This window comes from Burkholderia sp. B10 (assembly GCF_004368385.1).
In the GTDB taxonomy this organism is placed as follows: Bacteria; Pseudomonadota; Gammaproteobacteria; order Burkholderiales; family Burkholderiaceae; genus Burkholderia; species Burkholderia vietnamiensis.
Map to the genome: position 1 here is coordinate 112,526 of NZ_PQMX01000004.1, position 81,331 is coordinate 193,856.

Genomic DNA, 81,331 nt, shown 5'->3' on the forward strand with positions numbered 1-81,331 from the left:
GCGGCCGCGTCGCGGTTGAGCCGGTCCTCGTCGATGAACACGCCGAAGCGGCCGCGCGGCTCCCGGCCGATGAAGATGTTCTGCGCGACGCTCAGGTGGTTCATCAGGTTCAGCTCCTGATGGATGATGCCGATGCCGAGCGCCTGCGCCGCGCGCGGCTCGGCGATCTCCACCGCGCGGCCGTCGATCCGGATCTCGCCGCCGTCCTTCTGATACACGCCGGCGAGGATCTTCATCAGCGTCGATTTGCCCGCGCCGTTCTCGCCCATCAGCGCATGCACTTCGCCGGCGCGCAGGTCGAAGCGGCAGTCGTCGAGCGCGAGCACGCCGGGAAAGCGCTTGCTGACGCCGCTCAACGCGATCAGCGGCGGCGCGTCGTTAGGGTTCGGGTCTGCTCGCATCGGTTGCCGCCGTCAGTCGATCGCACGATCGAGATGCGTGTAACCGCCGTCGACGAACAGCCACTGGCCGGTCGTGTGCGACGCGCGCGCCGACAGCAGGAACACGGTGGTATCGGCGATCTCTTCCGCCGTCGTGAAGCGCTTGCCGAGCGGCACCCTGGCGGCGATTGCGGCGAGCTTCGCGTCCGGATCGTCGAAGCCGGCGATCCAGTTGCGGTACAACGGCGTCATCACCTCGGCCGGAATCACCGCGTTGACGCGCACGCCGTCGTCGCGCAGCGCGACGGCCCATTCGCGCGTCAGCGCGAGCTGCGCGCCCTTCGACGCGCAATAGCCGCTCGTGTTGCCCTGCCCGGTGACGGCCGTCTTCGACGAGATGTTGACGATCGCGCCGCGCGTCGCCTTCAGGTGCGGCACGCAGTGATGCGCCATCGCGTAGTAGTGGATCAGGTTGCGCTCGAGCGACGCGACGAACGCGTCGCGCCCGGCGTCGAGCCCCACGCCGTCGTTGACGCCCGCGTTGTTGACGAGCCCGTCGATGCGGCCGAAGCGCGCGACGGTCTGCGCGACGCCGTCGCGGCACTGCGCGTCGTCCTGCAGCTCGACGCGCACGCACACGGCGCGCGGCTGCTTCCGTTCGACCGCACGCAAAAAGCCGTCGTCCGGGGCGTGGCGCGCGAACACCACCGGAATCGCGCCTTCGTCGGCCAGCCGCAACGTGATCGCCGCGCCGATGCCCGATGCGCCGCCGGTCACGATCACGACCTTGTCCTGCAGATCCAGATCCACTTCGCGTCTCCGTCGTTCGTGTCGTTCGTATCGTCCATCTCGTCGCGCGACGTCGTGCGACGCCGCGCCGCCTGCACCCTGCGTCAGCCGCGGAACCGGTACTGCTCCAGCGAGTCGGGCTTCATCTCGATCGAGAAGCCGGGCGCGGTCGGCGGCATGTAGGCCGCGCCGCGCACGATGCACGGCTCGACGAAATGCTCGTGCAGGTGATCGACGTATTCGGCCACGCGCCCTTCCTTCGTGCCCGAGATGCACACGTAGTCGATCATCGACAGATGCTGCACGTATTCGCACAGCCCGACGCCGCCCGCGTGCGGACACACCGGCAGCCCGTATTTCGCGGCCAGCAGCATCACCGCGAGAATCTCGTTGACGCCGCCGAGCCGGCACGCGTCGATCTGCACGACGTCGATCGCGCCGCGCGCGATGAACTGCTTGAACAGCACGCGGTTCTGGCACATCTCGCCGGTCGCGACCTGCACGGGCGCGATCGCGTCGCGGATCTTGCGATGCCCTTCGACGTCGTCGGGGCTCGTCGGCTCCTCGATGAACCACGGCTTCGCGAACGCCAGCTCGCGCACCCAGTCGATCGCCTCGCCGACTTCCCACACCTGGTTCGCGTCAATCATCAGCTTGCGCGCCGGGCCGATCACGTCGCGCGCGATCGACACGCGGCGGATGTCGTCGTCGAGGTTCGCGCCGACCTTCAGCTTCACGTAGTCGAAACCGGCGTCGACCGCCTCGCGGCACAGGCGCCGCAGCTTGTCGTCGCCGTAGCCGAGCCAGCCGGCCGAGGTCGTGTAGCACGGGTAGCCGTCACGCTCGAGCGCCGCGATCCGCGCGGCCTTGCCCGGCGCCTGGCGGCGCAACAGGTCGAGCGCCTCGTCCAGCGTGAGGCAGTCGGTCAGGTAGCGAAAGTCGATCGCGCGCACGATCTCTTCCGGGCTCATGTCGGCCACCAGCCGCCACAACGGCTTGCCCACCGCCTTCGCCCACAGGTCCCACACCGCATTGACGACGGCGCCCGTCGCCAGATGGATCGCGCCCTTGTCGGGGCCGATCCAGCGCAACTGGCTGTCCGACGTCAGGTGCCGCCAGAAGCGGCCCATGTCCTCGTGGATCCAGTCGAGATCGAGGCCGACGACGAGGTGACGCATCGCCTCGATCGCCGCACAGCAGATCTCGTTGCCGCGCCCGATCGTGAACGTGAGCCCATGGCCCGCGAGCCCGTCGCGGTCGGTTTCGAGCACGACGTAGGCGGCCGAGTAGTCGGGGTCCGGATTCATCGCATCGGAGCCGTCGAGCTCGCGCGAGGTCGGAAAGCGCACGTCGAGGACGCGCATCGATCGAATGACAGGCATGGCGAACGCTCCGTTAAAGGGTTTCAGGCCTGCACGGTACGCTGGCGCTGCTCGCCGAGCCCGTCGATGCCGAGCGTGATGACCTGCCCGGCGCGCAGATAGACGGGCGGCTTCTGCCCGAGGCCGACGCCCGGCGGCGTGCCGGTCGAGATCACGTCGCCCGGCTGCAGGCTCATGAAGCGGCTCAGATAGCTGATCAGGAACGGCACGCGGAACACCATCGTCGCGGTCGAGCCGTTCTGATAGCGGTGGCCGTCCACCTCGAGCCACAAGCGCAGCGCGTGCGGGTCCGGCACTTCGTCGGCCGTGACGAGCCACGGGCCGAGCGGGCCGAACGTGTCGTTGCCCTTGCCCTTGTCCCACGTGCCGCCGCGTTCGAGCTGGTACTCGCGCTCCGACACGTCGTTCACCACGCAGTAGCCGGCGACGTGCGACAGCGCATCGGCTTCGTCGATATAGCGGCCGGGCCGGCCGATCACCACGCCGAGCTCGACTTCCCAGTCGGTCTTCTCGGAGCCGCGCGGAATCTCGACGTCGTCGTTCGGCCCGCAGATCGCGCTGGTCCATTTGCCGAACACGACGGGCTCCTTCGGCACCTCCATGCCGGACTCGGCCGCGTGATCCGAATAGTTCAGGCCGATGCAGATGAACTTGCCGACCCGGCCGACACAGGCGCCCAGCCGCGGCGTGCCGTCGACGAGCGGCAGCGACGCAGGATCGAGCTCGCGCAGCCGCGCGAGCGACGCGGGCGTGAGCGCGTCGCCGGCGACGTCGTCGATCACGCCCGACAGGTCGCGGATCCTGCGCTGCGCATCGAGCAGCCCCGGTTTCTCGTGGTGTTTGTCGCCAAATCTCAGCAGTTTCATGTCGTCCCAGCGAAACGGAAGTGGATGGAAAGGTGCGGGCGGCCGCCGCGGTCAGTTCGACCAGCCGCCGTCGATCACGTGAATCGTGCCGGTGGTGAACGACGCTTCGTCGGACGCGAGATACGCGGCGAGCGCGGCCACTTCGTCGGCGGTGCCGATGCGGCCCATCGGCTGGCGCGCGACGAAGGCCGCGCGCACGCTGTCGGTCGACACCTCGCGTGCGCGCGCCTGCTCGGCGATGCGCTGTTCGAGCGACGGCGACGCGATCGTGCCGGGGCAGATCGCGTTGCAGCGAATGCGCCGTTCGACGAAATCGGCGGCGACCGACTTGGTGAGGCCGATCACGGCCGCCTTGGTCGTGCCGTAGACGAAACGGTTCGGCACGCCCTTCACGCTCGACGCGGCGGACGCCATGTTGACGATCGACGCGCCGCCCGCCTCCAGCATCGCCGGCAGCAGCGCGCGGATCAGCCGGTACATCGACGTGACGTTCAGATCGAACGAAAACGCCCACGCGCGCTCGTCGCAGTCGAGGATCGAGCCGTGATGCACGAAGCCCGCGCAGTTGAACAGCACGTCGAACGCGCGTTCCCGCGCTGCCAGCGCCGCCACGTCGGCCGCAGCGGTCACGTCGAGCCGGCGCGTGGACAGCCGGCCGCCCGCACGTTGCGCATCGGCCGCGAGCTGCTCGAGCGCGGTGTCGTTGATGTCGGTCGCCAGCACGTCGGCGCCCTCGCTTGCGAACCGCAGCGCGGTCGCGCGGCCGATGCCCTGTCCAGCCGCCGTCACCAGCGCACGCTTGCCCTGCAATCTCATGAGCCCCTCCGGGAGAGCCGGTCGAGCCGGCCGATTGGCACAAAGGACCAAAGGTCCAACCAATCTTAGGAAGAGAATCCGGATTTGTCACGAACGTGGGATTCAGTGTTTTCCCGAGCGACAAAATCGGTCGCCAAACAGCGGAGAAGTCGGGAAACGAGCCTTCGCCGCGCCGCGCGATTGCCCGCAACGCCAATAGGCATGCGGCTCGCGCCGATTGGCGCGCGCGCGCCGCGAGTGCGGCCGGCACGAAACTGACAAAAAAGTCATGTTCGCGTCAGGCTGGCAACCGGGCGCGCACGGGATCATGGCGTCGTCGGCCGCGCCCTACCGGTCCACCGCAGCGTCCGCCGCCAAGTGCGGCGGGCATCTCCGTCCCCCGCGGGGTCCGACGTGCCCGGGCGAGCGGGCACGTTGGCGCGGGCCGATTTCGCGCCCCGGACGTTTAAGTCCGGGGCGCTTTTGTCGTGGGCGTTTTACCCGAAAACGCGCCCTCATTGTTTCTAAATCGGCAAAAGGTAATTTGAGCCAAACAGGATGTTTTTTCCCGTCACAGACGCTTACATTTAGCGCACCACTCATGGAAACCGCTACGGATTCGCGCTCGGGTAGTGACATCCACTGCCATCGACGAAACCGCACTGCGCTTTAGGAAACGGCAAAATGAAGGCACCCCAATCCATGCCTGCGCTTGATCCCGCCGACGTCCACGTCGAAATTCTCGAACGTTCCGATACGCTGCTGGTGGTTCGCTGGGTCGAACCCGGCCGCTGCCATTACGGCGAACAGCGCTGGCGCCGCCGCTTCGCGCAACGCACCGGCACCTGCGCGCTGTCGCGCCAGGTGATCCAGCGCGGCGACGAAGTGTTCCGCCCGGCCGAGCGCCCGGCGCCCGCCAACGCGGCCGCGATGATCTCCGCGGCCGAAGTGCTCGCGCTGGCCGGCAACCGCTAAGCGCGCGACGGCGCCGCCACGTCGGCGGCTGCGCGACGCGCAAGCGGCGCGCCGATTCCCCGTCTCTGCTGCCTGTGTCATCCGACGCGCACGCCGTGGGTATCCGCACGCACGGGCGTCGCGCCGGCATGCAGCCGAGTCGGCCGACGTGACGTCGCGGCGCGCTGCGACTCATTGCACAGGCGGAAACGAAAGCACGATGAAAGGCTGGATCGGCGCCGCACTGTTACTCATCAGGAAACAATCTATCGTCAAAATCAGCGTTTACCCTGAACGACCCGGTGACTAAGATTCAACCCAATCGCTGCAGACATGGTGTCGCAAGCGAATCAAATAAAACACCGGAGGTCATCATGAAATCGCTCGTTTCCGCAGTCGTTGCCGCTGTTGCGCTGTCCGCTTCGTTCGGCGCGTTCGCTCAAAGCAGCGTGACGCGTGCGCAAGTGCGCAACGAACTGGTTCAGCTCGAAAAGGCCGGCTACAAGCCGGGCCTCGCGAGCCCGTATTACCCGACCGACATCCAGGCCGCCGAAGCGCGCGTGCACGGTGCGGACGCCAGCGGTTACGGCGCGCAGCCGGCGCCGGTCGTCCATTCGGGCGCCCCGGCGGCGGCAACGTCGTCGAACGCCCGCGACTCGGTTTTCTTCGGCCAGTAAGCCGACGCGCCCTCGGCGGGCGCACAGCGCCTGGCGCGCTGAAGCAGTACCCGGACGAGCCCGTCAAGCGGGCTCGTCTTGTTTTGCGATACGCATACCTCCGCCGCCCGGCAACGGGTGGCTTCGCCCGGACGCACCGCGTCCGGGCGCTTTTTCCCCGCCGAGGTAGATGCGGCCAAGCCGTGCGCCGTCAACGCGGCGCGGCCACGGCGCCCAGCGTTCGCGACAACACGCGCCAGCGCGACAGCAATTCGTCACGATCGACGTAACACCCTTGCAGATGCCGGCGACCGGTCGCCGGATCGAACTCGGTGCGCGCATGCAGCACGCGGCGGTTGTCGAACGCCCACATGTCGCCCGCGCGCAGCCGGCGCTGCACGCGAAACCGCGGCTCGCGCGCCAGCACGAGGAAGCGCCGGTACGCGCGATAGACGGCGGCGACCGCATCGGCCGGCGCATCGAGCGGCCCGCGCAGGAAGTTCGCGACGCGCACCTCGCTGACGTTGCCGCGCGCATCGAGCCCGATCACGGGCGCGGAGCAGCGATAGTCGCCGTGCGCGCTCTTGTTCCAGAACTCGAACGGCGTCGACACGAGGCGCTCGAAATCGGCCGGACGTTCGCGTCGCAGTGCGTCGGCGAGCGCGAAGCCGTCGATGAACACGCTGTCGCCGCCCGTCGCGTCGTTGGCGAGGCAATGCAGGAACTGCACGCCCGGCTGCAACTCGCGGGTCGGCAGATCGGTATGCGGCGGCAGGTTCAGCGACGTGTATGCATTGCTGTCCGGCCGCGGCTTCGATTCGACGTCGAACAGCACGCCGAAATTGCTCTCGCGGATCAGGCCGACGCGCCGCGCGACGTCGGCGACCCGCCCGCGCTCGGCCGGCACGCCCTCGACGAGCGTCAGGCCGGTGCGCTGCAATGCGCCGAGCCATGCGTGCAACGCGCCGTCGTCGTCCATCAGATCGCGCCACGCGAACACGCCGAGCGCCGCGGCATCGTCGCCGAGCCATACGTGCGGCCCGTGCGCCGCGTGGCGTTCGGCGCGCGATGCGTCGTCATATGCATGTGTGCGCAACCAACCGGGCGACCACGCGCTGCGATGCCCGTCGTTCCATTCGACGTGCAGCGCGCCGTCGCGGTCGACGTGCACGACGCGCGCGGACAGATCGGCGCGCGCATCGGCGATCTCGAACACCTGCTCGCGCGTCAGCGCATGCACGCACGCGGCGCACGCGCAGTTGTCGCGCAGCCAGTCGAAGTGGAACGGCGAACGGCGCGCGTCGCTCCACTCGACCTCCACCGCGGCGTCGCCGAGCGTCGCCGCGGCGATCGTCGCGTCGGCGGAAAAGGTCCGCCAGTCCTCGATACGGTGTTGCGCTGCCTGCATCGTTGCCTCCCGGAAACGCCCGCTACGCGTGTGGTGCGAGCAGAAACCCGCCGATCATCCGGTGCATCTGCGCCGCCTGCGGGCTCGTTCCGAGCGCGCGCCAGCAGCCGTGCACCAGCCCTTCCCCCATCCAGTAACGCGCCACGCCGCCGGCCGCGACGATCCGTTCGACGTAGACGCGCGCATCGTCACGCAGCGGATCGTGCTGCGCGCCGATCGCGAGCACCGGCGGCAGCCCGTCGAAGCGCGACGCCGCGAGCGGCACCGACGCGCGCAGCAGCGGATCGGCGCTCAGTGCGGCTGCGTCGGCCTGCGCCCAGTACAGCGCGCGATAGCGACGAACGTCGTCGAGCGTGAGCATCGGCGCATGCGCTTCGGTGTCGCGCGCCGGTGCCTGCGGCTCGATGCCGAGCAGCGGGTACGCGAGCGCGATGCCGTCGAGGCCCGCTTCGCCGGCGTCGCGCAGCGCGGTCGCGACGGCCGCCGCGAGATTGCCGCCCGCGCTGTCGCCCGCGAGCGTCAGCGGCCGCGCGCACGGGCCGAACGGCCAGTGCGCCGCATCGCGCGCGGCGCGCGTGACGGCCAGGCAATCCTCGAGCGCGGCCGGCGCGCGATGCTCGGGCGCGAGCCGGTAAGCGACGGCGATCACCGCGAGCCCGGTGTCGGCCGCGAGCTGCGCGGTGATCAGCGCATGGCTGTCGAGCGAGCCGACGACGAAGCCGCCGCCATGGAAAAACAACACGGTGCCGCGCGGTGCGCCGTGCGCCGGCGCGTAGCGCCGCAGCGCGATCGCGGGCCCGTGCGGCGCGCGCCATAAGGCGTCGTGCCGCACGATGCCCGGCGGCAGTTCGGCGGGCGTCCACGCGGCCGCGAAGCGATCGTAGATGCGGCGTTGCTCGGCCGGCGAGCGCGCGGCCGTGCCGGCCGGATACGCGGCGTCGACCGCGGCGACGAACGCTGCGATTTGCGCTTCGAGCATCGCGTGCGCGCCGTCGTTCGCCGCGTCAGCGGCGCGGCGGCAGGCCGATCACGCGCCCCGCGTAGGCGGGCGCCGCGCAATCGAGCTGCAACGCGTGCAAGCCGGCCACGCGCGCGGCCACGTCGTCGTCGAACGGCGCCGATTTCGCGCCGCCGCGCGTCGCGACGTGCAGCAGCATCTGCTCGCTCGCCGCCACCGCGGCGTCGTACCCGTCGGCGAACAGTTCGAGATACAGATGCAGCCGCTTCGCATCGTGCGCGAGCACGCGCACGTCGACGCGCACGCGCGCACCCTCCTTGATTTCCTGCAGATAGTTGACGTGCGCTTCGAGCGTGTAGACCGAGCGGCCGCGCTCGCGGCGCGCGGCGTCGTCGAGGCCGATCCGGTCCAGCAGCGCGTCGGTCGCGAAGCTGAAGATCAGCAGATAGAACGCATCGCGCAGATGGCCGTTGTAGTCGACCCACTCGGGCCGCACGACGTCGTGGTAAATCGTCAGCGGAGTATCGCCGGTCATGTTGGTTCAATCCTCGAATCGCATCCCATACCGCGCCTTCACCGTCGCGATCGCGTCGAGCACCTCGGTGATGCACTCGTCGCGATAGCGCTCGAGCTCCTTGATGCTGCGCGTGCCCTGCTGTTCGCGGGTGCCGTCGACGACGCGGTCGATCAGCGCATCGGTCAGCTGCGGCGCGACCAGCTTCGTCCACGGCAGTTCGAGCGCGGGGCCGAACTGCTGCATGAAGTGTCGCATGCCCGCGTCGCCGCCCGCCAACGTGTAGGTCAGGAACGTGCCCATGAACGACCAGCGGATGCCCGCGCCGAAGCGGATCGCGTCGTCGATCTCGCCGGTCGTCGCGACGCCTTCGTCGACGAGATGCAACGCCTCGCGCCACAACGCCTCGAGCAGCCGGTCCGCGATGAAGCCCGGCACCTCCTTGCGCACGTGCAGCGGCCGCATGCCGAGCGTGCGATAGATCGTCATCGCCGCTTCGACGGCCTCCGGCGACGTGCGCTCGCCGCCGAGCACCTCGACGAGCGGCAGCAGATAGACCGGATTGAACGGATGGCCGACCACGCAGCGCTCCGGATGGGTGGCCCGCGCATAGAAGTCGGTCGGCAGCAGCCCGGACGTCGACGACGCGATGATCGCGTCCGGCTTCGCCGCGCGGCTGATCTGCTCGTGCAGTTCGAGCTTCAGCGCTTCGCGCTCGGGCGCGCTTTCCTGGATGAAGTCCGCGTCGGCGACGCACTCCGCGATCGTCGCTGCGAAACGCAGCCGCGCCGGGTCCGCGCCCGGCGCGAGGCCGACGCGCTCCAGCGCGGGCCATGCGTTCGCGACGCTCGCGCGCAGCCGCTCCGGCGCGCCCGGCGCCGGGTCCCACACGACCACGTCGAGACCGTGCGCGAGCGCACGGCAAATCCATCCGCTGCCGATCACGCCGGTGCCGATCGCGGCGAACGTCCTGATGTCGGTCTTCACTGCCATGTCAATGCATCCTTCGAAGCGAGGAAAATCGGACGGCGCGCGCGCAGCTGCGCGCCGCCGCAATGAATCGCTGAACTGCTGAACCGGCGCTCAGGCGAATTCGGTGATCGGGCGGCGCTCGAGCGCGCGCTCGCCGCGCGCCGGCAGGCCGAGCTTGCGACGCCCTTCGGCCGGCGTCAGCACGCGCCCGCCGAGGCGTTCGACGATTTCGCGCGCGCGCTCGACCAGCGTGCCGTTGGTCGCATGGACGCCGCGATCGAGCCAGATGTTGTCTTCGAGGCCGACCCGCACGTGGCCGCCGAGCAGCATCGCCTGCGCGACCATCGGCATCTGCATGCGGCCGATGCCGAAGCCGGCCCAGTGCGCGCCGGGCGGCAGATTGTCGACCATCGCCTTCATCGTGCCGGTGTCGGCTGGCGCGCCCCACGGGATGCCGAGGCACAGCTGGAACAGCGGCGGATCGTCGAGCAGCCCTTCCTTCAGCAGCTGCTTCGCGAACCACAGATGGCCCGTATCGAAGATCTCCAGCTCCGGCTTCACGCCGAGCTCCTGGATGCGCCGCGCGCCGGCGCGCAGCTGCGCGGGCGTCGACACGTAGATGTAGTCGCCGTCGCCGAAATTGAGCGTGCCGCAGTCGAGCGTGCAGATCTCGGGCAGCAGCTCCTCCACGTGCACGAGGCGCGTGAGGCCGCCGACGAGGTCGGTGCCCTGGCCGAAGCGCATCGGATCTTCGCCGGCGCCGATCTCCAGATCGCCGCCCATGCCGGCCGTCAGGTTGATGATCACGTCGACGTCGGCCGAGCGGATCCGGTCGACCACCTCGCGGTACAGGTGCGGGTCGCGGCTGCCGCGGCCCGTGTGCGGATCGCGCACGTGGCAGTGCGCGACGGTCGCGCCGGCCTTCGCCGCTTCGATCGCGGCGGCCGCGATCTGCTTCGGCGTGACCGGAATCGCCGGATGCTTGCCGACCGTATCGCCCGCACCGGTGACCGCACAGGTGATGATGACTTCATTGTTCATGCCGCTTACCCTCGCTTGATTCGGTTCGTGTCGTTCAGTTTTGCTCTTGCAGCGGACGCTGCGTCACAGGCCGAGATAGGCTTTCACCGCCGGCAGCCCGTCCTTGCCGTCGAACGTCTTGACGCCGGCGAGCCACGCATCGAGCACCTGCGGGTTCTTCTTCAGGTAGGCCTTCGCCGCGTCGGCCGGCTTGGTCTTGTTCATCACCGACTGCATCAGCTGGTTCTCCAGCTGCGTCGTGAAGCGCAGGTTCTCGACCAGCTTGCCGGCGTTCGGGCAGCGCGAGATGAAGTCGGAGGCGGTCAGCGTGTACACGCGCGCTTCGCCGTAGTTCGGGCCGAACGCCGCGTCGCCGCCGGCCAGATAGTTCATGCCGATCTGGATGTTCATCGGATGCGGCTCCCAGCCGAGGAACACGACCCACTTCTTGTCGCGGATCGCACGCTCGACCGTCACCAGCATCCCGGCTTCGCTCGACTCGACCAGCTTGAAGCCGCCGAGGCCGTACTGGTTCGTGTCGATCATCTTCTGGATCGTCGCGTTCGCGCTGCTGCCCGGCTCGATCCCGTAGATCTTGCCGTCGAGCTCCGCGCGATGCTTGGCGATGTCGTCGAAGGTCTTCAGGCCGGCCTGGTATTCGTAGCTCGGCACCGCGAGCGTCGCCTTCGCGCCCGACAGGTTCGGCGGCTCGACCACGTTGATCGACTTGCTGTCGAGGAACGGCTGCAGCTGCTTCTGCTGCACCGGCCACCAGTAGCCGAGCGACACGTCGAGCTGCTTGCTCTTCAGGCCGGCGAACGAGATCGGCACCGACGCGATCGTCGTCGTGGGCTTGTAGCCGAGCCCTTCGAACACCGTCGACGCGAGCGCCGTGGTGGACGTGATGTCGGTCCAGCCGATGTCGGCGAAGCGGACGTTGCGGCAGCTCGCCGCCTCCGTCTCGGCCTGCGCGGCAGTCGCGCATGCGCCGGTCGCCAGCACGGCCGCGGCGAACGCGGCGATCTTTGTCGACTTCATGGTCTTCTCTCCCGGTTGGACCGATGTCCGACGGGTTCGCGGAAGTGCGTCCCGGCCTGCATCGTGGGAGTAAAAGTAACGGGCCATATTGCCCGCAAGGCGACCGCCGGCGACCTGTTCTTGACTGTTTGCGACTATGAGTGGAAACCACTACGCGCGCGCAGCGGCTTGTGCGGCGGGGGTTTTACGGCGATCGCGGCGGGCGGGCGGTTGTCCGGATGCGGCGTCGGGACGGTGACGCGGAGGCGCCGCAACGGCGACGCGTCAGCGCCGTACGTCGACGTAGGTTTCGCGGCAGATGGCGCGCAGCGCGTCGACCAGCAGATCGCGCGTCGGCGCATGCGGTTCGGCCGCGCGCGTGAACAGCGCGATCGGCGGCAGCGTCCAGACCAGCGAGTAAGGCACGATCGCGACGCCCGCGATGCGCACCATTTCCTCGGCGATATCGGCCGGCACGATCGACACCGCATCGTCGCTCGACGCGATCATTTCGCCGATCAGCTTCGACGAGTAGCTCTCGACGATCGGCACCGGCGGCGCGATGCCGGCCGACAGGAACAGGTCGGTCACCTGCTCGCGCATCGGCGTGTGCGGCGCGCCGAGAATCCAGTCGAGCGCGCGCAGCTTCTCCCAGTCGAGCGGCATGCGGGCCAGCTTCGCGGCGAGACGCCGGCTCGCGATCATCCGCGGCTGCTGCTGATACAGCACTTCGAACGACACCTGCCCGAGATCGATCGCCGACGACGCGCGGCCGATCACCAGATCGACGCTGTGATCCTTCAGCTGCAGCAGCAACTGGTCGCTGGTGCCCTCGTGGATCGTCACGGTCAGACGCCGCTCCATCCCCGCCTGCAGCCGCTTGAGCGCCGCGGACAGCATCTGGCCCGAAATGAACGGGATCACGCCGATGTGCAGGTGGGCCGCATGGCCGGCCGCCACCGCCTCCATTTCGCGGGCCAGATGCTCGAGGTCCTTCAGCATCGCCTTCGCGCGCTCCAGCACGACCGCGCCGAGCGCGGTCGGCCGCATCCCGCGCGACGAGCGCTCGAACAGCGGCTTGCCGAACATGCTCTCCAGCTCGGACAGCGCGTTGGTCACGGCCGGCTGGCTGCTGGCCATGTGCTCCGCCACGCGCGTCAGCGAGCCGTGCTGCTGGATCTGCAGCAACAGCATCAGATGCCGCATCTTCAGCCGCGCACCGAGGCGCCGGACCACGTCGTTTGCGTCGAATGTCACCTTGGGACCGCCGCACCATCAGGAAAAAGTGATGGCCCGATATTAAAACAGAATCATCTCCTTATGGCCGATCCCTAGAATGGCCGTCATCGATCGCGTCGGGACTGGCCTGACGCACCTGCCCGGACCCAAAACATGAAACAGACAGAGACTCAGCAGCAAGCCGCGTACGACTATCACGAGTTTCCGACGCCGGGGAAGATCTCGGTCGTCGCCAGCAAGCCGCTCGTGACGCAGCGCGATCTGGCGCTGGCTTACACGCCGGGCGTCGCGAGCGTCTGCGAGTCGATCGCCGCCGAACCGCTGAACGCGCATCGCTTCACGAGCCGCGGCAATCTGGTGGGCGTGATCACCAACGGCACGGCGGTGCTGGGTCTGGGCAACATCGGCGCGCTCGCGTCGAAGCCGGTGATGGAAGGCAAGGCCGTGCTGTTCAAGAAGTTCGCCGGGATCGACGTGTTCGACATCGAGATCAACGAGACCGACCCGGACAAGCTGGTCGACATCATCGCCGGCCTCGAGCCGACCTTCGGCGGGATCAACCTCGAGGACATCAAGGCGCCCGAGTGCTTCACCGTCGAGCGCAAGCTGCGCGAGCGCATGAAGATCCCCGTGTTCCACGACGACCAGCACGGCACCGCGATCACCGTCGCGGCCGCGTTCATCAACGGGCTGAAGGTGGTCGGCAAGTCGATCTCGGACGTGAAGGTCGTGACCTCGGGCGCCGGCGCGGCCGCGCTCGCCTGCCTCGACCTGCTCGTCGACCTCGGGCTGCCGATCGAAAACGTGTGGGCGACCGACATCGAAGGCGTCGTCTACCGCGGCCGCACCACGCTGATGGACCCGGCCAAGGAGCGCTTCGCGCAGGAAACCGATGCGCGCACGCTGGCCGAGGTGATCGGCGGCGCCGACATCTTCCTCGGCCTGTCGGCCGGCGGCGTGCTGAAGCCGGAGATGCTGAGCGCGATGGCCGCGCGCCCGCTGATCCTCGCGCTCGCGAATCCGACGCCGGAGATCTTCCCGGAGCTCGCGCATGCGACCCGCGACGACGTCGTGATCGCGACCGGCCGCTCGGATTTCCCGAACCAGGTCAACAACGTGCTGTGCTTCCCGTACATCTTCCGCGGCGCACTCGACGTGGGCGCGACCACGATCACGCGTGAAATGGAAATCGCCGCGGTCCACGCGATCGCCGGTCTCGCGCAGGAAGAACAGAGCGACATCGTCGCGGCGGCCTATGGCGGCGACGAGGTGTCGTTCGGCCCGCAATACCTGATTCCGAAGCCGTTCGACCCGCGCCTGATCGTCCGTATCGCGCCGGCGGTGGCGAAGGCCGCGATCGAAGGCGGCGTCGCGACGCGCCCGCTCGCCGACCTCGACGCGTACGTCGAGCAGCTGCAGCAGTTCGTCTATCACTCGGGCGCGTTCATGAAGCCGCTGTTCGCGGCCGCGCGCCAGCTGGTGCGCGACGGCGGCAAGGCGCGCATCGTGTTCACCGAGGGCGAGGACGAACGCGTGCTGCGCGCGGTGCAGGTGATCGTCGACGAGAAGCTCGCGCGTCCGATCCTGGTCGGTCGCCCCGAGGTGCTGCTCGCGCGCATCGAGCGCTTCGGGCTGCGCCTGCGGCTCGGCCAGGACGTCGAGGTCACCAATCCGGAATACGACGAGCGCTTCCCGCAGTACTGGACGACGTATTGGGAACTGCGTTGCCGCGACGGCATCTCGAAGGAGATGGCGCGCGTCGAGATGCGCCGGCGCCTGACGCTGATCGGCGCGATGATGGTGCGGCTCGGCGATGCGGACGGGATGATCTGCGGGACCGTCGGCGAATATCACAACCACCTGCGCTTCGTCGACGAAGTGATCGGCAGGAAGCCCGATGCGTCGACCTACGCGGCGATGAACATCCTGCTGCTGAACCAGCGGACCGTCGCGCTCGTCGATACGCACGTCAACGACAACCCCGATGCGGAGCAGATCGCCGAATTCACGATCGCGGCGGCGCGCCAGATGGAATGGCTGAACCTGACGCCGAAGGTCGCGCTGCTGTCGCGTTCGAACTTCGGGTCGGGGAGCGCGGCGTCGGGCGCGAAGATGCGCAACGCGCTGGAGATCATCCGCGCGCAGGCGCCGGACATCCAGGCCGACGGCGAGATGCACGGCGACTGCGCGCTCGACGAGTCGCTGCGCTTGCGGCTGCTGCCGATGTCGCCGCTCAAGGGCGCGGCAAACCTGCTCGTGTGCCCGAACGTCGACGCCGGCAACATCGCGTACAACCTGCTCAAGACCGAAGCGGGCAGCAACGTCGCGGTCGGGCCGTTCCTGCTCGGCGTCAATGCGCCGGTGAACATCCTCACGTCGAGCGCGACCGTGCGGCGGATCGTGAACATGACCGCGCTGACGGTGATCGAGGCGAATCGCAACGCGGCGGCGTAACGACCACGGACGAGGGGCGGCCGAGGCGGCCCCTCGTCCGGTGCTGCGCACCGCCCGTTGCGCTTATACGATGCGCTCCAGCGCAGCGGCGAAGCGCGCCACCGCCGCATCGACGTCATGCAGCTTGTCGAGGCCGAACAGGCCGATGCGGAAGGTCTTGAAGTCGGCCGGCTCGTCGCATTGCAGCGGCACGCCGGCCGCGATCTGCACGCCCACGTCGGCAAACTTCTTGCCGGAACGGATCCCGTCGTCGTCGGTATAGCTGACGACCACGCCCGGCGCCTCGAAGCCTTCGGCCGCCACGCTGCGAAACCCCTTCTGCGCGAGCAACGCGCGAATCCGCGCGCCGAGCTCGAGCTGCTCGGCCTTCACCTTGTCGAAGCCGTACGCCAGTGTTTCGGCGATGACGTCGCGCAGCGTCGCGAGGCTGTCGGTCGGCATCGTCGCGTGATACGCGAAGCCGCCGTTCTCGTACGCCTCCATGATCTGCAGCCACTTGCGCAGATCGCACGCGAAGCTGGTGCTGGTGGTCGCGTCGATCCGCTCGCGCGCCAGCGCGCCGAGCATCACCAGTCCGCAGCCGGGCGAGGCGCTCCAGCCCTTCTGCGGCGCGCTGATCAGCACGTCGACGCCGGTCGCCTCCATGTCGACCCACACCGTGCCGGACGCGATGCAATCGAGCACGAACATCCCGCCGACCGCATGCACGGCGTCCGCCACCGCGCGCAGATACGCGTCGGGCAGCATCATGCCGGAGGCGGTCTCGACGTGCGGCGCGAACACGAGGTCCGGCTTGTGCTCGCGAATCGCGGCGACCACTTCGTCGAGCGGCGCAGGCGCATAGGCGGCCTGCCGGCCCGGCTCGACCGGACGCGCCTTCAGCACGATCGCTTCGGACGGAATGCCGCCCATCTCGAAGATCTGCGACCAGCGGAAGCTGAACCAGCCGTTGCGGATCACGAGGCATTTGCGGTTGGTCGCGAACTGCCGCGCGACGGCCTCCATGCCGAAGGTCCCGCTGCCCGGCACGATGGCGACGGCCTTCGCGTGGTAGACCTGCTTCAACGCAGCGGAAATGTCGCGCATCACGTGCTGGAAGCGCTGCGACATGTGATTGATCGACCGGTCGGTGTACACCACCGAATATTCGAGAAGCCCGTCGCGGTCGACATCGGGAAGTAATCCTGGCACGTTCGCCTCCGGTAAGGAATCTGGCATGGGATGAGCGCGCGCGGCATCCGGGCGGACGCCGCCGCTGCAATACAACATCGGATGACGGTTGCATCGACGACGACCGATTCTAGCGAAAGCCGCTGCGCTTGGTACGACGGGGCGCGGAGGCGCGCTGCACGTTGCCGCGCCGCTCGCCTACCTCGGCCACCGCCAGCTCGGCTCCGACAGATGTTCGGCGAAGAAGTCGGACAGCGCGGCGATCTTCGCCGGCCGGGCGCGCGCGGAAGGCGTGATGAAGTACAGGCCGCCCTTGGTGAGCGACCAGTCGGTCAGGATCGCTTCGAGCCGGCCGTCGGCCAGATATTCGCCGGCGATGAACTCCGGCAGCTCGCCGATCGCGAGCCCTTCGAGCAGCGTCGGCAGCAGCGCGTCGGAATTCGTGACGCGCAGCGGCCCGTTCGGCAGGATCGGCTCTTCTTCGCCAGCGTCGTTCGTGAAGCGCCACACGTCGCTGTGCGCGCGGTACGCATACGACAGGCATGCGCGCCCGGCCAGATCGCGCGGATGCGTCGGCCGGCCTTCGCGCGCCAGATAGGCCGGCGACGCGACCACGTATTGCGTCACCGCGCACAGGCGCCGCGCGACCAGCGACGAATCGGGCAGCGCGGCGATCCGCAGCGCGGCATCGAAACCGTCGGCGATCAGATCGACCGACGCATCCGACAGATGCAGGTCGATCGACACTTCCGGATAGGCGCGAAAGAACGCCGGCAACAGCGGCGCGACCCAACGCAGCCCGAACGACATCGGCACCGCGAGCCGCACGAGCCCGCGCGGCTGCACGGCCATCTCGCGCGCGGCGCTCTCCGCCTCTTCCGCGTGGCGATACATGTCGCCCGCCTTTTCGCACAAGGTCCGGCCGAACTCGGTGAGCGCGAGCTGCCGCGACGTGCGGTTGAAGAGCCGCCCGCCGAGCCGGTCTTCCAGGCGCGCGACGCCGCGCGACACGGTCGCCACCGACACGCCCATCGAGCGGGCCGCCGCCGCGAACGAGCCCTCCTCGGCGACCTTCGCGAACATCGCGAGCCCCTCGAAGTCAGGCAATCTGGCCATTTCCCCTCATCTTTTCATTTATGCAACGTTGGCTTGCAATCAATTCTATTTCGAAAGCCTGGGTGCGTCGATATTCTCCTTACATCGCAGCACGTAACACGAACCCCCTCATCCAGATATCGAAAGGAGAAGCACCATGGCACGCAAGCTCGACAACAAGATCGCACTCGTCACCGGCGGCACCAGCGGGATCGGCCTCGCGACCGCCCAGCGCTTCGCCGCGGAAGGCGCCCACGTCTACGTGACCGGCCGCCGTCAGGCCGAACTCGACGCCGCGGTCGGCTCGATCCGCGACAACGGCGGCAGCGCGACCGGCGTGCGGATCGACTCGACGAAGCTCGACGAACTCGACGCGCTGTACGCGCAGATCGGCGAAGAACGCGGCCGCCTCGACGTGCTGTTCGCGAACGCGGGCGGCGGCTCGATGCTGCCGTTCGGCAGCATCACCGAAGAGCACTTCGACGACACGTTCGATCGCAACGTGAAAGGCGTGCTGTTCACGGTGCAAAAGGCGCTGCCGCTGCTGGCCGACCGCGCGTCGGTGATCCTCACCGGCTCGACGGCAGCCAGCGCCGGCACCGCGGCGTTCAGCGTGTATGCGGCGTCGAAGGCCGCGGTACGCTCGTTCGCACGCAACTGGATTCTCGACCTCAAGGAGCGCGGCATCCGCGTGAACACGATCAGCCCCGGTGCGACGCGTACGCCGGGCCTGCTCGACCTCGCCGGCCAGGACGCCGCGCAGCGTCAGGGGCTCGCCGACTATCTGGCTTCGCTGATTCCGATGGGGCGCCTCGGCGAACCCGAGGAAATCGCGGGCGCTGCGCTGTTCCTCGCGTCGGACGATGCGAGCTTCGTGAACGGCATCGAGCTGTTCGTCGACGGCGGTCAGCAGCAGATCTGAACATGATGAGGCTGCGGCGGTTAGACCGGCGGCACGCGCCACGCCGAGACGCCGGTCAGCGCTGCCGCCGCGCGCCGGGGCCTCATCCGCCTCGGAAATTTCGCGACCGTCTACAACACGCAATTCGGCGAGCTGCCGTCGGCGACCACACGCCGAGCGTTTCGCGGGCCAGTCGATGTATTCCCTGTACCGCCTGATCCCGCTGAACTTCGATCTCGTCGCCCGCTTCTCGGTCGAGCGGCTGCAGCGGCCGTCGCACGAAAATACGCGGAGCGCCGCGCAAACCCGCGATAATCCAGTGTCGAGCGTCCGGCGCGCGCTGCGCCCCGCTCGCCGCCCGGCCTTCATCCGATTCGACGCGACCCCGCGATGCCCGAGGATTTCCACTTCCTGTTGCTGCCCGGCTTCTCCGCGCTCGGCTTCATGTCCGCGGTCGAACCGCTGCGGGTCGCGAACCGGTTCCGCACCGAGTTGTACCGCTGGCACGTGATCAGCGCGGACGGCGCGCCCGTCGCCGCGAGCAACGGCATCCCGGTGGCGGCCGAGGCCGCCTATGCGGACGTCGGGCAGGTCGACACGGTGTTCGTCGTCGCCGGCTTCGATCCGCTCGCCTGCTACGACCGCGCGCTCGCCGACTGGCTGCGCCGCCAGCACCGGCACGGCGCGACGCTCGGCGGCATCGACACCGGCAGCTTCGTGCTCGCGGAAGCCGGGCTGTTCGACGCGTCGCAAACGCTGACGCTGCACTGGGAGGCGCTCGCCGCGTTCCGCGAGCGTTACCCGCGCCTGAACGCGACGCAGGAGCTGTTCGAGATCGACGAGCGGCGCATCACCTGCGCGGGCGGCACCGCGTCGATCGACATGATGCTCGACCTGATCGGCCGGCGGCACGGCGCCGATCTCGCCGCGGCGATCTCCGAGCAGTTCGTCGTGAGCCGCATCCGGCCGCGCTCGGACAGCCAGCGCCTCGAGATCGCCGCGCGCTACGGCGTGCACAACCGCAAGCTGATCCAGGTGATCGATTCGATGCAGCGGCACATGGAGACGCCGCTCGGCTCCGACGCGCTCGCGCAGGAGGTGTCGATCACGCGACGCCAGCTCGAACGGCTGTTCAGCGCGACGCTGAACGACACGCCGACGCGCTTCTATCTGAACCTGCGGCTCGATCGCGCCCGCGAGCTGCTGCAGCAGACCGACATGAGCATCACGTCGGTGTGCGTCGCGTGCGGGTTCGAATCGCCGTCGCATTTCTCGCGCACGTACCGCACGCGCTTCGGCGTGAGCCCGCGCAGCGACCGCGGCGGCCTCGCGCCAAAGCGCTGAGCGATGCGGGGCGCGGTACGAACCGATGCGTTGCCGTGCGCCGCGGCGACGGCCGTCAATTCCCGTACATGTCGAAGTCGAAGTACTTCGACTCGATCTTGCGATACGTGCCGTCGCTGCGAATCTGCGCGATCGCGCGATTCAGCGCGTCGCGCAGGTCGGTATCGGCCTTGCGCACGCCGATCGCGTCGCCGTTGCCCATGATCCGCGGATCGAACACGACGCCGCCCGCGAACGAGAAGCCCTTGCCGCGCGGCGTCGCCAGGAAGCCGAGCTGGCCCTGCACCGCATCCATCAGCACGCCGTCGATGCGCCCCGTCACGAGGTCCGCATACGCCTGGTCGTAGCTCGGGTACGGCACGACCTCGACCTTCGCCGGCGCCCATTTCTCGCGCGCATAGGTCTCCTGGATCGTCCCCTGTTCGACCGCGATGCGCTTGCCGGCGAGCTTCGCCGCGTCGGGCAGCAGCCCGGCGCCCGTGCGGGCGATCAGGCGCGTCTGGTTGCGGTACAGGCGGTCGGTGAAGTCGATCTGCTGGCGGCGCTGTTCGGTCGCGGCCATCGACGACAGGATCACGTCGAACTTGCGCGCCTGCAGGCCCGGAATCAGTCCGTCGAAGCTGCTCGACACCCACACGCATTTCGCGTTCAGCTTCGCGCACAGCGCATTGCCGAGGTCGACGTCGAAGCCCTGCACGCTGCCGTCGGTCGCGGTCGATTCGAACGGCGGATAGGTCGGGTCCACGCCGATGCGGATCGTCGTCCACTCCTTCGCCGACGCCAGCGTCGCGAAGGCCATCGTGGCGGCGGAAAGCAGGATCGTGATGCGGGTCTTGTTCTTCATGGTCAGGCTCCGTTCGGGTGGGCAAGCTGGGGCATGCGCGGGCCGTGCGTCAGCTCGGGAATTCGCCGCGCCGGAAATCGTTCGACAGTTCAAGCGCGTCGGCCATCTCGCCGACGGTCACGGGCTTGATCGGCGCGCGGATCCGGTAGTGGCCCACGTCGCCGACGTCGCGCCGCTGCACGTCGGCGATCAGTTCGCCGACCGTCGTGCTGCACCAGCGCCCCTGGCACGGCCCCATTCCACAGCGCGTGAACGCCTTCATCTGGTTCGGCCCCGGACAGCCGAGCGCCGCGAGGCCGCGTATTTCGGCGGCCGTGATCTCCTCGCAGCGGCATACGATGGTGTCGCCGTCGGGGCGGCGCAGCATGGCGGGCGGCGTATAGAGCGCATCGAGCAGAGGACGCACGGCGAGATGACGGCGCCGCGCACGCAGCAACGGGCGCTCGCGTTCGGCCTGCGCGTGCCGATCGAGCACGCCGAGCGCGGCAGCAACGTCGAGCGCGGCGACTTCGCCCGCCAGTGCCGCGGCCTGCGCGCCGCCGATGCCGGCGCCGTCGCCGGCAATCCAGACCGGCGCGACGCTGCTGCGGCCGCGCGCGTCGCATTGCGGCCGCCAGCATGCCGCGCGTCCGTCCCATTCATGCGCGCAGCCGAGCGCGCGCGCGAGCTGCGTCGACGGAATCACGCCCTGGTGCAACAGCACGAGCGACGTGTCGAGCGAATGCGCGATGCCGTGCGCGTCGCGAAAGTGGATGGCTTGCGCGCGGCCGTCGCCGTCGATCCGCACGTCGGTCGCGCCGCGATGAACCGCGATGCCCGCATCGCGCACCGCACGCAGCATGCGCCAGCCCTTGAGCAGATAGTCGGCGCCGCGCAGCGCCGGCAGCGCGTGCGGAAGCGCACGGCGCCACGCATCGCGCGGCGTCGTGTCGACCAGCGCGCGCACGCGCCTGCCCGCGTTCAGCAATTGCGCCGCGAACAGCCACAGCAGCGGGCCGCTGCCGGCGAGCACGGTGTCGGCCGACGGCGCGAGCCCCGACGATTTCAGCAACGACTGCGCGGCGCCGACGCCCATCACGCCCGGCAGCGTCCAGCCCGGTATCGGCCACGGCCGCTCCTGCGCGCCGGCCGCGATCAGCACCGCGCGCGCGCCGATTTCGAGCGTGCCGCCCGACGGACCGCTTCGCGTCAGCATCGCGACCGGCTCCGGCTCCAACGCCACCTGCCATACCGTGCTGCGCGGCAGATAACGCGCGCCGCTCGCATGCAACGCGTCGACGAGCGGCCGGCCGGCGACGTAATCCCTGCCGAGCCAGCGCGCGAGTTCGGCAGGCGCGGCCGCGACGTTGCGATAGATCTGGCCGCCGGCCGCCGTGCCTTCGTCGGCGACCACGACCGACAGCCCCGCCTTGCATGCGGCGGCGGCCGCAGCCATCCCGGCCGGCCCGGCGCCGACGATCAGCAGATCGCACTGGCTGCGCGTCATGCCAGCCTCGCGCGGCCATGCATCGCACGCACCTGCATCCCGTCGCGCACGGGCGTCATGCAGCCCTGCACGTTCGGCACGCCGTCGATGTCGACGAGACAGTCGAAGCACACGCCCATCATGCAGAACGGGCCGCGCGGCGCGCCGCCAACGGCGCTGGCGCGGCACGCGAGCACGCCCGCGGCGAGCAACGCGGCGGCGACGCTGTAGTGCGCGGGCACGTCGTGCGGCGTGCCGTCGAAATGGATGCGCACGCGCTCGCGCGTCGCGGCGGCGGGAACGATGGATTCAAACATGCCGGTGCTCCGGGGGCGCGGCGAAGCGCGCGGTGTTGAAGGCGGACAGGTCGGCCGGTGCGGCGTCGCCTGCGATCCAGGGCGCGACGAGGTCGGCATGCGCGGCCGCGAGCGTCACGCCGCTGTGGCAGATCGCGACGAACGCGCCGGGATGCGTAGTCGACGCTTCGTACACGGGCAGCCCGTCGGGCGTCATGATGCGCAGCGCGCCCCAGGCGCGGACGATGCGCGCATGCGCGAGCACCGGAAACGCGGTGCGTGCGCGGCGTGCGATGTCGACCATCGCGGCACGTGTCTGGCCGTCGTCGAAGCCGACGTCTTCCGCCGAATCGCCGAGCAGCACCGAGCCTTCTGGCGTCTGACGCACGACCAGCGTCGGATAGTCGAGAAACGGCGTGAGCCGTTCGGTGACCATGATCTGGCCGCGCAGCGGCGCGATCGGCGCGTGCATGTCGACCATCGGCGCGAGGCGTGCATTGTCGAGTCCGGCCGCGAGCACGATGCGCCCGGCTTCGAGACGGCCTTCGCGCGTGTCGATCTCGAAGCGCCCGGCACGCGGACGGATCTCGTTCACCGGGTTGCGCGGCAGATAGACGCCGCCGCTTTGCACGAACGCCTGCAGCATCGCGCGCAGCGTATAGAGCGGATTCGCATGGCCGTCGTTCGGCGACCACAGCGCGCCGGCGAGCGCAGCGGACGCCGCGGGGATCCGTCTGCGCAGCGCGGCCGCATCGAGCACTTCGTACGACAGCGCCGCGTCCTGCCGATGCAGCGACTCGAGCAGCGCGGTCGCGCTCGCGAGTTCGTCGGCGTGCTCGAACAGTTCGATGCCGCCGGGGCGTTCGAAACCGCAGTTCACGCCGGTTTCTCGCTGCAGCTGCGCCGCGAAGGCATGCCAGCGCTCCGACGATTCGCGCGACCAGCGCGCATACGGCAGGCAGCGCCCGCCCTTGCCCTGCACCCAGACGAGCCCGAAGTTGCCGCGGGCCGCGCGAAACGCGATGTCGTCGCCGTCGCACACGGCGACGCGCTTGCCGGCGCGTGCGATGCCCCACGCGAGCGCCATGCCGACGAGGCCGCCGCCGGCGACGACGACGTCGAAGCCGCGTGTGCTCATGTGCGGCTCCGCGGCGAGCCGGTCGGTCGATGCGTGTTATGGGCCATGTCGGCGCGGTTCCTTGAATATATATCGTTGATGAACCGATGTTCGGGCAGGCAAAATAGGCTGTCCAATACAGCTTGATCAACGACCCATAATCCAGTGTTATGACCACGCCATCCCTGAGAATCCGGCAGATCGAAGCGTTCCGCGCGGTGATGCAACGCCATACCGTCACGCGCGCGGCGCGCGATCTGCATATCTCGCAGCCGGCCGTGAGCCGGCTGATCGCCGATCTCGAGGATCGCGTCGGCTTCGTGCTGTTCGAGCGCCAGCAGGGACGCTTCACGCCTACCGCGCAGGCGCGCGTGCTGTACGAGGAGGTCGAGCGCGCGTTCGTCGGGCTCGATCGCGTCGCGCAGGCCGCCGAGCAGATCCGCGCGATGCGGCGCGGCACGCTGCGCGTGGCCGGCTCGCCGGCCGTCGCGCTCGACCTGCTGCCGGAACTCGTCACGCGTTTCTCGCACGCGCATCCGGGCGTCGACATCACGCTGCTCGCGCACAGCGCGTCCACCGTGGTCGACAAGGTCGCGTCGGGCCAGTGCGACGTCGGCTTGATCGCGGAGCCGGTCCCGCATCCGGCGGTGCGCACCGAGCGTCTCGCGGAAGGCGCGATGTGCTGCATCGTGCCGCGCGGGCACCGGCTCGCGCGCAAGCGCGTGGTGCGGCCGGCCGATCTGAGCGGCGAGTCGTTCATCTCGTTTCCGCCGAGCTTCGACGCGCGCAGCGCGATCGACCGCTTGTTCGTCGAGGCCGGCGTGTCGCGCGTGCTGTCGATCGAGGCGCAGCTGTCGCAGACGATCGTCGCCTTCGTCGCGAACGGCGCCGGCGTCGCGCTGATCGATCCGGTGACGGCGGCCTTTGCCGGGCATCGCGTGGCCGTGAAGCCGTTCGAGCCGGCCGTGCCCGATCACTTCTATCTGGTGACGTCCGCGTCGCAGCCGCTGTCGATGCTCGGCGATGCATTCTGTGTGGAGTTGCGCGACGCCTTCACGCGGATGCGCGATCGACGCGGCGAATGAACGAGGCAGAAGGCGAACGCTAGCGATCGCGCAGCCAGTGCGCGCACGGCATGCGCACGCGGCCCGCGCCGGGCAGGCCCGTCATTCCGGATAGAATCGTCGTCCATCCACTTCCGCGATACGGTGCGCCGCCATGACCGACCTTTCCCGCTCCGCCGATGCGCTCACGCCCGCACGCGTCACGACCGCCTTCGATCTGCCGGGCCACACGACCGTCCGCTCGCTCGGCGTCGCGCAGGGCATCATCGTGCGTTCGCGCTCGATCGTCGGCTCGTTCGGCGCGGCGCTGCAGACCATCTTCGGCGGCAACATCACGCTCTATACGTCGCTGTGCGAGAAGGCGCGCGAGCAGGCATTCGAGAAGATGCTCGCGGATGCGCGCAAGCTCGGCGCGAACGCGATCGTCGCGATGCGCTACGACTCGACCGAGATCGGCTCGGGCGTCACCGAAGTGATCTGCTACGGCACCGCGGTGTGCGTGACGCCCGATGCGTGACGCGCTTCACCGGTCGCGTTCGAGCGACTTCATGCCGGTCAGCTGAGGAAACAGGCGCATCCACGCGAGCGCGACCGCGATCGTCGCCGTGCCGCCGACGACGATCGCCGCCGGCGCGCCCCACCATGCGGCCGTCACGCCCGATTCGAATTCGCCGAGCTGGTTCGACGTGCCGATGAACAGCGAATTCACCGCGCTCACGCGCCCGAGCATGTCGTCCGGCGTGCGCAGCTGTACGAGCGACAGACGCACGACGACGCTCACCACGTCCGACGCGCCCAATGCCGCCAGCGCGACGAGCGACAGCGCGAAATGCCGCGACAGACCGAACACGATCGTCGCGATGCCGAACGCGATCACGCCGCCGAACATCGCGCGGCCCGGCCGCACGTCGAGCGGAAAGCGCGTGAGCCACAGCGTGCCCGCGAGCGCGCCGACGGCCGGCGCCGCGCGCAGCGCGCCGAGCCCCCACGGCCCGACCTGCAGGATGTCGCGCGCATAGATCGGCAACAGCGCAGTCGCGCCGCCGAACAGCACGGCGAACAGGTCGAGCGACAGCGCGCCGAGGATCGCCGGCTCGCGCCGGATGAACGCGATGCCCGAGAACACCGAACGCAGCGTGACCGGCTCGCGCGCGGGCGGCGCGCTGCGCAGCGGGATGGTGCCGCTGAGCACCGCGGCAATCGCGAACGCGACGGCGCTCGTGCCGAACGCGGCCGGTGCGCCGACGCCGTACAGCAGCCCGCCGAACGCCGGCCCGAGAATCTGCGCGGCCTGGTTGGCCGAGGTGGACAGCGCGGTCGCGCGCGGCAGGTCGCCGCGCGGCACGACGGCCGGCAGCAGCGACGACACCGACGGCGATTCGAACGCGCGCGCGGTGCCGACGAGCGCGGCGAGCGCATAGACGCCCGGCGCCGTCAGCCAGCCGCGGGCCGCGCCGAGCAGGAACACGCCGGCAGCCAGCGCCTCGACGCTCTGACAGATCGTCGCGATGCGCCGCCGGTCGTAGCGGTCGGCCACCTGCCCGACGACGAGCGTCAGCGCGAACATCGGCACGAACTGCGCAAGCCCGACGAGGCCGAGCGCGAACGCGCTGTGCGTGAGCGTATAAACGTACCAGCCGATCGCGACCGACAGGATCTGGAACGCTAGGGACGACGTCACGCGCGTCCCCCAGAAACGCTGGAACGGCGCATGACGGAACAGATTCGCCGGTAGCGGCGACGGCGGAGCGGATTCGGGTAACGGGGTGGTCATCGGGTCATCGGCGGGATATCGACGGGATATCGTCGTGTCGCCGGCAGGCGATCGGCGCGACACGGCGCGTGTCGAACCGCGATGATATCGTCAAGTGCCGCGACTGCGCTCGGCAGGCGCTTGGCACACGCATGCCGCGCGCGGCGCCCTATCGCAACAAGAGTCGCAACAAGAATCGCGACAAAAAAAAGCGCGAACCGCAGTTCGCGCGAAAGAGAGACCTCGCTGAAGACGTCGAATGAACTACCCTGCCGGGCTCAGAACGAATGCCGCATCCCGATCCGCACGTCGGCCTGCGTCTGCGTGGTCGACGGCGTGAAGCTGTAGCCGATCACCGCGTCGACGCCCTGCGACGCGCGCAGGTAATCGCCGGAGATGTACACGTCGGTGCGCTTCGACAGCAGGTAGTGCAGGCCGGCCGTGCCCTGGTTCCAGTGGTGGCCCTCGAAGCGCGTGTGCTGGTAGCCGGCGATGAAGCTGAGCGCCGGCGTGAACTGGTACATGCCGCCGCCTTCGTAGACCTGCATGTGCGACGATTGGCCGAAGCCCTTGATCGTCGTGTACGAGAAGTTCGCGTCGAGCGACAGCTTGCCGATCGTGTAGCTCGTGCCGATGCCGAACGTGCCCTGGCTGTCGACGTCCATCGCCGTGTTCGCGAACAGGTCGGTGCGTGCTCCGGTGGCCGGATCGACGGTGACCGTTTGCTGCCCGAGGAACGTATGCGTGCCGATCATCGCGTACGGGTCGAACGCATAGATGCCGTTCGGGTTGTTCAGGCGCGTGTACGCGGCGCCGATCGAGAAGTCGCCCTTCGTGAAGCTCGCGCCCGCGCTCCACGCGCTGTTGCGATGGAAGTTGCCGGCGACGTTGCCGAACGAGTACATCGCGCCGAACTTGAAGCCACTCAGGTCGTTCGACAGGAACTTCACCGAATTCGGCAGGCGGTCGCCGTTGAACCGGTCGAAGTCGCCCTGGTGGATCGCATAGCCGCTGCCCCACGCCGAGATGTTGTAGATCGATACGAGTTCGTTCGTGATGTCGAGCTGGTTGCCGAACGACAGCGTGCCCCAGTCGTTCTGCAGCCCGACATAAGCCTGCCTGCCGAATTCGGCGCCGCCGAAGCCGAGCTGCCCGTTGCCGAGGTGGAAACCGCTCTCGAGCGCGAACACCGCCTTCAGGCCGCCGCCGAGATCTTCCGTGCCTTTCAGGCCGAAGCGGTTCCCGTACGAGACGCCGTCGTCGAACTTCACCACGTGCGAGCCGCCCGTGTTGTTCACGTACGTGATGCCGGCGTCGAGAATCCCGTACAGCGTCACGCTGCTCTGCGCGTGGCCGATGGTGGGAATGCAGGCCGCGCACGCGAGCGCGGCGGCTACGGCAACTTTCGTTTGCTTCATTGTCGACTACCCCCTGAACCGTTCGATGGAAGGAATCTTGGCTGGCGCGCGCCGCATTGCGCTGGCTGATTCGAATTTTGTACTCCTCTGGCTTCGCTATTACGTATTCCGCAATAACGCAGCCATTGGCAAAAAGTACAAACCCATATTTCGGCTCACCCGTCTAAAGGCGACAACAAATAGTCTCGTTACGACCGTTCGGGAAAACACGGAGACGGGCGGCGCGGCCGCAACCGGCCGCCCGAGGGGCCGTCAGCGCGCGTCGAGCGCCGCGCGCACGGCCGGCAGCGCGGGTGCGCCGGCCGCGGTCGTCACGCCGTCGAGCCAGCGCTCGACCAGCGGCGGGTCCGCTTTCAGCACGTGCTGCGCCGCGACGGCGGGGGGCGTCTTGTGGTCGAGCATGTCGGCGATCATGCGGTTCTCGACGTCGACGGAGAACGTCATCTGCCGGAACAGCCGCGCGAGGTTCGCGCACTGGCCGGCAAAGCCCGCGCGCGTCACGGTGTTGACGGTCGCGCCGCCGTAGTTCGGCCCGAAGTACGCGTCGCCGCCCGACAGGTAGGTCAGATGGAACTTGGTGTTCATCAGGTGCGGCTCCCACGCGAGGAACACGATCCAGCGCTTGTCGCGCACCGCGCGCTCGACCTGCGTGAGCATCCCCGTCTCGCTCGATTCGACCAGCGACCAGTTCGCCGCGCCCAGCGCATGATCGGCGAGCATCCGCTTGATGTTCTGGTTCGCGGGCGCGCCCGGCTCGATCCCGTAGATCTTGCCGCCGAACTGGTCCGCGTGGGCCGCGAGATCGGCGAACGTGTGCACGCCGGCCGCCGCCACGTAGTCGGGCACCGCAAGCGTGAATTTCGCACCGCTCAGGTTCGCGTGCAGCACGTCGATCGCCTTCTCGTCGACGAACGGCTTCACGAGCGGCGCCTGTGCGGGCATCCAGTTGCCGAGGAACACGTCGACCTGCCCTTTCTTCAGCCCCTGGTACGTGATCGGCACCGACAGGTTCGCCACGTCCTGGCGGTAGCCGAGCGCCTTCAGCACCACGCCGGCCATCGCGTTGGTCGCGTCGATGTCGGTCCAGCCGGGCGCCGCCATCTTCACGTCGCGACACGTCTGCGCGTCGGCGGCGTGCGCGGGCTGCAGCGCCGTCGCCGCGACGCAGGCGGCTGCGGCGAGCGCCGTGCCGAGTCTGCGGATTGCTGCATTGCATTGCCGTTTCATGAGTCGGTTCCTCCGTCGTTCGTCAGTGTGCGCGATGTATGCGTTCAGCGGCCGACGCGCGGGAAGCGCGCCATCGCTTCGAGCGTGTCGAGTTCGATGTGATTGCGCATGTAGCGCTGGCTCGCGTCGGTGAACGGCTGCCAGTCCCATGCGTGGATGCGGCCCTGCGTGGTCGCCGCGTAATGGAAGCGCCGGCGCCGCTGGCTCGCACGCACCTGCGCGTCGAGCTCCGTCAGGTTCCAGCGCCGCGCGGCCTCCGCGCGCAACGCGGCGAGCACCTCCGCCGCTTTGGGCAGGCCGGCCAGGTTCATGCGCTCGTGCGGATCGTCGGCGAGGTTGTACAGCTGGTCGGGATCGGCCGCGCAGTGCACGTACTTCCAGTCGCCGCGGCGAATCATCACGATCGGCGCGACCGCGCCTTCGGCGAGATATTCGCCGAGCGCGACGTGGTGCGCCGGCGCGCCGCGCAGCTGCGGCACGAGGCTCGCGCCGTCGACCGGGTCCGGCCAGCCGCCGGCCGGCGTCACACCGGCGAGGTCCACCAGCGTCGGCAGCAGGTCGAGGTGCGACACCGGCGTGCGCACGCGCGCCGCGTCGAAGCGCTGCGGCGCATGCACGATCAGCGGCACGCGGCAGCCGCCCTCGAAGAACGTCATCTTGTACCAGAGCCCGCGCTCGCCGAGCATGTCGCCGTGGTCGGACGTGACGATCACGATCGTGTCGTCGGCGAAGCCGCATTGCTCGAGCGCGGCGAGCACGCTGGCGAACTGCGCGTCGACGTACGAGGTCGCGCCGTAGTATGCGCGGCGGGCGGCGCGGATCTGCGCGTCGGTCGGCGGCGTACGGTCGTTCTCGCAGACGAAGCGCAGCCGCTGCGAATGCGGATCGCTCTGCTGGGCGTCGAGCCGCACCGCCGGCATGTCGATCTCGTCGTCGCGGTACAGGTCCCAGTATTCGCGCGTGATCGCATACGGATCGTGCGGATGCGTCAACGACACGACCATGCAGAACGGCCGTGCGTCGTGGCCGGCCGCACGCTCGCGCGCGACGTCGAACAGCTTCTGGCGGGCCGCGAACGTCACTTCGTCGTCGAAGTCGAGCTGATTGGTGCGCACGCACGGCCCGGCGTCGAGCACCGAGCTCATGTTGTGATACCAGCTCGGCCGCTCGGTCGGGTGGTCCCAGTCGGGCACCCAGCCGAAGTCGGCCGGATAGATGTCGGTCGTGAGCCGCTCCTCGAAGCCGTGCAACTGGTCGGGGCCGCAGAAGTGCATTTTCCCGGACAGCATCGTCCGGTAACCGCCCGCCCGCAGGTAGTGCGCGAAGGTCAGCGTTTGCGCGGGCAATTCGGCGGCGTTATCGTAGGCGCCGATACGCGACGGCAGCTTGCCGGTCAGCAGCGAGAAGCGCGACGGCGCGCACAGCGGGCTCGCGCAGTACGCGGCGTCGAACACCACGCCTTGCGCGGCGAGCCGGTCGAGCGTCGGCGTGCGCGCGACGCGGTTGCCGTAGGCCGGCAACGCGAACGGCGTGAGCTGGTCGGCCATCAGGATCAGGATGTTGGGTGTCGGGTTCGTCATCGGCGGTCGTGGGGAAATCGGTGTTCGAACGGAACGGCGCGACGCTGTTGCAGCGACGCAGCCGGCATGACGGACGCGGCTGCACGAAGTGCCGCGCGCTCGGGCCGCGACTGGCTAGAATCGCGACAGGCGGCGCGGCGCCGAGCCGTCCGATGCACTATCTCCCGCCCGAATCCGCGCGGGAAGACGTCCGGCTCTTATGGGGCCATTAGAGAGGCTTATGTCGAAATCCGAATCGTTACCGTCGATGCAGGCGCTGCGCGCGTTCGAATCGGCCGCGCGTCTGCAGAGCTTCACGGCCGCCGCGCGCGAGCTCGGCTCGACGCAGCCGGCCGTCAGCCAGCAGGTGTTCCAGCTGGAAGCGGAGCTGGGCGTGCCGCTGTTCGAGCGCAGCCCGCGCGGCGTCACGCTGACGAGCGACGGCCAGTGCCTGTACGAAGCCGTGCGCGCGAGCCTCGAGACGCTGCGCGGCGCGACCGCGACGCTGCGCGCGCGCCGCGAGCACGGCGCGCTGACGATCGTCACCGACGTCGGTTTCGCGACCTACTGGCTGATGCCGCGCCTGGCCGGGCTGAAACGCGTGATGCCGGACGTCGACGTGCGCGTCGTCACGTCACAGGATTACGACGTGCAGCGCGATCACGCGGACATCGCGATCCTGTTCGGCGACGGCCACTGGCCGTCGTGCACGGCCGCGCGGCTCTTTCCCGAAGCGGTCACGCCCGTCTGCGCGCCGGCGTTCCATGCGGCGCACGCGCACGTCGCGCGGCCCGAACACCTGCACGCGCTGCCACTGCTGCACGTGCAGCCGACGCACCCGGAGCGCTGGCTGTCGTGGGCCGGCTGGTTCGACGCGCACGGCCTCGACGCGCCGGCCGCCGCGCGCGGCGTGACCTTCAACAGCTATGCGCTGGTGATCCACGCGGCGCTGCTCGGCGAGGGCGTCGCGCTCGGCTGGTCGCCGCTCGTCGACGAGCTGGTCGCGTCCGGGCAACTGGTGAAACTCGTCGACGCGCCGGTCGTCACGTCGCGCGGCTACTTCCTGGTGCGGCCGCCGCAACGGCCCGAAACCGACGCGACCCACGTGTTCCGGCGCTGGCTGCTCGACGCGTGCGCAGCGGCGTGACGCGCCGCGCGCGGTCGCGCATGGGCGCGGCGGCGCTGGCGCGCCGATACCAGCCACACGGCGGGTTGGTTCTATCCGCCGCGTAATCGTCCTGATTTACTTGAGCCTCCCGCTACCGCGACACGCGGCGCGAAGCCGCGCTGCGCCGCGGCTTCGCGCCCCATGACATCCGAGGAATCCCATGACCGCCGACTCACGCCCCGATCAATTCGTCCTGACGCTGTCGTGCCCGAGCGCGGCCGGCCAGGTCGCCGCCGTCGTCGGCTTTCTCGAGCGCCATCGCTGCTACGTCGACGCGCTGAACGTGTTCGACGACGATCTCAGCAACCACTTCTTCGTGCGCTGCGTGTTTCATCCGACCGACGAGACGCTGCAGATCGACGCGCTGCGCCACGAGTTCGGGCCGATCGCGGCCGCGCTCGCCGGTGACGGCGGCGACACGCAATGGGCGATTCACGACGTCAACGCGCGGCCCAAGGTGCTGATCATGGTGTCGAAGCTCGAGCACTGCCTCGCGGATCTGCTGTTCCGCTGGCGGATGGGCGAGCTGAAGATGGACATCGTCGGCATCGTGTCGAACCATCCCGACTTCGAGCCGCTCGCCGCGCAGCACGGGCTGCCGTTCCGCCATTTCCCGATTACGGCAGATACGAAGGCGCAGCAGGAAGCGCAGTGGCTCGACTTCTTCGAATCGAGCGGCGCGGAACTCGTGATCCTCGCGCGCTACATGCAGGTGCTGTCGCAGGAGACCAGCGCGAAGCTCGCGAATCGCGCGATCAACATCCATCACTCGTTCCTGCCCGGCTTCAAGGGAGCGAAGCCGTATCACCAGGCGCATGCGCGCGGCGTGAAGCTGATCGGCGCGACCGCGCACTTCGTGACCGACGATCTCGACGAAGGCCCGATCATCGAGCAGGTCGTCGAGCGCGTCGATCATGCGCTGCGGCCGGAGCAGTTGCTGGCGGTGGGCCGCGACGTCGAAGCCCTCACGCTCGCGCGCGCGGTGAAGGCGTTCATCGAGCGGCGCGTGTTCCTGAACGGCGACCGGACGGTGGTGTTTCCGTAAGCGCGCGCCGACGGTCCCGCTCGGACGCGGGCTGCGCGCGACGCGTGTCGCGCGCGGTGACTCATTTCACCCAGGCGAAGTAATACGACAACCCGATCGCGAGCGCCGCGCCGACCAGCGACGCATACGGCATCAGGTTCAGCCACATCGCACGCTGCGGCACTTCGAGCTCCATGTCGCGCTGCATCTGGGTGGGGAAGCGGCCGCGATCCTGCCAGTAGTGGCGATACAGGAACACCGGCACGATCAGCAGCATCGCGATCAGCCCGTTGCGCAGCGTCCCGTCGCCCTGCAGGTTCGCACCGGCGCCGACGTAGACGAGATTCGCATAGCCGCAGATCGCGCCGCCGACGAGCAGCCAGGTCGGGCAGCGGAACGGCCGCTCCCAGTTGCCGCGATCCATCCGGTGAATCCAGCCCGACTGCAGATTCAGGAACACGAACAACATGTAGCAGACGTTCGAGATCGACAGCACCGTCATGTAGTCGGACATCATCAGCAGCACGAGATTGAAGCCGAGATCGGTCCACATCGCGCGCGTGGGCGACCCGTGCTCGTTCACGTGCGACAGGTACTTCGGCAGCCAGCCGTCGACCGATGCCTGATACAGCGTGCGCGACGAGCCCATCATCGACGTCATCACGATCAGCAGGATCGACAGCATCAGCATCACGACGACCGCATTCGCGACCCACGCGCCGCCGCCGACGATCTTCGCCATCGCGGCCGCGACGCCGGTGCCGTCGCCGATCGCCGGATCGAGCAGCGCCTGCGTGCCGAGCGCGCCCTGGAACGCCATCGGCACCAGCGTCATCACGACCAGGCACAGTGCGCCCGACCAGAAGATCGCCTTCGCGGTGTCGCGGCGCGGATCGCGGAACTCGCGCGTATAGCAGACGGCCGTCTCGAACCCGTACGACGCCCAGCCGGCCATGAACATCGCCCCGAGCGCCATCGTGACGCCCTGCCCGTTCCACGTGCCGAACGTCGCGGCCGTGACGTTGCCGTTCGCGTCGTGACCGAGCGGCAGCAGCGGGAGCAGATGCGACATCGGCACGTCGCCGGTGACGAACGGCACGATGCCGACGATCAACAGCGGCGTGAGCGACGCGATGCCGAGGATGCGCTGCGTGCGCGCCGCCTTCGATGCGCCGCTGTGCTGGAGCTTGAACGTGATGAGGAGAAGAATCGTCGCGATGATGAACGTCGCGTTGATTCGCAGGGAGAGGCCGGGCTTGATGAAACCGAGATCGGCGACCTTGAGCTGCCAGTGCAGCACCGCCGCGTCGGCGGGAAAGAGACTCGTGAGCGCGTAGCTCGCCGCGAGGCCGCAGCCGAGCGCGAGCATCGGCGACCACGCGAGCCAGTTGCACCACACTGAAACCGGGGCAATCAGCTTGCTGTAACGGACCCAACCGATCGCGCCGTACACCGACGCGCCGCCCGATTTATGAGGAAATAGCCCCGAAATTTCCGCATAAGTCGCGCTTTGAATCAGCCCCATCGCGATCGCGGCGATCCAGATCGCCCACGCGGGCTGGCCGATCGTCGTGCATACGCCGCCGATCGTGAACAGCACGCCAGCCGGCACGCCGCTCGTCACCCAGAATGCGTCTTTCCATGTCAGGCCACGCTGCAGCGTGTGGCCCGTCGAATCATGTGAGATGGTTGTCTCGACATCGCTGGTGCGATTCGCACGCAGTCCTGCTTGACTCATCCAATTCCTCCTCTCGATCAGTGTTGGCGCTTTAGCGTTTACGCTGGTTCGATGCAAAGCAGACGACTCCGCACGAGCGCCGTAGTGTAACAACTTGCGGGGTTTTTTGCAGAATCAGCAAAAGAAAGCCGGGATATGAACGCATGGGCTCACGATTGTTTCGGATTCCTGCGAGCCATTCCCGGCGTGTCGTCGTGACGATTCGCGGGACGAATCGTCGTGTGCTTATTGCGGCTTATTGCGCGCCTTCGGTCCACGCATTCACGCGGTCCGCATGCGCTGCGATCCATGCGTCGGCGGCCGCATCCGGCTTCGAGCCGTTCTGGATCGCCAGCATCACGCTGTCGATCTCGCCCGGCTTCCACTGGAACTTCTTCAGGAACGCGACGACCGGCTTCGCCTTCGTTTCGAGCTGCGGATTGACGACGCTGTCGACGTGCTCCGCGCCGCCGAACACCTTCTTCGGATCGTCGAGGAAGCGCAGCTTCCACTTCGCGAACATCCAGTGCGGTGCCCAGCCGGTCACGATCACCGGTTTGTTCGCACCGACCGAGCGCGACAGCTCGGCCGTCATCGCGCTACCCGAGCTCGGCATCAGCGTGTAGCTGAGCCCGTAGCTCTTGATCGCCTCGTCGGTCTTGCGCATCACGCCCGCACCCGCGTCGATACCGACGATGCGGCCGCCGAAGCTGCTCTTCTCGGCGTTGAGATCGTCGATGCTCTTCGCCTTCACGTAGTCGGGCACGATCAGGCCGATCTTCGCGTCCGGAAAGTTCACGCCGAGGTCGACGACCTTCGTCTTGTATTCGCTCCAGTAGGAGCCGTGCGTGACGGGCAGCCACGCCGACAGCGTCGCGTCGAGGTCGCCGCGCGCCACGCCTTGCCACATGATCCCGGCGGCGACCGGCACCAGCTGCACGTGGTAGCCGAGTTTCTTCTCGATCACGCGGGCCGCGACGTTCGACGTCGCGACGCTGTCGTCCCAGCCTTCTACGTAACCGATTTTCAGCGTCGGCTTCGTATCCGCGATTGCCGACGCGCTCAGCGTCACCATCGCCGACACTGCGCCGGCCCACAGCAGTTTCCCGAACAGCTTCATGGTCGATCTCCTTGATATGCGCTCACCGCGCGTTGCCTCTCTAGGTTCTTCAACCACAAATCCACGGTATCGCTATTTTGCGACGGATGCTTGTCCGCACGCGACGCGCACGGACGGCCGACGATGCGTTGCGCGCTATTTGTCGATGACGAGATCCGACAGCGGCTTGCTGCAGCAGAGCAGCACCATGCCCTGATCGATCTCGCGCTGGCGGATGCCGCCGTTGTGCTTCATCTCGACCTGCCCCGACACGAGCTTCACCTTGCAGGTGCCGCACATGCCCTGCGTGCACGATGCCGGCAGCCGCACGCCAGACTGGCGCGCCGCGTCGAGCACGTGCTGCTCCGAGCCGCACGAGATCTCGCGGTTGCTCTTCGCGAAACTGACGGTGTACTGCTTCGTCGCGACGTCGCCGCCGTCGGCCGCGGGCACGAGTTCGGCGAGCACGTCGTCGCTCGCGGTCTGCGCGAGCGTTTCGAACGAGAAGCTCTCCTCGTGATACTGCTTGCGGTCGAAGCCGGCCTCGTCGAGCAGGTCGCGCACGGCCTTCATGTACGGCGCCGGCCCGCACGTGAAGATCTCGCGCTCCATGAAGTCCGGCGCGATCAGCTTCAGCAGCGGCAGCGTCAGGAAACCCGTGACGCCCGGCCAGTTGGTGCGCGCGCCGACGCGCTCGACGACGAACGACGTGCGGAAGTTCGTGTGGTTCGATGCGATCAGGTCCAGCTCGCGCGCGAAGATGATGTCGTCCGGCGTGCGCGCGCTGTGTACGAACATGATGTCGCGATCCTCGGCGAGATCGTGATGCGCGCGGCTCATCGACATCAGCGGCGTGATGCCCGAGCCGGCCGACAGGAACAGATACTTGCGCGCCGGATGCCGCGCGCAGGTGAATTCGCCGGCCGGGCCGAGCACGCGCACCGGCGCGCCCGGCTGCAGGTTGTCGTGCAGCCAGTTCGACACCTTGCCGCCCGGCACCCGCTTGACCGTGATCGAAATCGTGTGCGGCCGCGCGGGCGACGACGAGATCGTGTAGCAGCGATTGATCGTCTCGCCGTCGATGTCGAGCTCGAGCGTGATGAACTGCCCGGGCTCGAACGAGAACGTACGGCCCTGCGGCGAACGGAAGAAGAAGCTCTTCACGTCATGCGTTTCCTGCCGCACGTGGCAGCACACCAGCGTTTCCTCGACGTCGCTCGTCCAGCGCTCCGGCAGCGCGTTCCAGAACGCCGGGTGCGTGACCCGGCTGTCCACCGGCTCGAAATTGGCCGCATCTCGCATCATGTCTTGCTCCGCTTGTCCGCTGCTGGATACTATGCGCCGATCTTTTCGGCGAGCCGGGCGATGTACCAGGCCGAGAATTTTTCGACGAGGCCTTCCGTGTACGGCGAATACGGGCCGGGCTCGTACGCGCTGCTGCTCGCGCCGCGCTGCGAGAATTCGACGAGCGCGCGATCCTGGTCGTTGGTCGCATTCCACACGGCCGTGAGGTTCTTCACGTCGTAGTCGATGCCTTCCTTCGCGTCCTTGTGCACGAGCCACTTGGTACGCACGAGCGTCTTGCCGGCCGACAGCGGAATCACCGAGAAGCTGACGATGTGATCGCTCATGAAGTGATGCCACGAATTCGGCTGCGTCCAGAACGACAGGCCGCCGAGGTCGGCCTGTTCGAACTTGCCGAGCAGCTTCTTCGACGCGACTTTCGCGTCGAGCGTCTGCGATTCGCCGCTGCGGTCGAGCGGCAGGCGCTGCGTGCGGAAACCGGTCACGTCGAGCAGCTTCTCGATCTCGGCGGACGGCAGGCCCATCTCGGCCCATTCCTTGCCGCGGCGCACGCAGGTTTCCGCGAACGCATCCATGCCTTCGGCGTTCGCGTCGGAGCGCTGGTAGCCGAAGCCGTATTCGTACAGCGAGATCGTCAGCTCCGGATGGTTCGCGACGCAGTGATAGCACTCGCGGTTGTTCTCCATCGTGAGCTTCCAGTTGCCTTCCTCGATGATGTCGACCTGTGCGGCGATCTTCGCGTTCGGCAGATCGTGCGGCAGCATGTACGGCTCCATCTGCGCGCGCAGCTGCGCGAAGTCGGCCGGCGGCTCGTCGGCGAGGCACACGAAGATCAGGCCCGCGAGGTTCTGCACGTGCACCGACTTCAGGCTGTGCTTGCAGCGGTCGAACTGCTCGCCCATGTGCTCGGCGAACATCAGCTGCCCGGTCAGGTTATAGGTCCAGCTGTGGTACGGGCACACGATGTTGCCCACCGAACCCTTGTCCTCGTTGCACAGGCGCGCACCGCGGTGGCGGCACACGTTGTGGAACGCGCGGATCTCCATGTCGTCGTCGCGCACGATCAGGATCGAGTCGCTGCCCAGCTCGACGGTCACGTAGTCGCCCGGCTCCGGGACGTCAGGCTCGACCGCTACCTGGATCCAGTGCTGGCGGAAGATTGCCTCCATGTCGAGCGCGAAAATTTCCTCGCTCGTATAGAACGGTGCCTCGAGGCTGTAGCCTGCCTTGCGTCGTTCGATCAGTGCGCGAATGTCTGCCGATACTTTCATCGTTTGCTCCGGATTCCTTGCATCCCTGGGTGGTTGCCGACAGGCCCCAAAAATCAGTAGTCGATGAGCTGATGCTCGCGCAAATACGCGAGGATCACTTGTGCTTTTTCGACTGAACTCCCTTCATTTACGACGTTCCCGCCGCGGCTTTCGGTCGTCGTCGCGGACAGCATCCGCGCGTGCCCGGAGCGCTTCTCGGCGGCGACCAGTTTTACGGGTTTACGCTCGATCGGACCGACCTTCCACGCGGCCGCCTCGGCATCCGCGCCGCTCGACGCGAGCGCCGGCCGGATCGCGCCGGCCCGCAGCCGCGCATACGCGTAGCGCGGCTGCGCGTTCGCGAGCGGATGCACCGCGACGACCGCCGGCAGCGCCGTGTCGACCCCGCGCCGCAGCCCCTTCGGCAAGAATTGCCGGACCGCCGCGCGGCCGGCGTCCACCGTCACGTCGACGGCCGCACCGACCAGCGGGTAGCCGAGCGTCGCGGCGACGCGGTACGGCAGCATGCCGGTGTCGTACGCGCCTTCCGCGCAGGTGCCGGTCAGCACGAGGTCGTAGCCTTCGACGCGGGCCGCGAGCGCGTGCGCGGCGTCGTCGCCGTCGCGGCACGCGAGCACCTCGACCTCGCGCGCGCCGAGCGCGAGGTATTCGGCGAGCGCCTGATTGGCGGGGTCGCCCGCATGGACGACGTCGAGCTGCGCGCGGTGCCGCTCGGCGAGCTGGCGGCCCAGCTCGAGCGCGGCCGCGTCGTTGCGGCTGTATCGTGCGGTGCCGCTGACCGGATGCCGGCCCACGGACACGAGCACCGCGATGCGTTGCAACTGGCGGGGGGCGTTCATGCTGCGACTCCTTCCGTTTCACGGGCGCCGACCGCGGCCGGCGATTGTCCGCGCGCCGCGCGCGCGGCCTGCACCTGTTCGATCAGCGCCGAGATCGTCGCCTGCGCGTCGCCCACGACCGTCAGATTCGCGCGCTTCGCGATCGGCGCGCTGCCGTCGAGGTTGACCGCGATCACGTGGCGGCAGTCCTTGATCCCCTGCAGATGCTGCACCGCGCCGGAGATGCCGAACGCGATGTACACGCTCGCCTCGACCGTCTTGCCGGTCGCGCCCACCTGCTTGTCGCGCGTGAAATGGCCGTTGTCGACCGCGACGCGGCTCGCGCCGATCGCCGCGCCGAACACGCCGGCGAGCCGCTCGAACGCAGCGATGTCGGACACGCCGTTGCCGGCCGACACGATGAAGTCGGCTTCCTCCAGCGCGACTTGCGCCGCGTCGATTTCGTCGAGGCCGAGGTCGCGATAGGCGTCGGCCGCACCGGCCGCACCGGCCGCGTCGCCGGTCGGATGAATGAAGTCCGCAGCCAGGCGCTCGCCGGCGCCGACGAACGGCAGCTTCGGCTCCACCGCGTTCGGCGCGAGCAGGATCACGTCGGGCAGGTCGCGGGTGGCGAACGCGCGGCCCGCGTGCGCATACGCGCCGACGTGCTTCGCGTCGATCTCGACCACATGGGTCGCGACGCTCGCGCCGGCCGCCGCCGCGTAGCGCCGGCCGAGATCGCCGTCGCCCGTCGCGTTGTCGGGCATCAGCACGTGCTTCGGCGCGAGCGCGGCCGCACAGGCCTGCAACGCCTGCAATTCGCTTTCGGGCGCGAACGCGCGACGGTCGAAGCCGGTCAGCTCGACCAGCTTGTCGACGCCGAGCGCGGCCGCGTCGTCTTTCAGTTCGCCGAACGCCAGCAGCGCGACTTCCGTCTGCGCGTCGGCGAGCACCGCGGCGGCGGCGATCGCCTGCCGCGCGTGGTCGTCGAGCGCGCCGCGCTCGGTGTGCGCGACCACCAGCATCACGTGCTTCGGGTCCTGCACCGCGCGGCGCGGCTTCGCGGCCGCGCCGCCATGACCGTGCGCGGACCACTGCGCGGCGCTCGCGTCGGCGCTGCCTTCCTCGCCGAGCGTGATGCGCTTCAGGCCGGCAGCCGTGATGATGAACGGCCGGCGCGGATCGATTCGTTTGATCGGGTTCATCGATTCACTCCAGCGAGGCGGCAACGAGTTCGGCTACGTCGAGCACATCGGGGCGCGGGCCCACGACGCCTTCGAGCATCGCTGTGCAGTTCGGGCAGCCGACCGCGACCACGTCCGCACCGATCGCGCGCGCGTCGGCGATGCGGATGTCGGGAATGCGCTGCTTGCCCGGGATGTCGGTCAGCGGCGCACCGCCGCCACCGCCGCAGCAGCGCCCGCGCATGCCGTTGCGCTCCATCTCGACGACCTGGATGCCGATCGTCTTCAGCAGCTTGCGCGGCGACTCCGTCTCGCCGTTGTAGCGGCCGAGATAGCACGGATCGTGGTACGTGGTGCGCTTCTCGCGCAGCGCATCGACGGCCTTCGGCGCGATCTTGCCGCTGTCGGCCAGCTCCGCGAGGTAGGTCGTGTGATGCTTGACCGTCACGCGCAGCCCGAGCGCGCGATACTCGTTGCGCAGGCTGTGCATCACGTGCGGATCGGCCGTGACGATCTGCTGGTACGACAGCGCGTCGAGCGTGCCGATCAGACGCTTCGCCATCTGCTGGAACGTCGCTTCGTCGCCGAGGCGGCGCGCCACGTCGCCCGTGTCGGTCTCGGCGCCGCCGAGCACCGCGTAGTCGACGCCCGCCTTGTTCAGCACCTTGATGAACGCACGCAGCGTGCGCTGGTAGCGCATGTCGAACGCGCCTTCGCCCGCGACGATCAGCACGTCGACCGGCTTGCCCGCCTGCGCGATCGGCGCGTTCAGGTCGACCGACCAGTCGTAGCGCGCGGCCGTGTCGTAGCCGCCCATCGTGCCCGTCTCGCGCAGGTTCGCGAGCACCTCCTGGCCCTTGCCCGGCACCGTGCCGTGCACCAGCGTGCGGTTGCGGCGCAGGTCGACGATCGCGTCGACGTGCTCGATCAGCATCGGGCACTCCTGCACGCATGCACGGCAGGTCGTGCACGACCACAGCGTCTGCTCTTCGATCAGGCCCGACACGATCGGGCCGTTCGGCTCGCCGCGATGCTGGCCGACCGGAATGCCCGGGTACGGGCTGCCCGCATACGCGGCATCGGTACCGCCGGCCATCCCGACGACCAGATCCTGGATCAGCTTCTTCGGGTTCAGCGGCTGGCCCGACGCGAACGCGGGGCACGCGGCTTCGCACTTGCCGCACTGCACGCATGCGTCGAAGCTCAGCAGCTGGTTCCAGCGGAATTCGACGGGTTTCGCGACGCCGTACTCGTCGTGTTCGATATCGGGCAGCTTCAGCGCGGTCGGCGGCGTCGCGGTGCCGTTGCCGGTGAACGATTCACGGGTGGCCGCGAAGCGTTCCTGGCGCGGGTGAAACGCGAGGTGCAGCAGCCCGGCGATCGCATGCTTCATCGGGCCGCCCTTCGCGGCGCCGACCGTCATCGTGAACGCGCCGGCCGCGATCAGCAGCGCACAGAGCACGGCGAACGCGCCCGACATCGCGCCGGTCGGCACGACCATGAACAGCACGAGGCCGAGCGCGAACGAACCGAGCATCCACGGCAGCGTGTTCCACGGGCCGCGCGACAGCCGGGCCGGCACGTTCTTCGCCGCGCGACGGCGCCACACGAACACCGCGCCGACCAGCATCGCGAGCGCCGCGACGAAGATCAGCCGGTCGAGCCACGGCGAATAGATCGCGAGGCCGTAGTTGACGAACACCAGCGCGAGCGCGGCGATCGCGCCGCCCGCGGTCGCGACGTGGGTCTTCGCGATGTACGGATCGCGGGCGACCACGTGGTGCAGGTCGACGAAGTAGCGCTTCGGAATCGCGAACAGGTTCGCGACGCCGAACGAGCCGGGCGCCGTCGCGCGCCCGAGACGCCAGTAGGACGAGCGCTTCGCGACCGCGAACGCGAGCCCCGCCACCGACAGCCACAGCAGTGCGGTAATGAGGAAAGCCGGATTCATCTTCAGAAATCCTTGACGAGACGCAGCGAGTCGTAGATCGCCCCGTGGACGTTGTGCATCGAGATGCAGTCGCCGACACGGAACAGCAGGAAGCGGCCGTTGCCCAGCTCTTCCGACAGGCACGGTTGCGGCTCGGCCGCGAACAGCGTGTGCGGATCGATCTGGCCGCGGTTCACCGACTCGGGCTTCAGCTTCCAGTACAGCTCGTCGTTGGGCGACGAACCGTTCTCGATCACGACCTGGTCGACCGCGCGCTCTTCGAGTTCTTCCGTGTATTCGTTGCGCAGCACGGCGATCTTCTTGCCGTCTTCCTCGTACACGCGGTCGAGCATCGTGTTCGGCGTCGGGATCACGCCGAGCGCGTACAGGCGCCGATAGAAGATCGGGAAAGTCGTGCCGCCGCAGTCGTCGGCCACCTTCACGTCGGGCGTGACGACTTCGACCTTCGAGCCGCGGCTCGCCATGAAGTCGGCGACGCCCGCGCCCGCATGCGTGCTCACGCCGTCGAACAGCAGCACGTTCTGCTTCGGCTCGACCTTGCCGGTCAGGATGTCCCACGAGCTGACCGCCAGCCCTTCGGCGACGCCCCACGCCGACACCTGCCACGTGAAGCTCGAGCCGCCCGTCGCGAGCACGACGATGTCCGGCTTCTCGGCCATGATCATCTTCTCGTCGGCAGCGACGCCCAGACGCCGGTCGACGCCCAGCCGCTTCGTTTCCATGTCGAACCAGCGGATGATCCCCGACATCTGCTCGCGCTGCGGCGCCTTCGCCGCGATCATCACCTGGCCGCCGACCTCGGCGTTCTTCTCGAACAGCACGACGTCATGGCCGCGCAGCTTCGCGACGCGCGCGGCCTCGAGCCCGGCCGGGCCCGCGCCGACCACGACGACCTTGCGCTTCGGGCCGCGCGATTTCTCGATGATGTGCGGCATCGTCGCTTCGCGCGAGGTGGCCGCGTTCTGGATGCACAGCACGTCGAGGCCGTTGTACTGGCGGTCGATGCAGTAGTTCGCGCCGACGCATTGCTTGATTTCGTCCTCACGGCCGTCGCGGATCTTGATCACCATGTGCGGATCGGCGATCTGCGCGCGCGTCATGCCGACCAGGTCGATCATCCCGTTCGCGAGCAGGCGCTCGGCCTGGCCCGCATCGCGGATGCTCTGCGCGTGCATGACCGGGATCTTCACGACCGACTTGATGCCGGCCGCGAGATGCACGAACGGCTCCGGCGGCAGCGCCATCGGCGGCATGCAGTTCGCGATCGTGTTGTGCGTGTCGCCGCCCGAGCCGACCACGCTCAGGTAGTCGATCAGGCCCGTCTCGGACATCGCCTGCGCGATTTCCTTCAGTGCTTCGTGATCGAGGCCATCTTCGTGGAATTCGTCGCCGCACATGCGCAGCCCGACGCAGAAGTCCTTGCCCACCGCCTCGCGCACGGCCGTCAGCACTTCGATGCCGAAGCGCAGACGGTTCTCGAGGCTGCCGCCCCATTCGTCGGTGCGATGGTTCGAGCGCTTGCTCCAGAACTGGTCGATCAGATGCTGGTGCGCCGCCGAGATCTCGATGCCGTCCATGCCGGCCGCCTTCACGCGCTTCGCGGCCGCCGCGAAATCGCCGATGATGCGGCGGATTTCCTCGATCTCGATGATCTTCGCGTTGCCGCGGTGCACCGGTTCGCGCACGCCCGACGGCGACATCAGATGCGGCCAGTGCTCGCCGTGGAACGACGAGCGGCGGCCCATGTGCGTCGCCTGGATCATGATCTTCGCGCCGTGCTTGTGCATCGTGTCGGCCAGCCGCGTGAGCGGATCGATGATCTTGTCGTTCGACAGGTTCACCGACTTCCACCAGCCCTGCGGGCTGTCGATCGACACGGGGCTCGAGCCGCCGCAGATCGCGAGGCCGACGCCGCCCTTGGCCTTCTCCTCGTAGTAGCGGATGTAGCGGTCGCCCGGCAGGCCGCCCGGCTCGGCATACACCTCCGCGTGCGCGGTGCTGACGATCCGGTTGCGCAGCGTCAGCTGGTTCAGCTGCATGGGTTTGAACAGGTGGGGATAACGCATCGCTGGCGACCTCTGGCGTTCGAATGTCTCGTATTGCGGGTGTTGTGGTGTTGCTGGGCGGCTTCAGTGCGTCAGTGGGCGATCGGCGACACTTCGAAGACGCAGTGATCGTGGTGCTCGGCCGCACACTGCACTTCCTTCGACTGCGCGCGCGGCGCACCCTGGCCTTCCGGCGTCGTGTCGTTGACCCAGTCCATCGCGCCGGCGAACCAGCCCGCGAACATGTAGCAGAGCTTGCCTTCCTTCTCCGGCTGCTGGAGCACGAACGACGAGTGGCGCAGCTCGATCTTCGCGCGTGCGCTGGCCGGATCGGCTTCGATGATCGAGAACAGGCCCCAGCCGCGTTGCGACAGGCGCTTCAGGTAATGCTCGAACACGGCCATGCCGGTCAGCCCGTGCAGCTTCGCTTCCTTGTCGCACCAGTGGTAGGCGGACTTGTAGCCGGCCTTGTAGAGAATCTGCGCATACGCTTCGACGCCGAGCGCTTCCTCGACCGCGACGTGGTTGTTCGTGAAGAAGTGACGCGGCACGTACAGCATCGGCAGCGCGTCGGTGGTCCAGACGCCGGTATCGGGATCGACGTTGATCGGCAGTTGCGGTTGCATCGTGGTGGCTCCGTGAGGAAAAACGCCGCGCGGCTCGGGCGCAGGCGCGATATCGTCCGCGCGCCAGCGCGCGACGCGCCGGCACGGCCGGATTCTTGTGGTGTTGAATCGCTGGGGCGGTTCGGCTCGGTTCGGTTCGTGCGTGCGCTTACGCGCCCCACACGTCCTTGAACACGCGCACCCAGTTCTCGCCCATGATCTTGCGGATGCGCGACTCCTTCCAGCCGTGGCGCTCCATCGCCGCGGTCAGGTTCGGGAATTCGCCGATCGTGCGGATGCCTTCGGGGTTGATCACCTTGCCGAAGTTCGTCAGCTGGCGATAGCGGCCCTTGTCGTGCGTCAGCATGTCGAAGAATTCCTTCGCGTAGTCCTGCGTGAAGTCGGTGCCGATGCCGACCGCGTCTTCGCCGATCAGGTTCACGACGTATTCGATCGCCTCGATGTAGTCGTCGATGTTCGCTTCGATCCCGCGCTTCAGGAACGGCGCGAACATCGTCACGCCGACGAAGCCGCCGGCGTCGGCGATCTCCTTGAGCTGCGCGTCGCTCTTGTTGCGCGGATGCTCTTTCAGGCCCGACGGCAGGCAGTGCGAATAGCACACCGGCTTCTTCGAGAACGCGATCGCTTCCGACGACGTGTTGCCGCCCACGTGCGACAGGTCGACCATGATGCCGACGCGGTTCATTTCCGTGATCACTTCGCGGCCGAAGTCGGACAGGCCGCCGTCGCGCTCGTAGCAGCCGGTGCCGACCAGGTTCTGCGTGTTGTAGCAAAGCTGCACGACGCGCACGCCCATGTCGGCGAACGCCTCGATGTAGCCGATGTTGTCCTCGAACGCATGCGCGTTCTGGAAGCCGAGGATGATGCCGGTCTTGCCTTCCTGCTTCGCGCGGAAGATGTCGTCGGTGGTGCGCACCAGCGTCAGCAGCTCGCCGTTGTCGCGGATCTTCTTCTTCATCACGCCGATGTTGTCGACGGTCTTGGTGAAGTTCTCCCACACCGATACCGTGCAGTTCGCGGCGGTGATGCCGCCGCGGCGCATGTCTTCGAACACCGGCTTCTCGAACTTCGAGATGTTCAATCCATCGATGATGATGCTGTCCTGATGCAGCGTGCTCATATCTGCCTCTCGCTCTAGTCTCTGCGTGTGTGGGGTCGTCGATCAGTAAATCGGGAAGCGCTCGCAAAGCGCGAAAATCTCGCGGCGCACGCGTTGCTCGGTCGCGTGGTCGCCGTCCGGATTCGCGCGCAGCGCGTCGAACACTTCGAGAATCAGGCGGCCGATCTCGCGGAACTCGGCCACGCCGAAGCCGCGCGTCGTGCCGGCCGGCGTGCCGAGGCGGATGCCCGACGTGACGGTCGGCTTCTCGGTGTCGAACGGAATGCCGTTCTTGTTGCAGGTGATGCCCGCGCGCTCGAGCGCCTGCTCGACCGGCGCGCCCTTCAGCCCCTTCGGGCGCAGGTCGACCAGCAGCAGGTGGTTGTCGGTGCCGCCGGTGACGAGATCGACGCCGCCTGCCTTGAGCACGTCGCCGAGCGCCTGCGCGTTCGCGAGCACGCGGTCGATGTAGGTCTTGAAGTCGGCATGCAGCACTTCGCCGAACGCGACGGCCTTGCCGGCGATCACGTGCATCAGCGGGCCGCCCTGCAGGCCGGGGAACACGGCCGAGTTGATCTTCTTCGCGATCTCTTCGTCGTTGGTCAGCACGAAGCCGCCGCGCGGGCCGCGCAGCGTCTTGTGCGTGGTCGACGTGACGACGTGCGCGTGCTCGACCGGGTTCGCATGGCGACCGGCCGCGATCACGCCCGCGATGTGCGCCATGTCGACCATCAGCTTCGCGCCGACGCTGTCGGCGATCGCGCGGAAGCGCGCGAAGTCGAGCGCGCGCGGATAAGCGGAGAAGCCGGCGATGAGCAGCGTCGGCTTGTGCTGGTGGGCGAGCTCCTCGACCTGGTCGTAGTCGATGCGCATCGTGTCGCGGTTCACGCCGTACTGCACCGCGTTGAACCACTTGCCCGACAGCGCCGGCTTCGCGCCGTGCGTGAGGTGGCCGCCGGCGTCGAGCGACATGCCGAGCACCGTGTCGCCCGGCTTCGCGAGCGCGAGCATCACCGAGCCGTTCGCCTGCGCACCCGAATGCGGCTGCACGTTCGCATAGCCGGCGTTGAAGATCTGCTTCACACGCTCGATCGCGAGCGCCTCGATTTCATCGGCGAATTCGCAGCCGCCGTAATAGCGCTTGCCCGGATAGCCTTCCGCATACTTGTTGGTCAGCACCGAACCCTGCGCTTCCAGCACGGCGCGCGACACGATGTTTTCCGACGCGATCAGCTCGACCTGCGACTGCTGGCGCTCGAGCTCCTTCAGGATGGCGCTGCGCACCGGGGCGTCGCGCTCGGCGAGGGGCTGCGAGAAGAAAGGCTGGGTGTTCGACATAGTGCGTCCGTGACGAAGAATGAAGGGCGTGTAACCGAAGCTCGAGGCCCGCCGTACCTGGGTTTCCAGCGCTTCCAGTGCAAGGCTGCCGACGGCTCTATTCTTGTCGTTCGGATTTTCGGCGGATTGATGAATTTAGACGCGTTCTTTGCCTTTTCCGCCATGCGCGTCCGTTTTGCACAAGTGACCGATCGTGCTTTTCGAAGCGCCGCTGCGCGCGGCGTCGTGCGCTGCGTTCGTGCGCAAGCACTTCGCCGGTGCCGCCGCTGCGCGCGCGGGGTGCAGCGCATCACGCTTACGGTGCAGTGCAATATCGGCCGGACGCCCAGACAACGTATGGAGCTAGGGTTTAGCCGTATGGCACGCTTGTTGCGCTGGCTCACACAATACGGCAGCCCGATCCGTGCCACTCGGGCCCATAGCTATTAGAGATTCAAGGAACGCTCCCCATGTCGCCCGACCGCACAGCGTCGCTGTCTCACTTCGCGTTCATGCCCCTGCCGAACTTCACGATGATCGCGTTCACGAATGCGATCGAGGTGCTTCGGATGGCGAACTATCTGAGCGGCCAGCCGCTCTACCGCTGGTCGGTGATCAGCCCGGAGGGCGGACCGGTGACGGCCAGCAACGGGCTCACGGTCGACACGGGGCCGGCCGATTGCGTCGGGCTGCCCGATATCGTCTTCGTGTGCGGCGGCGTCGACGTGCAGCGCGCGACCACGCCCGACCATCTGTCGACGCTGCGCCGTTTCGCGCGCTCGGGCGTCGCGCTCGGCAGCCTGTGCACGGGCACCTACGCGCTCGCGAAGTCGGGGCTGCTCGCGGGCTACGCGTGCGCGATCCACTGGGAGAACATGTCGGCGCTGAAGGAGGAGTTTCCGGACACGCGCTTCCTGAAGGAGCTGTTCGTCATCGACCGCGATCGCATCACCTGCACGGGCGGCGTCGCGCCGCTCGACATGATGCTGAACCTGATCGCCGCACGGGTGGGCACCGCGCGCGTCACGCAGATCGCCGAGCAGTTCATCGTCGAACACGTGCGCGACACGAGCGCGCAGCAGCGGATGCCGCTCGTCGCACGGCTCGGCTCGGCGAACAAGTCGCTGTTCGAAGTGATCGCACTGATGGAGAACAACATCGAGGAGCCGCTGTCGCGCGAGGAGCTCGCGCGGCTCGCGAACATGTCGCAGCGGCAGTTGCAGCGGCTGTTCCGCGAGCACCTCGGGATGACGCCCACCCACTATTACCTGACGCTGCGGCTGCGCCGCGCACGCGAGCTGCTGTTGCAGACCGACATGTCGATCATGCACATCACGATGGCGTGCGGGTTCCAGTCGGCGTGCCATTTCAGCAAGAGCTATCGCGACGCGTTCGGCGTCGCGCCGACGCGCGAGCGCCGCAAGCAGGTGGCGCCGCTCGCGCAGGGCGCAGCGGCGGCGGCCGCGCCGATGTTTCCGGTGCATGCGCTCCATGCGTGACGCCGGCGCCGACTGCGGCGCGAGCGTTGCAATCACGAAAGCGGCCCAATGGCCGCTTTTCTTTTGCGCTGACGATTTCGGCGCGTGCGTTTCGGCGAGCGTGTCAGGTGGCTGCATCGCGCGCCGCGTACACGATCCTCGAATGTGCATTCGCGCGCGTTCGGCTTCAGCAACCTCGCCGCTCGGCAGCGGAAAACGTGACGCTGTACCGACCCGCCAGCGGGAACGAGACTTGCGCAGGACGCCCGGTTCCCGAACCGATGCAGCGGAGCGGAATCGCCCGCGAAACATTGGCGATTGGGGCGGGATTGAATGCGGCGGTTGCCGTTGCTAATCTTTCTTCAGCGCCGGCCGCGCCCGGCCGGAGGCCACGCATGAAGCGATATGCGGCGATCGCGCAAATGGTCGCCAACTCGATCCGGTACGGTGATTTCTCCCATGTCGCGCGCGTCGCGACTGAGCCGTCCGCATGCGGCGCGCGTCGTGTAAATCCTGCTACCGCGCCGCGCGGCTTCTACATGTGCGAATGCGAGCCGGCGACCGCCGTGCGTACGCGCGCTCGTCAGTTCGTCCCGGACGGCGATGCCACGCGAATGCATTGCGATCCAGCACCGCACCGACGCGTCGCAAACCGCGCGCGACGACGAGGCGACATTCCAGTCGACCGACCAGTTCAAGCACGCCATACCCGGCTCAGCCATCGCTGGCCGTGGCCTCCCGCCGTCGAGGATGCGATCCGGACCCTCGGAACGCTCGCCGACCGGCAACGACAAACGAGGTAGCAACGACGATGCGAGTCCTGCCCAGCCGGAGAATCCACCCACGCGACACGCTGCTCGGCGCGATGAATGTGCGCGTCCAGCCGCGCGTGACGGTCAGTCAGCGCTGTCGGGAATGCGGCTTCATGGCATTCCGCGCCAGCGAAACCTGCCCCGTGTGCGGAACGGGGAACCGGCCGTTCGCCCCGCTCGGTCGCTGGCGCGGCGGCGAGCCGGCCGCTCCCGACCACGGCGCGCCGTCGGCACCCACATGGGTGTCGCGCTTCGCGGCCGCCGTACGCAACGCGGCGATTCATCGGCCGCGCGCATCGAGCGCACCGTTGCTCAGCGTGTTGACGCTGGTCCTGCTCGTCGGCGGTTACGTGACGTTCGACCGCACGTGCCGGGCCGACCCGGTCTGTCGCGGCCACGGCGCAACGAGCACCGGCGCGGCCGACGCCGGCGTGCAGGTCGCCGACACGCCCGCGTTGCCGGTGCTGCCCGCACCCGTCTATGCGTTTCGTCGGGATGAGACGCTGGCGCCGGCGGCCGGCCCGCTCGCCGATGCCGGCCAGCCGGCCACCGTCGACGGCCCGCGTGGTGCGGCCTCGAGCCGCCACGCGAGGGCCAATGCGAGAGCGGGCGCAGGCGCGCCCGCGACGCTCGCGCGGCAAGTGCCGCCGCTTCGCGACACGGATCGCGCGCAAGGCGGCATCCGCGTCGCCGACTGGAAAGGCGGGGTCCCGGCCCGGCGCACGCATGCGACCCGTCGCGTGAGCTGGCACGCGCGCCACCTGCGACGCGGGGCGACCGACGCCGAAATGGCCTATCTGTACCGCGGACACTGACGGCCGCGCAGCGAGGAACCTGGTTGCGCGTCAGTTGCCGCGGATGTCGGTAGCGGAGCCGTCGGTGGCCCCCGCTCCAGTCGGCGCCGGACAATATCCGTGGCCGCTGACGAAGCCTGCCCCGGCCAGCCGCGCGCACCCGCCGACCAACCCCGCATAGTCACGACCCCGCTCGCAAGCCTCCCGCCGCCGCTGGTCGACCAACCGCCCGCGCTCGGCCGCGCGGAGCGAACGAGAATGCCTCCTTCGCCAGAATCCGATACGCTATCGGCTGCCTCGTCTACCGGCTCATCCCGCACGGCAGGTCGGCTTACGGCGCAACCCTCGCGGGCGTCTGACGGAACGGGCGCGCGTCATAACCCGCGTCGGTAGACACCCACCCGAATTCCCGCCCTCGCGCAAAGACCCTCGTCCCATGGACAGCAATTCACAGAACGATCCCCTACCCACGCGCGACCCCGTCGTCGGTCCGTCCAAACCGCGCCTGTTCGGCTTTCTCGGCGCCGGCTTGATCACCGGCGCATCGGACGACGACCCGAGCGGCATCGCAACCTACAGTCAGGCCGGCGCGGCGTTCGGCTACGGGCTTTCGTGGACGTTGCTGTTCAGCTATCCGCTGATGGTCGCGATCCAGATGATCAGCGCCCGGATCGGGCGCACCACCGGCCACGGCATCGCCGGCGTGCTGCGCCGGCACTATCCCGACTGGCTGCTCCAATGGGTCGTCGTGCTCCTGCTCATCGCCAACATCATCAATCTCGGCGCCGATCTTGGCGCGATGGCCGATGCGATGGCGCTCCTGCTGCCCGGCCCGAAGTGGCTGTACGTGCTGCTTTTCTCGGCCATCTGCATCGCGATGCAGCTGCTGCTGCAGTACACGCGCTACGTCGCCGTGCTGAAATGGTTCACGTTGTCGCTGTTCGCGTACTTCGCGGTGCTCGCGATCGCGCATATCGAATGGGCGCGTCTGGCGAGCCATTTGTTCGTTCCGCATCTGAGCTGGACGTCGTCCTACCTGACGCTCGTCGTGGCGATCTTCGGCACCACCATCAGCCCCTATCTGTTCTTCTGGCAGTCGGAAGAGGAAGTGGAGGACATGCACGCGCATCCGACCCGCCGTGACCTTTTCAGCGCGCCGGCACAGGCGCCGACGGCGCTGCACCGCATCGAGATGGACACGGTGACCGGGATGGGCCTGTCCAATCTGGTCGCCCTCGCCATCCTCGCCACCACCGCCGCCACACTCAACGCGGGCGGCATCACGGACATCCAGACTTCGGCGCAGGCGGCGCTCGCACTGCGGCCGATCGCGGGACACTTCGCTGCGCTGCTGTTCACCGTCGGCATCGTCGGGACCGGCTTGCTCGCGGTGCCGGTGCTGGCAGGCTCGGCCGCCTACGCCGTAGGCGAGGCACGCGACTGGCCCGTCGGGTTTTCGCGGAAGGTCCAGGAAGCCAAGGCCTTTTATGCCACCATCGCGATCGCCACGCTGATCGGGATGGTCATCAATTTCACCTCCATCAACGCAATCAAGGCGCTTTACTGGAGCGCCGTGCTCAACGGCGTGATCGCCGTGCCCGTGATGGTCGTGATGATGTTGATCGCGTCGCGCACCGACATCATGGGCGCCTTCAGCGTCAAGGGCTGGCTGCGCGTGCTGGGTTGGCTCGCCACGATCGTGATGTTCGTGATCGCGGTCGGGATGGTGGTGACTTCGTTCTGACCGGTAGCGCGGCAGGCGTCGGGAGAGTCGTCGAGGAATGAAAAACGGGCGGCGCCGTCTCCGGCGCCGCCCGCTTCATGTCAGCCGTTCGCGCGTCAGGCCGCGAGCAGGCCGTGCGGGTCGATCACGAATTTGCGCGGTGCGCCGCCGTCGAACTTCTTGTAGCCTTCCGGCGCCTGATCGAGCGAGATCACCTCGACGTTGACGATCTTCGCGATCGGCAGCCGGTCGAACAGGATCGCCTGCATCAGGTTGCGGTTGTACTTCAGCACCGGCGTCTGACCCGTGAAGAACGAATGCGACTTCGCCCAGCCGAGGCCGAAGCGGATGCTCAGGCTGCCGTGCTGCGCGGCCTTGTCCTTCGCGCCCGGATCGTCGGTCACGTAGAGGCCCGGGATGCCGATCGCGCCGGCCGGCCGCGTGATCTCCATCAGCGAGTTCAGCACCGTCGCCGGCGCTTCCTCCGCACTGCCCGACGAGCCGTGGCCGTGCGCCTCGAAGCCGACGCAGTCGACCGCGCAGTCGATTTCCGGCACGCCGAGAATCTGCGCGATCTGCTCGCCGAGCGACGCGTCCTTCGACAGGTCGACCGTCTCGAAGCCCATCGCGCGCGCATGGGCGAGGCGTTCCGCGTTCATGTCGCCGACGATCGTGACCGCCGCGCCGAGCAGCCGCGCCGACGCGGCCGCCGCCATCCCGACCGGGCCTGCGCCCGCGATATAGACCGTCGAGCCCGGCTTCACGCCCGCGCTCACCGCGCCGTGGTAGCCGGTCGGCAGAATGTCGGACAGGCAGGTCAGGTCGCGGATCTTCGCCATCGCCTGATCGCGGTCCGGGAATTTCAGCAGGTTGAAGTCGGCGTACGGCACGAGCACGTACTCGGCCTGTCCGCCGATCCAGCCGCCCATGTCGACGTAGCCGTACGCGCCGCCCGCACGCGACGGGTTCACGTTCAGGCACACGCCCGTATGGGTGTCCTTGCACATCGCGCAGCGTCCGCACGCGACGTTGAACGGCACCGACACGAGATCGCCGATCTTCAGCGTCTCGACGTCGGGGCCGACCTCGACCACCTCGCCGGTGATCTCGTGCCCGAGCACGAGTCCGACCGGCGCGGTCGTGCGGCCGCGCACCATGTGCTGGTCGGAACCGCAGATGTTCGTGCTCACCACTTTCAGGATCACGCCGTGGCCGATCGCGCGCCCGGTCGGATCGACCATCTTCGGATAATCGATCTTCTGCACCTCGACCTTGCCCGGCCCAAGATAGACGACACCTCGATTGCTGCTCATCGTATTGTCTCCATGTCTCGTTGGTTCGCGCTGCGGGCCGCCGCACGACTGCGGCGCACCTGCAACGTGCTGTTCGAGAGTAGTCCCCGAGACCGGGGCGCCGATGTCTCAAACGCGACAGGTGTTTGACCGGTGCCGACATCGGCCGCGCGAAGCCCGAGCCGGCGCCGCGCCGCCGCACGGCGTCGCCGCCGCACATCGTCGGACCCGATTTTTTGTTGATTGAACGATCAATAAAAAACCGATAAGCTCTCGACTTCCACGAACGGCCCGTCCGGGGCGAAGGAGTGCGCGATGCCGAAAGTCGGAATGCGGGAGATCCGTCGCGCGCAGCTGATCGACGCGACGCTGCGCTCGATCGACGAGGCCGGCCTGCCCGGCACGACGCTCGCGTCGGTCGCGCAGCGCGCGAAGATCTCGACGGGCATCGTCAGTCACTACTTCGGCGACAAGGACGGCCTGCTCGAAGCCACGATGCGGCACGTGCTGCGCGATCTGTGGGCGGCCACCACGCGCCGCCGCGTCGCCGCGCGCAAGGATCCGCGCGCGAGGCTGCGCGCGATCGTCGCCGCCAACTTCGACGACACGCAGGTCAGCGCGCCGGTGATGAAGACCTGGCTCGCGTTCTGGTCGCAGAGCATGCACGAGCCGAGGCTCAAGCGCCTGCAGCACGTCAACACGCGGCGCCTGCACTCGAACCTGTGCGCCGAATTCGCGAAGCGCCTGCCGCGCGCGAAGGCGCGCGAAGCGGCCAGCGGCCTCGCCGCGCTGATCGACGGCCTGTGGCTGCGCGGCGCGCTCGCCGGCGGCCCGATCGATACCCGGGCGGCCTTGAAGCTCGCCCACGATTACATCGACCTGCTGCTCGCGTCCGCGTGACGCGTCGCGCAGTCGCCAACCTGGAGATCCTCATGTCCGTATACGGTTTGCAGCGCCTGTACATCGGCGGCGCTTATGTCGACGCCACCAGCGGCAAGACTTTCGACACCTTCGATCCCGCCACCGGCGAGCTGCTCGCGCAGGTGCAGCAAGCGAGCGCGGCCGACGTCGACCGCGCGGTCGCCTCGGCGCAGCAAGGGCAGCGCGAATGGGCGGCGCTGACCGCGATGCAGCGCTCGCGCATCCTGCGCCGCGCGGTCGATCTGCTGCGCGAGCGCAACGACGAACTCGCGGCGATCGAGACGCGCGACACCGGCAAGCCGATCGGCGAGACGCTCGCGGTCGACATCGTCACCGGCGCGGACGTGATCGAGTACTACGCGGGCCTCGCGACCGCGATCGAAGGGCTGCAGGTGCCGTTGCGCGCCGAGTCGTTCGTCTACACGCGCCGCGAGCCGCTCGGCGTGTGCGCGGGCATCGGCGCGTGGAACTACCCGATCCAGATCGCATGCTGGAAGACGGCGCCCGCGCTCGCGGCCGGCAACGCGATGGTGTTCAAGCCGAGCGAGGTCACGCCGCTCACCGCGCTGAAGCTCGCCGAGATCTATACGGAAGCCGGCGTGCCGGCCGGCGTGTTCAACGTCGTGCAGGGCGACGGCTCGGTCGGTGCGCTGCTGACCGGTCACCCGGACATCGCGAAGGTGTCGTTCACGGGCGGCGTCGAGACGGGCAAGAAAGTGATGTCGCTGGCCGGCGCGTCGTCGCTGAAGGAAGTGACGATGGAGCTCGGCGGCAAGTCGCCGCTGATCGTGTTCGACGATGCCGACCTCGATCGCGCGGCCGACATCGCGGTGACCGCCAACTTCTTCAGCTCGGGCCAGGTCTGCACCAACGGCACGCGCGTGTTCGTGCAGCGCTCGATCAAGGACGCGTTCACCGCCAAGGTGCTCGAACGCGTGAAGCGGATCCGCGTGGGCAAGCCGACCGATGCCGACACCAACTTCGGCCCGCTCGTGTCGGCCGCGCAGCTCGACAAGGTGCTCGGCTTCATCGCCAGCGGCAAGGCGGAAGGCGCGAAGCTGCTGGCCGGCGGCACGCGGCTCACCGACGGCCATTTCGCCGACGGCCAGTACGTCGCGCCGACGGTATTCGGCGACTGCCGCGACGACATGAAGATCGTGCGCGAGGAAATCTTCGGGCCTGTGATGAGCATCCTCGATTTCGAATCGGAGGACGAAGTGATCGCGCGCGCGAACGACACGCACTACGGCCTCGCGGCCGGCGTCGTCACGGAGAACCTGTCGCGCGCGCATCGCACGATCCATCGCCTCGAAGCCGGCATCTGCTGGATCAACACGTGGGGCGAATCGCCGGCCGAGATGCCGGTTGGCGGATACAAGCAATCCGGTGTCGGGCGCGAGAACGGCATCACGACGCTCGAACACTACACTCGGATCAAATCGGTACAGGTCGAACTCGGCCGCTACAACCCGGTGTTTTGAGAACGATAGGAGATATCCCGTCATGACGACACGCGAATACGACTACATCATCTGCGGCGCCGGTTCCGCGGGCAACGTGCTCGCGACGCGCCTGACGGAAGATCCGAACGTCACGGTGCTGCTGCTCGAAGCCGGTGGCCCCGACTACCGCTTCGACTTCCGTACGCAGATGCCGGCGGCGCTCGCCTATCCGCTGCAGGGCCGCCGCTACAACTGGGCGTACGAAACCGACCCCGAGCCGCACATGGACAACCGCCGCATGGAATGCGGCCGCGGCAAGGGGCTCGGCGGCTCATCGCTGATCAACGGGATGTGCTACATCCGCGGCAACGCGCTCGACTACGACAACTGGTCGACGCACAAAGGCCTCGAGCGCTGGACCTATCTCGATTGCCTGCCGTACTTCAGGAAGGCCGAGACGCGCGACGTCGGCCCGAACGATTACCACGGCGGCGACGGCCCCGTGTCGGTCACGACCAGCAAGCCGGGCGCGAACCCGCTGTTCGAAGCGATGGTCGAGGCCGGCGTGCAGGCCGGCTATCCGCGCACCGACGACCTCAACGGCTATCAGCAGGAAGGCTTCGGCCCGATGGACCGCACCGTCACGCCGAAGGGCCGCCGCGCGAGCACCGCGCGCGGCTACCTCGACCAGGCGAAGACGCGCCCCAACCTCGAGATCGTCACGCACGCGCTGGCCGACCGCATCCTGTTCGACGGCAAGCGCGCGTCGGGCGTCGCATACCTGCGCGGCAGCGAGCGCGCGACCGCGCATGCGCGCCGCGAGGTGCTCGTGTGCAGCGGCGCGATCGCGTCGCCGCAACTGCTGCAGCGCTCGGGCGTCGGCCCCGGTGCATGGCTGAAGGAGCTCGACATCCCGATCGTGCTGGACCTGCCGGGGGTCGGCCAGAACCTGCAGGATCATCTGGAGATGTACATCCAGTACGAATGCAAGGAGCCCGTCTCGCTGTATCCGGCGCTCAAGTGGTGGAACCAGCCGAAGATCGGGCTCGAATGGATGCTGAACGGCACGGGCCTCGGCGCGAGCAACCATTTCGAGGCCGGCGGCTTCATCCGCACGCGCGACGACGATCCCTGGCCGAACATCCAGTATCACTTCCTGCCCGTCGCGATCAACTACAACGGCTCGAACGCGATCGAGATGCACGGCTTCCAGGCGCACGTCGGCTCGATGCGCTCGCCGAGCCGGGGCCGCGTGAAGCTGCGCTCGCGCGACCCGAACGACCATCCGAGCATCCTGTTCAACTACATGGCCGAAGCGCTCGACTGGCGCGAATTCCGCGATGCGATCCGCGCGACGCGCGAGATCATGCGGCAACCGGCGCTCGACCGCTATCGCGGCCGCGAGTTGAACCCGGGCGCCGACTGCCGCTCCGACAAGGAACTCGATACGTTCGTGCGCGCGCGCGCCGAGACCGCGTTCCATCCGTCGTGCTCGTGCAAGATGGGCTACGACGACATGGCCGTGGTCGACGACGAAGGCCGCGTGCATGGGCTGGACGGGCTGCGGGTCGTCGACGCGTCGATCATGCCGATCATCACGACCGGCAACCTGAACGCGCCGACGATCATGATCGCGGAGAAGATCGCCGACCGGATTCGCGGGCGTCAGCCGCTCGCGCGTGCGAACGTCGCGTACTACGTCGCGAACGGCGCGCCGGCGCGCAACGTCGCGAAAGCGGTGCGGCAACCGGAGACGGCGTAGGCGCGTCCGCGCGCGACGACAGCGTGCACGGCTCGCGGCGTTCTCGCCGCGAGCCGTTTTTCATTGGGCGTCGCTGCCGCCCGCATTGAAGCGCGTGATCGCGGTCGCTCGCGACCGTATGCGTTTCGCGCGCACGATCGGGTTCGCACGCGACGTCAGGCTCATCGCGCCGCGCAAGCGGTCGAACGCGACCTCTTCTTTCGGCCCGAAGCGGCCGATCGCCGGCCATGCGAGCGTCTGATCGAGCCAGCTCTGCCATGCGTCGCCGTAGAAGCGGCGCGCATATGCGCGCACCGTGTCGGGCGCCGCGATCACGACGCCGGCCAGCAGGTAATACGCCCAGAAGCTGCCCGCGCCGACGAGCCGTTCGAGCCGGCACACCGACACCGCCGCGAGCAGGCCGGACACCGAGGCGAGATCGCCGCGTCGTTCGCGGATCGCGCGCGCGACGAGATTGTGCCGGCCGCCGTATGCGGCCAGCGACATCCGCGTGCCTGCGGCGAGTGCCGCGCAGTACGTCGCGAGCGCGGCCATCTCGTCGATGCGCGCCGCCGCGTCGCGCGGCCCGCACACGCGCAGCACGAGCGCGTCGATGATCGCGTCGTGGCCGGCCGACGCGTCCATGCCGCCCGCGGCGACCGCCACGCGGCGTTCTCTCGGGTTCTTCGCAGGCGGTGCTTCGCCGTCTGCTTCGGCTTCATGCGGTGCGCGTTCGCCGCTGCCGTCATCGAGGGCGACGCCGCTGGCAATCCGCTCGAGTGCGGCCCAGCCATCGTCGGGATCGTCGAAGGTCCACGCAGCGACGAATCCGTGAGCGGCTTCGAACGCCACGCGCGAACCGGGGCAGCGACGCTCCGCATGCGCCAACTGCTGCGCGTCGGGCACGTGCACGCATGCTTCGAGCGCGTCGCCCGCGTCGCATGCGCAACCGCCGCCATCCGTCGCCAGCCACGGCGCGACCTCGTGCAGGACGGCGATCGCCTCATCGGAAAGCGCTGCGCCGGCGCGCACGCGCGCATCGCGCGAGTCCGTCGACGAAGCAGCGGCCGCAGCGGCCGCGTCGGCCTCGGCACCGGCCGGCACCTGTAGACGTTCGATCAGATACTGCAGCCACGCGGCCGTGCGCAGCCGGTCAGGCGTCGCACCGCGGGCATCGCCATACTTCGCTGGGTCGGTGAGCATGGGTGGTCCGAAGGAGTTCCGGCGAATCGGAATGGTTGTTATGTAGTGGGCCGGTCGAGCGGTCCCGTCAAGCGCAGGCGGTGCGATGAGCCGCACCGCCTGCCTCGCCGCCGCGTCGATTCGCGCTCATCCGAGCGGCCACGCCCACGTCCCGCGAAACCGCGACGCCCGCCGCGCATCCTCTCACGGCCCTCGTAACCGGCAGGCGTGCGGTCGCGATCGCGCGATGCTTACTGCACGTGGAACTTCGGCGACGTGACGACCGTGCCGCTGACCTTGCAGTCCGGCGTCAGCACCGCGTTGTTGAACGTCAGCGACGAGTTCGGATCGCTCCACGCGGTCACGACCTTGCTCGGCCCGCAGGTGCCGAGCAGCGTGACGGTCACCTTCGCATTGTTGATCGACAGTTGGGTCGGACTGTCGGCCTGGCCGGTCCACGGCGACGCACTCGTCGCGCTGCCGCTGATCAGCCCGCAGGTGGCGCCGCCCGTGAAGGTCGTCGACGTGATGTTGACGATGCCGGTCGACGTGATCGTGCCGTTGAACGTCGCGTTGCATGCCGCATTGATCGACCCCTTGCTGAGCGTCGTGAGCCCGGACGCGGAGAACGGTTCGCCGTTGGGGTTCATCGGCTGGCCGTCCGCGCGCGATACGGTCACCGCGAACGCGGGCGCGGCCGCAGCCGCGGTGAATGCCACTGCAGCAACAAGCGATGCGATTTGACGAATGCTCATTTGAACTGCCCCCTCTCTTCACAAATGGCGGCATGCCGCCGGAAACGCGACGGCCCGGACGAAGCGAACGGCCGGCCCGTCGCAGGAAGCCGCACGGCGCGCGCCGGGCGCGCCGTGCGGCTCAGAACTTGTAGGAAATCCCGACGAACGTAATCAGCGGATCGGCCTTCAGCCTGGTGCGCGTGGTGGCGAGCGTCGAGCCGTCGGCCGCCTTGATCACGAGCGACGAGTAAGTCTTCAGCGGCATGTAGGTTAGCGTTGCCGTCAGCCCCCAGTGCTTGTCGATCGCGTAGCTCGCGCCGATGTTGTAGACGGGCGTAAACGACGACGACGCCTTGCCCTCCACCGACGTCGGTCCCGGCTTGCCGGCCCCGGCCGCCAGCACGCTGCCGAGGTTCTCGTTGATGTCCCTCGCGAAGTTGCCGTTCAGCTCGATGTTGCTGAACCAGCTGTACGCGACGCCGATCCCAACGAACGGGCGGAACTTCGCGGTCGGCGCATTGAAGTAGTACTGAAGAATGACGGTCGGACTCCATTGCCGCGCGTTCTTCACGGCCGGCTGGTTCGACGTCTTGTCCATGTCGACCGAGCCGAGCGCGCCGGACGGCCCCGGCGGCCGGATCACGCCGTGCCCGGTCAGCGTGAATTCGGGCGGCACGCCGAGCACCGAGGTCACCGCGATGTGGTCGGTGAAAAAGTGCGTGAGCGTGAGGCCGACCGTATCGGCGTTGTTCACCGTCAGGCTGGTGCCCGGCGACGTGAACGAGCCGGGCAGCCGCAGCGGCCCGTTGATCGGCATGTTGGCGAGATTGGTCGTCAGCCCGTTGGTCGAATCCTGCGGCATGATGTGCAGCCAGCCCAGCGTCGCGACGTTGTCACCCGCCTGCTGCGCCGATGCGAGCGTCGACATGCATGCGACGGCACCCGCGGCAATCACCTTCTTCATGAAGTCTCCCCTGTTCTGTCCGGGCGCCGCGCACCTGCGCGGCGCCGCCGTGTCGCTGCGCGCAATCACTGCACGAACGCGCCGACCGTGAAGTACGGATTGCTTGCATCGGCCATGTCGAGGAACCCGAACACGCCGCCGGTGAACACGAACTTGCCGGTGGCCGGCCCCGACGCCGCGTCCGCATGCACGGTCGTCACCACGCCCGGCACCTGCTGCGTGAAGTCGAGGTTCAGCGCGCGCGCGAGTGCGGCCTGCGACGCGTTGAACGGATCGAGCAGCGTCGCCTGCGCGCCGACGAGCGCGGTGGCGCGATAGTTGAACGCGCTGTCGACCCCCGTGTACTCGCCGTTCTGCGAGCCTGGCGCGATGGCCGTCTGCGGGCTCAGGAACGAGATGCCCGATTCGTCGTCGGCGCTCGGCGGGCCCTGCGTGAGGTCCGCATTCGCCGCGCCGGTCCGGATGAAGATCGGCACGAGCTGATTGCGCAGCTTGCCGACGATCAGAATGCCCTTGCCGGCCTTCGCCGGATCGACGGCCGCGAGCGTGGGCGCAATCTGCGGCTGGTAGTTGAGCGACTGGAAGGCCGGCGCGTCGGCGCGCAGCGTGAACGGCTGGTTCACGGTCGCGCTCGACGCCAGCGGCTGCCCGCCGTTCTTCTTGCCGAAGTTGTCGGTTTCGACGTAGCTGCCGTCCGCGTGGATCGTCACCTGCTGGTCGAGTGCCACCGGCGCGAAGCTCTGCGACGGCACTTGGTGATAGCCGAGCTGGTTGTAGGTGCCGGCGATCTTCGACAGATCGGTTTCGAGCGACGAGAAGCTGATGAACGGGTAGTACGGGAACGTCGTCTTCGAGATCTTGCCGACGCCGATCACGCCGTCGAACTGGATCGTCGCGCCGGGAATCGCACCGCCGAGCACGCCTTCGCCGAGGAACAGGCGGGCCGGCCGGGTCGGGTCGAGGCTCGCGTTCTGCATCCGGAACGTGCACTGGTTCAGCTTCACCGTCGGCAGCCCCGTCTCGTCGACCAGCGTGCCGTCGACCACGTTGGCCGGCGCCGCGTCGCGCGTCGGCTGCACCGTGCCGGTCGTGGTCGGGACCGGCGACGCGAGGTAGGTCACGCGGTACGTCATCTTCGTGGTGTCGAGCTGCACCTTCACGAGCTCGCCAGAGCCGGAGCCGCCGACGAAGGCCGTGTTGTAGTCGATCGTCTGCGGACACAGCCGCACGGGGCTGACGGCCGGCGGGTCGCCGTCGCCGCCGCACGCGGCCACCAGCGGCGCGAGCGACGCCGCCACCATCCAATGCTTCACGTTCATAGGAATCCTCTTGAAATTTTGTTCGCCGGCGGCGCTGCGTGCGCCGCCGGGGTTCCGTGTTCGATGCGCCGTTACTGAACGAACGCGCCGACCGTGAAGAACGGGTTGACCTTGCTGTTGTTGACGACCATCGCGTAGACGTTGCCCGCCGTCACGAGCCAGCCCGTGTCGCCCTTGGCGAAGATCGCCACGTTGCCGTTCGCGCCCTTCGCGTTGAAGTCCTGGGCGACCGTCACCTTGATCTTGCCCGGCGTGGCCTGCGTGTAGTCGAGCGCGAATTGCGAGGTGACCGACGAAGTCTGCGGATCGATGAACGCCGCGGTGGCGCCCTGGAACAGCGTCGACGTGTAGTTCGCCGCCATCGTCGACACGGCGGTGCCGTCGTTGCAACTGCCGGCCGCCGAATAGAACGCGCCGTTCATGAACGTGCCCGGCAGGTCGGGGTGCGGGACGCTCACGTCCAGGCTCGGCCCGCCCACCGCCAGCGCGTTCGCCTGCCCGGTCGACGTCACGACACCGCATGCGGATGCGCTCGTCGCGCCGATGTAGCCGCCCTTCAGCGAATTCGCGGCGATCGCGGTCGTCGACGAAAGCATCGAGATGCCGACCTCGGGGTCCGCGACGGACGCAAGCAGATTGCCGGCATCGACGTGGTTGTAGCCGACGCGAATCACGACCGGCACGCGCACGCCGTTGAGCTTGCCGACGATCATGATGCCCTTCGCCTGGCTCGGTGCGATCACGAGCGACGCGCCCTGCCCCGCGAGCGGGTACACCGGCGTGCCGAACTGGCTCGCCACCGCATTGCTCACGAACACGTTGTCGTTCGATCCGTCCGCGTTCTTGCGCAGCGTCCACGGCGAGCCGGTGGTCTGGCAGGAGTAGTCGCTGTTCGGCGTGATCGTGCAGGAGCCGTCGGCATTGAGCGTCTGGTTCCAGTTCACGACGTCCGGCTCCCAGCCGACCGGGCCGGCCGTGCTCTGCGCGTTGCCGCCGAGCGGCGACAGATGGATGCCCACCTCGTTGTAGTTGCCCGCGACTTTCGCGAAATCGGTCTCGGTGTCGGTGAAGCCGATGAACGGATAGAAGTCGAACGTACGCGACGGCACGGTGCCGAGGAACAGCCCCGGCAGCAGCTCGATGCCCGGAAACGCGATCGTCGCACCCGGAATGCCGCCGCCGACCACGCCGTTGCCGACGAACAGCATCGGCGGATCGGCGCGATTGATCGTCACGGAATATGCACCGTCGCTCGTCGCGCCGCTGTCGAGCACGAACGCGCAGCGGTTCTGCTCGGCGGTCGGCAGGTTGGTCGGGTGATGGAATGCGCCGCTGATCGTCAGGCCCGCACGCGTGTCGTTGACCTGCCCCGCCGACGTCGGCACCGACGATTCGAGGAACTGCATCTGGTAAGTGAGCCTGGTCGTGTCGAACTTCACCTTCACGTATTCGCCGCTGCCCGAGCCGCCGGTGTAGGTGGTCGTGTAGTCGAGCGCATCCGGGCACAGCTTCGTCACGACGGGCGGCGTCGTTTCGGCGCCGCTCGGCCCGCACGCGCTGCCCGAACACTGCGGCACGTTGATCGGCCCCGGGTCGTCACCGCCGCCGCAGCCAGCGACGAACGGCAGCGCCAGCACGGCACACGACAGGATCGCTTTCCGCCACTCAGGAATGCAAAGCATCAACCCCTCCTTTTGAGGTACGACGAGTCTCGTCCGGTCGGGCTGCGTGGCCCGCCGGTTGGTATCACGCCGCGCACATCGGGCGCGGCGCATGACGATGCGCGCAGCGCGCGCCGCACGGCTCGTCCGAGCGAACACGGAGTCGCGGCGACACGCAGGCGCAAGCCGGCAGCGCCGCCATCGGGCACGGCGCCGTCGGAACAATCGAAACGGATCGGGATGCGTCGCTACAGCGCCGACGCGATGCGGTAACGCAGGCAGGCGACTCGCGTCGCGCCTGCGTCAGGCGAACAGCTGATGAACGGCAGCTTGGCCGGGCCCTCGGAAAGGCGTCTCATGGGTTGGTCTCCGTACGTACGCTGGATTCGTTATCGTGATGCGACGTTTGCCGAGACTATGATCGGGCGTTGCGCGCAAGTAAATGGATGCAGAGTTCCAAACGAACCAGACGGCTCGATCCAAGCGCGCTCAGGGCCTTTCACAATTTTTCAAACGACCTTCGATTTATTTGCTCAGACAAATACTTCGGCGGTACATGTGCTGCTTACCGCTCCGGCCCGGCACGCTCCGGCAAAATACCGCTCATTGTTCACCCGATTCAAATAAATCGCCTGATTGATGAGCAGTGCGCGCCTATTTCGCGCGAATTCCGTGCATGCATCGCATATCGTTTGCGCCGAAATGCATTTCCATCTTCCGGTTGCTAATATGGCGATCCTGCGATCCCGCACCACAACGCCGTTCGACATGACGCCCGTTCGCCATGCCGCACCCGCAGCCAGCCGTGTCGCAGCGGCGGCGCCGGGCTCGCGCGGCGCACGGGGTCGGCCCGAGCAGCCGTGCCATCCGTGAGCATGCAACCGATCCTCTCCGTTTCCGACCTCTCCAAGACTTACGCGTCCGGCTTCCAGGCGCTCAAGCACGTGAACCTCGACATCCGCCCCGGCGAGATCTTCGCGCTGCTCGGGCCGAACGGCGCGGGCAAGACCACGCTGATCGGCTCGATCTGCGGCATCGTCACGCCGACCGAAGGGCGCGTGACGGTCGGCGGCCACGACATCCGCGATCACTACCGCGCGGCGCGCGAAATGATCGGGCTCGTGCCGCAGGAACTGACGACCGATGCGTTCGAGACCGTCTGGGCGACGGTGTCGTTCAGCCGCGGCCTGTTCGGCAAGGCGCCCGATCCCGCGTACATCGAGAAGACGCTGAAGGCGCTGTCGCTGTGGGACAAGCGCGACAACAAGCTGATGACGCTGTCGGGCGGCATGAAGCGCCGCGTGATGATCGCGAAGGCGCTGTCGCACGAGCCGCGCATCCTGTTCCTCGACGAGCCGACCGCCGGCGTCGACGTCGAGCTGCGCCGCGACATGTGGAAGCTGGTCGATTCGCTGCGCGAAAGCGGCGTGACGATCCTGCTGACCACCCACTACATCGAGGAAGCCGAGGAAATGGCCGACCGCATCGGCATCATTCTCGGCGGCGAGCTCGTGCTCGTCGAAGACAAGCACGAACTGATGCGCAAGCTCGGCAAGAAGCAGCTGACCGTGCAGCTGGAGCAGCCGCTCGCGGCGGTGCCGGCCGAGCTGGCGGCGTTCGGGCTGGAACGCGCGGCCGACGGCACCGCGCTCGTCTACACCTACGACTCGCAGCGCGACGACGCGGGCATCGCCAAGCTGATCGCCGCGCTCGGCGCGGCCGGCATCGGTTTTCGCGATCTGCATACGACGCAGAGCTCGCTCGAGGACATCTTCGTGAGCCTGATCGACAATCGCCGCAACGGCGCACAAGGGGCGTAACGCACATGACCAACATGAACCTGCAGGCGATCCGCGCGATCTACCGCGCCGAAATGGCCCGCACGCGACGCACGCTGATGCAGAGCATCATCGCGCCGGTGATCTCGACGTCGCTGTACTTCGTCGTGTTCGGCTCGGCGATCGGCTCGCGCATCAGCGACGTGAACGGGATCGGCTACGGATCGTTCATCGTGCCCGGCCTCGTGATGCTGTCGCTGCTGTCGCAGAGCATCTCGAACGCGTCGTTCGGCATCTACTTCCCGCGCTTCACGGGCACGATCTACGAGGTGCTGTCCGCGCCCGTGTCGTACTGGGAGATCGTGATCGCGTACGTGGGCGCGGCCGCGTCGAAGTCGATGCTGCTCGGGCTGATCATTCTCGCGACGGCCGGCCTGTTCGTGCCGTTGCACATCCTGCATCCGTTCTGGATGGTGCTGTTCCTCGTGCTGACGTCCATCACGTTCAGCCTGTTCGGGTTCGTGATCGGGATCTGGGCCGACAGCTTCGAGAAGCTGCAGCTCGTGCCGCTGCTGATCATCACGCCGCTCACGTTTCTCGGCGGCAGCTTCTATTCGGTGGACATGCTGCCGCCCGTGTGGCGCGTGGTCACGCTGTTCAACCCGATCGTCTATTTGATCAGCGGCTTCCGCTGGTCGTTCTACGGGCTGGCCGACGTGCACGTGTGGATCAGCCTCGCGGCGACCTCGCTGTTCCTGGCGATCCTGCTCGCGATCGTCGCGTGGATGTTCCGCACCGGCTACAAGCTGAAGAACTGACGCGCGCGGGCGCGGGATCGCCCCGGTTCGCGGGGAGAAGTTGCGCTGCTAGACTGGGCCGGAGATCGACCGGCGCCGCCTGCCGCATCGCAGCATGATGCGGTGCGCGCGGCGCGCTTCCCGCCCCATTGCCTGCGCGAGGATCCCGATGAGCGCCTCCCGAATCGACGCCGTCCGCGACGGCCTGTTTCGCGCCACCACCTACGTCGACACGCTGGACCTCGGCTTCAGCCAGTTCTTCATACGCTCGCCGCACGGCGACGTGCTGTGCGTCGAAACCGGCACGCGCGCCAATTTCACGCAACTGAGCGCGGCGCTCGACGCGGTTGGCATTGCGCCGTCGATGGTCAGCAACGTGATCGTCCCGCATTTCGAGGCCGACGAGATGGGCGCGTTGCCCGACTTCCTCGCGGCCAACCCGGCGCTCGTCGCCTACGCGCATCCGATGTGCGCGTGGGGGCTGGCCGACGTGTTCGGCGTGCACGCCGTACCGTTGCAGGACGGCGAGCCGACGACGCTGTCCGGCATCGACGTCGTGCCGGTGTTCACGAAGCACGTCCATCAGTGGGACGCGCTCGTCGTCTATCTGCCGGCGTACAAGGCGCTGCTGTCGTCGGACATCCTGATGCGCTTCGGCACGCAGGACGCCGACGATCCGCTGCCGGCGATCCTCGACGCGATCGCCCGCGCCGACTACCTGCCGTCGCTCGCGCATCTCGCGAGCGCGCTGCGCCGCGTCCAGGCGCACGATATCGACATCGTGCTGCCGATGCACGGCCCGGCGATCACGCGCGACGTTCAGCGCGTGATCGCCGGCGTTATCGCGCATTGCGAGGCTGCCGCCGCGTAGTGCACAGCGCGGCGCGGCGACGGCCGCCGTTCAGGCGCCGGTGACGACGAATTCGTCGGCCGCCTTGCTCTGCACGGCGGCCAGCACGGCCAGTTCGCGCTTGGTGTGCGGCTCGCCCGACACCACGCCGGTCGCATGCTTGGCCTTCGCGCCGAGCGGAAAGAACACGAACGATGCACCGGCCGGCGCCTCCGGCTCGGCCCGCAGCCGCTTGTTCAGGATCTTCAGATACTTCTTCTTCGACACTTCCTTCGCTGCCATGGCGCCCTCCGCACGAACGTAACGCTGGTCAGCATACCAGCTTGGCAGGCGGCCAGGAACGCCGCCGGGCCGTCGATCTGCACTAGAATGGACCCGCTTGCCAACTCGCCGTCCCCGGACGCGGCCACGTTACCGCGATGTCTTTTTCGGAGCGTTTTCATGCGTGTCGAGTTGTTCGCACAACACCACGGTTGTCCGGGCTGGGAAGGTGAAATGGCCCGGCGCATCGCCGCCTTCGACTGGTCGGAGGCCGGACTCGGGCCGATCGAGCAATGGTCGGCGAGCCTGATCGCCGCCGTACGCACCGTGCTCGCGTCGCCGCTGCCGCTGGTGATGCTGTGGGGCCGGCCCGGCTACATGATCTACAACGATGCGTACGCCGCATTCTCCGGCGGCCGCCATCCGTATCTGCTCGGCAAGCCGGTCGAACTCGGCTGGCCCGAAGTCGCCGATTTCAACCGCAACGTGATGAATACCTGCCTCGCGGGCGGCACGCTGTCCTATCGCGACAAGGAACTCGTGCTGCTGCGCCACGGCCGGCCCGAAGACGTGTGGATGGACCTTCACTACAGCCCGCTCGCCGACGACGACGGCGCGCCGGGCGGCGTGCTAGCCGTCGTGATCGAGACGACCGAGCGCGTGCTCGCCACCCGTCAACGCGCACACGCGGAAGCCGCGCTGCAAGCGTCGAACGACGCGCTGCGCCGGCTGACCGAAACGCTCGAACAACGCGTCGCCGACGCGATCGCCGAGCGCGCGGCCATCGAGGAGCAGTTGCGTCACGCGCAGAAGATGGAGGCGATCGGCAGCCTGACCGGCGGCATCGCGCACGACTTCAACAACGTGCTGCAGGTGATCAGCGGCAATCTGCAGGTGCTGGCGGTCGAACTCGGCGAGCGGGCGAGCGCGCAGCCGCGGATCGAGAGCGCGAACAACGCGGTGCGGCGCGGCGCGCAGCTGGCGTCGCACCTGCTGGCGTTCGCTCGGCGTCAGCCGCTGTCGCCGACGGTGCTGAACCCGCGCAAGCTGATCGACGGCATGAGCGAGATGCTGCACCGCGCACTCGGCGAAACCGTGCGCGTCGTGGCCGCGCTGGCGCCCGACGTCGGCAACGTGCTCGCCGATCGCCACCAGCTGGAAAACGCGCTGCTGAACCTCGCGATCAATGCGCGCGACGCGATGCGCGGCGACGGTACGCTGACGATCGCGGCCTACAACGACACGACTGCCGTCGGCGCCCGGCGCACGCCGCTGCCGCCCGGCGAATACGTGACCTTCGAGATCACCGATACGGGCAGCGGCATGACGCCGGACGTGCTCGAACGCGTGTTCGAACCGTTCTTCACGACCAAGCCCGACGGCGAAGGCACGGGGCTCGGGCTCAGCATGGTGTTCGGCTTCGTCAAGCAAAGCGGCGGCCATACGTCGATCGACAGCGCGCCGGGCCAGGGCACCACCGTGCGGCTGACGTTCCCGCGCTGTCACGATGCGTTGGCCGAGGAACCGGCGTGCGCGCCGCGGCCCGATCCCGTGCGCGGGCGGGAAACCATCCTGATCGTCGAGGACGACGCGGACGTCCGGCTCACCGTCGTCGACATGCTCGCGCAGCTCGGCTACAAGGTGCTCAGCGCGTCGGACGGCGAAGCCGCGCTGCGGATACTCGACAGCGGCACGCCGATCGACCTGCTGTTCACCGACGTGATCATGCCGGGGCACATCAAGGGCGGCGAACTGGCGCGCCGTGCGGCGCAGCGCACGCCGCCGCTGCCCGTGCTGTTCACGTCCGGCTATACGCGCGACGAAATTTTCCATTCGGGGCGGCTCGATCCCGGTGTGATGCTGCTCGGCAAGCCGTACCGCCGCGATGAGCTCGCGGCGCGGATTCGGAGTGTGCTCGACCGGAATGTGAAGGCGGCTTGAGGCGGGTGGATTGCGAGGCGGCTGCGTTGCCGCCGAGCCGATGGGGGCTGTGAGGGTGATCGCGGGACTCGTGCTTCGAGCCGCTGCGCATAGGCGGTGGCGTACGGCAACCGTCCTGACCATCAGCTACCACCCAAAATATTTCATATGCGATGTCGATTCCTGCGCCGCTCGCACGTCGCAGTGACGCAAGCGTTCGTTTCGACGTCGGTACGACGGGCAGCAAACGGACGCCTCTTTCCCACGTCAAAGGAGCAACGACAATGCGCGTCATGGTGATCGTCAAGGCCACGGCCTCTTCCGAAGCGGGCGCGATGCCCGACACCGAATTGCTGGCCGCGATGGGCCGCTTCAACGAGGAACTGGTGAAAGCCGGCGTGATGCTCGCGGGCGAAGGCCTGCATCCGAGCTCGCGCGGCAAGCGCGTGCACTTCTCCGGCAACGAGCGCACCGTGATCGACGGCCCGTTCGCCGAAACCAAGGAACTCATCGCCGGCTACTGGGTGTGGCAGGTCGGCTCGCTCGACGAGGCGGTCGAATGGGTCAAGCGCTGCCCGAACCCGATGCCGGTCGACTCGGACATCGAGATTCGCCCGATCTTTTCACCCGAAGACTTCGGTGAAGCATTCACGCCGGAGCTGCAGGCGCAGGAAGCGCGGCTGCGCGCGGAGCTGGACGGCAAGCACGGCGAGTGAGGCGACGGGTGGGCGCGGTTCGCTGACCGAGCGCGGCACGCCGGCGCGGGTCAGCGAGCAGGACGACCACCCGGATTGACACGACTCCGTGTAGTAACGTATCGTTTTGATACGTTACTACACGGAGTCGTCGTCATGCATTCCCGTTTCGACCGTTTTCGCGAGACACCGCTCGGCGCACAGCTTGAAGCGCTGATCGGACAACCGGAGCGCTACGTCGAATTCGCGGCGCTGTCGCGGGTGGGCGTCGCCGCGATCGGCGCGATCCAGCACGAGATCGCGAGCAAATTCCCCGAAGTCGCCGCCGATACGACGGCGCGGCAGTTCTGCGGCTCGATGGTCGCCGACGTGATGCGTCGCCACGGGCACGACGTCGTGCAGGCGCGCGGCCGGCTCGGCGGCGCCCTGTTCAGCTACGGCGCGGTATTCAGCGCGTATCCGCAGGTGCTGCCGTTCTCGGACCTCGCGGCCGCGCTGGCCGAGATGCCGTCCCGGATCGCCGCGTACGCGGCGCACGTTCCCGCCGCACTCGTCACGCGCCGCCCGGCCGGGACGGGCTTCTCGCTGGTCGAGCATGCGTGCCACCTGCGCGACCTCGACGCCGTGTTCGCCGAGCGCATCGATCTGGTCCGGAGCAGCGAATTGCCGGTGATCGCGTCCGTCGACGGCACCGCGCTCGCCGCCCAGCGCGACTACCTCGCGCAGCCGCTCGACGAAGCGCTCGCCGCGTTCGGCCGCGGGCGCGCCGCGCTGTGCGCGACGGTCGCGGCGCTGCAGCCACAGGAACTTGCACGCTGCGGCCTACGCGACGGCATCCGCCGGATGTCGCTCGACGAACTCGTCCGCGAACTGCTCGATCACGATCGCACCCACCTTCTCGAACTCGACGAATTGCTCGCTGAACTCGAGTTGCCGCCGCTTCGCCCGTCTACCGCCGAATGAGCGGTCGTGCAGGTCGGTTGTCTGCGTTCACGGTTTCATCGGCACGCTCGACGCACGCGCACGGCCGGCCGCGCATCTCGTCCCGCGCCCGCGCGGCCATCGACTGACACACGCTGCGCCGGTCGAGTCGTCGCGCAGCGGCCGATCGGTGCGATTAATCAAGCGCGGGCGGCGAGCCCGCGATGCCGCTCCTCGATACCCCTACTCACCAGTCATGCGACGACCGCCTGACAACTCGTAGGCTTCGCAGAAATTTGTCTGAAAGGCACCGTTGCTAGAGTGTCCGTACAGGGTTTTCCCGATGCCGGACTGCCGAAAGGGCACGACACATGCGAGGCTCCATGAACCTGTTACGCACGTTGTGGCTACTGCTGTTGCTCGCGGCCGCCGTACCGGCCGCCGCGTTCGAGTCGCGCGTCGTCGCGATCCCGAGCGCCGCGATGAACGCGACGCTGAAGGCGACCGTCGTGCTGCCCGACGCGTATGCGCGCCTTCGGCACGGCCCGGAGCGCAGCGTCGAGCGCTTTCCGGTCGTCTATCTGCTGCACGGCTCCGGCGGCGACCACACCGACTGGACCACCAACACCCGAATCGCCGCGCTCGCCGACCGCTATCACGTGATCCTCGTCATGCCCGATGGCGGCCACGAAAGCTGGTACATCGACAGCCCGTTCGATTCGGCCAGCCGCTTCGAAACCTTCATCGGCGACGAAGTCGTGTCGTACGTCGACAGCCATTTCAGAACGATCGACGCCAAGGGCGCGCGCGCGATCACCGGCCTCAGCATGGGCGGCTTCGGCGCACTGCGCATCGCGCTCGACCGGCCCGACACGTTCGGCGCGGTCGGCAGCATCAGCGGCGCAGTCGACCCGCGCTGCTGCGAGGACGAACCCGGCATCGATCACGTGTTCGGCGACCCCGTCCGCCATCCGTCGTTCTGGAACCGCAATGCGATCATCGAAAGCGCGCGTACGTTCGTGCGCGCGCACCTCGACCTGACGATCGACTGCGGCCGCGACGACTCGCTGGTCGGCTCGAACCGCACGCTGCATCAACGGCTCATCGCGCTCGGCGTGCCGCACGACTACGCGGAGCGCCCGGGCGGCCACACCTGGGATTACTGGGCACACGCGATCCGCTATCAGATGCAGTTCTTCGCGACGTCGTTCCAGCACGGCGGTTACGCGTAACGCACGAACTACCGGCGCATGGCAAGTGGGTGGAGTGTCGTATCGCACCGGCTCGCATAGCGATGTGCAATAGACGACGAGCGCGCGCGGTGGCGCGACAAGAAGGGAAAAGAAAACGGAAAACCAGCGCCGAGCGCCAGCCGAAACCACGCGCTCGGTTGCGCTCAGTTGTGCTGCGCCGCGTCGGCGCTCACCACTCGATCGAAGATCTCCTGCGCGCGCGCCAGTTCGTCGAGCGCGCGATCCAGGCGCGACATCGCGCGTGCATAGTCGGCCGACGAGATGTCGTCGTCGCTTTCGCCGCGCACGGCGCGAAACGCCTGATCGACGTTGCGCGTGGCCTCGACGAAGCGTTGTGCGGCCCGGGCTTCCCGCGAACGGATGTGGATCGACATCGACACTTCTCCCTGAGGATTGCAGTGTGAAGCAAGCCGCCGCGCAGTGTGCGCGGCCCGCGTGTCGGCCGCGTGACCGACGGCCGCTTGCCGGGCGATGCGCGAATCGCCGAGCGGCGCGCTTCGTCGCGATTGTCGCGCGATGTTCGCTTGCCCGCTACGGCGAGATTGCAACAAATTCCTTGCGCACACCGCGATGATGGCGACGCCGCTGCCGGTCGTTGCGCGCGCATCGACCTTCAATCCCTGAGCCGCGCGCTCGCGGCGCGACCGTCACGCGCGGCCGATGCGCGGCTGCGCGACACCGCCGAACGCGGCCGCCTCGGCCGGCCCCAGATCGAACAGATCGCCGGTGAGCTCGCGCGGATGCTCGGCCGCGGGCCGGTGCCGAAGCCGCACGACGTGCGCGGGCGCGACATAGGCGGCAGCCGTTTCGATCGGCGCCACGTCGAACAGATCGCGCGTGACGCCGCGCACGGTGTCCGTCGGCGACCGGCCGCGCAGACGCGCGACCAGTTCGACGAAGCGATCGAAATCGCCGGCGCGCGTCGCGTTGTTCACGTCGGCGAGATCGCGTGCCTTCAGCACGCAAGGCTGCGCGAGCCGCACGAAATACGGTGCTTCCAGCTCGACCGACAGCGCAAGCGGATAGCTCCTGCCCGTTTGCTCCTTCGCGCGGCCGACGCAATCGACCACGGCCGCGCCCTGCGCGACGCCGAGCGGCTTGCCCGTGCTCACGCTGCGCAGGTGCTCGGGAAACACGCGCAGTTGCGTACCGACCGTCAACGCGGTCGACGATGCGCATACGAGCGCGTAGTGCTGTTCGCGGCGCCGGCCCGACGGCAGCGTCGCGCGGCTGGCGATGAAGGTATGAGGCGGCAGGGGCCGCACCTGGCCGCTCGCATCGATCCACGCATTCCACAGCAGCGCGTCCGCGCGCTTGCGCTCGCCCGGCCGCACCCGCGACGCCACCGGCGAAAACAACGCGAGCAGCGAACCGGTGCGATGCGCGGCGACCTGCGCGCTGCTGCCGAGCGGCTGGTTGATGCCCCACAGAAAGCGCCCGCCCCCGAGCCGGCGCTCCCATTCCTTGCGGAGCACGACGGTCGGAAGTTCCTCGCCGGACTCGGTACCGATCTTCGTCCAGCAGAACGTGGGAGGGAGGTGTTTCAGTGTCATCGACTTTCTCGGGATACAGCCTCGCTGGCGACAGCAAGCCCATTCAACAACCATAACTGTATAGGTATAATGCATGACATGGAAGCCCCGGACCGCGATTTTCCTGTACAAGACCTGTTACGCCACTTGCTGGCAGATACACGCTCGTCCAGCGAAATTGCGCGACTTTCTGGCGTCAGCCAACCGACGGTGTCGCGGCTTCGGATGTCGGACGGGCGCCGGCTGCGGCGCAGCAAGCCATTCAATAAGCTATGCAGTTTCTATGGACTGAATGCGCCCGGCCCGCGTCGCTACAACGACCTGCTGCGCGAGGCGATCGTCGACGCCTGGGACGGCTCGGACGAGCACGGGCGCGCGCTGTTGGTGGTGATCCAGGGCTTGAAGGACTTGCAGACGAAGGCCGAAAGCGGGTGACGGCGCGCAGCGGCAAACGGTGGAACGCCGCAACGGCCACGCGCGGGCGGTAACGGATGCGATCCGTCGCCGCCCGTTTTGCATCCGGCGACGCCGCCGACACGTCGCCGGTCAAGCGCGCGAAACTTTATTTACCTGTGGTTAAAAAAGTTTGACACGCCGTTTTCCCTGAGATAAGTTTTGCGCAAGCTTCCGGAAAGCAAACGCAGACCGGCAAGCTCATAAGACGCGCGGCGCGTCGGACATCGCCGGTCCGTTTCATCCCGTCGCCGCTCGCACGCGTGTCGTGTCGTCCGCAGCGCAGCACCGCAGCTCGCAATATCCCCGTTTTCTCTGCCGATACCGCCTGGTTTGACGAGGCAAGGTACACGGCACGACTTTGATTGGCAGTACTGCATGAGCCGCGCCGCATCGGGCCGTGGGCGGTCGCCCCGGCGCTTTCGGCGGTGCGGTCATCTGTTCGTCGCAGGCGGTAATCGGCCCGGCCCGCAGGGGGCGTATCGCGGAACGGTCGTATCCACACAATCAGAACAACGAGGTCGACAATGCAATTCCATCCAGGAGGATTCCGTCGCGCATGGCTGCCGGCGCTGGCCGCAGCCGCGACGCTCGCCGCTTGCGGCGGCGACGACGGCGGCAGCGTGGCGGGCGCGTCCGCGCTCGCGCAAACCCAACAGGACGCGGCGTCCGCCTCGGCGGACGCCGCTGGATCGCTCGCGTCGCGCGTGTCGCCGTCCGGCGTCCCGTATGCGAATCCGGCCAGCGGCGGCCGCTATAAGCCCGTGATCGACGACGGCCAGGTGCAGCCGTCGTTGTCGGGCGCGACGATCGAAGAAAATGCATGGGTCGACACGCCGGTCGATTCCGACGGCGACGGCACCAGGGACCGGATTCACGTACGGATCGTGCGCCCGTCGGAAACGGCCAGCGGCGCACGCACGCCGGTCATCGTGCTCGCGAGCCCGTACTACGCCGGGCTCGCCGACAGCCCCAACCACGATGTCGACGTCGAGCTCGACGGCACGCCTCATCCCGCCACCGCCACCGCCGCCGCAGGCGGCTCGGCCACGCGGATCATGGCCGCCGCGCCGCAAACGCGGATGCTGCAGCAGCTCGAAGCGGCCGCGGCCGGCCGCTCGTGGATCGAAAGCTATTTCGTGCCGCGCGGCTTCACGATCGTCTATGCGGATTCGCTCGGCACGGCCGGCTCCGACGGCTGTCCGACCATCCTCACCCGCGAAGAATCCGTCGCAATGGCGTCGGTGATCCGCTGGCTCGGCCGCGATGCGACCGCGAAGGATGCGAACGGCAAGCCGCTCGTCGCGAGCTGGTCCACCGGGCACGTCGGCATGTACGGCGTGTCGTACGACGGCACGCTGCCGAAGATGGTCGCGAGCCTGCGCACGCGCGGGCTCGATGCGATCGTGCCGATCGCCGGGCTGTCGAACATGTACGGCTACTACCGCTCCGGCGGCCTCGTGCGCGCGCCGGAGGGCTATCAGGGCGAAGACGTCGACGTCTATATCAAGGCGCTTCTGACGAATGCGCATCCGGAGCGCTGCACACACCTGGTCGACGAGGCGTTGCAGCAGGAAGACCGCAAGACCGGCGACTATTCGCCGTTCTGGGCCGCGCGCGAGATCCCCACCGCGCTGGCCGTCGCGCCCGCGCTCGTCGCACAGGGGCTGACGGACGACAACGTGCGCACCGATCAGTCGACGTCGTGGTATCTGGCGATGCGACGCCAGCACGTGCCCACGCAGCTGTGGCTGCACCGCCTGAAGCACACCGACCCGACCCGCGTGCCGGCGATGGCGAACGCGTGGCCCGCCGAAGTGAACCGCTGGTTCACGCGCTATCTGATCGGCGTCGACAACGGCGTCGAGCGCGACCCGCGCGCGGTGATCGAGCAGCCCGACGGCACGCTGCTGAAGGAAGCGGACTGGGCCGCGCGCCACGCGACGCCCGTTGCATATTTCGCCGGCGGCGACGGCACGGGTATCGGCACGCTGCTGCGGATACCGAGCGGCGGTCCGCTCGCACGCTTCACCGACGATGCGTCGATACCGGCGCTCACGCTCGCCAATGCAACGACCGGCGAGCATCGCAGCCGCTTCGAGACCGCGCCGTTCGCGACCGCGACGCGCATGTCGGGCACCGCGACCGCGCGCGTGCGCTTGACCTTCACCGGCGTCGCGAACGTCACCGCCTTGCTGGTCGATCGTGCGCCCGACGGTACGGCGACGATCGTCACACGTGCATGGACCGACCCGCGCAACCGCGTGTCGGAATGGTTCTCGCAACCCGTGCTGCCGGGCATGCCGTACGACCTGAAGCTGACCTTCATGCCGCGCGACTACACGCTCGCCGCGGGCCACACGCTCGGGCTCGTCGTGCTGTCGAGCGACTATGAAGCGACGTTGCGGCCGACGCCCGGCACGGGCCTTGCGCTCGATCCGGCAGGCACGTCGGTCACGGTGCCGCTGGTATCGTCGTGAGCGATCGGGTGCGAGAGTGAGCGGCTGAGCGGGCGCACCCGGCATGACCGACTGCCGGGCGCGTCCGGTCGCACTGCGGATTCCTCACGAGCACGCGCCGCTCGAGCATGCGACCGCATGCCGTTTCATTCACACCGGCGTCAGCACCGGCGCGCCCGCGAAATGCCGCGCGGCATTGTCGAGAAACAGCTGCACCGACCGATCGAGCGCCTCCGGCGACCATCCGCCCATGTGCGGCGTCAACACGATGTTGTCGAGCGCCGTCAGCGCGCGGGGCGGCTCGGGCTCGCCTTCGTACACGTCGAGCGCGGCGCCCGCGATGCGCCGTTCGCGCAGCGCCTCCGCCAAAGCAGCGGTATCGACGACACTGCCGCGCGACACGTTGACGAGAAAACCGCCGGCACCCAGCGCATCGAGCACCGCGCCGTCGATCAGATGACGCGTGTGCGCGCCGCCCGGCGTCGCGACGATCATGAAATCGGCCCATTGCGCGAGCGCGTCGATCCGGTCGAAATAGCGGTAGGGAACCTCCTTGCGCGACCGGTTGTGATAGCCGATCTCGATGTCGAAGCCCGCCGCGCGCCGCGCACATTTCTCGCCGATCCTGCCGAGGCCGACGATGCCGAGCTTCTTGCCCGACACGTTCGGCGGCATCTGCAGCGCGTCGCGCCACACGCCGTCGCGCGTGGCCGCATCGAGCCGCACCACGTCGCGCACGGCCGCGAGCAGCAGCGCGAACGCGTGATCGGCGACGCAATCGTCGTTGGTGCCCGCGCCGGTGACCACCGTGATGCCGCGCGCCTTCGCATGCGCGACGTCGATGTGCTCGTAGCCGGCGCCGAGCGCGCCGACCAACGTGAGCTGCGGCAGCAGATCGATTTCCGCGGCCGTGAGCCCCGTGCTGCCGTTGGTCAGCACCGCGCGTATCGTGCCGCCGTGTGCGGCGATCGCCTGGCCGCGCGCCTCGGCCGTCGGCGCGTGGTGAACGTGGTACGACGCGGCGATGCGGCGGTGCGCGTCGTCGCGCAGCGCGATCAGAACCAGCAACTCGGGTTTCATGTCAGCAAGTGTCCGCAGGCGGGAATGCGTTCCAGTGTAACAACGGCGCGCGGCGCGTGCCGTTAGCCCCACGCACGCTGTGGGCACGCCGCCGCGCGCGGTTTGCCAAAGGCCGCCCAGTCAAGTAACTTTCGGCGTACGTCCCGATACTGGAGATTGGCCCGATGAAGCTCGCCCTGCCCGCCCCGCTCCTGGGGCTCGCGTTCGCCGCCGCCGCCGTCGCGCCCGGCGCGCACGCCGATACGCCCGTCGTGGTGTCGTCGAAGATCGACACCGAAGGCAACCTGCTCGGCAACGTCATCGCACAGGTGCTGAAGGCGCACGGCCTCGCCGTCACCGAGAAGATCGCGCTCGGCACGACGCCGATCGTGCGCAAGGCGCTCACCAGCGGCGAGATCGACATCTACCCCGAATACACCGGCAACGCGGCATTCTTCTTCAACAAGGCCGACGACCCGGTGTGGAAAAACGCGAGCCAGGGCTATGACACCGCGAAGAAGCTCGACTATTCGGCGAACCATCTCGTGTGGCTCACGCCGGCGCCGGCGAACAACACGTGGGGCGTCGCCGTGCTCGCGCCCGTCGCGCAGGCACAGCATCTGAAGACCTTCTCCGATCTCGGCAAATGGGTCGCGGGCGGCGGCAAGCTCAAGCTCGCGGCGTCGGCCGAGTTCGTGAACAGCGCGTCTGCGCTGCCGTCGTTCGAGAAGGCGTACGGCTTCAAGCTGAAGCAGGATCAATTGGTCGTGCTGTCCGGCGGCGACACGGCCGCCACCATCAAGGCGGCCGCGAACCAGACCGACGGCGTGAACGCGGCGATGGTGTACGGCACCGACGGCGGCATCGCGTCGAGCGGCCTCGTCGTGCTCGACGACGACAAGCACGTGCAGCCCGTCTATGCGCCGACGCCGGTGATTCGCGAAGCCGTGCTGAAGGCGCATCCGCAAATCGCCGACTATCTGAAACCGGTGTTCGCCAGCCTCGACCTGAAGACGCTGCAGTCGCTGAACGCGCAAATCCAGATCAACGGCGAACCGGCGGCCGGCGTCGCAAAGCGCTACCTGAAGTCGAAGGGCTTCGTTAAGTGACGGAACGCACGGCGCGCATCGCGCTCGACAAGCTGGGCGTCCTGATCGGTGTGCTGACGATCATCGCGGTGTTCGGGATGCCGTTCGTCGTGCTGCGGCCGAACCGCATCGCGGCCGGCACCGGGCTGTCGGTGTTCGCCGCGCTGCCCGCCGCATCGGGCGCGGCGCTCGCCGTGCTGTGGACCGCCGGCGCGCTGTGGACGATGAAGGCGAGCCGCCCCGTGTGGCGGCTCGCGGCCGGTTGCGCCTCGCTCGCGACGCTCGCGTATGCGCTCGGCGCGGCCGCCGCGCACGTCGTCGCGCCCGACGACATGCTCGCGCGCGTGTCGCCCGCCGCGAGCGTGTGGGTGCTGCTGTTCGCGTCGGCCGTGCTGGTCGCGGACGCGCTCGCACGGCTCGCGTTCGGCCCGTGGCGGCGCCTCGCCGCACTGGCCGTCGCGATCGCGGCGATTTCGGTGCCGCTGGCGAGCGGCTGGTGGGACGGGCTGTCGATCATGCGCGAATACGCGGTGCGCAGCGACGACTTCTGGCGCGAGGCGACGCGCCACGTCGCGCTCGCGGGCGGCTCGGTCGCGGCCGCGTTGGTCGCCGGCCTGCCGCTCGGCATCGCGTGCACGCGGTTCGTATCGGTACGCACCGTCGTGATGCCGGCGCTCAATATCGTGCAGACGGTCCCGAGCATCGCGATGTACGGGCTGATGATGGCGCCGCTCGGGCTGTTGGCCGCGCGCGTGCCGCTCGCGGCCGCGCTCGGGATTCGCGGGATCGGCGTCGCGCCTGCCGTGCTCGCGCTGTTCCTCTACTCGCTGCTGCCGATCGCGTCGAGCGTCGTGGTCGGGCTCGCGCAGGTGCCGCCGCATGTGACCGAAGCCGCGCGCGCGATGGGCATGACGCGCGTGCAGCGGCTGCTGCGCGTCGATCTCGTGCTCGCGCTGCCGGTGATCCTCAGCGGCGTGCGCATCGTGCTCGTGCAGAACATCGGGCTGACGGCGGTGGCCGCGCTGATCGGCGGCGGCGGCTTCGGCACTTTCATTTTCCAGGGCATCGGGCAATCGGCGGCGGACCTCGTGCTGCTCGGCGCGATTCCGACGATCGCGCTCGCGCTGACGGCCGCTGTCGTGTTCGAGGCCGCGACCACGCTCGCGAAGGGACGTACCGCATGATCGAGATCGAACGCATCGGCAAACGCTTCGGCGAGATCGTCGCCGTCGACGACGTGTCGCTGACGATGAAGCAAGGCACGATCACCGCGCTCGTCGGCGCATCGGGCAGCGGGAAATCGACGCTGCTGCGCATGATCAACCGGCTGATCGCGCCGAGCAGCGGCACGATCCGCATCGACGGCGTCGATACCGCGGGCGTGCCGCCCGAGCAGCTGCGGCGGCGCATCGGCTACGTGATCCAGGGGCACGGGCTGTTCCCGCACTGGAGCGTCGCGCGCAATATCGCGACCGTGCCGCGCCTGCTCGGCTGGCCCGCCGCGCGCATCGACGCGCGCGTGCGCGAACTGCTCGAGCTGTTTCATCTCGCGCCGTCCGAGTTCGCGGACAAGCTGCCGCACGAGCTGTCGGGCGGCCAGCAGCAACGTGTGGGCGTCGCGCGCGCGCTGGCCGCCGAGCCGGCGATGCTGCTGATGGACGAGCCGTTCGGCGCGCTCGATCCGATCATCCGCAACAAGGCGCAGGACGATCTGTACGCGCTGCAGCGCCGGCTCGGCATCACCGTCGTGATCGTCACGCACGATATCGAGGAAGCGCTGAAGCTCGGCGACACGATCGCCGTGATGGACGGCGGGCGGCTGTTGCAGGTCGCGTCGCCGGCGGAGATTCTCGGCAAGCCGGCCGCGGGTGTGGTCGAGCAGCTCGTCGCCGGTGTCGACCGGCCGCTGCGGCTGCTCGCGCTGACGCCGATCGACGCGGTCGCCGAGCCCGGTCACGCGGACGGCGAACCGATCGCCGCGACGCGCACGTTACGCGACGCGGTGTCCGAGCTGCTGTGGCGCGGCGTCGAAGCATTGCCGGTCGGCGAGGCGAACGGCGATGGCGCGCACGGTGCGCCGGCCGCGCGACGCATCACGCTCGACGCGATTCGCGCGCACGCGAGGAAGCCCGCATGAGCGCGCCTGCACAGCCGGCGCGTGCTCCGCTGCCGCGGCGGTTGGCGCCGCATGTCGCGCAGGTCGCGCGCGCGGCCGCGCTCGCGCTATTGCTCGTGCTGCTGTTGCGCCCCGCGTGGCTGCAAGGCGCGTTCGCGCCGTTCGCGGACAACGGCGCGCCCGTCATCTACGACCGCGCGAGCCTGCTCGACCTGACGCTCGCGCATCTCGGCACCGTGGCGTTGTCGAGCCTGATCGGCACGCTCGTCGCGGTCGCGGCGGGCATCGCCGTCACGCGGCCGTGGGGTGCGGATTTTCTGCCGGTCGCGCGCAGCGTGGCCGACATCGGCCAGACGTTTCCGCCGGTTGCCGTGCTCGCGCTGGCGGTGCCGGCGGTCGGGTTCGGGTTGAAGCCGGTGCTGATCGCGCTCGTCCTGTACGGGCTCCTGCCGATCTTCGAAAGCACGATCGCGGGCATTGAAGACGTGCCGCGCGACATCGTCGAGGCCGCGCGCGGGATGGGAATGAACGGCTGGCAGCAACTCGTGTCGATCGAGCTGCCGCTCGCGTTTCCGGTGATCGTCAACGGCGTGCGGCTCGCGGTCGTGATCAATCTCGGCACCGCGACGATCGGCTCGACGGTCGCCGCGCGCGGCCTCGGCGACGTGATCATTGCAGGACTGCAAACGTCGAACACCGCGTTCGTGCTGCAAGGCGGCGTGATCGTCGGGCTGCTCGCGGTGCTGGTCAGCGATGCGATCGGGGCGCTCGCGAGGGTGGCGGGCGGGCGGCGGGGGTAGTG

At 68.2% G+C, this 81,331-nt stretch carries 72 protein-coding genes and 1 pseudogene (1 of these 73 only partly in view); 30 read left to right on the plus strand and 43 right to left on the minus strand.

What is annotated here, in order from left to right; all coding sequences use genetic code 11:
- The 5 genes from C3Y15_RS03495 to C3Y15_RS03515 all read right to left on the minus strand — a co-directional run.
- A protein-coding gene (locus C3Y15_RS03495; protein ID WP_014723944.1) for a sugar ABC transporter ATP-binding protein crosses the window boundary here: on the minus strand, positions 1 to 401 show its 5' end (the start). The gene continues 1,138 nt to the left of window position 1, outside the view; only the first 401 of its 1,539 coding nucleotides appear in the window; its start codon is at positions 399 to 401; the stop codon falls past the left edge of the window.
- Between the two features lie 12 nt (positions 402 to 413).
- Positions 414 to 1,190, minus strand: a complete 777-nt coding sequence (locus C3Y15_RS03500; RefSeq protein ID WP_011880736.1) for an SDR family oxidoreductase — start codon at positions 1,188 to 1,190, stop codon at positions 414 to 416.
- An 83-nt stretch (positions 1,191 to 1,273) separates the two neighbouring features.
- On the minus strand, positions 1,274 to 2,551 hold the full coding sequence (locus C3Y15_RS03505) for an L-fuconate dehydratase (RefSeq protein ID WP_014723945.1): 1,278 nt from the start codon (positions 2,549 to 2,551) through the stop codon (positions 1,274 to 1,276).
- 23 nt (positions 2,552 to 2,574) lie between these two features.
- Positions 2,575 to 3,417, minus strand: a complete 843-nt coding sequence (locus tag C3Y15_RS03510; RefSeq protein WP_011880738.1) for an ureidoglycolate lyase — start codon at positions 3,415 to 3,417, stop codon at positions 2,575 to 2,577.
- A gap of 51 nt (positions 3,418 to 3,468) precedes the next feature.
- Positions 3,469 to 4,233 (minus strand): SDR family oxidoreductase, encoded by a 765-nt coding sequence (locus C3Y15_RS03515; RefSeq protein WP_011880739.1) that lies wholly within the window; start codon positions 4,231 to 4,233, stop codon positions 3,469 to 3,471.
- Between the two features lie 663 nt (positions 4,234 to 4,896).
- On the opposite strand from C3Y15_RS03515, the gene C3Y15_RS03520 reads away from it, so the two are divergent.
- Both C3Y15_RS03520 and C3Y15_RS03525 read left to right on the plus strand, forming a co-directional pair.
- Complete coding sequence (locus C3Y15_RS03520; protein WP_011880740.1) at positions 4,897 to 5,187, plus strand: DUF3331 domain-containing protein; 291 nt, start codon at positions 4,897 to 4,899, stop codon at positions 5,185 to 5,187.
- Positions 5,188 to 5,540: 353 nt separating this feature from the next.
- Entirely contained in the window at positions 5,541 to 5,843 is a 303-nt protein-coding gene (locus C3Y15_RS03525; RefSeq protein WP_069246428.1) for a DUF4148 domain-containing protein, read from the plus strand.
- 190 nt (positions 5,844 to 6,033) lie between these two features.
- Here the strand turns inward: C3Y15_RS03525 and C3Y15_RS03530 are convergent, their stop codons facing one another.
- The 7 genes from C3Y15_RS03530 to C3Y15_RS03560 all read right to left on the minus strand — a co-directional run bounded on the left by C3Y15_RS03530 (position 6,034) and on the right by C3Y15_RS03560 (position 12,968).
- Complete coding sequence (locus C3Y15_RS03530; RefSeq protein WP_069246427.1) at positions 6,034 to 7,230, minus strand: TauD/TfdA family dioxygenase; 1,197 nt, start codon at positions 7,228 to 7,230, stop codon at positions 6,034 to 6,036.
- A gap of 22 nt (positions 7,231 to 7,252) precedes the next feature.
- A complete protein-coding gene (locus C3Y15_RS03535; RefSeq protein ID WP_059460593.1) occupies positions 7,253 to 8,209 on the minus strand; it encodes an alpha/beta hydrolase in 957 nt (318 codons plus the stop codon).
- Between the two features lie 25 nt (positions 8,210 to 8,234).
- Positions 8,235 to 8,723: a thioesterase family protein gene (locus C3Y15_RS03540; protein WP_011880744.1), complete on the minus strand. Its 489-nt coding sequence runs from the start codon at positions 8,721 to 8,723 to the stop codon at positions 8,235 to 8,237.
- Positions 8,724 to 8,729: 6 nt separating this feature from the next.
- Positions 8,730 to 9,695, minus strand: coding sequence for an L-carnitine dehydrogenase (locus tag C3Y15_RS03545; protein ID WP_059562064.1), 966 nt, complete (start codon positions 9,693 to 9,695; stop codon positions 8,730 to 8,732).
- A 90-nt stretch (positions 9,696 to 9,785) separates the two neighbouring features.
- Positions 9,786 to 10,715 (minus strand): 3-keto-5-aminohexanoate cleavage protein, encoded by a 930-nt coding sequence (locus C3Y15_RS03550; protein WP_060122702.1) that lies wholly within the window; start codon positions 10,713 to 10,715, stop codon positions 9,786 to 9,788.
- A 63-nt stretch (positions 10,716 to 10,778) separates the two neighbouring features.
- Positions 10,779 to 11,732, minus strand: a complete 954-nt coding sequence (locus tag C3Y15_RS03555; RefSeq protein ID WP_059669151.1) for a choline ABC transporter substrate-binding protein — start codon at positions 11,730 to 11,732, stop codon at positions 10,779 to 10,781.
- 264 nt (positions 11,733 to 11,996) lie between these two features.
- On the minus strand, positions 11,997 to 12,968 hold the full coding sequence (locus C3Y15_RS03560; protein WP_069246426.1) for a LysR substrate-binding domain-containing protein: 972 nt from the start codon (positions 12,966 to 12,968) through the stop codon (positions 11,997 to 11,999).
- A 135-nt stretch (positions 12,969 to 13,103) separates the two neighbouring features.
- Here C3Y15_RS03560 and C3Y15_RS03565 point away from each other — a divergent pair, with 135 nt between their 5' ends.
- Entirely contained in the window at positions 13,104 to 15,404 is a 2,301-nt protein-coding gene (locus tag C3Y15_RS03565) for an NADP-dependent malic enzyme (protein WP_011880749.1), read from the plus strand.
- 63 nt (positions 15,405 to 15,467) lie between these two features.
- On the opposite strand, the gene C3Y15_RS03570 is transcribed toward C3Y15_RS03565, so the two are convergent.
- Both C3Y15_RS03570 and C3Y15_RS03575 read right to left on the minus strand, forming a co-directional pair.
- Positions 15,468 to 16,595 (minus strand): aminotransferase class V-fold PLP-dependent enzyme, encoded by a 1,128-nt coding sequence (locus tag C3Y15_RS03570; protein ID WP_069240435.1) that lies wholly within the window; start codon positions 16,593 to 16,595, stop codon positions 15,468 to 15,470.
- 177 nt (positions 16,596 to 16,772) lie between these two features.
- Positions 16,773 to 17,690, minus strand: coding sequence for a LysR family transcriptional regulator (locus tag C3Y15_RS03575; protein ID WP_059460596.1), 918 nt, complete (start codon positions 17,688 to 17,690; stop codon positions 16,773 to 16,775).
- A 136-nt stretch (positions 17,691 to 17,826) separates the two neighbouring features.
- On the opposite strand from C3Y15_RS03575, the gene C3Y15_RS03580 reads away from it, so the two are divergent.
- From C3Y15_RS03580 to C3Y15_RS03590, 3 genes and pseudogenes are all read left to right on the plus strand, one after another.
- On the plus strand, positions 17,827 to 18,591 hold the full coding sequence (locus C3Y15_RS03580; RefSeq protein ID WP_014723959.1) for an SDR family oxidoreductase: 765 nt from the start codon (positions 17,827 to 17,829) through the stop codon (positions 18,589 to 18,591).
- Positions 18,592 to 18,739: 148 nt separating this feature from the next.
- Positions 18,740 to 18,838 (plus strand): annotated as a pseudogene (locus C3Y15_RS03585) (glycosyltransferase); the annotation flags it as partial.
- Between the two features lie 122 nt (positions 18,839 to 18,960).
- Entirely contained in the window at positions 18,961 to 19,914 is a 954-nt protein-coding gene (locus C3Y15_RS03590) for a GlxA family transcriptional regulator (protein WP_060091591.1), read from the plus strand.
- Positions 19,915 to 19,969: 55 nt separating this feature from the next.
- On the opposite strand, the gene C3Y15_RS03595 is transcribed toward C3Y15_RS03590, so the two are convergent.
- Genes C3Y15_RS03595 through C3Y15_RS03610 form a run of 4 tightly spaced genes read right to left on the minus strand, consistent with a single transcriptional unit; the run spans position 19,970 to position 23,657 of the window.
- Positions 19,970 to 20,758, minus strand: a complete 789-nt coding sequence (locus tag C3Y15_RS03595; protein ID WP_011880754.1) for an ABC transporter substrate-binding protein — start codon at positions 20,756 to 20,758, stop codon at positions 19,970 to 19,972.
- 49 nt (positions 20,759 to 20,807) lie between these two features.
- Positions 20,808 to 22,244, minus strand: a complete 1,437-nt coding sequence (locus tag C3Y15_RS03600; RefSeq protein WP_059889069.1) for a (2Fe-2S)-binding protein — start codon at positions 22,242 to 22,244, stop codon at positions 20,808 to 20,810.
- Positions 22,241 to 22,540 (minus strand): (2Fe-2S)-binding protein, encoded by a 300-nt coding sequence (locus C3Y15_RS03605; RefSeq protein ID WP_045577731.1) that lies wholly within the window; start codon positions 22,538 to 22,540, stop codon positions 22,241 to 22,243. Before C3Y15_RS03605 ends, C3Y15_RS03600 begins: the two co-directional genes overlap by 4 nt.
- A complete protein-coding gene (locus C3Y15_RS03610) occupies positions 22,533 to 23,657 on the minus strand; it encodes an FAD-dependent oxidoreductase (protein ID WP_059739347.1) in 1,125 nt (374 codons plus the stop codon). The genes C3Y15_RS03605 and C3Y15_RS03610 overlap by 8 nt, the downstream gene beginning before the upstream one ends.
- 149 nt (positions 23,658 to 23,806) lie before the next feature.
- On the opposite strand from C3Y15_RS03610, the gene C3Y15_RS03615 reads away from it, so the two are divergent.
- A complete protein-coding gene (locus C3Y15_RS03615) occupies positions 23,807 to 24,721 on the plus strand; it encodes a LysR family transcriptional regulator (protein WP_011880758.1) in 915 nt (304 codons plus the stop codon).
- A 133-nt stretch (positions 24,722 to 24,854) separates the two neighbouring features.
- Positions 24,855 to 25,217 (plus strand): YbjQ family protein, encoded by a 363-nt coding sequence (locus C3Y15_RS03620; protein ID WP_034195486.1) that lies wholly within the window; start codon positions 24,855 to 24,857, stop codon positions 25,215 to 25,217.
- Between the two features lie 6 nt (positions 25,218 to 25,223).
- Here the strand turns inward: C3Y15_RS03620 and C3Y15_RS03625 are convergent, their stop codons facing one another.
- The 4 genes from C3Y15_RS03625 to betC form a co-directional block, all read right to left on the minus strand.
- Complete coding sequence (locus tag C3Y15_RS03625; protein WP_011880760.1) at positions 25,224 to 26,474, minus strand: MFS transporter; 1,251 nt, start codon at positions 26,472 to 26,474, stop codon at positions 25,224 to 25,226.
- A 257-nt stretch (positions 26,475 to 26,731) separates the two neighbouring features.
- Complete coding sequence (locus C3Y15_RS03630; protein ID WP_034195488.1) at positions 26,732 to 27,871, minus strand: porin; 1,140 nt, start codon at positions 27,869 to 27,871, stop codon at positions 26,732 to 26,734.
- Between the two features lie 252 nt (positions 27,872 to 28,123).
- Positions 28,124 to 29,098 (minus strand): choline ABC transporter substrate-binding protein, encoded by a 975-nt coding sequence (gene choX / locus C3Y15_RS03635; protein WP_034195489.1) that lies wholly within the window; start codon positions 29,096 to 29,098, stop codon positions 28,124 to 28,126.
- Between the two features lie 44 nt (positions 29,099 to 29,142).
- A complete protein-coding gene (gene betC, locus C3Y15_RS03640; protein ID WP_059897105.1) occupies positions 29,143 to 30,678 on the minus strand; it encodes a choline-sulfatase in 1,536 nt (511 codons plus the stop codon).
- Between the two features lie 199 nt (positions 30,679 to 30,877).
- On the opposite strand from betC, the gene C3Y15_RS03650 reads away from it, so the two are divergent.
- Positions 30,878 to 31,804 carry a LysR family transcriptional regulator gene (locus tag C3Y15_RS03650; RefSeq protein ID WP_081053484.1) on the plus strand — a complete coding sequence of 309 codons (927 nt, stop codon included), beginning with the start codon at positions 30,878 to 30,880 and terminating at the stop codon, positions 31,802 to 31,804.
- A 181-nt stretch (positions 31,805 to 31,985) separates the two neighbouring features.
- Positions 31,986 to 32,870: a formyltetrahydrofolate deformylase gene (gene purU / locus C3Y15_RS03655; RefSeq protein WP_059739353.1), complete on the plus strand. Its 885-nt coding sequence runs from the start codon at positions 31,986 to 31,988 to the stop codon at positions 32,868 to 32,870.
- Between the two features lie 61 nt (positions 32,871 to 32,931).
- Here the strand turns inward: purU and C3Y15_RS03660 are convergent, their stop codons facing one another.
- From C3Y15_RS03660 to C3Y15_RS03710, 11 genes are all read right to left on the minus strand, one after another.
- Positions 32,932 to 34,587, minus strand: a complete 1,656-nt coding sequence (locus tag C3Y15_RS03660) for an APC family permease (RefSeq protein ID WP_124259673.1) — start codon at positions 34,585 to 34,587, stop codon at positions 32,932 to 32,934.
- 235 nt (positions 34,588 to 34,822) lie between these two features.
- Positions 34,823 to 35,686 carry a glycine betaine ABC transporter substrate-binding protein gene (locus C3Y15_RS03665; protein ID WP_034195493.1) on the minus strand — a complete coding sequence of 288 codons (864 nt, stop codon included), beginning with the start codon at positions 35,684 to 35,686 and terminating at the stop codon, positions 34,823 to 34,825.
- Between the two features lie 135 nt (positions 35,687 to 35,821).
- The gene (locus C3Y15_RS03670) at positions 35,822 to 36,970 is read right to left on the minus strand and encodes a hybrid-cluster NAD(P)-dependent oxidoreductase (RefSeq protein ID WP_011880768.1); all 1,149 of its coding nucleotides are present in this window, start codon (positions 36,968 to 36,970) and stop codon (positions 35,822 to 35,824) included.
- 29 nt (positions 36,971 to 36,999) lie between these two features.
- Entirely contained in the window at positions 37,000 to 38,241 is a 1,242-nt protein-coding gene (locus C3Y15_RS03675) for an aromatic ring-hydroxylating dioxygenase subunit alpha (protein WP_011880769.1), read from the minus strand.
- 53 nt (positions 38,242 to 38,294) lie between these two features.
- The gene (locus C3Y15_RS03680) at positions 38,295 to 39,080 is read right to left on the minus strand and encodes an electron transfer flavoprotein subunit beta/FixA family protein (RefSeq protein ID WP_059462652.1); all 786 of its coding nucleotides are present in this window, start codon (positions 39,078 to 39,080) and stop codon (positions 38,295 to 38,297) included.
- Positions 39,077 to 40,264, minus strand: coding sequence for an electron transfer flavoprotein subunit alpha/FixB family protein (locus C3Y15_RS03685; protein ID WP_011880771.1), 1,188 nt, complete (start codon positions 40,262 to 40,264; stop codon positions 39,077 to 39,079). Before C3Y15_RS03685 ends, C3Y15_RS03680 begins: the two co-directional genes overlap by 4 nt.
- A 4-nt stretch (positions 40,265 to 40,268) precedes the next feature.
- Positions 40,269 to 42,194, minus strand: a complete 1,926-nt coding sequence (locus C3Y15_RS03690; protein ID WP_069246424.1) for a (Fe-S)-binding protein — start codon at positions 42,192 to 42,194, stop codon at positions 40,269 to 40,271.
- Positions 42,195 to 42,196: 2 nt separating this feature from the next.
- Positions 42,197 to 44,260: an NADH:flavin oxidoreductase gene (locus tag C3Y15_RS03695; protein WP_069246423.1), complete on the minus strand. Its 2,064-nt coding sequence runs from the start codon at positions 44,258 to 44,260 to the stop codon at positions 42,197 to 42,199.
- 71 nt (positions 44,261 to 44,331) lie between these two features.
- Positions 44,332 to 44,865 (minus strand): DUF5943 domain-containing protein, encoded by a 534-nt coding sequence (locus C3Y15_RS03700; RefSeq protein WP_014723974.1) that lies wholly within the window; start codon positions 44,863 to 44,865, stop codon positions 44,332 to 44,334.
- Between the two features lie 148 nt (positions 44,866 to 45,013).
- Complete coding sequence (locus C3Y15_RS03705; RefSeq protein WP_011880775.1) at positions 45,014 to 45,985, minus strand: dipeptidase; 972 nt, start codon at positions 45,983 to 45,985, stop codon at positions 45,014 to 45,016.
- Between the two features lie 42 nt (positions 45,986 to 46,027).
- Complete coding sequence (locus C3Y15_RS03710) at positions 46,028 to 47,302, minus strand: serine hydroxymethyltransferase (RefSeq protein ID WP_014723975.1); 1,275 nt, start codon at positions 47,300 to 47,302, stop codon at positions 46,028 to 46,030.
- Between the two features lie 9 nt (positions 47,303 to 47,311).
- On the opposite strand from C3Y15_RS03710, the gene C3Y15_RS32145 reads away from it, so the two are divergent.
- The 4 genes from C3Y15_RS32145 to C3Y15_RS03730 all read left to right on the plus strand — a co-directional run bounded on the left by C3Y15_RS32145 (position 47,312) and on the right by C3Y15_RS03730 (position 52,109).
- Positions 47,312 to 47,731 (plus strand): hypothetical protein, encoded by a 420-nt coding sequence (locus C3Y15_RS32145; protein ID WP_014723976.1) that lies wholly within the window; start codon positions 47,312 to 47,314, stop codon positions 47,729 to 47,731.
- A gap of 20 nt (positions 47,732 to 47,751) precedes the next feature.
- Positions 47,752 to 48,780 carry a GlxA family transcriptional regulator gene (locus tag C3Y15_RS03720; protein ID WP_011880777.1) on the plus strand — a complete coding sequence of 343 codons (1,029 nt, stop codon included), beginning with the start codon at positions 47,752 to 47,754 and terminating at the stop codon, positions 48,778 to 48,780.
- Between the two features lie 790 nt (positions 48,781 to 49,570).
- Positions 49,571 to 50,386, plus strand: a complete 816-nt coding sequence (locus tag C3Y15_RS03725; RefSeq protein ID WP_069240443.1) for an ATP-dependent serine protease — start codon at positions 49,571 to 49,573, stop codon at positions 50,384 to 50,386.
- 415 nt (positions 50,387 to 50,801) lie between these two features.
- The gene (locus C3Y15_RS03730; protein WP_059462657.1) at positions 50,802 to 52,109 is read left to right on the plus strand and encodes a divalent metal cation transporter; all 1,308 of its coding nucleotides are present in this window, start codon (positions 50,802 to 50,804) and stop codon (positions 52,107 to 52,109) included.
- A 95-nt stretch (positions 52,110 to 52,204) separates the two neighbouring features.
- Here C3Y15_RS03730 and fdhA read toward each other — a convergent pair whose 3' ends face one another.
- Positions 52,205 to 53,401 (minus strand): formaldehyde dehydrogenase, glutathione-independent, encoded by a 1,197-nt coding sequence (fdhA, locus tag C3Y15_RS03735; RefSeq protein WP_011880781.1) that lies wholly within the window; start codon positions 53,399 to 53,401, stop codon positions 52,205 to 52,207.
- Positions 53,402 to 53,695: 294 nt separating this feature from the next.
- Here fdhA and betI point away from each other — a divergent pair, with 294 nt between their 5' ends.
- The 3 genes from betI to betA are packed head-to-tail and all read left to right on the plus strand — an operon-like array spanning position 53,696 to position 57,505.
- Positions 53,696 to 54,280: a transcriptional regulator BetI gene (betI, locus tag C3Y15_RS03745; RefSeq protein ID WP_011880782.1), complete on the plus strand. Its 585-nt coding sequence runs from the start codon at positions 53,696 to 53,698 to the stop codon at positions 54,278 to 54,280.
- A 32-nt stretch (positions 54,281 to 54,312) separates the two neighbouring features.
- Positions 54,313 to 55,782 carry a betaine-aldehyde dehydrogenase gene (betB, locus tag C3Y15_RS03750; protein ID WP_034195542.1) on the plus strand — a complete coding sequence of 490 codons (1,470 nt, stop codon included), beginning with the start codon at positions 54,313 to 54,315 and terminating at the stop codon, positions 55,780 to 55,782.
- A gap of 22 nt (positions 55,783 to 55,804) precedes the next feature.
- A complete protein-coding gene (gene betA, locus C3Y15_RS03755; protein ID WP_060042493.1) occupies positions 55,805 to 57,505 on the plus strand; it encodes a choline dehydrogenase in 1,701 nt (566 codons plus the stop codon).
- 60 nt (positions 57,506 to 57,565) lie between these two features.
- On the opposite strand, the gene C3Y15_RS03760 is transcribed toward betA, so the two are convergent.
- The 5 genes from C3Y15_RS03760 to C3Y15_RS03780 all read right to left on the minus strand — a co-directional run bounded on the left by C3Y15_RS03760 (position 57,566) and on the right by C3Y15_RS03780 (position 63,368).
- Positions 57,566 to 58,687: a hypothetical protein gene (locus tag C3Y15_RS03760; protein ID WP_011880785.1), complete on the minus strand. Its 1,122-nt coding sequence runs from the start codon at positions 58,685 to 58,687 to the stop codon at positions 57,566 to 57,568.
- 230 nt (positions 58,688 to 58,917) lie between these two features.
- The gene (locus C3Y15_RS03765; RefSeq protein ID WP_011880786.1) at positions 58,918 to 59,421 is read right to left on the minus strand and encodes a hypothetical protein; all 504 of its coding nucleotides are present in this window, start codon (positions 59,419 to 59,421) and stop codon (positions 58,918 to 58,920) included.
- A gap of 121 nt (positions 59,422 to 59,542) precedes the next feature.
- Positions 59,543 to 60,367, minus strand: coding sequence for an OmpW family outer membrane protein (locus C3Y15_RS03770; protein ID WP_014723982.1), 825 nt, complete (start codon positions 60,365 to 60,367; stop codon positions 59,543 to 59,545).
- A 65-nt stretch (positions 60,368 to 60,432) separates the two neighbouring features.
- Positions 60,433 to 61,686, minus strand: a complete 1,254-nt coding sequence (locus tag C3Y15_RS03775) for a DUF2957 domain-containing protein (protein ID WP_045577721.1) — start codon at positions 61,684 to 61,686, stop codon at positions 60,433 to 60,435.
- 71 nt (positions 61,687 to 61,757) lie between these two features.
- Positions 61,758 to 63,368 (minus strand): DUF2957 domain-containing protein, encoded by a 1,611-nt coding sequence (locus C3Y15_RS03780; RefSeq protein WP_034195501.1) that lies wholly within the window; start codon positions 63,366 to 63,368, stop codon positions 61,758 to 61,760.
- Positions 63,369 to 64,222: 854 nt separating this feature from the next.
- On the opposite strand from C3Y15_RS03780, the gene C3Y15_RS03790 reads away from it, so the two are divergent.
- From C3Y15_RS03790 to C3Y15_RS03800, 3 genes are all read left to right on the plus strand, one after another.
- On the plus strand, positions 64,223 to 65,167 hold the full coding sequence (locus C3Y15_RS03790; RefSeq protein WP_014723986.1) for an ABC transporter ATP-binding protein: 945 nt from the start codon (positions 64,223 to 64,225) through the stop codon (positions 65,165 to 65,167).
- 14 nt (positions 65,168 to 65,181) lie between these two features.
- Complete coding sequence (locus C3Y15_RS03795; RefSeq protein ID WP_085954514.1) at positions 65,182 to 65,943, plus strand: ABC transporter permease; 762 nt, start codon at positions 65,182 to 65,184, stop codon at positions 65,941 to 65,943.
- Positions 65,944 to 66,091: 148 nt separating this feature from the next.
- Positions 66,092 to 66,793 (plus strand): MBL fold metallo-hydrolase, encoded by a 702-nt coding sequence (locus C3Y15_RS03800; protein WP_069240451.1) that lies wholly within the window; start codon positions 66,092 to 66,094, stop codon positions 66,791 to 66,793.
- Positions 66,794 to 66,823: 30 nt separating this feature from the next.
- Here the strand turns inward: C3Y15_RS03800 and C3Y15_RS03805 are convergent, their stop codons facing one another.
- Positions 66,824 to 67,054, minus strand: coding sequence for a hypothetical protein (locus tag C3Y15_RS03805; RefSeq protein WP_011880793.1), 231 nt, complete (start codon positions 67,052 to 67,054; stop codon positions 66,824 to 66,826).
- Between the two features lie 159 nt (positions 67,055 to 67,213).
- Here C3Y15_RS03805 and C3Y15_RS03810 point away from each other — a divergent pair, with 159 nt between their 5' ends.
- The 4 genes from C3Y15_RS03810 (at position 67,214) to C3Y15_RS03825 (ending at position 71,801) form a co-directional block, all read left to right on the plus strand.
- Positions 67,214 to 68,974, plus strand: coding sequence for an ATP-binding protein (locus C3Y15_RS03810; RefSeq protein ID WP_011880794.1), 1,761 nt, complete (start codon positions 67,214 to 67,216; stop codon positions 68,972 to 68,974).
- 263 nt (positions 68,975 to 69,237) lie between these two features.
- Complete coding sequence (locus tag C3Y15_RS03815; protein ID WP_011880795.1) at positions 69,238 to 69,669, plus strand: YciI family protein; 432 nt, start codon at positions 69,238 to 69,240, stop codon at positions 69,667 to 69,669.
- A 135-nt stretch (positions 69,670 to 69,804) separates the two neighbouring features.
- Positions 69,805 to 70,611, plus strand: coding sequence for a DinB family protein (locus tag C3Y15_RS03820; RefSeq protein WP_046423082.1), 807 nt, complete (start codon positions 69,805 to 69,807; stop codon positions 70,609 to 70,611).
- A 341-nt stretch (positions 70,612 to 70,952) separates the two neighbouring features.
- Positions 70,953 to 71,801, plus strand: a complete 849-nt coding sequence (locus C3Y15_RS03825; protein ID WP_034195503.1) for an alpha/beta hydrolase family protein — start codon at positions 70,953 to 70,955, stop codon at positions 71,799 to 71,801.
- Between the two features lie 164 nt (positions 71,802 to 71,965).
- Here C3Y15_RS03825 and C3Y15_RS03830 read toward each other — a convergent pair whose 3' ends face one another.
- Together C3Y15_RS03830 and C3Y15_RS03835 are read right to left on the minus strand one after the other, a co-directional pair.
- Complete coding sequence (locus C3Y15_RS03830) at positions 71,966 to 72,196, minus strand: hypothetical protein (RefSeq protein WP_059568757.1); 231 nt, start codon at positions 72,194 to 72,196, stop codon at positions 71,966 to 71,968.
- Between the two features lie 273 nt (positions 72,197 to 72,469).
- Complete coding sequence (locus C3Y15_RS03835) at positions 72,470 to 73,375, minus strand: hypothetical protein (RefSeq protein WP_034195504.1); 906 nt, start codon at positions 73,373 to 73,375, stop codon at positions 72,470 to 72,472.
- A 78-nt stretch (positions 73,376 to 73,453) separates the two neighbouring features.
- Between C3Y15_RS03835 and C3Y15_RS03840 the strand changes: the two genes are divergently transcribed.
- A complete protein-coding gene (locus C3Y15_RS03840; protein ID WP_069246594.1) occupies positions 73,454 to 73,789 on the plus strand; it encodes a DNA-binding protein in 336 nt (111 codons plus the stop codon).
- Positions 73,790 to 74,334: 545 nt separating this feature from the next.
- A complete protein-coding gene (locus tag C3Y15_RS03845; protein ID WP_059460605.1) occupies positions 74,335 to 76,287 on the plus strand; it encodes a Xaa-Pro dipeptidyl-peptidase in 1,953 nt (650 codons plus the stop codon).
- A gap of 129 nt (positions 76,288 to 76,416) precedes the next feature.
- Here the strand turns inward: C3Y15_RS03845 and C3Y15_RS03850 are convergent, their stop codons facing one another.
- On the minus strand, positions 76,417 to 77,346 hold the full coding sequence (locus C3Y15_RS03850) for a 2-hydroxyacid dehydrogenase (RefSeq protein WP_014723996.1): 930 nt from the start codon (positions 77,344 to 77,346) through the stop codon (positions 76,417 to 76,419).
- 164 nt (positions 77,347 to 77,510) lie between these two features.
- On the opposite strand from C3Y15_RS03850, the gene C3Y15_RS03855 reads away from it, so the two are divergent.
- Genes C3Y15_RS03855 through C3Y15_RS03870 form a run of 4 tightly spaced genes read left to right on the plus strand, consistent with a single transcriptional unit; the run spans position 77,511 to position 81,329 of the window.
- On the plus strand, positions 77,511 to 78,434 hold the full coding sequence (locus tag C3Y15_RS03855) for an ABC transporter substrate-binding protein (RefSeq protein ID WP_069246422.1): 924 nt from the start codon (positions 77,511 to 77,513) through the stop codon (positions 78,432 to 78,434).
- Entirely contained in the window at positions 78,431 to 79,597 is a 1,167-nt protein-coding gene (locus C3Y15_RS03860; RefSeq protein WP_069246421.1) for an ABC transporter permease, read from the plus strand. Before C3Y15_RS03855 ends, C3Y15_RS03860 begins: the two co-directional genes overlap by 4 nt.
- Positions 79,594 to 80,550: an ABC transporter ATP-binding protein gene (locus C3Y15_RS03865; RefSeq protein WP_014723999.1), complete on the plus strand. Its 957-nt coding sequence runs from the start codon at positions 79,594 to 79,596 to the stop codon at positions 80,548 to 80,550. Before C3Y15_RS03860 ends, C3Y15_RS03865 begins: the two co-directional genes overlap by 4 nt.
- The gene (locus C3Y15_RS03870) at positions 80,547 to 81,329 is read left to right on the plus strand and encodes an ABC transporter permease (protein ID WP_011880806.1); all 783 of its coding nucleotides are present in this window, start codon (positions 80,547 to 80,549) and stop codon (positions 81,327 to 81,329) included. The genes C3Y15_RS03865 and C3Y15_RS03870 overlap by 4 nt, the downstream gene beginning before the upstream one ends.
- Positions 81,330 to 81,331 lie beyond the last annotated feature (2 nt).

What these genes read in the sequence shown, in the direction of transcription:
- C3Y15_RS03830 (WP_059568757.1), bottom strand. Translation starts at nt 72,196, where the DNA reads ATGTCGATCCACATCCGTTCGCGGGAAGCCCGGGCCGCACAACGCTTC.
- C3Y15_RS03720 (WP_011880777.1), top strand. Translation starts at nt 47,752, where the DNA reads ATGTCGCCCGACCGCACAGCGTCGCTGTCTCACTTCGCGTTCATGCCC.
- C3Y15_RS03845 (WP_059460605.1), top strand. Translation starts at nt 74,335, where the DNA reads ATGCAATTCCATCCAGGAGGATTCCGTCGCGCATGGCTGCCGGCGCTG.
- C3Y15_RS03555 (WP_059669151.1), bottom strand. Translation starts at nt 11,732, where the DNA reads ATGAAGTCGACAAAGATCGCCGCGTTCGCCGCGGCCGTGCTGGCGACC.
- C3Y15_RS03710 (WP_014723975.1), bottom strand. Translation starts at nt 47,302, where the DNA reads ATGTCGAACACCCAGCCTTTCTTCTCGCAGCCCCTCGCCGAGCGCGAC.
- betC (WP_059897105.1), bottom strand. Translation starts at nt 30,678, where the DNA reads ATGACGAACCCGACACCCAACATCCTGATCCTGATGGCCGACCAGCTC.
- fdhA (WP_011880781.1), bottom strand. Translation starts at nt 53,401, where the DNA reads ATGAGCAGCAATCGAGGTGTCGTCTATCTTGGGCCGGGCAAGGTCGAG.
- choX (WP_034195489.1), bottom strand. Translation starts at nt 29,098, where the DNA reads ATGAAACGGCAATGCAATGCAGCAATCCGCAGACTCGGCACGGCGCTC.
- C3Y15_RS03515 (WP_011880739.1), bottom strand. Translation starts at nt 4,233, where the DNA reads ATGAGATTGCAGGGCAAGCGTGCGCTGGTGACGGCGGCTGGACAGGGC.
- C3Y15_RS03865 (WP_014723999.1), top strand. Translation starts at nt 79,594, where the DNA reads ATGATCGAGATCGAACGCATCGGCAAACGCTTCGGCGAGATCGTCGCC.
- C3Y15_RS03540 (WP_011880744.1), bottom strand. Translation starts at nt 8,723, where the DNA reads ATGACCGGCGATACTCCGCTGACGATTTACCACGACGTCGTGCGGCCC.
- C3Y15_RS03510 (WP_011880738.1), bottom strand. Translation starts at nt 3,417, where the DNA reads ATGAAACTGCTGAGATTTGGCGACAAACACCACGAGAAACCGGGGCTG.
- C3Y15_RS03795 (WP_085954514.1), top strand. Translation starts at nt 65,182, where the DNA reads ATGAACCTGCAGGCGATCCGCGCGATCTACCGCGCCGAAATGGCCCGC.
- C3Y15_RS03770 (WP_014723982.1), bottom strand. Translation starts at nt 60,367, where the DNA reads ATGAAGAAGGTGATTGCCGCGGGTGCCGTCGCATGCATGTCGACGCTC.
- C3Y15_RS03615 (WP_011880758.1), top strand. Translation starts at nt 23,807, where the DNA reads ATGACCACGCCATCCCTGAGAATCCGGCAGATCGAAGCGTTCCGCGCG.
- C3Y15_RS03620 (WP_034195486.1), top strand. Translation starts at nt 24,855, where the DNA reads ATGACCGACCTTTCCCGCTCCGCCGATGCGCTCACGCCCGCACGCGTC.
- C3Y15_RS03525 (WP_069246428.1), top strand. Translation starts at nt 5,541, where the DNA reads ATGAAATCGCTCGTTTCCGCAGTCGTTGCCGCTGTTGCGCTGTCCGCT.
- purU (WP_059739353.1), top strand. Translation starts at nt 31,986, where the DNA reads ATGACCGCCGACTCACGCCCCGATCAATTCGTCCTGACGCTGTCGTGC.
- C3Y15_RS03660 (WP_124259673.1), bottom strand. Translation starts at nt 34,587, where the DNA reads ATGAGTCAAGCAGGACTGCGTGCGAATCGCACCAGCGATGTCGAGACA.
- C3Y15_RS03820 (WP_046423082.1), top strand. Translation starts at nt 69,805, where the DNA reads ATGCATTCCCGTTTCGACCGTTTTCGCGAGACACCGCTCGGCGCACAG.
- C3Y15_RS03665 (WP_034195493.1), bottom strand. Translation starts at nt 35,686, where the DNA reads ATGAAGCTGTTCGGGAAACTGCTGTGGGCCGGCGCAGTGTCGGCGATG.
- C3Y15_RS03610 (WP_059739347.1), bottom strand. Translation starts at nt 23,657, where the DNA reads ATGAGCACACGCGGCTTCGACGTCGTCGTCGCCGGCGGCGGCCTCGTC.
- C3Y15_RS03505 (WP_014723945.1), bottom strand. Translation starts at nt 2,551, where the DNA reads ATGCCTGTCATTCGATCGATGCGCGTCCTCGACGTGCGCTTTCCGACC.
- C3Y15_RS03825 (WP_034195503.1), top strand. Translation starts at nt 70,953, where the DNA reads ATGAACCTGTTACGCACGTTGTGGCTACTGCTGTTGCTCGCGGCCGCC.
- betB (WP_034195542.1), top strand. Translation starts at nt 54,313, where the DNA reads ATGTCCGTATACGGTTTGCAGCGCCTGTACATCGGCGGCGCTTATGTC.
- C3Y15_RS03600 (WP_059889069.1), bottom strand. Translation starts at nt 22,244, where the DNA reads ATGACGCGCAGCCAGTGCGATCTGCTGATCGTCGGCGCCGGGCCGGCC.
- C3Y15_RS03520 (WP_011880740.1), top strand. Translation starts at nt 4,897, where the DNA reads ATGAAGGCACCCCAATCCATGCCTGCGCTTGATCCCGCCGACGTCCAC.
- C3Y15_RS03870 (WP_011880806.1), top strand. Translation starts at nt 80,547, where the DNA reads ATGAGCGCGCCTGCACAGCCGGCGCGTGCTCCGCTGCCGCGGCGGTTG.
- C3Y15_RS03815 (WP_011880795.1), top strand. Translation starts at nt 69,238, where the DNA reads ATGCGCGTCATGGTGATCGTCAAGGCCACGGCCTCTTCCGAAGCGGGC.
- C3Y15_RS03705 (WP_011880775.1), bottom strand. Translation starts at nt 45,985, where the DNA reads ATGAGCACGCTGCATCAGGACAGCATCATCATCGATGGATTGAACATC.
- C3Y15_RS03685 (WP_011880771.1), bottom strand. Translation starts at nt 40,264, where the DNA reads ATGAACCCGATCAAACGAATCGATCCGCGCCGGCCGTTCATCATCACG.
- C3Y15_RS03790 (WP_014723986.1), top strand. Translation starts at nt 64,223, where the DNA reads ATGCAACCGATCCTCTCCGTTTCCGACCTCTCCAAGACTTACGCGTCC.
- C3Y15_RS03775 (WP_045577721.1), bottom strand. Translation starts at nt 61,686, where the DNA reads ATGAACGTGAAGCATTGGATGGTGGCGGCGTCGCTCGCGCCGCTGGTG.
- C3Y15_RS03580 (WP_014723959.1), top strand. Translation starts at nt 17,827, where the DNA reads ATGGCACGCAAGCTCGACAACAAGATCGCACTCGTCACCGGCGGCACC.
- C3Y15_RS03550 (WP_060122702.1), bottom strand. Translation starts at nt 10,715, where the DNA reads ATGAACAATGAAGTCATCATCACCTGTGCGGTCACCGGTGCGGGCGAT.
- C3Y15_RS03675 (WP_011880769.1), bottom strand. Translation starts at nt 38,241, where the DNA reads ATGAAAGTATCGGCAGACATTCGCGCACTGATCGAACGACGCAAGGCA.
- C3Y15_RS03605 (WP_045577731.1), bottom strand. Translation starts at nt 22,540, where the DNA reads ATGTTTGAATCCATCGTTCCCGCCGCCGCGACGCGCGAGCGCGTGCGC.
- C3Y15_RS03650 (WP_081053484.1), top strand. Translation starts at nt 30,878, where the DNA reads ATGGGGCCATTAGAGAGGCTTATGTCGAAATCCGAATCGTTACCGTCG.
- C3Y15_RS03780 (WP_034195501.1), bottom strand. Translation starts at nt 63,368, where the DNA reads ATGCTTTGCATTCCTGAGTGGCGGAAAGCGATCCTGTCGTGTGCCGTG.
- C3Y15_RS03725 (WP_069240443.1), top strand. Translation starts at nt 49,571, where the DNA reads ATGCGAGTCCTGCCCAGCCGGAGAATCCACCCACGCGACACGCTGCTC.
- C3Y15_RS03855 (WP_069246422.1), top strand. Translation starts at nt 77,511, where the DNA reads ATGAAGCTCGCCCTGCCCGCCCCGCTCCTGGGGCTCGCGTTCGCCGCC.
- C3Y15_RS03760 (WP_011880785.1), bottom strand. Translation starts at nt 58,687, where the DNA reads ATGCTCACCGACCCAGCGAAGTATGGCGATGCCCGCGGTGCGACGCCT.
- C3Y15_RS03810 (WP_011880794.1), top strand. Translation starts at nt 67,214, where the DNA reads ATGCGTGTCGAGTTGTTCGCACAACACCACGGTTGTCCGGGCTGGGAA.
- C3Y15_RS03545 (WP_059562064.1), bottom strand. Translation starts at nt 9,695, where the DNA reads ATGGCAGTGAAGACCGACATCAGGACGTTCGCCGCGATCGGCACCGGC.
- betA (WP_060042493.1), top strand. Translation starts at nt 55,805, where the DNA reads ATGACGACACGCGAATACGACTACATCATCTGCGGCGCCGGTTCCGCG.
- C3Y15_RS03630 (WP_034195488.1), bottom strand. Translation starts at nt 27,871, where the DNA reads ATGAAGCAAACGAAAGTTGCCGTAGCCGCCGCGCTCGCGTGCGCGGCC.
- C3Y15_RS03850 (WP_014723996.1), bottom strand. Translation starts at nt 77,346, where the DNA reads ATGAAACCCGAGTTGCTGGTTCTGATCGCGCTGCGCGACGACGCGCAC.
- C3Y15_RS03805 (WP_011880793.1), bottom strand. Translation starts at nt 67,054, where the DNA reads ATGGCAGCGAAGGAAGTGTCGAAGAAGAAGTATCTGAAGATCCTGAAC.
- C3Y15_RS03690 (WP_069246424.1), bottom strand. Translation starts at nt 42,194, where the DNA reads ATGAATCCGGCTTTCCTCATTACCGCACTGCTGTGGCTGTCGGTGGCG.
- C3Y15_RS03670 (WP_011880768.1), bottom strand. Translation starts at nt 36,970, where the DNA reads ATGATGCGAGATGCGGCCAATTTCGAGCCGGTGGACAGCCGGGTCACG.
- C3Y15_RS03680 (WP_059462652.1), bottom strand. Translation starts at nt 39,080, where the DNA reads ATGAACGCCCCCCGCCAGTTGCAACGCATCGCGGTGCTCGTGTCCGTG.
- C3Y15_RS03730 (WP_059462657.1), top strand. Translation starts at nt 50,802, where the DNA reads ATGGACAGCAATTCACAGAACGATCCCCTACCCACGCGCGACCCCGTC.
- C3Y15_RS03695 (WP_069246423.1), bottom strand. Translation starts at nt 44,260, where the DNA reads ATGCGTTATCCCCACCTGTTCAAACCCATGCAGCTGAACCAGCTGACG.
- C3Y15_RS03595 (WP_011880754.1), bottom strand. Translation starts at nt 20,758, where the DNA reads ATGAAGAACAAGACCCGCATCACGATCCTGCTTTCCGCCGCCACGATG.
- C3Y15_RS03575 (WP_059460596.1), bottom strand. Translation starts at nt 17,690, where the DNA reads ATGGCCAGATTGCCTGACTTCGAGGGGCTCGCGATGTTCGCGAAGGTC.
- C3Y15_RS03535 (WP_059460593.1), bottom strand. Translation starts at nt 8,209, where the DNA reads ATGCTCGAAGCGCAAATCGCAGCGTTCGTCGCCGCGGTCGACGCCGCG.
- C3Y15_RS03565 (WP_011880749.1), top strand. Translation starts at nt 13,104, where the DNA reads ATGAAACAGACAGAGACTCAGCAGCAAGCCGCGTACGACTATCACGAG.
- C3Y15_RS03530 (WP_069246427.1), bottom strand. Translation starts at nt 7,230, where the DNA reads ATGCAGGCAGCGCAACACCGTATCGAGGACTGGCGGACCTTTTCCGCC.
- C3Y15_RS03700 (WP_014723974.1), bottom strand. Translation starts at nt 44,865, where the DNA reads ATGCAACCGCAACTGCCGATCAACGTCGATCCCGATACCGGCGTCTGG.
- C3Y15_RS03625 (WP_011880760.1), bottom strand. Translation starts at nt 26,474, where the DNA reads ATGACCACCCCGTTACCCGAATCCGCTCCGCCGTCGCCGCTACCGGCG.
- betI (WP_011880782.1), top strand. Translation starts at nt 53,696, where the DNA reads ATGCCGAAAGTCGGAATGCGGGAGATCCGTCGCGCGCAGCTGATCGAC.
- C3Y15_RS03590 (WP_060091591.1), top strand. Translation starts at nt 18,961, where the DNA reads ATGCCCGAGGATTTCCACTTCCTGTTGCTGCCCGGCTTCTCCGCGCTC.
- C3Y15_RS03800 (WP_069240451.1), top strand. Translation starts at nt 66,092, where the DNA reads ATGAGCGCCTCCCGAATCGACGCCGTCCGCGACGGCCTGTTTCGCGCC.
- C3Y15_RS03840 (WP_069246594.1), top strand. Translation starts at nt 73,454, where the DNA reads ATGGAAGCCCCGGACCGCGATTTTCCTGTACAAGACCTGTTACGCCAC.
- C3Y15_RS03765 (WP_011880786.1), bottom strand. Translation starts at nt 59,421, where the DNA reads ATGAGCATTCGTCAAATCGCATCGCTTGTTGCTGCAGTGGCATTCACC.
- C3Y15_RS03835 (WP_034195504.1), bottom strand. Translation starts at nt 73,375, where the DNA reads ATGACACTGAAACACCTCCCTCCCACGTTCTGCTGGACGAAGATCGGT.